Source organism: Pseudomonas frederiksbergensis, assembly GCF_003732665.1.
Taxonomy (GTDB): Bacteria; Pseudomonadota; Gammaproteobacteria; order Pseudomonadales; family Pseudomonadaceae; genus Aquipseudomonas; species Aquipseudomonas frederiksbergensis_G.
The window spans coordinates 55,693-171,035 of the sequence record NZ_MOBP01000005.1 but is presented as its reverse complement, the minus strand read 5'-3'; the positions used below and the strand labels follow the sequence as shown (position 1 = coordinate 171,035).

The 115,343-nt window shown below is 61.3% G+C and carries 107 protein-coding genes (2 of these 107 only partly in view); 44 read left to right on the top strand and 63 right to left on the bottom strand.

The features are described from left to right. Nucleotides 1–211: the end of a tetratricopeptide repeat protein gene (locus BK665_RS08590; RefSeq protein ID WP_123404591.1), read on the top strand. The gene continues 344 nt to the left of window position 1, outside the view; only the last 211 of its 555 coding nucleotides appear in the window; the start codon falls outside the window, past its left edge; the stop codon is at nt 209–211. Nucleotides 212–340: 129 nt separating this feature from the next. Here the strand turns inward: BK665_RS08590 and BK665_RS08585 are convergent, their stop codons facing one another. Next, nucleotides 341–670, bottom strand: a complete 330-nt coding sequence (locus BK665_RS08585) for a DUF1820 family protein (protein ID WP_045062075.1) — start codon at nt 668–670, stop codon at nt 341–343. Nucleotides 671–805: 135 nt separating this feature from the next. Between BK665_RS08585 and miaB the strand changes: the two genes are divergently transcribed. The 5 genes from miaB (at nt 806) to lnt (ending at nt 6,471) form a co-directional block, all read left to right on the top strand. After that, nucleotides 806–2,134, top strand: a complete 1,329-nt coding sequence (miaB, locus tag BK665_RS08580) for a tRNA (N6-isopentenyl adenosine(37)-C2)-methylthiotransferase MiaB (RefSeq protein ID WP_185076471.1) — start codon at nt 806–808, stop codon at nt 2,132–2,134. Nucleotides 2,135–2,340: 206 nt separating this feature from the next. Further along, complete coding sequence (locus BK665_RS08570; RefSeq protein ID WP_123404585.1) at nt 2,341–3,345, top strand: PhoH family protein; 1,005 nt, start codon at nt 2,341–2,343, stop codon at nt 3,343–3,345. Further along, a complete protein-coding gene (ybeY, locus tag BK665_RS08565) occupies nt 3,338–3,832 on the top strand; it encodes an rRNA maturation RNase YbeY (protein ID WP_123404583.1) in 495 nt (164 codons plus the stop codon). The genes BK665_RS08570 and ybeY overlap by 8 nt, the downstream gene beginning before the upstream one ends. A 5-nt stretch (nt 3,833–3,837) precedes the next feature. Next, entirely contained in the window at nt 3,838–4,677 is an 840-nt protein-coding gene (locus BK665_RS08560; protein ID WP_123404581.1) for a CorC family transporter, read from the top strand. 270 nt (nt 4,678–4,947) lie between these two features. Then, the gene (lnt, locus tag BK665_RS08555; RefSeq protein ID WP_123405000.1) at nt 4,948–6,471 is read left to right on the top strand and encodes an apolipoprotein N-acyltransferase; all 1,524 of its coding nucleotides are present in this window, start codon (nt 4,948–4,950) and stop codon (nt 6,469–6,471) included. Between the two features lie 117 nt (nt 6,472–6,588). Here lnt and BK665_RS08550 read toward each other — a convergent pair whose 3' ends face one another. Beyond that, the gene (locus BK665_RS08550; protein ID WP_123404579.1) at nt 6,589–7,350 is read right to left on the bottom strand and encodes a YdcF family protein; all 762 of its coding nucleotides are present in this window, start codon (nt 7,348–7,350) and stop codon (nt 6,589–6,591) included. Between the two features lie 105 nt (nt 7,351–7,455). Then, the gene (locus BK665_RS08545) at nt 7,456–7,776 is read right to left on the bottom strand and encodes a hypothetical protein (RefSeq protein ID WP_123404577.1); all 321 of its coding nucleotides are present in this window, start codon (nt 7,774–7,776) and stop codon (nt 7,456–7,458) included. Nucleotides 7,777–8,057: 281 nt separating this feature from the next. Between BK665_RS08545 and leuS the strand changes: the two genes are divergently transcribed. The 5 genes from leuS (at nt 8,058) to BK665_RS08520 (ending at nt 14,187) form a co-directional block, all read left to right on the top strand. Beyond that, a complete protein-coding gene (gene leuS / locus BK665_RS08540) occupies nt 8,058–10,664 on the top strand; it encodes a leucine--tRNA ligase (protein WP_123404575.1) in 2,607 nt (868 codons plus the stop codon). Nucleotides 10,665–10,751: 87 nt separating this feature from the next. After that, nucleotides 10,752–11,357: an LPS-assembly lipoprotein LptE gene (locus BK665_RS08535; protein WP_123404573.1), complete on the top strand. Its 606-nt coding sequence runs from the start codon at nt 10,752–10,754 to the stop codon at nt 11,355–11,357. 39 nt (nt 11,358–11,396) lie between these two features. After that, nucleotides 11,397–12,434, top strand: coding sequence for a DNA polymerase III subunit delta (holA, locus tag BK665_RS08530; protein WP_123404571.1), 1,038 nt, complete (start codon nt 11,397–11,399; stop codon nt 12,432–12,434). 204 nt (nt 12,435–12,638) lie between these two features. Then, the gene (gene arfA, locus BK665_RS08525) at nt 12,639–12,803 is read left to right on the top strand and encodes an alternative ribosome rescue factor ArfA (RefSeq protein ID WP_090179482.1); all 165 of its coding nucleotides are present in this window, start codon (nt 12,639–12,641) and stop codon (nt 12,801–12,803) included. A 61-nt stretch (nt 12,804–12,864) separates the two neighbouring features. Beyond that, a complete protein-coding gene (locus tag BK665_RS08520) occupies nt 12,865–14,187 on the top strand; it encodes a lytic murein transglycosylase (protein ID WP_123404569.1) in 1,323 nt (440 codons plus the stop codon). A gap of 122 nt (nt 14,188–14,309) precedes the next feature. Here BK665_RS08520 and BK665_RS08515 read toward each other — a convergent pair whose 3' ends face one another. The 13 genes from BK665_RS08515 to BK665_RS08455 form a co-directional block, all read right to left on the bottom strand. Continuing rightward, entirely contained in the window at nt 14,310–15,260 is a 951-nt protein-coding gene (locus tag BK665_RS08515) for a S66 peptidase family protein (protein ID WP_123404567.1), read from the bottom strand. A gap of 173 nt (nt 15,261–15,433) precedes the next feature. Further along, a complete protein-coding gene (gene lipA, locus BK665_RS08510) occupies nt 15,434–16,459 on the bottom strand; it encodes a lipoyl synthase (protein WP_123404565.1) in 1,026 nt (341 codons plus the stop codon). Between the two features lies 1 nt (nt 16,460). Next, a complete protein-coding gene (lipB, locus tag BK665_RS08505) occupies nt 16,461–17,108 on the bottom strand; it encodes a lipoyl(octanoyl) transferase LipB (protein ID WP_123404563.1) in 648 nt (215 codons plus the stop codon). Beyond that, nucleotides 17,108–17,383 carry a DUF493 domain-containing protein gene (locus tag BK665_RS08500; protein ID WP_123404561.1) on the bottom strand — a complete coding sequence of 92 codons (276 nt, stop codon included), beginning with the start codon at nt 17,381–17,383 and terminating at the stop codon, nt 17,108–17,110. The genes lipB and BK665_RS08500 overlap by 1 nt, the downstream gene beginning before the upstream one ends. An 80-nt stretch (nt 17,384–17,463) precedes the next feature. Next, nucleotides 17,464–18,621, bottom strand: a complete 1,158-nt coding sequence (locus tag BK665_RS08495; RefSeq protein WP_123404559.1) for a D-alanyl-D-alanine carboxypeptidase family protein — start codon at nt 18,619–18,621, stop codon at nt 17,464–17,466. 180 nt (nt 18,622–18,801) lie between these two features. Continuing rightward, on the bottom strand, nt 18,802–19,812 hold the full coding sequence (locus BK665_RS08490) for a septal ring lytic transglycosylase RlpA family protein (protein WP_123404557.1): 1,011 nt from the start codon (nt 19,810–19,812) through the stop codon (nt 18,802–18,804). Then, complete coding sequence (gene mltB, locus BK665_RS08485; RefSeq protein WP_123404555.1) at nt 19,812–20,819, bottom strand: lytic murein transglycosylase B; 1,008 nt, start codon at nt 20,817–20,819, stop codon at nt 19,812–19,814. Before mltB ends, BK665_RS08490 begins: the two co-directional genes overlap by 1 nt. A gap of 17 nt (nt 20,820–20,836) precedes the next feature. Further along, nucleotides 20,837–21,940, bottom strand: coding sequence for a rod shape-determining protein RodA (gene rodA, locus BK665_RS08480; protein ID WP_166656017.1), 1,104 nt, complete (start codon nt 21,938–21,940; stop codon nt 20,837–20,839). Nucleotides 21,941–21,971: 31 nt separating this feature from the next. After that, nucleotides 21,972–23,867 carry a penicillin-binding protein 2 gene (gene mrdA, locus BK665_RS08475; RefSeq protein WP_123404550.1) on the bottom strand — a complete coding sequence of 632 codons (1,896 nt, stop codon included), beginning with the start codon at nt 23,865–23,867 and terminating at the stop codon, nt 21,972–21,974. 10 nt (nt 23,868–23,877) lie between these two features. After that, nucleotides 23,878–24,345 carry a 23S rRNA (pseudouridine(1915)-N(3))-methyltransferase RlmH gene (rlmH, locus tag BK665_RS08470; protein ID WP_007937439.1) on the bottom strand — a complete coding sequence of 156 codons (468 nt, stop codon included), beginning with the start codon at nt 24,343–24,345 and terminating at the stop codon, nt 23,878–23,880. A gap of 9 nt (nt 24,346–24,354) precedes the next feature. Beyond that, complete coding sequence (rsfS, locus tag BK665_RS08465) at nt 24,355–24,849, bottom strand: ribosome silencing factor (RefSeq protein WP_123404548.1); 495 nt, start codon at nt 24,847–24,849, stop codon at nt 24,355–24,357. A gap of 74 nt (nt 24,850–24,923) precedes the next feature. Then, nucleotides 24,924–25,613, bottom strand: coding sequence for a nicotinate-nucleotide adenylyltransferase (gene nadD, locus BK665_RS08460; RefSeq protein WP_123404546.1), 690 nt, complete (start codon nt 25,611–25,613; stop codon nt 24,924–24,926). Between the two features lies 1 nt (nt 25,614). Then, a complete protein-coding gene (locus BK665_RS08455) occupies nt 25,615–26,886 on the bottom strand; it encodes a glutamate-5-semialdehyde dehydrogenase (RefSeq protein WP_123404544.1) in 1,272 nt (423 codons plus the stop codon). Between the two features lie 176 nt (nt 26,887–27,062). On the opposite strand from BK665_RS08455, the gene BK665_RS08450 reads away from it, so the two are divergent. Then, entirely contained in the window at nt 27,063–27,761 is a 699-nt protein-coding gene (locus BK665_RS08450) for a DNA-3-methyladenine glycosylase (protein ID WP_123404542.1), read from the top strand. 150 nt (nt 27,762–27,911) lie between these two features. Continuing rightward, nucleotides 27,912–29,228 carry a bifunctional DedA family/phosphatase PAP2 family protein gene (locus BK665_RS08445; protein ID WP_123404540.1) on the top strand — a complete coding sequence of 439 codons (1,317 nt, stop codon included), beginning with the start codon at nt 27,912–27,914 and terminating at the stop codon, nt 29,226–29,228. 46 nt (nt 29,229–29,274) lie between these two features. On the opposite strand, the gene BK665_RS08440 is transcribed toward BK665_RS08445, so the two are convergent. The 5 genes from BK665_RS08440 to BK665_RS08420 form a co-directional block, all read right to left on the bottom strand. Next, nucleotides 29,275–29,853, bottom strand: coding sequence for a hypothetical protein (locus tag BK665_RS08440; RefSeq protein WP_123404538.1), 579 nt, complete (start codon nt 29,851–29,853; stop codon nt 29,275–29,277). Nucleotides 29,854–29,909: 56 nt separating this feature from the next. Next, the gene (locus tag BK665_RS08435; protein ID WP_123404536.1) at nt 29,910–30,125 is read right to left on the bottom strand and encodes a hypothetical protein; all 216 of its coding nucleotides are present in this window, start codon (nt 30,123–30,125) and stop codon (nt 29,910–29,912) included. 113 nt (nt 30,126–30,238) lie between these two features. Then, nucleotides 30,239–30,829 carry an LON peptidase substrate-binding domain-containing protein gene (locus BK665_RS08430; protein ID WP_054616727.1) on the bottom strand — a complete coding sequence of 197 codons (591 nt, stop codon included), beginning with the start codon at nt 30,827–30,829 and terminating at the stop codon, nt 30,239–30,241. Between the two features lie 10 nt (nt 30,830–30,839). After that, complete coding sequence (locus BK665_RS08425; RefSeq protein ID WP_123404534.1) at nt 30,840–31,556, bottom strand: LrgB family protein; 717 nt, start codon at nt 31,554–31,556, stop codon at nt 30,840–30,842. Continuing rightward, nucleotides 31,553–31,915 carry a CidA/LrgA family protein gene (locus BK665_RS08420; protein WP_123404533.1) on the bottom strand — a complete coding sequence of 121 codons (363 nt, stop codon included), beginning with the start codon at nt 31,913–31,915 and terminating at the stop codon, nt 31,553–31,555. The genes BK665_RS08425 and BK665_RS08420 overlap by 4 nt, the downstream gene beginning before the upstream one ends. Nucleotides 31,916–32,113: 198 nt before the next feature. Between BK665_RS08420 and BK665_RS08415 the strand changes: the two genes are divergently transcribed. The 3 genes from BK665_RS08415 (at nt 32,114) to BK665_RS08405 (ending at nt 35,059) form a co-directional block, all read left to right on the top strand. Then, nucleotides 32,114–32,569, top strand: coding sequence for a MaoC family dehydratase (locus BK665_RS08415; protein ID WP_123404531.1), 456 nt, complete (start codon nt 32,114–32,116; stop codon nt 32,567–32,569). Nucleotides 32,570–32,671: 102 nt separating this feature from the next. Then, nucleotides 32,672–34,390 (top strand): C13 family peptidase, encoded by a 1,719-nt coding sequence (locus BK665_RS08410; protein WP_123404529.1) that lies wholly within the window; start codon nt 32,672–32,674, stop codon nt 34,388–34,390. 27 nt (nt 34,391–34,417) lie between these two features. Then, a complete protein-coding gene (locus BK665_RS08405) occupies nt 34,418–35,059 on the top strand; it encodes an oxidoreductase (RefSeq protein ID WP_123404527.1) in 642 nt (213 codons plus the stop codon). Nucleotides 35,060–35,186: 127 nt separating this feature from the next. Here the strand turns inward: BK665_RS08405 and BK665_RS08400 are convergent, their stop codons facing one another. The 4 genes from BK665_RS08400 to BK665_RS08385 all read right to left on the bottom strand — a co-directional run bounded on the left by BK665_RS08400 (nt 35,187) and on the right by BK665_RS08385 (nt 39,529). Then, nucleotides 35,187–35,471: a YceK/YidQ family lipoprotein gene (locus BK665_RS08400; RefSeq protein WP_123404525.1), complete on the bottom strand. Its 285-nt coding sequence runs from the start codon at nt 35,469–35,471 to the stop codon at nt 35,187–35,189. Further along, entirely contained in the window at nt 35,464–36,111 is a 648-nt protein-coding gene (gene ubiX / locus BK665_RS08395) for a flavin prenyltransferase UbiX (protein ID WP_123404523.1), read from the bottom strand. Before ubiX ends, BK665_RS08400 begins: the two co-directional genes overlap by 8 nt. Next, entirely contained in the window at nt 36,108–37,457 is a 1,350-nt protein-coding gene (mpl, locus tag BK665_RS08390; protein WP_123404521.1) for a UDP-N-acetylmuramate:L-alanyl-gamma-D-glutamyl-meso-diaminopimelate ligase, read from the bottom strand. The genes ubiX and mpl overlap by 4 nt, the downstream gene beginning before the upstream one ends. A gap of 158 nt (nt 37,458–37,615) precedes the next feature. Further along, complete coding sequence (locus tag BK665_RS08385) at nt 37,616–39,529, bottom strand: sigma-54-dependent Fis family transcriptional regulator (protein ID WP_123404519.1); 1,914 nt, start codon at nt 39,527–39,529, stop codon at nt 37,616–37,618. 313 nt (nt 39,530–39,842) lie between these two features. On the opposite strand from BK665_RS08385, the gene exaC reads away from it, so the two are divergent. The 9 genes from exaC (at nt 39,843) to BK665_RS08340 (ending at nt 49,376) form a co-directional block, all read left to right on the top strand. Then, entirely contained in the window at nt 39,843–41,363 is a 1,521-nt protein-coding gene (gene exaC, locus BK665_RS08380; RefSeq protein ID WP_123404518.1) for an acetaldehyde dehydrogenase ExaC, read from the top strand. Between the two features lie 209 nt (nt 41,364–41,572). Continuing rightward, nucleotides 41,573–42,943, top strand: coding sequence for an ethanolamine permease (gene eat, locus BK665_RS08375; protein WP_123404516.1), 1,371 nt, complete (start codon nt 41,573–41,575; stop codon nt 42,941–42,943). 201 nt (nt 42,944–43,144) lie between these two features. Then, nucleotides 43,145–44,539, top strand: coding sequence for an ethanolamine ammonia-lyase subunit EutB (locus BK665_RS08370; protein WP_123404514.1), 1,395 nt, complete (start codon nt 43,145–43,147; stop codon nt 44,537–44,539). Nucleotides 44,540–44,547: 8 nt separating this feature from the next. Continuing rightward, nucleotides 44,548–45,372 (top strand): ethanolamine ammonia-lyase subunit EutC, encoded by an 825-nt coding sequence (gene eutC / locus BK665_RS08365; RefSeq protein ID WP_123404512.1) that lies wholly within the window; start codon nt 44,548–44,550, stop codon nt 45,370–45,372. A gap of 109 nt (nt 45,373–45,481) precedes the next feature. Continuing rightward, nucleotides 45,482–45,943 (top strand): GNAT family N-acetyltransferase, encoded by a 462-nt coding sequence (locus BK665_RS08360; protein WP_034148104.1) that lies wholly within the window; start codon nt 45,482–45,484, stop codon nt 45,941–45,943. Between the two features lie 353 nt (nt 45,944–46,296). Beyond that, nucleotides 46,297–46,953, top strand: coding sequence for a DedA family protein (locus tag BK665_RS08355; protein WP_123404510.1), 657 nt, complete (start codon nt 46,297–46,299; stop codon nt 46,951–46,953). A gap of 6 nt (nt 46,954–46,959) precedes the next feature. Beyond that, nucleotides 46,960–47,772, top strand: coding sequence for a M90 family metallopeptidase (locus BK665_RS08350; protein ID WP_123404509.1), 813 nt, complete (start codon nt 46,960–46,962; stop codon nt 47,770–47,772). Between the two features lie 113 nt (nt 47,773–47,885). Then, entirely contained in the window at nt 47,886–48,413 is a 528-nt protein-coding gene (gene ppa / locus BK665_RS08345; protein ID WP_008153565.1) for an inorganic diphosphatase, read from the top strand. Between the two features lie 225 nt (nt 48,414–48,638). After that, complete coding sequence (locus BK665_RS08340; RefSeq protein ID WP_123404507.1) at nt 48,639–49,376, top strand: S24 family peptidase; 738 nt, start codon at nt 48,639–48,641, stop codon at nt 49,374–49,376. A 381-nt stretch (nt 49,377–49,757) separates the two neighbouring features. Here BK665_RS08340 and BK665_RS08330 read toward each other — a convergent pair whose 3' ends face one another. The 16 genes from BK665_RS08330 to BK665_RS08255 form a co-directional block, all read right to left on the bottom strand. Next, nucleotides 49,758–50,633 carry a DUF6282 family protein gene (locus BK665_RS08330; protein ID WP_123404503.1) on the bottom strand — a complete coding sequence of 292 codons (876 nt, stop codon included), beginning with the start codon at nt 50,631–50,633 and terminating at the stop codon, nt 49,758–49,760. Continuing rightward, complete coding sequence (locus tag BK665_RS08325) at nt 50,630–51,406, bottom strand: alpha/beta hydrolase (protein ID WP_123404501.1); 777 nt, start codon at nt 51,404–51,406, stop codon at nt 50,630–50,632. Before BK665_RS08325 ends, BK665_RS08330 begins: the two co-directional genes overlap by 4 nt. A 36-nt stretch (nt 51,407–51,442) precedes the next feature. Continuing rightward, on the bottom strand, nt 51,443–52,417 hold the full coding sequence (locus BK665_RS08320; protein WP_123404499.1) for an NAD(P)H-dependent flavin oxidoreductase: 975 nt from the start codon (nt 52,415–52,417) through the stop codon (nt 51,443–51,445). A gap of 80 nt (nt 52,418–52,497) precedes the next feature. Beyond that, nucleotides 52,498–52,869, bottom strand: coding sequence for an antibiotic biosynthesis monooxygenase (locus BK665_RS08315; protein ID WP_123404497.1), 372 nt, complete (start codon nt 52,867–52,869; stop codon nt 52,498–52,500). 36 nt (nt 52,870–52,905) lie between these two features. After that, nucleotides 52,906–53,436, bottom strand: coding sequence for a flavin reductase family protein (locus BK665_RS08310; protein ID WP_123404495.1), 531 nt, complete (start codon nt 53,434–53,436; stop codon nt 52,906–52,908). Then, nucleotides 53,433–54,608 (bottom strand): LLM class flavin-dependent oxidoreductase, encoded by a 1,176-nt coding sequence (locus BK665_RS08305; RefSeq protein ID WP_123404493.1) that lies wholly within the window; start codon nt 54,606–54,608, stop codon nt 53,433–53,435. The genes BK665_RS08310 and BK665_RS08305 overlap by 4 nt, the downstream gene beginning before the upstream one ends. 72 nt (nt 54,609–54,680) lie before the next feature. Then, nucleotides 54,681–55,388, bottom strand: a complete 708-nt coding sequence (locus tag BK665_RS08300; RefSeq protein WP_123404491.1) for an RraA family protein — start codon at nt 55,386–55,388, stop codon at nt 54,681–54,683. Continuing rightward, a complete protein-coding gene (locus BK665_RS08295; RefSeq protein WP_123404489.1) occupies nt 55,385–56,590 on the bottom strand; it encodes an isocitrate/isopropylmalate dehydrogenase family protein in 1,206 nt (401 codons plus the stop codon). Before BK665_RS08295 ends, BK665_RS08300 begins: the two co-directional genes overlap by 4 nt. Further along, nucleotides 56,590–57,618: a hydroxymethylglutaryl-CoA lyase-like TIM-barrel protein gene (locus BK665_RS08290; RefSeq protein ID WP_123404487.1), complete on the bottom strand. Its 1,029-nt coding sequence runs from the start codon at nt 57,616–57,618 to the stop codon at nt 56,590–56,592. Before BK665_RS08290 ends, BK665_RS08295 begins: the two co-directional genes overlap by 1 nt. 473 nt (nt 57,619–58,091) lie before the next feature. Continuing rightward, nucleotides 58,092–59,021 carry a LysR family transcriptional regulator gene (locus BK665_RS08285; RefSeq protein WP_123404485.1) on the bottom strand — a complete coding sequence of 310 codons (930 nt, stop codon included), beginning with the start codon at nt 59,019–59,021 and terminating at the stop codon, nt 58,092–58,094. Nucleotides 59,022–59,177: 156 nt separating this feature from the next. Then, nucleotides 59,178–60,362, bottom strand: a complete 1,185-nt coding sequence (locus BK665_RS08280) for an MFS transporter (protein ID WP_123404483.1) — start codon at nt 60,360–60,362, stop codon at nt 59,178–59,180. Beyond that, the gene (locus tag BK665_RS08275) at nt 60,359–61,360 is read right to left on the bottom strand and encodes a zinc-dependent alcohol dehydrogenase family protein (RefSeq protein ID WP_123404481.1); all 1,002 of its coding nucleotides are present in this window, start codon (nt 61,358–61,360) and stop codon (nt 60,359–60,361) included. The genes BK665_RS08280 and BK665_RS08275 overlap by 4 nt, the downstream gene beginning before the upstream one ends. A gap of 79 nt (nt 61,361–61,439) precedes the next feature. After that, a complete protein-coding gene (locus tag BK665_RS08270) occupies nt 61,440–64,625 on the bottom strand; it encodes an efflux RND transporter permease subunit (protein ID WP_123404479.1) in 3,186 nt (1,061 codons plus the stop codon). Further along, the gene (locus BK665_RS08265; RefSeq protein ID WP_185076469.1) at nt 64,622–65,800 is read right to left on the bottom strand and encodes an efflux RND transporter periplasmic adaptor subunit; all 1,179 of its coding nucleotides are present in this window, start codon (nt 65,798–65,800) and stop codon (nt 64,622–64,624) included. Before BK665_RS08265 ends, BK665_RS08270 begins: the two co-directional genes overlap by 4 nt. Before the next feature lie 41 nt (nt 65,801–65,841). Next, nucleotides 65,842–67,002, bottom strand: a complete 1,161-nt coding sequence (locus BK665_RS08260; RefSeq protein WP_123404996.1) for an acyltransferase family protein — start codon at nt 67,000–67,002, stop codon at nt 65,842–65,844. A gap of 214 nt (nt 67,003–67,216) precedes the next feature. Continuing rightward, nucleotides 67,217–68,407, bottom strand: coding sequence for a serine hydrolase domain-containing protein (locus BK665_RS08255; RefSeq protein WP_123404477.1), 1,191 nt, complete (start codon nt 68,405–68,407; stop codon nt 67,217–67,219). A gap of 125 nt (nt 68,408–68,532) precedes the next feature. On the opposite strand from BK665_RS08255, the gene BK665_RS08250 reads away from it, so the two are divergent. After that, nucleotides 68,533–69,420, top strand: coding sequence for a LysR family transcriptional regulator (locus BK665_RS08250; RefSeq protein ID WP_123404475.1), 888 nt, complete (start codon nt 68,533–68,535; stop codon nt 69,418–69,420). A 371-nt stretch (nt 69,421–69,791) separates the two neighbouring features. On the opposite strand, the gene BK665_RS08245 is transcribed toward BK665_RS08250, so the two are convergent. The 6 genes from BK665_RS08245 to BK665_RS08220 are packed head-to-tail and all read right to left on the bottom strand — an operon-like array spanning nt 69,792 to nt 79,990. Continuing rightward, nucleotides 69,792–70,601, bottom strand: coding sequence for a YfaP family protein (locus tag BK665_RS08245; RefSeq protein WP_123404473.1), 810 nt, complete (start codon nt 70,599–70,601; stop codon nt 69,792–69,794). Nucleotides 70,602–70,604: 3 nt separating this feature from the next. Further along, complete coding sequence (locus tag BK665_RS08240; RefSeq protein ID WP_123404471.1) at nt 70,605–72,224, bottom strand: DUF2300 domain-containing protein; 1,620 nt, start codon at nt 72,222–72,224, stop codon at nt 70,605–70,607. Between the two features lies 1 nt (nt 72,225). Then, nucleotides 72,226–76,791 (bottom strand): alpha-2-macroglobulin family protein, encoded by a 4,566-nt coding sequence (locus BK665_RS08235; RefSeq protein WP_123404469.1) that lies wholly within the window; start codon nt 76,789–76,791, stop codon nt 72,226–72,228. Beyond that, complete coding sequence (locus BK665_RS08230) at nt 76,788–77,453, bottom strand: DUF1175 domain-containing protein (protein WP_375538925.1); 666 nt, start codon at nt 77,451–77,453, stop codon at nt 76,788–76,790. The genes BK665_RS08235 and BK665_RS08230 overlap by 4 nt, the downstream gene beginning before the upstream one ends. Continuing rightward, complete coding sequence (locus BK665_RS08225; protein ID WP_123404465.1) at nt 77,423–79,147, bottom strand: DUF2138 domain-containing protein; 1,725 nt, start codon at nt 79,145–79,147, stop codon at nt 77,423–77,425. Before BK665_RS08225 ends, BK665_RS08230 begins: the two co-directional genes overlap by 31 nt. Nucleotides 79,148–79,198: 51 nt before the next feature. Continuing rightward, nucleotides 79,199–79,990 (bottom strand): YfaP family protein, encoded by a 792-nt coding sequence (locus BK665_RS08220; RefSeq protein ID WP_123404463.1) that lies wholly within the window; start codon nt 79,988–79,990, stop codon nt 79,199–79,201. A 510-nt stretch (nt 79,991–80,500) separates the two neighbouring features. Here BK665_RS08220 and BK665_RS08210 point away from each other — a divergent pair. The 4 genes from BK665_RS08210 (at nt 80,501) to BK665_RS08195 (ending at nt 85,641) form a co-directional block, all read left to right on the top strand. Continuing rightward, nucleotides 80,501–80,743 carry an exodeoxyribonuclease VII small subunit gene (locus tag BK665_RS08210; RefSeq protein ID WP_007894317.1) on the top strand — a complete coding sequence of 81 codons (243 nt, stop codon included), beginning with the start codon at nt 80,501–80,503 and terminating at the stop codon, nt 80,741–80,743. Further along, nucleotides 80,740–81,627: a (2E,6E)-farnesyl diphosphate synthase gene (ispA, locus tag BK665_RS08205; protein WP_123404459.1), complete on the top strand. Its 888-nt coding sequence runs from the start codon at nt 80,740–80,742 to the stop codon at nt 81,625–81,627. Before BK665_RS08210 ends, ispA begins: the two co-directional genes overlap by 4 nt. Nucleotides 81,628–81,718: 91 nt before the next feature. Further along, on the top strand, nt 81,719–83,617 hold the full coding sequence (gene dxs, locus BK665_RS08200; RefSeq protein ID WP_123404457.1) for a 1-deoxy-D-xylulose-5-phosphate synthase: 1,899 nt from the start codon (nt 81,719–81,721) through the stop codon (nt 83,615–83,617). Between the two features lie 140 nt (nt 83,618–83,757). Then, on the top strand, nt 83,758–85,641 hold the full coding sequence (locus tag BK665_RS08195; RefSeq protein WP_123404455.1) for a TonB-dependent receptor domain-containing protein: 1,884 nt from the start codon (nt 83,758–83,760) through the stop codon (nt 85,639–85,641). Between the two features lie 120 nt (nt 85,642–85,761). On the opposite strand, the gene BK665_RS08190 is transcribed toward BK665_RS08195, so the two are convergent. From BK665_RS08190 to nrdR, 12 genes are all read right to left on the bottom strand, one after another. Next, entirely contained in the window at nt 85,762–86,562 is an 801-nt protein-coding gene (locus tag BK665_RS08190) for a cobalamin-binding protein (protein ID WP_123404452.1), read from the bottom strand. Beyond that, complete coding sequence (locus tag BK665_RS08185) at nt 86,562–86,981, bottom strand: MFS transporter (RefSeq protein ID WP_123404450.1); 420 nt, start codon at nt 86,979–86,981, stop codon at nt 86,562–86,564. Before BK665_RS08185 ends, BK665_RS08190 begins: the two co-directional genes overlap by 1 nt. Continuing rightward, nucleotides 86,978–87,595, bottom strand: coding sequence for a GTP cyclohydrolase II (gene ribA, locus BK665_RS08180; protein WP_054052350.1), 618 nt, complete (start codon nt 87,593–87,595; stop codon nt 86,978–86,980). Before ribA ends, BK665_RS08185 begins: the two co-directional genes overlap by 4 nt. A gap of 242 nt (nt 87,596–87,837) precedes the next feature. Further along, nucleotides 87,838–88,572 carry a substrate-binding periplasmic protein gene (locus BK665_RS08175; RefSeq protein WP_123404448.1) on the bottom strand — a complete coding sequence of 245 codons (735 nt, stop codon included), beginning with the start codon at nt 88,570–88,572 and terminating at the stop codon, nt 87,838–87,840. Nucleotides 88,573–88,594: 22 nt separating this feature from the next. After that, on the bottom strand, nt 88,595–89,098 hold the full coding sequence (locus tag BK665_RS08170) for a phosphatidylglycerophosphatase A family protein (protein ID WP_008153532.1): 504 nt from the start codon (nt 89,096–89,098) through the stop codon (nt 88,595–88,597). Next, nucleotides 89,095–90,060 (bottom strand): thiamine-phosphate kinase, encoded by a 966-nt coding sequence (gene thiL, locus BK665_RS08165; RefSeq protein WP_123404446.1) that lies wholly within the window; start codon nt 90,058–90,060, stop codon nt 89,095–89,097. The genes BK665_RS08170 and thiL overlap by 4 nt, the downstream gene beginning before the upstream one ends. 18 nt (nt 90,061–90,078) lie before the next feature. Next, nucleotides 90,079–90,579, bottom strand: a complete 501-nt coding sequence (gene nusB, locus BK665_RS08160) for a transcription antitermination factor NusB (protein ID WP_123404444.1) — start codon at nt 90,577–90,579, stop codon at nt 90,079–90,081. After that, nucleotides 90,576–91,052 (bottom strand): 6,7-dimethyl-8-ribityllumazine synthase, encoded by a 477-nt coding sequence (ribH, locus tag BK665_RS08155; RefSeq protein WP_095109665.1) that lies wholly within the window; start codon nt 91,050–91,052, stop codon nt 90,576–90,578. The genes nusB and ribH overlap by 4 nt, the downstream gene beginning before the upstream one ends. A 91-nt stretch (nt 91,053–91,143) precedes the next feature. Then, entirely contained in the window at nt 91,144–92,235 is a 1,092-nt protein-coding gene (gene ribBA, locus BK665_RS08150; protein WP_123404442.1) for a bifunctional 3,4-dihydroxy-2-butanone-4-phosphate synthase/GTP cyclohydrolase II, read from the bottom strand. Nucleotides 92,236–92,251: 16 nt separating this feature from the next. Then, complete coding sequence (locus tag BK665_RS08145) at nt 92,252–92,929, bottom strand: riboflavin synthase (RefSeq protein ID WP_123404440.1); 678 nt, start codon at nt 92,927–92,929, stop codon at nt 92,252–92,254. Between the two features lie 46 nt (nt 92,930–92,975). Beyond that, complete coding sequence (gene ribD / locus BK665_RS08140) at nt 92,976–94,109, bottom strand: bifunctional diaminohydroxyphosphoribosylaminopyrimidine deaminase/5-amino-6-(5-phosphoribosylamino)uracil reductase RibD (RefSeq protein ID WP_123404438.1); 1,134 nt, start codon at nt 94,107–94,109, stop codon at nt 92,976–92,978. Continuing rightward, the gene (gene nrdR / locus BK665_RS08135; RefSeq protein WP_003228656.1) at nt 94,106–94,570 is read right to left on the bottom strand and encodes a transcriptional regulator NrdR; all 465 of its coding nucleotides are present in this window, start codon (nt 94,568–94,570) and stop codon (nt 94,106–94,108) included. The genes ribD and nrdR overlap by 4 nt, the downstream gene beginning before the upstream one ends. A gap of 127 nt (nt 94,571–94,697) precedes the next feature. Between nrdR and BK665_RS08130 the strand changes: the two genes are divergently transcribed. The 3 genes from BK665_RS08130 (at nt 94,698) to trxA (ending at nt 96,891) form a co-directional block, all read left to right on the top strand. Next, nucleotides 94,698–95,168 (top strand): hypothetical protein, encoded by a 471-nt coding sequence (locus BK665_RS08130; RefSeq protein ID WP_123404994.1) that lies wholly within the window; start codon nt 94,698–94,700, stop codon nt 95,166–95,168. Further along, nucleotides 95,165–95,821, top strand: coding sequence for a class I SAM-dependent methyltransferase (locus BK665_RS08125; protein ID WP_123404434.1), 657 nt, complete (start codon nt 95,165–95,167; stop codon nt 95,819–95,821). The genes BK665_RS08130 and BK665_RS08125 overlap by 4 nt, the downstream gene beginning before the upstream one ends. 197 nt (nt 95,822–96,018) lie before the next feature. After that, on the top strand, nt 96,019–96,891 hold the full coding sequence (gene trxA, locus BK665_RS08120) for a thioredoxin (RefSeq protein WP_123404432.1): 873 nt from the start codon (nt 96,019–96,021) through the stop codon (nt 96,889–96,891). Nucleotides 96,892–97,011: 120 nt separating this feature from the next. On the opposite strand, the gene BK665_RS08115 is transcribed toward trxA, so the two are convergent. Then, nucleotides 97,012–97,362: a hypothetical protein gene (locus BK665_RS08115; protein ID WP_123404430.1), complete on the bottom strand. Its 351-nt coding sequence runs from the start codon at nt 97,360–97,362 to the stop codon at nt 97,012–97,014. Between the two features lie 135 nt (nt 97,363–97,497). Here BK665_RS08115 and BK665_RS08110 point away from each other — a divergent pair, with 135 nt between their 5' ends. The 5 genes from BK665_RS08110 to BK665_RS08090 all read left to right on the top strand — a co-directional run bounded on the left by BK665_RS08110 (nt 97,498) and on the right by BK665_RS08090 (nt 101,645). Then, on the top strand, nt 97,498–98,076 hold the full coding sequence (locus BK665_RS08110) for a DUF2796 domain-containing protein (RefSeq protein ID WP_123404428.1): 579 nt from the start codon (nt 97,498–97,500) through the stop codon (nt 98,074–98,076). Between the two features lie 135 nt (nt 98,077–98,211). Then, entirely contained in the window at nt 98,212–98,922 is a 711-nt protein-coding gene (locus BK665_RS08105; RefSeq protein WP_123404426.1) for an ABC transporter ATP-binding protein, read from the top strand. A 1-nt stretch (nt 98,923) separates the two neighbouring features. After that, on the top strand, nt 98,924–100,189 hold the full coding sequence (locus tag BK665_RS08100; RefSeq protein WP_123404424.1) for an ABC transporter permease: 1,266 nt from the start codon (nt 98,924–98,926) through the stop codon (nt 100,187–100,189). Nucleotides 100,190–100,200: 11 nt separating this feature from the next. Beyond that, complete coding sequence (locus BK665_RS08095) at nt 100,201–100,713, top strand: DUF3299 domain-containing protein (protein WP_123404423.1); 513 nt, start codon at nt 100,201–100,203, stop codon at nt 100,711–100,713. 233 nt (nt 100,714–100,946) lie between these two features. Then, nucleotides 100,947–101,645, top strand: a complete 699-nt coding sequence (locus BK665_RS08090; protein ID WP_123404421.1) for an OmpW/AlkL family protein — start codon at nt 100,947–100,949, stop codon at nt 101,643–101,645. 231 nt (nt 101,646–101,876) lie between these two features. On the opposite strand, the gene pgnE is transcribed toward BK665_RS08090, so the two are convergent. Beyond that, nucleotides 101,877–102,806 (bottom strand): UDP-N-acetylglucosamine epimerase PgnE, encoded by a 930-nt coding sequence (gene pgnE, locus BK665_RS08085; protein WP_123404419.1) that lies wholly within the window; start codon nt 102,804–102,806, stop codon nt 101,877–101,879. Next, entirely contained in the window at nt 102,799–103,683 is an 885-nt protein-coding gene (locus BK665_RS08080) for a sugar nucleotide-binding protein (protein WP_123404417.1), read from the bottom strand. The genes pgnE and BK665_RS08080 overlap by 8 nt, the downstream gene beginning before the upstream one ends. Before the next feature lie 300 nt (nt 103,684–103,983). On the opposite strand from BK665_RS08080, the gene BK665_RS08075 reads away from it, so the two are divergent. Then, nucleotides 103,984–108,303 carry a DEAD/DEAH box helicase gene (locus tag BK665_RS08075; RefSeq protein ID WP_123404415.1) on the top strand — a complete coding sequence of 1,440 codons (4,320 nt, stop codon included), beginning with the start codon at nt 103,984–103,986 and terminating at the stop codon, nt 108,301–108,303. A gap of 132 nt (nt 108,304–108,435) precedes the next feature. Here the strand turns inward: BK665_RS08075 and BK665_RS08070 are convergent, their stop codons facing one another. Next, nucleotides 108,436–110,556, bottom strand: a complete 2,121-nt coding sequence (locus BK665_RS08070; RefSeq protein WP_123404413.1) for a mechanosensitive ion channel family protein — start codon at nt 110,554–110,556, stop codon at nt 108,436–108,438. A gap of 313 nt (nt 110,557–110,869) precedes the next feature. Between BK665_RS08070 and BK665_RS08060 the strand changes: the two genes are divergently transcribed. The 5 genes from BK665_RS08060 to BK665_RS08040 form a co-directional block, all read left to right on the top strand. Continuing rightward, nucleotides 110,870–112,072, top strand: a complete 1,203-nt coding sequence (locus BK665_RS08060) for an MFS transporter (protein WP_123404411.1) — start codon at nt 110,870–110,872, stop codon at nt 112,070–112,072. 202 nt (nt 112,073–112,274) lie between these two features. Next, entirely contained in the window at nt 112,275–113,201 is a 927-nt protein-coding gene (locus BK665_RS08055; protein WP_123404409.1) for a DUF72 domain-containing protein, read from the top strand. Next, nucleotides 113,198–113,995: an endonuclease/exonuclease/phosphatase family protein gene (locus BK665_RS08050; RefSeq protein ID WP_123404407.1), complete on the top strand. Its 798-nt coding sequence runs from the start codon at nt 113,198–113,200 to the stop codon at nt 113,993–113,995. Before BK665_RS08055 ends, BK665_RS08050 begins: the two co-directional genes overlap by 4 nt. Beyond that, nucleotides 113,992–115,284 (top strand): cardiolipin synthase ClsB, encoded by a 1,293-nt coding sequence (clsB, locus tag BK665_RS08045; RefSeq protein WP_123404405.1) that lies wholly within the window; start codon nt 113,992–113,994, stop codon nt 115,282–115,284. Before BK665_RS08050 ends, clsB begins: the two co-directional genes overlap by 4 nt. Then, nucleotides 115,271–115,343 carry the 5' portion of a lysylphosphatidylglycerol synthase domain-containing protein gene (locus BK665_RS08040; protein ID WP_123404403.1) on the top strand. It continues 914 nt past the right edge of the window, so the window shows 73 of its 987 coding nt (coding positions 1–73); the start codon lies at nt 115,271–115,273; the stop codon falls past the right edge of the window. The genes clsB and BK665_RS08040 overlap by 14 nt, the downstream gene beginning before the upstream one ends.

Here is a 115,343-nt window from a genome sequence, read left to right as displayed (position 1 = left end):
GCCGGCCAATAACGTTCAGGCGTATATCGTGCTGAAAATGGCCGCAGTCAATGGCGCGGAAGATGCGCTGGACACCGCCGACGAAGTTGCCGAGAAAATGCCCCGCGAAGATCTCGAGACCGCGACCCAGGTGCTGGGGCAGATCTTCCGTAAATATCTGATGGAATTGCAGAGCGCGGATGGGCGGACGCCTTTCTCGCCTCTTCCCTGATTTCTGTTTTGTTCTGACTGGCCCCTTCGCGAGCAAGCCCGCTCCCACCTTTAACCGCGTTCCAACTTAAGGACTCGGTCTACTGTGGGAGCGGGCTTGCTCGCGAATGGGGCTACTCGGTCTTGCGTCTTACTTATCAGGCATCGGCATCGGAAACGGCATCACATTGCCGACCGCGCCACGGGCTTCGCTGATTTTCGGCGTCCCCAGGCGTTCGACTTCGTCGATGCGCACGATCGAATGCATCGGCACGAAACTGCGCACCACGCCCTCGAACTGAGCCTTGAGTTTCTCTTCGCTCGGATCGACGACCACTTGCGTGCGCTCGCCAAAGACGAACTCTTCCACTTCCAGGAAGCCCCACAGATCACTTTGATAGATCTGCTTGGCGTACATTTCGTACACCTGGCCCTGGTTGAGGAAAATCACCTTATAGATTGGGGCTTCACGTTTGGTCATGGTCGGCGGGCAACACATCGGGGGATAAAAATGAGGGCGCGAACTATAGCATAGCCACCGGACGCACAGCGGTAGGAACCTTGGGACATGTTCCCTATAATGCGCGGTTCTTTGAATCACGTGATGACTCTGTCCATGGCCAAGAAGCTTTACATCGAAACCCACGGTTGCCAGATGAACGAGTACGACAGCTCGCGCATGGTCGACTTGCTGGGTGAACACCAGGCCCTGGAAGTCACCGCTCGCGCTGAAGATGCCGACGTGATCCTGCTCAACACCTGCTCTATCCGCGAACGGGCGCAGGACCGGGTCTATTCGCAACTGGGCCGCTGGCGCGAACTGAAACTGGCCAACCCGGACATGGTGATCGCCGTCGGCGGTTGCGTGGCCAGCCAGGAAGGCGCCGCCATCCGCGACCGCGCACCGTATGTGGACGTAGTGTTCGGCCCGCAAACCCTGCACCGCCTGCCGGAAATGATCGACGCCGCCCGCGCCACCAAGCTGCCGCAAGTGGACGTCTCGTTCCCGGAAATCGAAAAATTCGACCACTTGCCCGAGCCGCGCATCGATGGCCCGAGCGCTTACGTGTCAGTGATGGAAGGTTGCAGCAAGTACTGCACGTTCTGCGTGGTGCCTTACACCCGAGGTGAAGAAGTCAGCCGCCCGTTCGACGACGTGATTGCCGAGATCATGCACCTGGCCGAAAACGGCGTGCGCGAAGTGACCCTGCTGGGGCAGAACGTCAACGGTTATCGCGGCACCACCCACGATGGTCGCCTGGCGGATCTCGCCGAGCTGATCCGCGTGGTGGCCGCCGTCGATGGCATCGACCGCATCCGCTACACCACTTCGCACCCGCTGGAGTTTTCCGACAGCCTGATCCAGGCCCACGCCGAAGTACCGGAACTGGTGAAACACCTGCACTTGCCGGTGCAATCGGGTTCGGACCGCATCCTGTCGGCGATGAAGCGCAATCACACCGCGCTGGAATACAAATCCAAACTGCGCAAGCTGCGGGCCGCGGTGCCGGGGATCTGCATCAGCTCGGACTTTATCGTCGGCTTCCCAGGCGAGACCGAGAAAGACTTCGAACAAACCATGAAGCTGATCGAAGACGTCGGTTTCGACTTCTCCTACTCCTTCGTTTATAGCCAGCGCCCGGGCACTCCCGCCGCGGATCTGGCTGACGAGACCCCGGAAGAGCTAAAGAAAGAACGCCTGAACGCGCTGCAACATCGCCTCAATCAGCAAGGTTTCGAGATCAGCCGACAAATGGTCGGCTCGGTCCAGCGGATCCTGGTGACCGATTATTCGAAGAAAGACCCCGGCGAGCTGCAAGGCCGGACCGAGAATAATCGTATCGTCAACTTCCGCTGCGACAATCCAACCCTGATTGGCCAGTTCGCCGACGTGCACATCGACGCCGCACAACCGCACTCATTGCGGGGCTCGCTGATCCAATAACACCATGTTCCCCTTGTGGGAGCGGGCTTGCTCGCGAAGAGGCCGTGTCAGTCAACATCAATGTGGCTGACACACCGCCTTCGCGAGCAAGCCCGCTCCCACAAGGGATGGTGTTTTGCCTTGGGTTATTTAAGAGCTTTCGCACCCAGCCCTCTGGCGTTATCCTTGATTTCATCTTAATTGCCCCAGGGCGGCTAAATACGACCTTGAACGCACCCATCGAACCACATCGTTTTATCCTCGAGCCCTTTGAGGCTCGCCGCTTCGCCAATCTGTGCGGGCAATTCGACGAGCATCTGCGCTTGATCGAACAGCGCCTGACCATCGAGATCCGCAATCGCGGAAACCAGTTCGAGCTGATCGGCGAACCCAAGCACACCACTTCCGCGGAAAACCTGATCCGCCGCCTGTACCGGGAAACCAAGGGTACAGAGCTGTCGCCGGATACGGTTCACCTGTTCCTGCAGGAATCGGCCGTCGAAGAGCTGGACAACGTCTCCCCCGGCGAACCCTCCGTCACCCTGCGCACCAAAAAAGGCATGATTCGCCCTCGCGGCTTGAATCAACTGCGCTACGTGAAGGAAATCCTCGGCAACGACATCAATTTCGGCATCGGCCCCGCCGGGACCGGCAAGACCTATCTGGCCGTTGCCTGCGCGGTAGACGCGCTGGAACGCGAGCAGATTCGCCGCATCCTGCTGGTACGCCCGGCGGTCGAAGCGGGCGAAAAGCTCGGCTTCCTGCCCGGCGACCTGTCGCAGAAGATCGACCCGTACCTGCGCCCGCTCTATGACGCACTCTATGAAATGCTCGGCTTCGAACACGTGGCCAAGCTGATCGAGCGCCAGGTTATCGAAGTGGCACCGCTGGCCTACATGCGCGGTCGCACGCTGAACAACAGTTTCATCATCCTCGACGAAAGCCAGAACACCACCGTCGAGCAGATGAAGATGTTCCTGACCCGCATCGGCTTCGGCTCCACCGCGGTCATCACCGGTGACATTACCCAGGTCGACCTGCCGAAAGGCACCAAGTCCGGGCTGCACCATGTGATCGAGGTGCTGAAAGACGTGCCGGGCATCAGCTTCACCCATTTCATGCCCAAGGACGTGGTGCGCCATCCATTGGTGCAACGCATCGTCGAAGCCTACGAGCGCTTCGAGAATCGCGTCGCTGATGAAGCGCCAAAGGATAAACGCCACGATGCTTGAGCTTGATCTGCAACTGGCTACCGAAGCGTCTGCGCCAAGTGAAGCCGAGTTCCGCCTATGGTGCGAACTGGCCCTGCGCCAGCGCACTGCCGACTCCGAAATGACCATTCGTTTGGTCGATGAGGAGGAAGCCCGCGAACTGAACTTCACTTGGCGGCAGAAAGACTACGCCACCAACGTTTTGTCGTTCCCGGCCGATGTTCCCGACGAGTTTCTCGACATTCCCCTGCTGGGCGATCTGGTGATCTGCGTGGCAGTGGTCGAGCGTGAAGCCGCGGAACAAGGCAAGGAACTAAAGGCCCACTGGGCGCATCTGGTCATTCACGGTTGCTTGCATCTGCTTGGTTACGACCATATAGATGATGAGGAAGCCGAGGAAATGGAAGCACTGGAACGAACGTTGCTTGCCGAGTTGGGCTATCCCGACCCTTACGCGGACGACGAAACCGAAACATCCCCTATCGTTACAACAAAGGATTCAGAGTAATCGCTATGAGCGAAGATCGATCGAGCAACGGGCAGAAGTCATGGCTGGGTAAGCTCACCCAGGCTTTTGCCCACGAGCCGAAGAACCGCCAGGAGCTGCTGGAGCTGCTGCGCGACGCACACCAGAACAAACTGTTGGACAGCGAAGCGCTGGCCATCGTCGAAGGCGCCATTCAGGTGGCTGACCTGCAAGTACGGGACATCATGGTCCCGCGCTCGCAAATGGTCAGCATCAAGGCGACCCAGACACCCCGCGAGTTCCTGCCCGCCGTGGTCGACTCGGCCCACTCCCGCTACCCGGTGATCGGCGAAAGCCACGATGACGTGATGGGCGTGCTGCTGGCCAAGGACTTGCTGCCGTTGATCCTCAAGGAGAACGGCGACAGCTTCAACATCAAGGACCTGCTGCGCCCGGCCACGTTCGTGCCGGAGTCCAAGCGCCTGAATGTGCTGCTGCGCGAGTTCCGCGCCAACCACAACCACATGGCCATCGTCATTGACGAATACGGCGGCGTGGCGGGTCTGGTGACCATCGAAGACGTGCTGGAACAAATCGTCGGCGACATCGAAGACGAGCATGACGTCGAAGAAGACAGCTACATCAAGCCACTGCCCAGCGGTGACTTCCTGATCAAGGCGCTGACGCCGATCGAAAACTTCAACGAGTTTTTCGACAGCACCTTCTCCGACGACGAGTTCGACACGGTGGGCGGCCTGGTGATGAGCGCGTTCGGGCACTTGCCAAAACGCAACGAAATCACTGAAATCGGGCCGTATCGCTTCCGTATCTTGAATGCCGACAGCCGTCGGATTCACTTGCTGCGCCTGACTCCAATTGCACGCTAAGGATTGGGGTGTGTCATCAGCTATTTCCTGTATCGCGTTGCGCCTGAAAGCGGGCCAGGCAAGGCGCAGTCCGCAGGGAATGGCACTCCCTTTCCAAGGACTGCAACGCAGCATGGCCCGCTTTCAGGCGCAACCCGAAGGGCCGGGCCTGCTGTTACGCAGGGCTGCGTTACTCGTCGCTCATTTGAAAAACCAAACCACACTCCTCGCGCCTTGCCCTGCGTAACAGCAGGCCCGGCGCGATACAGGAAATAGCTGATGACACACCCCGTGCACCGTCTGACCCGTCCCGGCTGGCCCGGTAATCTGCTGGCCGTGTTGGCCGGTGCAATCACTACCCTGGCGTTGGCGCCGTACGATATCTGGCCACTGGCATTGCTGGCGGTCGGTTTCTTCTATGCCGGTTTACGTGAACTGAGCCCGCGTCAGGCCCTGGGCCGTGGCTGGTGTTTCGGTTTCGGCCTGTTTGGCGCTGGCACCAGTTGGATTTACTACAGCATTCACAACTTCGGCGGCGCTTCGGTGCTGCTGGCCGGTTTCCTGATGCTGATCTTCACCGCGGCGATTGCCTGGTTCTTCGCCCTGCCCGCCTGGATCTGGGCGCGCTGGTTGCGCCGTAACGAAGCGCCGCTGGCGGATGCCTTGGCATTTGCTGCGTTGTGGGTCGGCCAGGAAGCGTTTCGCGGTTGGTTCCTCACCGGTTTCCCGTGGCTCTACTCCGGTTATAGCCAACTCAACGGACCGCTGGCCGGGCTCGCGCCGGTTGGCGGGATGTGGCTGATTTCCTTCACCCTGGCCCTGACGGCCGCGCTGATCTGGAATGCTCCACGACTGGTTCGCACGGGGCGTAAAGGCTTCATCGCCGCTGGCGTGGTGTTGCTGGCCGGGCCCTGGGTGGCGGGCCTCGCGCTCAAGGACCACGCCTGGACCAGCCCGGCCGGGCCAGCCCTGAGTGTTGCGGCCATTCAGGGCAACATCGAACAAAGCATGAAGTGGGACCCGGCGCAGCTCAACGCGCAGTTGGCGTTGTACCGCGACATGAGTTTCAACTCGAAACGCGTCGACTTGCTGATCTGGCCGGAAACGGCGGTGCCGGTGCTCAAGGAGTCTGCGGAAGGCTACCTGAGCATGATGGGAAACTTCGCCGCCGAGCGTAAGACCGCGCTGATTACCGGCGTACCGATTCGCCAGGAAGTCCGCCACGAGCGACGCTTCTTCAACGGCATCACCGTGGTTGGCGAAGGTGATGGCACGTACCTCAAGCAGAAGTTGGTGCCATTCGGTGAATACGTGCCGTTGCAGGATGTGTTGCGCGGGCTGATTGCGTTCTTCGATCTGCCAATGTCGGACTTTGCCCGTGGCCCGGCCGATCAGGCGATGTTGCAAGCCAAGGGTTATCAAATCGCGCCGTTCATTTGCTACGAAGTGGTCTACCCGGAGTTCGCCGCCAGCCTCGCCGCCCGCAGCGATTTGCTGCTGACCATTAGCAACGACACCTGGTTCGGCAAATCCATCGGCCCGTTGCAACACTTGCAGATGGCGCAGATGCGCGCACTGGAGGCAGGCCGCTGGATGATCCGCGCCACCAATAATGGCGTGACCGGCTTGATCAACCCGTTCGGGCAAATTACGGCGCAGATTCCGCAGTTCGAGCGCGGGATCCTGTATGGCGAAGTGGTGCCGATGCACAACCTCACGCCGTACCTGGAATGGCGTTCGTGGCCGCTGATCATTGTGTGCGTGTTGTTGTTTGGTTGGGCTTTGATCGCCAGCCGGATGGCCAAGACTGTCTGAATGATCGTTCCCACGCTCTGCGTGGGAATGTCGCCAGGGACGCTCCGCGTTCCGCTTGCGATGTGACGCGGAGCGTCACGGGATGCATTCCCACGCGGAGCGTGGGAACGATGATCGTCAGCGATAGAACAATGAATACCCGATCTGCCCCACCGCCTCATTCAACAACTGCCCGCTCTGCCAGATCGATTTGAATTCCGGCATCCAGCCCCCGAGCGGCCGGGCATTGTCCACGCCTAAAAACCCCACGGGCGCAGGCACCACTTCAAACCCCGCTTGCTGGAAACTCCAGACCGCCCGCGGCATGTGCCAGGCCTGCGTCACCACCACCACGCGTTTGATCCCTTGCGGCAGCAACACTTCGGCACTGAACTGCGCATTCTCCCAAGTCGTGCGGCTGCGCCCTTCCTGCCAACGAACGGCTACGCCGAAATCGTCGAGCAATGAATCCGCCATCAATTTGGCTTCCGTCGGCGGTGTACCGTAATGCAGCCCACCACTGGTGAGGATCGGCAGGCCAGATGCCTTGGACAATCGTGCGGCATACCGCTGACGTTCCAGGCCAACGCCCGTCGGCTGATCCGCCCCCCAGGCCGGATCACCCCGCTCACGCCCGGACCCCAACACCACGATCGCATCGGCGCGCTGCGCCAGGGTTGCCCATTCATTGAGGGCCAGCGCCGGCTCCCGCTCCAAAGCCTTGGCGCTCCATTGCACCACCACCGGCAAACTCATCAGCCAGAAGCCGCCAAGCCCCAGGGCAAAGCACAATCCGGCCAGGCGCGGCCTTGTGCGGCGCAACCACCAGGCAAGCGCAAGCAACAGCAGAAGAATGCCGGGCGGCAGAAGAAGTTGTTTCACGAAATAACGAAAAGGCATCGAGCATCTCCAGAGATGCCCGAAGCCTAAGTGGGTTGACGCAATGCGACAACTAATGCGGAAGGACTATGCTGAAAAAACCATGCGTCATGGCTTCAAGTGCCCTTACTTGAATTGCAGAGACCGGACCTTTACCGCGTCCCTGCCGGGTGTTTTGTCCTTGAGCCAGATGATCTTGGCCGAACGTGGTGCGTCGAGTTGCTTCACTGCTTCTGACAAGCATCCGTGGGTTTCACGTTCACTGCGATCCAGATACGCCTTGACCAATGCAAACTCTGCGGGGCTAAGACCACGCAATTCCAGCTCCAGGGGACGTTCATCACGCAACCGACCGGCGGTTTTTGCCGCGTCCAGGGCCATCCCCAGACGATCGATCAGTCGCTCATACAGCTCCGGTTTTGTAACTTTGCGTCGTGACTCAACCATCCCTCACCTCATTGAAGATAAGACTCACTCCCCAATTAGGAGCTTAGCTTCCATGAACAAACCGGCTGAGCGCTGCGACCAACGGCCCTCGACGCATGTTTTGAGGGACCTTGGGCATGTAATCAGGGTTTCCCTCGATAGAGTGCGGTCATGTATGCTACGGCGCTTCCTGTAACTCCACTTCCAGCTCGCCTGGGCACCGAAACGCCAATTTGGCGTGATCACCGTCCGGCGTAGCATTGAAGAGGATTAGGCCACCCCTATTCAGTTCAAAAGTAGCCATGCACGAACAATATCAGCCCCGTGAAATCGAAGCCGCCGCCCAGTCGTTCTGGGACGAGCAAAAGTCCTTTGAAGTCAGTGAACAGCCAGGCAAGGAGACGTTCTACTGCCTGTCGATGTTCCCTTACCCCAGCGGCAAGCTACACATGGGGCACGTGCGCAACTACACCATCGGCGACGTGATCTCCCGCTACCAGCGCATGCAAGGCAAGAACGTCCTGCAACCCATGGGTTGGGACGCCTTCGGCATGCCGGCGGAAAACGCCGCAATGAAGAACAACGTAGCGCCCGCCAAGTGGACCTACGAAAACATCGCCTACATGAAAACCCAGCTGCGCAGCCTGGGCCTGGCGGTGGACTGGTCCCGCGAAGTGACCACCTGCAAGCCCGATTACTACCGCTGGGAACAATGGCTGTTCACGCGCCTGTTCGAAAAAGGTGTGATCTACAAAAAGAGCGGCACCGTGAACTGGGACCCGGTCGACCAGACCGTCCTGGCCAACGAACAGGTGATCGACGGTCGCGGCTGGCGTTCCGGCGCGCTGATCGAAAAGCGCGAAATCCCGATGTACTACTTCAAGATCACCGCTTATGCGGATGAGCTGCTGTCGAGCCTCGACGATCTGCCGGGCTGGCCTGAACAGGTCAAGACCATGCAGCGCAACTGGATCGGCAAGTCCCGTGGCATGGAAGTGCAGTTCCCGTACAACGTCGACTCCATCGGCGAAAGCGGCGTACTGAAAGTCTTCACCACCCGTCCGGACACCCTGATGGGCGCCACTTACGTTGCCGTGGCCGCCGAACACCCGCTGGCGACCTTGGCCGCAAAGAACAGTCCCGAGCTGCAAGCGTTCATCGCTGAATGCAAGGGCGGCAGCGTGGCTGAAGCCGACGTCGCCACCCAGGAGAAAAAAGGCCTGCCGACCTCGCTGTTCGTCGAGCACCCACTGACCGGCGAGAAACTCCCGGTGTGGGTCGCCAACTATGTGCTGATGCACTACGGCGATGGCGCGGTAATGGCGGTTCCGGCCCACGACGAACGTGATTTCGAGTTCGCCACCAAATACAACCTGCCAATCAAATCCGTGGTGCGCACCAGCTCCGGCGACACCAACCCGGCGCCATGGCAAGACGCCTACGGCGAACACGGCACGCTGATCAATTCCGGCGAGTTCGACGGCCTCGACTTCGAAGGCGCCTTCGACGCCATGGAAGTCGCGCTGATCAAGAAAAACCTCGGTGCCTCGCGCACCCAGTTCCGCCTGCGCGACTGGGGCATCAGCCGCCAGCGCTACTGGGGCTGCCCGATCCCGATCATCCACTGCGAGACTTGCGGTGATGTGCCGGTCCCGGAAGATCAACTGCCGGTCGTACTGCCGGAAGACGTGGTGCCGGACGGCGCCGGTTCGCCACTGGCGCGCATGCCCGAGTTCTACGAGTGCAGCTGCCCGAAATGCGGCCAGCCTGCCAAGCGTGAAACCGACACCATGGACACCTTCGTCGAGTCCTCGTGGTACTACGCCCGCTACGCCTCGCCGCACTATGAAGGCGGCCTGGTGGAAAAATCCGCGGCCGACCACTGGTTGCCGGTGGATCAGTACATCGGCGGCATCGAACACGCGATCCTTCACCTGCTGTATGCGCGCTTCTTCCACAAGCTGATGCGCGACGAAGGCCTGGTGAGCTCCAACGAGCCGTTCAAGAACCTGCTGACCCAGGGCATGGTGATCGCCGAGACTTACTATCGTCGCGAAGCCAATGGCGCCTACACCTGGTTCAACCCGGCGGACGTGGAACTCGAACGCGACAGCAAGGCCAAGGTCATCAGCGCCAAGCTGATCGCAGACGGCCTGCCGGTGGAAATCGGCGGCACCGAGAAGATGGCCAAGTCCAAGAACAACGGCGTCGACCCACAGTCGATGATTGACCAGTTCGGCGCGGACACCTGCCGGCTGTTCATGATGTTCGCCTCGCCGCCCGACATGAGCGCGGAATGGTCGGACTCCGGCGTCGAAGGTTCGCACCGCTTCCTCAAGCGCGTCTGGCGTCTGGCTCAAGCCCACGTGACCCAAGGCTTGCCGGGGAAACTGGATGTTGCCGGCCTGAACGATGAGCAGAAAGCCATTCGCCGTTCGATCCACCAGGCCATCAAGCAGGCCAGCCATGACGTCGGCCAGAACCACAAATTCAACACCGCCATCGCCCAGGTGATGACGCTGATGAACGTGCTGGAAAAAGCCCCGCAAGGCACCGCACAGGATCGCGCGCTGATTCACGAAGGCCTCGAAACCGTCACCCTGCTGCTGGCGCCGATCACCCCACACATCAGCCACGAACTGTGGAATCGACTGGGTCACGCCGACCCGGTGATCGACGCAGGCTGGCCGGTGCTGGACGAGAACGCGCTGGTGCAGGACAGCCTGCAACTGGTTATTCAGGTCAACGGCAAGCTGCGCGGGCACATTGAAATGCCGGCCAGCGCCACCCGCGAAGAAGTCGAAGCGGCGGCACGGGCCAATGAAAACGTGCTGCGCTTTGTCGACGGCCTGACTATTCGTAAAGTGATCGTAGTGCCCGGGAAACTGGTCAATATCGTCGCCAGCTAATTGGATCAGGCGCCAGGTGAGCCTGGCGCCGAGTTAAACCTTTCGGGCCGCACGGTCGGCCCACATGGTTTCAAGGGGAGCAACAAGATGATCAAACGCAATCTGCTGGTGATGGGCCTCGCAGTCCTGTTGAGCGCCTGCGGTTTCCAGCTGCGCGGCACCGGCACCACTGAACTGGCGATCAAGGAACTCGACGTGAGCGCCCGCAACGCCTACGGCGAAACCGTGACGCAATTGCGTCAGGTGCTGTCGAGCAGCGGCGTCAAGGTTTACACCGGCGCACCGTACAAGCTGATCCTGACGGATGAGCAGGAAAGCCAGCGTATCCTCAGCTACGCCGGTGCCGGTCGTACGGGTGAGTACCAGGTGACCACCGTGTTGAACTACGACATCCGTGGCGAGAACAACCTGGCCCTGATGAGCGACAAGCTTGAAGTAGAGAAAATCTTCATCCACGACGGCAACAACCTGGTGGGTTCCGATCAGGAAGCGGCCACTGCCCGCGTAGAAACCCGTCGCGAACTGGTTCAACGCATGATCCTGCGCCTGCAGCAGATCACGCCGACACAGCTGGATCAGTTGCAACAGACCGCCAACGCCCGTGCCAAGGCTGAAGCCGACGCACTGAACGCGGCGCAGAAGGCTGAAGCGGAAACCCCGCGTCAGTCGCCTGTCGAAATCCCGCAGCAGTAAGACTTACGGGGCGCTCAAGCGCCCCGTTCGCCCTCTCTTATGAAACTCGCCCCCGCCCAACTCGCCAAACACCTGCAAGGTGCCCTCGCGCCGGTCTACATCATCAGTGGCGATGACCCACTGTTGTGTCAGGAAGCCGCCGACGCGATTCGCGCTGCGGCTCGCCAGCAAGGTTTCGATGAACGCCAGGTCTTCGCCGCCGACGCCAGTTTCGACTGGGGTACGCTGCTGCAGGCCGGCGCCAGCATGTCGTTGTTCGCTGAAAAGCGCCTTCTGGAACTGCGTTTGCCCTCCGGCAAGCCCGGTGACAAGGGTGCCGCGGCGTTCATCGAATACTGCTCGCGCCCGGCCGAAGACACGATTTTGCTGATCAGCCTGCCCAAGCTTGATGGCGCGGCGCAGAAGACCAAGTGGGGTAAAGCCCTGGTCGAGGGTGCGCAGACGCAGTTCGTGCAAATCTGGCCGGTGGATGCCAACCAGCTGCCGAGCTGGATTCGTCAGCGCTTGTCCCAGGCCGGGCTGTCTGCCAGTCAGGACGCCGTGGAGCTGATTGCCGCACGGGTCGAGGGCAACCTGTTGGCCGCCGCCCAGGAAATCGAAAAGCTCAAGCTGATGGCTGAAGGTGGCCAGATCACCGTCGAAACCGTGCAAGCGGCTGTGGCCGACAGTGCGCGTTTCGACGTGTTCGGCCTGACCGATGCGATTCTCAACGGCGAAGCCGCCCATGCCCTGCGCATGCTCGAAGGGTTGCGTGGCGAGGGCGTCGAGCCGCCGGTGATTCTCTGGGCCCTGGCCCGTGAGTTGCGCCTGCTCGCCAGCCTTGCACTGCAATACAGCCAGGGTGTGCCGCTGGACAAAGCCTTCAGCTCGGCCCGACCGCCGGTCTGGGACAAACGCAAACCGCTGATGAGCAAAGCCCTGCAACGCTACTCGGCGCAACGCTGGGCGCAGTTGTTGCTCGAAGCGCAGCGCATCGATGCGCAGATCAAGGGCCAGGCGGCGGGTTCGCCGTGGATGAGTTTGAGTCGGTTGTCGTTGTTGATGGCTGGGCAGAGATTGTCGTTGCCTGCCGAGTAAAGTCTTGCGATTGCATAATGGCCATTCGCGAGCAAGCCCGCTCCCACATTAAACCGAGCTCCTCCAGGATAAATGCGGTCGAATGTGGGAGCGGGCTTGCTCGCGAAGGCGTCCGAAAGGTCCTACACAATGTGGGGCTGGACAGAACCCAAACTTCGGCAGATTATTTCCCCCGCAAAAGCCACCTATCTGTGAGATCCGATCATGAGCAAAAAGCCATCTAAAAGTGGCCCCAACAAGGCCAAATCCATCATCGCCCAGCCACTGTTCCGCAGCCGTCAGGAACGAGCCGGCAAGGGCAAAGGTAGCTACCGCCGCGAAGCCTTCCAGTCTAATAGCTGGGAGGCTTCTTACTTTCTGGCCGCTTAAAGCGCAGCCCCCCTTCTCCATGTTAAGGTCTGCACCTGATTCGTATTCCCTGGACCTGTGCATGCCCCTTTGTCTTTCACGTCGTTGGCACCTTCGCCAACTGATTGCTGCCTCCAGCCTCATATTGCTTGTCGCCTGCGCGGAAAAACCGACCGCCGCCGACGCCCAACCGCTTCAGACCGTCCCCGTCGCGACCGCCCCAGCGGTGATTCCGCCCGTGGTGCCGAGCGGTGACAACCTCGATATCCAGCCGACCCAGACCTTTGCCGAATGGCAGGCCGGTTTCCGCAAGGACGCCCTGGCCGCCGGGATTCGTGCCGACCTGTTCGACCGCGCCTTCGCCAATGTCAGCTTCGATGACAGCGTGATCCGTGCCGACCGTAGTCAACCGGAATTCTCCCGCCCGGTGTGGGAATACCTCGACGGCGCGCTGTCGCCGCTGCGGGTGCGCAAGGGTCAGGCGCTGGTCAGCCAGTACGCCGACATCCTGCAAAGCATTGAGCAGCGCTACGGCGTCGACCGCCAGGCACTGGTTGCGGTGTGGGGCATGGAAAGTAACTTCGGGCAGTTCCAGGGCACCAAGTCGGTGATCAATTCCCTGGCGACCCTGGCCTACGAAGGCCGTCGTCCAGGCTTTGCCCATGCGCAACTGATCGCCGCCCTGCAGATCCTGCAACAGGGCGACATCACGCCGGAGAAAATGCTCGGCTCCTGGGCCGGCGCCATGGGCCAGACCCAGTTCATTCCGACCACCTACAACACCCACGCCGTGGACTTCGATGGCGACGGTCGCCGGGATATCTGGGGCAGCCCGGCCGATGCCCTGGCCTCGACCGCGCACTACCTGCAAAGCTCCGGCTGGCAGAAAGGCCAGCCGTGGGGTTTCGAGGCGCAACTGCCTGGCAATTTCAATTACGTCCTGGCCGACGGCACGATTCGCAAAAGCGTCGCCGAATGGCAGCAACTGGGCGTAAGCCTGCCCAATGGCGCGCAGGTCCCGGCAGGCGCCGAACACTTGTCCGCCGCGCTGCTGTTGCCGGCCGGTTATCGTGGCCCGGCGTTCCTGGTCCTCGACAACTTCCGCGCGATCCTCAAGTACAACAACTCGTCGTCCTATGCGTTGGCGGTGAGTCTGTTGTCCGAGCGTTTCACCGGCGGCGGCCTGATCAGTGGCTCGTGGCCCAAGGATGACTTGCCGCTGAGCCGCAGCGAGCGGATCGAGTTGCAAAACCTGCTGAGTGCGCAGAACTACGATGCGGGCACCGCCGACGGCATCATCGGCGCCAATACCCGCAAGGCGATCCGTAGCGCACAGCAGTCGTTTGGCTGGCCGGCGGATGGGTATCCGACGCATAAGTTGCTGGAAGGCCTGCGCGGCCGATAGTCAGCCGTATGGCTGATGGCCCCTTCGCGAGCAAGCCCGCTCCCACATTGGTTCTGTGCTGTACACAAAACCAATGTGGGAGCGGGCTTGCTCGCGAAGGCTGACTGCCAGGCGATAAATCTCTAAGTTTTGACCACCACATCCTGCTCCAACACCACCACCATGTTCCCCGCATCCAGCTTGACCAGCGCGCCCATGGGCAGCGTCAGGTTCGGATCGCAGTGCCCGCTGCGCCACCCGGCCAGTACCGGAATCCGCAACGGTTCGAAGGTCTGCTTGAGCAAGCGCGCCAACGCAGCCGCCTCCACCCCCGCCACATCCCCCACCAGCACCCCGCGTAACTTGCCCAGCGTGCCGGCCAGGCGCAGATGGGTCAGCAGCCGATCGATGCGGTACAGCGGCTCGTTAATGTCCTCAATGAACAGAATCGCGCCCTCGGCCTCGATTTCATACGGCGTGCCCATGATCGCGGCAATCATCGACAGATTGCCCCCCAGCAAACGTCCGTGGGCGATGCCAGGCTCGATGGTGGTCAACGGGTAGGCCGCCGGGTGCGCGAGCACACTGCCGGCCTTCACTTGACCACGCAGCATGTTGAAGAAGGACGACTCAGTGGGTTTCTGCTTGTCGCCCAGCAGATCAGCGTTGAGCAACGGCCCATGAAAGGTCACAAAGCCTGCATAACGACTGATGGCCAGATGCAGCGCCGTGATGTCGCTGTAGCCGATAAAAGGCTTGGCGTTGGCCCGCAACAGGTCGAAGTCGAGGCGATCGAGCAAACGGGGCGTGCCGTAGCCGCCGCGCAGGCAAATGATCGCGTCGACTTCAGGGTCCGCGAACGCCCCATGCAAATCGTTGAGGCGCACCTCATCGCTGCCGGCCAGGTAGCCGTCCTTCTCATAGACGCCGGGAAACACCCGCAGCGCATAGCCCCGGGCGCGCATCCATTGCACGGCTTTGTCGGTATCCAGGGTTGCAGGACCGGCAGGCGCAATCACGCCGATCAGCCCTTCCGGCGGCAATGCCGGCACAGGAGCGTGGGGAAAAAGCGTGTGGGTCGGTCGAACGGTCATCCATGAATCTCCCTGCATGAAAACTTCAGCACACAGTAGTCAGGAACGGGCATAAACAGAAGGGGGTCGATCGCGCCGCGTAGTGCAGGAAAAGACCTCCGTGGGCATAGGCAAGGCAAAAAAACGCCCGCATGGCCGAAGCCGTGCGGGCGTTTTTGTGGTTCAGCCACGCATCACAAGGACGCGATCAGCTCGGCTTTAACCAGCTTCGCCTGCTCGTCGGCGTGGTACGAGGAACGTACCAACGGGCCGGAAGCGACGTTCTTGAAGCCCATTTTGTAGCCTTCCTCGGCAAACCAGGCGAACACGTCCGGGTGCACGAAACGCTGCACCGGCAAGTGGCTGCGGGACGGTTGCAGGTACTGGCCGAGGGTCAGCATGTCGATGTCGTGTTCGCGCATGCGCTTCATGACTTCGATGACTTCTTCGTCGGTTTCGCCCAGGCCCAGCATCAGGCCGGATTTGGTCGGAATGTGCGGCATCATCTGCTTGAAGCGTTGCAGCAGGGTCAGCGACCACTGGTAATCCGAACCCGGACGCGCAGCCTTGTACAGGCGCGGCACGGTTTCCAGGTTGTGGTTGAACACATCCGGCGGCTCGGCGGCGGTGATTTCCAGCGCCACGTCCATGCGGCCACGGTAGTCCGGGACCAGGGTTTCGAGCTGCACGTTCGGCGACAGCTTGCGGATCTCGCGAATGCAGTCGGCAAAGTGCTGGGCACCGCCGTCACGCAGGTCGTCGCGGTCAACCGAAGTGATCACCACGTACTTGAGCTTCAGATCGGCGATGGCGATGGCCAGGCTTTGCGGCTCGTTGGTGTCCAGTGGCTTCGGACGACCGTGGCCAACGTCGCAGAACGGGCAACGACGGGTGCAGATGTCGCCCATGATCATGAACGTTGCGGTGCCGCCGGAGAAGCACTCGCCCAGGTTCGGGCAAGACGCTTCTTCGCAGACGCTGTGCAGCTTGTGTTTGCGCAGCAGGGCCTTGATGCGGTCGACTTCCGGGGAAACCGGGATGCGCACGCGAATCCAGTCAGGTTTCTTCGGCAGTTCGGTGGTCGGAATGATCTTTACCGGAATGCGTGCAACCTTCTCGGCGCCGCGCAGCTTGACGCCGGCTTCTACCTTGGCACGTGGGGCCGGGCGCTCGGTGACATCCAGCGTCGGGATCATGGTTTGCACTGCATCAGTAGTCATATCAGTCGATTCCGCCCGTTAGGGTCGTCTGCTCAGCATAGTCGAGGTGTTTGACGAGCTGCGCGCGCAGCCGGGCACTTACCTCGGCAAATTCAATCGATCCTGCGTGATCGCTCAGCTGGGTCATCGCCAGCCCGGCGTAGCCGCAGGGATTAATCCGTCGAAACGGTTCCAGGTTCATGTCCACGTTCAGGGCCAGGCCATGGAAGGAGCAACCATGGCGAATTCGCAGCCCCAGCGAAGCAATTTTTGCTCCGTCGACGTAGACACCCGGCGCGTCCGGCTTGGCTGCGGCAGTGACGCCGTAGCTGGCCAGCAACTCGATCAGGCAGTGTTCCATGCGGGTGACCAGGTCACGCACGCCGAAACCCAGTTTGCGCACATCCAGCAGCAGGTAGGCCACCAACTGGCCGGGACCATGGTAAGTCACCTGGCCGCCGCGATCGACCTGCACCACCGGAATATCTCCCGGCAGCAACAGGTGCTCGGCCTTGCCGGCCTGGCCCTGGGTGAACACCGGCGGGTGTTCGACCAGCCAGATTTCGTCCGCAGCCTCGGTGCCGCGTTCATTGGTGAAGCGCTGCATGGCATGCCAGACCGGCTCGTAAGCCATCTGGCCAAGCTCGCGAAAGCCCAGCGTGCCAGGCATCACAGCACCATGTGCACGAAACCGGTAGCCCGCAGTTCGCTGTTGATGTCGTACAGCTGGTCTTGACCGGTGGCGAGGATGTGCAACTGGATCGTGGTGTACTTGCCGTTGCTGCTCTGGCGTTCATCCACTTTCTCATCGTTGATCGTCGCGTGTTTCTTGACGATATCGATGATCTTTTGCTTGATGTCGACAATGGTGTCACCGATCACCTTGATCGGATAATCATTGGCAGGGAATTCGATCTTTGGCGCCTTTACTTCGGTATCTGTCATGGCGTAACGGCCTCGTAAGCCGTGGCAACGGACATGGCTCCGTTCCGGGTTGGAACAGAGCCATGCAGGTCCACACTAATTCAGTTGAACAAGCCGTAGAAGAATAGACGGATGCTATCCCACATGCGGCGGAAGATACCACCCTCCTCGACCGCGTCCAGAGCGATCAGGTCGGCGCTGTGCACCACTTTGTCGTCCAGTTTCACTTCGACTTTACCGATTACGTCGCCCTTGGCGATTGGCGCAACCAGTTGCGGGTTCATGGTCATGCTGGCGGCGAGCTTTTTCAGCTGGCCCTTCGGCAGGGTCATGGTCAAGTCTTCAGCCAGGCCGGCCTTGACTTGATTGGTGGTGCCTTTCCAGACAGGGGCCTGAGCCAGCTCGGCGCCTTTCTGATAGAAGGTCTGGGTTTCGAAGAAGCGGAAACCGTAGGTCAGCAGTTTTTGCGTTTCGGAAGCGCGAGCCACTTCGCTGTTGGTGCCGAACACTACGGCGATCAGGCGCATGCCATCACGCACGGCCGAAGACACCATGCAGTAGCCGGCTTCATCGGTGTGACCGGTTTTCAGGCCATCGACAGTCTTGTCGCGCCACAGCAGCAGGTTGCGGTTAGGTTGCTTGATGCCGTTCCAGAAGAACTCTTTCTGCGAGTAGATCGCGTAGTGAGCCGGGTCTTCGTGGATGATTGCGCGAGCCAGCAGCGACATGTCGTGGGCCGACGAGTAGTGCTCAGGGTTCGGCAGACCGGTCGGGTTCATGAAGTGGCTGTTGGTCATGCCCAGGTCGCCGGCCGTCTTGTTCATCATGTCGGCGAACGCGTCTTCGCTGCCGGCGATGTGCTCGGAGAGCGCAACACTGGCGTCGTTACCCGACTGAATGATGATGCCGTGCAGCAGGTCGCTGACAGTCACCTGCGAGCCAACCTTGATGAACATCCGCGAACCGCCGGTACGCCAGGCGTTTTCGCTGACGGTCACCGGGTCGTTTTCACCGATCTGGCCACGACGGATTTCCAGCGTCGCAATGTACGCGGTCATCAGTTTGGTCAGGCTGGCGGGCGGCAGGCGCTGGTCACCGTTGTTCTCGACCAGCACGTTGCCGCTGCTGGCGTCCATGAGCACGTAGGATTTGGCGGCCAGCTGCGGTGGCGACGGCATCATTTCTACCGCAAAAGCGGCAGGCGTGATGAACAGCGGGACTAACAGGCACAGGCGTTTGGCAAAGGTGGTGATGTTCATCCGTCTCTCGAAATCGCTAATGGAAACTGCCCAAAGGCAAAACTAATCAGACAACCTTCTAAAGGGCTGTCGCGTGTTCAGTTGCTCACTCAGAACCCTTGCCGGGCTTTTGTTCTTAACGAGCCAACAACCCGGTCCGCCCCCCAAACCGCAAGCGAACCGTCAATCAAGTACTGCGTGTTACTCGGCGGTGACCAGGCTCGGCGAACCGAGATTGGCCATTCGCACACTGTTCTGCACTTGCTGGATTTCACCCTGCGAACCGATCGGCCCCAGGCGCACCCGATGCAGTGTCTGTTGGTTGCGCACGATCGAGCTGATGAACACCGGAGCGCTCACCATCCCGCTCAACTTCGATCTCAGGAGTTCTGCAGCGTCCGGGTTGGCGAACGCGCCCACCTGCAGATACTGGCCAGAGGCTGGTACAGAAGCGTTTTTTTTTGCGGCAACCTGCACAGGCACGGTGTCCGTGGCGTGCTGTTGCGGCGGTGGTGTCCATTGCTCGACCGTTCCCGCCGAAGCGGTAATGGTCGGCGCGGCATTTTGCGCTACTTGAGGCTCGTTGAGCATCAAAGGCGCCGGACGGCCTTTGGCGGCCCACCACTGTTGCGGGTCGATGCCTTCGACCTTGACCCGCGCCGTGCCGATTTCGGCGTAGCCGAGCTTCTTGGCGGCGGCGTAGGACAAGTCGATGATGCGGTCCGAGTAGAACGGCCCACGGTCGTTGACCCGCAGGACCACGCTCTTGTTGTTGTCCAGGTTGGTCACCCGAACGTAACTTGGCAGCGGTAAGGTCTTGTGGGCAGCACTCATGCCGTACAGGTCATACACCTCACCGTTGGCGGTGTTCTGGCCGTGGAACTTGGTGCCGTACCACGACGCCGTGCCCGAGGCGACGTAAGTCTTGGAGTCTTGCAACGGGAAGTAGGTCTTGCCCAGCACGGTGTACGGGTTGGCTTTATAAGGACCGCTGTGCAGGGTCGGCGTGGCATCCGGAATGCGCGAGACGTCGACGTCCCACCACGGCGCGCCATCTTTGTGGGCGCGGTTGATGTCCAGGCCTGGCGTGGCGCGCACGGCGGTGTTGGACTTCTGGGTCGGCGCACGACTGGTCGAACAACTGGCGACCAGCACCGCCAACGCGGCGAATGCCATCAGCTTCAGGGGTTTATTCATAGGCAATGCCCGCATTACTTGACGCCCCGTGCTTGGACCAGCTGTTCAGACAGTTGATGTACGGCCATGGCGTACATCACGCTGCGGTTATAACGCGTGATCGCGTAAAAATTCTTCAGGCCCATCCAGTATTCGGGGCCATTGTCACCTTCCAGGCGGAAAGCGGTGACCGGCATATCATCGCGCAGCGCATCATGACTCGACCAGCCCAACGCCCGCAACTCCCCGACGGTTTTCGTCGGCTCGATACCAGTGGTCAAACCAGCATCCACCTGATCGCCACGCACATCGGCGCGGCTGACCACAGGCTCGCCGGCGACCCAGCCGTGACGCTTGAAATAGCTGGCGACGCTGCCGATGGCATCGTCCGGGTTGTTCCAGATATTAATGTGGCCATCGCCGTCGAAGTCCACCGCATAGGCGCGAAAACTGCTCGGCATGAACTGCGGCAGCCCCATCGCACCGGCGTAGGAGCCCTTGAGAGTTAGCGGATCGACCTGCTCTTCCCGGGCCAACAACAGGAATTCACGCAATTCCTTGCGGAAGAATTCGGCACGGGGAGGATAGTCGAAACCCAGGGTCGACAACGCGTCGATCACCCGGTAATTGCCGGTATTGCGGCCGAAAAAGGTTTCAACGCCGATGATCGAGACAATCACCTGAGCCGGCACGCCGTATTCCTGCTCGGCACGGGCCAGGACCGCCTCATGCTGGCGCCAGAAGTCCACACCACGGGCGATGCGCGCGTCGGTGATGAACATCGGGCGGTATTCGTTCCACTGCTTGACCCGTTCGGCAGGTTTGGAAATGGCGTCGAGGATGGCCTGTTTGCGCTCGGCTTCGCGGAACACGCCCATCAGCTGTTCGCCGGCAAAGCCGTAGTCGCGGGTCATTTCACCGACGAATTCGGCCACCTGGGGTGAGCCTTCGTAATCGCCGGCCTGCGATTGCGCAGTACCAAGGATGCCTACCAGGCCGACCCACGGCGCGTATCGAGTCGCCCAGCCATGCATTGCTTGCATTGAAATCTTCACCTTATTCAAACCTGTGCGATCCACTTACGATGGGTATGGATCGACATCAAAACCCCAAACGCTGACAGCAGCGTCACCAGCGAAGTTCCTCCGTAGCTAATGAACGGCAACGGCACCCCCACAACCGGCAACAGGCCACTGACCATACCGATGTTGACGAAAACGTAAACAAAAAACGTCATGGTCAGGCTGCCCGCGAGCAATTTGCCGAACAATGTCTGGGCCTGGGCGGTAATCACCAGCCCGCGACCGATCAACAACAGGTAAATCAGCAGCAACGCGCAAATGCCCACCAGGCCGAATTCCTCGCCCAGTACCGCAATAATGAAGTCGGTGTGGCTTTCCGGCAGGAAGTCCAAGTGCGACTGGGTGCCCAGCAGCCAGCCCTTGCCGAACACACCGCCGGAACCGATGGCCGCCTTGGACTGGATGATGTTCCAGCCCGTGCCTAGCGGATCGCTTTCCGGATCGAGGAAGGTCAGGATTCGCTGCTTCTGGTAGTCATGCATGATGAAGAACCACATCGCCACCGCCACCGGCACTGCCGCGGCGATCACGCTGAGGATCCAGCGCCAGCGCAGGCCGCCCATGAACAGCACGAACGCACCGCCGGCGAGGATCAGCAGCGAAGTGCCGAGGTCCGGCTGACGCACTATCAGGATAAACGGCAAGCCGATCAGGAACAGACTGACGCCCACATGCTTGAGCTGCGGCGGCAAGGTGCGTTTGGACAAATACCAGGCGATGGTCGCCGGCATCAGGATCTTCATGAACTCCGAGGGCTGGAAGCGGATCACCCCGGGAATGTTGATCCAGCGCGTGGCGCCCATGGCGTTGTGGCCCATGACATCCACCACCACCAGCAGCAACACGCCGAGCACATAGCCGATCGGCACCCAACGGGCCATGAAACGCGGTTCGAACTGGGCGATGACGATCATCGACACCAGGCCGATGCCGAACGAAGTGGCTTGCTTGGCCAACAGGTCCCAGCTCTTGCCACTGGCCGAATACAGCACGAACAGGCTGCCGGCGGCGAGGGTCAGCAGCAGGATCAGCAATGGACCATCAATGTGTAGACGTTGCAACAGCGTCGCTCGGCGACGCATCACGTCCTCACTGGAGAGGATGCGATCGAAATTACTCTTCACGGGCCGTAGCCTCCGCACTGATAGGGCCGGCGTACTCAGGTTTGAGTCGTCCATCCTGGTCCAGGAGCCAGGCATCCATGACTTGACGTACCACCGGCGCGGCGACGCCGGAACCGGACTCGCCGTTCTCGACCATGACCGACACCACGATTTTCGGGTTATCGGCCGGCGCGAAGCCGACGAACAAGGCGTGGTCGCGGTGGCGTTCCTGCACCTTGGAGCGGTCGTACTTCTCGCCCTGCTTGATCGCCACCACCTGAGCCGTACCACTTTTGCCGGCGATCCGGTATTGCGCACCGATCGCCGCTTTGCGCGCCGTACCGCGAGCGCCGTGCATCACTTGTTGCATGCCGTGGTTGACCTTGGTCCAGTCGGACGGATCGCGCAGAACGATGTCCGGCATCGGGTTTTCATCCTTCGGCCTTTCGCCCTCGACAGTCTTGGCCAAATGCGGACGGTTCCACACGCCTTTGTTGGCCACCAGCGCCGTGGCTTGCGCCAGTTGCAGCGGTGTGGATTGCATGTAGCCCTGGCCGATCCCGAGGATCAGGGTTTCGCCCGGGAACCAGGCCTGACGCCGGGTTGCGCGCTTCCACTCCCGGGACGGCATCAGCCCCGGCGATTCTTCGAACATGTCCAGCGAGACCTTCTGGCCGATGCCGAACTTGCCCAGGTACGAGGACAAGCGGTCGATGCCCAACTTGTGGGCCAGGTCATAGAAGTAGGTGTCGTTGGAACGCATGATCGCCGTGTCCAGGTCCACGTAGCCGTCGCCGGTACGGTTCCAGTTGCGGTATTTGTGATCGTAGTTGGGGAGCATGTAGTAGCCGGGGTCGAACACCCGGGTCGAGGCCGTCACTACGCCCGAGTCCAGGCCAGCAATCGCCACTGCAGGCTTGATGGTCGAGCCCGGCGGATACAAGCCGCGCAGCACGCGGTTGAACAGCGGCCGGTCGATGGAATCCCGCAGCTCGGCATAGGCCTTGAAGCTGATGCCGGTAACGAACAGGTTCGGGTCGAAACTCGGCGCACTGACCATCGCCAGAACTTCACCGGTGTTCGGGTCCAGCGCCACCACCGCGCCACGGCGACCGCCGAGTGCCGCTTCGGCGGCTTCCTGCAATTTGATGTCCAGGCTCAGGACGATGTCCTTGCCGGGAATCGGATCGGTACGCTTGAGCACGCGCAATACGCGGCCCCGAGCGTTGGTCTCGACTTCTTCGTAACCCACCTGGCCGTGCAGCTCGGGCTCGTAGAAACGCTCGATGCCGGTCTTGCCAATTTGATGAGTACCGCTGTAACCGACCGGGTCCAGCGTCTTGAGCTCTTTCTCGTTGATCCGGCCCATGTAGCCCACGGAATGCGCAAAGTGCGCGCCCTGCGGGTAATGCCGCACCAACTGCGCGACCACTTCCACACCCGGCAACCGGAACTGATTCACCGCGATCCGGGCAATTTGCTCTTCGGTCAGCTCGAACAGGATCGGCACCGGCTCGAATGGCCGGCGCCCCTGCTTCATGCGTTTCTCGAAGATTCCCCGGTCCTCGGGGGTCAGCTCCAGCACCTGGACGATTACGTCGAGCACTTGCTGCCAGTCGCCGGAGCGCTCGCGGGTCATGCTCAGGCTGAAGCTGGGCCGGTTGTCGGCCACCACCACGCCATTGCGGTCGAAGATCAACCCGCGGGTCGGCGGAATCGGCTGTACGTGGACGCGGTTGTTTTCCGACAGGGTCGAGTGGTACTCGTACTGAATCACCTGAAGGTAATACAGCCGCGCGATCAGCACGCAAATCAGCGCCACCACCGCAATTGCCCCGAACACGACGCGGCCACGCACCAGACGGGCGTCTTTTTCGTGGTCCTTGATGCGGATCGGCTGGGACATGGGGGCAGAGCTACTTGTGGTAAGGGTGGCCGGACAGGACTGTCCAGGCACGATACAACTGTTCGCCGATCAGAATCCGCACCAGCGGGTGCGGCAACGTCAACGGCGACAACGACCAACGCTGATCAGCCCGGGCACAGACTTCCGGCGCCAGCCCTTCGGGGCCGCCGACCATGAAATTCACCGTGCGCGAGTCCAGCCGCCAGCGATCGAGTTCGACCGCCAGTTGCTCGGTGCTCCAGGGCTTGCCGTGGACTTCGAGGGTGACAACCCGCTCGTTCGGCCCGACCTTGGCCAGCATGGCTTCGCCTTCCTGACGGATGAAGCGCGCCACGTCGGCGTTCTTGCCACGGGTGTTGAGCGGTATTTCCACCAGTTCCAGCGCCAGCTCGGACGGAAGACGCTTGGCATATTCATGCCAGCCTTCTTCCACCCACTTGGGCATGCGTGAACCGACGGCGATCAGTCGCAGTCGCACAGCGGTCCCTTACTGCTGGTCTTTGTTGAGCTTGATGAAATGCTCGTGGGTGTTTTCCGGGCTGTGGTGAGCCGCGTTCAGCGCACGGCTCTGCTCGGCACCGGACCACAGACGCTCGAGGTCGTAAAACTGACGCGCCGAAGCGGTCATCATGTGCACGATCACATCGTCCATATCCAGCAGAACCCAGTCGCTGTCGCCCTTGCCTTCTTCACCCAGTGGCTTGACGCCCAGGGCTTTGACGGCTTCGCGGACCTTGTCCAGCATCGCGCCGATCTGGCGGTTCGAAGTACCGGTTGCGATGATCATGTAGTCCGTGATGCTCTGCTTTTCGCGAACGTCGATGACCTGGATGTCCTGGCCCTTCACGTCTTCCAGGGCGGCTACGGCAATCTTGACCAGCTCATCACCCTTCAGGGGCTCGGTGGTGAGGACCGGCTCAGGCAGCGGGGCGCTCTTGAACGTGCCTTTGCGCTTTACTTTAGTTACGTCTTTGTTCGTCATATAAAACTCGTTTTGCTCATATGTTCGGGCGTTTCAATACACGTCATTGCGTGCCTTGAAACCTGCCCTTTTTTTCAGTTCGACGCACGGTACAGACCGTGCGCATCGATGTAGGCCAGGACCGCGTCGGGCACCAGGAAACGTACCGACTTACCGCTGGCCAGCAGTTGACGGATCTGGGTGGCGGATACCGCGAGCGGCGTCTGCCAGACGAATGCAATCTGTCCGCTCGGCCCTTTGAGGGCCAGCGGGTCGCTCACCGAGCGTGCCGCCAACAGATTGCGCAAGGCATCCGGCGGTTCGCTGTCGGCATCCGGGCGTTGCAGCACCAGGATGTGGCAATGCTGGAGCAACTCTTCCCAGCGATGCCAAGTGGGCAGGCCGCAAAATGCGTCCCAGCCCAAAAGTAGAAAAACCTGGGTATCCGCAGCCATTTCGGCACGCATCAATTCCAGGGTATCGATAGTGTAGGACGGTTTGTCCCGCTGCAATTCGCGGGCGTCCACCACCAACGGCGCCACACCGGCCACCGCGCACTCGACCATCGCCAGGCGATCCTTGGCCGACACCTGCGGCGTATCCCGATGGGGCGGCCTGGCACTGGGTGTCAGGCGCAGCTCATCGAGGCCCAATGATTCAGCGACTTCCAGTGCACCGCGCAAATGGCCGATGTGCACCGGGTCGAAGGTGCCGCCCAGCACGCCAATGCGTCGAGGCCCAGCCTCGCCGGCAGTAACCGGGGCTGACGGGTCGAGGTCGCCCAAGTCAGACCGACTCCTGTCCGCGCAACTGGCCATCACCGACCACGATGTACTTCTCGCAGGTCAGACCTTCGAGGCCCACCGGGCCGCGGGCGTGCAGCTTATCAGTAGAAATGCCAATCTCGGCACCCAATCCGTATTCAAAGCCATCGGCGAAGCAAGTCGGGGTGTTGATCATCACCGAAGACGAGTCGACTTCGGCCACGAAACGCCGGGTGTCGGCGAGGTTTTCGCTGACGATCGAATCGGTGTGATGGGAGCCGTACGTGTTGATGTGTTCGATGGCCTGGTCCAGCCCGTCGACCACGCGGATCGACAGAATCGGTGCCAGGTATTCGGTGGACCAGTCGTCTTCAGTCGCGGCAACAGCGGCGATGATCGCCCGAGTCCGCTCGCAACCACGCAGCTCGACGCCTTTTTCGCGGAACTGGGCCGCCATCGACGGCAGGAAATCTTTGGCAACGCTTTCGTCCACCAGCAGCGTTTCCATCGCGCCGCAGATGCCATAGCGGTAAGTCTTGGCGTTGAAGGCGATGCGCTGGGCTTTCGGCAGATCGGCGTGGGCACTGACGTAGACGTGGCAGATGCCGTCCAGGTGCTTGATCACGGGTACACGGGCGTCGCGGCTGACCCGCTCGATCAGGCCTTTGCCGCCACGCGGCACGATCACGTCAACATATTCGGGCATGGTGATCAGTGCGCCGACGGCGGCACGGTCGGTGGTTTCGACCACTTGCACCACGGCGGCCGGCAGCTCGGCTTCGGCCAAACCGCGCTGGATGCAGGCAGCAATGGCACGGTTGGAATGAATGGCTTCGGAGCCGCCGCGCAGGATGGTCGCGTTACCGGACTTCAGGCACAGGCTGGCGGCGTCGATGGTCACGTTCGGCCGGGATTCGTAGATGATGCCGATCACGCCCAACGGCACGCGCATCTTGCCGACCTGGATGCCGGATGGACGGAAACTCATGTCGCGGATCGCGCCCACCGGATCCGGCAGGGCCGCGACCTGACGCAGGCCGACGATCATGCCGTCGATGCGCGCCGGAGTCAGCGCCAGGCGTTCCAGCAACGCAGCTTCAAGCCCAGTCGCCCGACCGGCGGCCAGGTCCAGTTCATTGGCGGCCGTCAACTCGCCGCGTGCGGCGTCCAGCGCATTGGCGGCAGCCTGCAAGGCGCGGTTTTTCTGCGCAGTGCTGGCACGGCCGATAATGCGCGACGCTTCGCGGGCAGCGCGACCCAGGCGGGTCATGTAGTCGAGGACGGACTCAGTCATGTCTGATGGGGTCTTGGCAAAGATGAAAGCGGCAGATTATAGCTGTCGCGTCCTAGGACTAACAGCGGTGACGGGCGGATGGTCGAAATGGAGGGCAATTTGCCGACGTTCAGCCGTGATTAAGCTGCAAATTGTTATCATCGGCGCTCATTCAGCCCTGATAAACGCCGTTCATCATGTCCAATCTGACTGTTCGTGCCCCTCTTGAGACGCGGCCCAAGGCGCTGCCGGACGCTTTTTTCGATCGCGACGCACAAATTCTGGCCCGAGAGTTACTCGGCAAAGTCATCCGTCACCGGGTCGGCAATCTGTGGCTCAGCGCCCGGATCATCGAAACCGAAGCCTATTACTGCGAAGAGAAAGGCAGCCATGCGTCCCTCGGCTACACAGAAAAGCGTAAGGCTTTGTTTCTGGATGGCGGCCACATCTATATGTATTACGCCCGTGGCGGCGATTCCCTGAATTTCAGCGCCCAAGGGCCGGGCAACGCGGTGCTGATCAAATCCGCCTACCCGTGGGTCGATGAATTGAGCGGACCGGCGAGCCTGGCGCAGATGCTGCTGAACAATCCCGATGCCAATGGCCGGCCGCGACCGTCGCAGAAACTCTGTGCCGGCCAGACGTTATTGTGCAAAGCCCTGGGGTTGAAGGTGCCGGTCTGGGACGCCAAGCGCTTTGATCATGAAGTGCTGCTGGTGGAAGACATCGGCCCGGCCCCCGCCCACATTATTCAAACCACGCGCCTGGGCATTCCCCATGGCCGGGATGAACACCTGATGTACCGCTTCGTCGATGCCGCGTATGCGCCGTATTGCACGCGGAACCCGCTGCGCCGGGGGCAGGTCGAAGGTCGCGATTATTTGATGGTTTGCTGAAGATCCAGTGTGGGAGCGGGCTTGCTCGCGAAAGCGGAGTGTCAGATTCAATGATGTTGGCTGACACTCCCTCTTCGCGAGCAGGCTCGCTCCTACAGGGGATTGGTGGAGTTTTGAAGATGGTTGTCTTTATTTGAGGGAGTTGTAGGTATGGGCCCATGGCTCGATAGCATCACCGGCTGGTTGACCGTCAATCCGCAGTGGCTGGCCGCCGCCGTGTTTATCGTGGCCTGTGTGGAATGCCTGGCGATTGCCGGGTTGATCGTACCGGGCACGGTGTTGCTGTTTGCCGTGGCGGTGTTGGCCGGCAGTGGTGCGCTGTCGCTGGGTGAAACCCTGTTGCTGGGCTTCCTCGGTGGCTTGCTGGGTGACGTGGTGTCCTACTTCCTCGGGCGACATTTCCACCAGAACATCCGGCGCCTGCCCGGCCTGCGTCATCACCCGGAATGGATTGCCGGGGCCGAGTCGTATTTCCAGCGCTATGGGATCGCCAGCCTGTTGGTCGGGCGCTTCATCGGACCGTTAAGGCCAATGCTGCCGATGGTCGCCGGGATGTTCGACATGCCCTTCCCCCGTTTCGCCGCTGTCAGCCTGCTGGCCGCCGCCGGCTGGAGCGTCGCGTACTTGCTGCCCGGTTGGGCCACCGGGGCGGCGATTCGCTTGCCTTTGCCGGAAGGTTTTTGGCCAGAAGCCGGGATTGTCGCCGGTAGCATTGCGGCAATGATCGGCTTGAGCGTCACCAGCAGCCTGCGCCGTCATCGCCACGCGACCGCCTATATTGCCGGCCTCGGCCTGGTGATTCTGATCGGGCTATTTATCGGCTACCCACACCTGACCGCCCTCGACCAGGGCTTGATGACCCTGGTGCAGGAACATCGCAGCCCGATGCTCGATGAAGTAGCGGTCACCTTCACGTTGATCGGTGAGTTCCGCAACATGCTGGTGTTCAGCGCTCTGCTGACGGGTTTGCTGTTGCTCACCCGGCAATGGCGCCAGGCAATTTTCGCCGGCGGCGCGCTGTTGTTCACCGCGTTGGGCAATACCGTGACCAAGCACTTTTTCGGCCGAATGCGCCCGGAAGTGCTGAGCGACCCACTGACCAGTTACAGCATGCCCAGCGGCCACGCCTCTGGCTCCTTTGCGCTGTTCCTGGCCATCGCCGTCCTGGCCGGGCGCGGGCAACCGCCGCGTATGCGCCTGACATGGCTGCTGCTGGGCTGCTTGCCGGCATTGGCGATTGCGTTGTCGCGGGTCTATTTGGGCGCGCATTGGCCGACCGACGTGCTGGCAGGCGCGATGCTGGCGGCGTGTGTCTGTGCGGCGAGCCTGTGGCTGAGTCAACGCCAGACACCGCTCAACCCCATGCCGCCCAAAGTCTGGTGGCTGGTGCTGCCGTCGTTGCTGGCGTTGTTTGCCTTCTTTGCGTTGCGGCATTTGCCGCACATGATGTTGAGATACGCGTATTAGTTGATCGTCAATGGCGCCATCGACGATCACTGTCGATGGCGCGCTTTCACTTTGCGGCGGGCACCAACTTATCGACAATCTTCAGCACAAACGCTACTGGCGCGTTGTTAAATGCGTTGTGGACCGTGGTATTGGGATCTACATCCATGAAATATTTTCTCCCTGCCTCCTCAGCCTTATACAATGCCCGCCCATTGCGCTCACTGACGAGTTGTATATAGGAAGGCCCAGCACCGAGATGTTCCAACCTCGCTCTTGGCGCACCATGCTTGCTGATTGAAAACAAATTGCTGGCCGCGCTATCACTCACTGACAAATGATGGGTATTGGCTTCTATCTTTAAACGCCAGCCGTCATACATTCCCCGCAGGACCGCCGTCACAGCGTACTTGTCGCCCTGCAAGGCAAACTTGAACAACAATGGTTTGTCATCTTCATGATCGGCCAAGGTGACAAAACTGGTGCCATCCCTGTCTGCGAGCGCGACCTCCACATCCAAGCGCTCGCGCCTGGTAATGCGCGGGTCTTGCAGTCGCCGCTTCAGACGCTGTTGATTAAGGACCAACGGCAACCCGTCGACATAAAGATTTGCCATGAATGCATCATTATTATTTTCGAGAGACATACAACCACCTGACTGTTATTAGATTGGACGCTGCTTAATTAAATACCGGAGATGTTCTAGCCGTTCACGACCGCCACGCCTGCACCATCAGACACACTTGTGACAGGCAACTTGGCGCGTTTGCGTTTGCGGCGTTCAAGCACCATCGAATCGGCATAAAAACCAGCGCCCTCAATAACATGATTGACGTTGTGATCAGTTGCCGCATGCTTTAACAAGTACCGAGCAGCAATATCATCCCAAAAAGCCCACTCATCTTCATAAATAATCATTACCACATCCTTGTGTTTGATAAGTTGCCCACTGCACGTGAGCAACTTAAAACTAAAGGACCGATAGCGCGATGACAATGCTGGCAAAACAACCAAGATAATTCAAAGTACAACTAGGCGAACAACTCGCCCTGCAACTCATCCAGCAACGCCTGAATAGCATCCAGCCGTTGCTGTGGATCATCAAGTTGCAGCAAGTCGATCTTATCCACCTCGGCAAACGGCAGCAGGTACGCCAACTGATTGGCCAATGATTGCTGGCCGGTGGCTTCGGTGCCCATGTTCAGCGCTTCGACCATCGGATGTTCGGCCAGGGCCTTGAGCAGGGCGACCAGGTCGGCGTCTTCATCCTGCAGCGGCTGTTCCGGTTCGTCTTCCAGCCACTCGACGTCGGCGATGGTCAGGTGATCGCGCTGCACTTCGGAGCGCAAGACATGGAAACGCCGCCCACCCTGCACCCGAATCCCCAGCAGGCCGTTGTCCTGCTGCTTGAAGTCGGTGATCAAGGCTTCGCAGCCCACCAGCGCATAGCCCGCCGGGGCGATGCCGACTTCCTCGCCGTCGAGGATGCACACCACGCCGAAGCCACTGCCCTGTTTCATGCAGCGGCTGATCATGTCCAGGTAGCGCGCCTCGAAAATCTGCAAGTCGAGGATGCAACCGGGGAACAGCACCGTGTTCAGCGGAAAAAGCGGCAAGCTCATAGACATTTCCTTACACCATCATCGACACGGCCAACGGCAGGAACACCGCTGTCGCCACGCCCATCAGACTCATCGCCAGCGCCGCGAAGGCGCCGCACTCTTCACTTTCCTGCAACGCCACAGAAGTGCCGACCGCATGGGCGGTCATTCCCAGCGCCATGCCCCGGGCCTCAGGACTGTGGACACCGAGCCGGGTCAAAAGGCTCGGGCCGAAGATCGCGCCGATCACGCCGGTAATCAACACGAACACCGCCGCCAGCGCCGCCACACCACCGATCTGCTCGGCCACCAACATGGCAATCGGCGACGTCACGGATTTGGGCGCCATGGTCATCAGGATCATATGTTCGGCCCCGAACCACCAGCCCAGCAGCACGCCCATGCCGGTGGCGACCGCGCCGCCTATCACCAGCGTAGTAAATATCGGCCAGAACAACTGCCGAATCCGTCGCAGATTCAAGTAGAGCGGCACCGCCAGCGCAACGGTAGCCGGCCCCAGCAAGATGCTGAGGATCTCAGTGCTCTTGCGGTACTCGGCGTAAGTCAGACCGCAGCCCACCAACACGCCGATCACCAGCAGCATCGAAACCAGCACCGGTTGCAGGAAGATCCAGCGGGTCTTCTCGAACGCCGCGAGCACCAGTTGATAAGCGCCCAGGGTGATGCCTATGCCGAACAGCGGATGGTGGATCACCGAATCGAGCGCGCCTTGCCAATCGAGGTTCATTGGCCGTCCCCGCGATGGGCATGGCGCTTGATCAGGCGTTGCATCAGCACCCCGGCGAAGGCCATCGACAGCACCAGCGACAACACCAGTGCGCCGGTGATGGCCCAGAAGTCGGCGGCAATGTCCTTGGCATACACCATCACGCCCACCGCCGGCGGCACCAGCAGCAACGGCAGATAACGCAGCAAACTGCCGGCGGCCAGGTTCAGCGGCTCGCCGACCTCACCACGGCAAATCAGGAACACCAGCATCAACAGCAGGCCAATGATCGGCCCCGGCAGTACCGGCAAAATCAGGTGGTTGATGGCTGTGCCCAGCAATTGGAACAGCACCAGCCAGGTCAGGCCACGTAACAACATCCAGCAATCTCCCCACGCGTTGTCCCCGGCAAAAAGGGGCCGGGCATTATAAGCACGCCGACGCTATAGACCGGCATTCGCCAAAAGCATGGTCAGTTGACCGGAGCAATTTGCCATGTTGATCTAAAGTGGTTCGCAGGGAGGTCAAATCCCCCCACTCGAAAAACTATAAATCCGATGAACCCAAGGAGAGTCTCAATGCCCTATGTTCCCGTTGCAGAGCTCAAAGATTATGTCGGCAAGGAACTTGGACGTTCCGAATGGCTCACCATCGATCAGGAGCGCATCAACCTGTTCGCCGAAGCCACCGGGGATTATCAGTTCATTCACGTCGACCCGGTCAAAGCCGCGCAAACGCCATTTGGCAGCACCATTGCCCACGGTTTCCTGTCGCTGTCGCTGATCCCCAAACTGATGGAAGACATCCTGATCCTGCCGCAAGGCTTGAAGATGGTGGTCAATTACGGCCTCGACAGCGTGCGTTTCATCCAGCCGGTCAAGGTCAACTCGAAAGTACGGCTCAAGGTCGACCTGACCGAAGTCACCGAGAAAAAACCCGGCCAGTGGCTGCTCAAAGCCACCGCCACCCTTGAGATAGAAGGCTCGGACAAACCGGCGTACATCGCCGAACCGCTGTCCCTCTGCTTCGTGTAAACCATCCTGGATGCGAAGCAGCGCACGCTGTTTCGCGACCTTCTCTATATATACGACACATAGCTGCGGCATACTCGGTCGCCTAATTGCCCGGATCCCGCTATGCGCTCACTTGCACTCCTCGCTTTGACCCTGATGCTCACCGCTTGTGGCGATGGTGAATCGCTGTTGTCCCCTGACGCCCGCCTGCCGGACGGCGGACGCTATCGCGGGGATCTGGTCGACGGGTTGTTGCAGGGCCAGGGCCGCATCGACTACCCCAATGGCAGTTGGTACGCCGGGCAGTTCGACAAAGGTCAGTGGCATGGCCAGGGCGAATGGCACGGCAGCAACGGCGAGGTCTATCGCGGGCAGTTCCAGCAAGGGCTGTTCGATGGCCAGGGTTCGCTGACCACCAATGGCAGCAGCTACACCGGCGGCTTCAAGCTGGGCCGGCGCGATGGCGAAGGCACCCTCAAAGAAAACGGCATGACTTACCGCGGTGAGTTCAAGGCCGATCAGTATTCGGGGCTCGGTCGTCTCGAACTCGATGACGGCAGCACCTATCAAGGCCAGTTCGCCCACGGCAAGCCCAACGGCGAAGGCCAGCGCGGCGATGCCAGCGGCAATCAGTTCAGCGGGCATTTCGTCGACGGGCAACTGGAAGGCAACGGCACGTTCAACAGCGCCGACGGCGACATCTATGTCGGTGGTTTCAAGGACAACCAGCTCAACGGCAAGGGCCGCTACGAAAACGCCGATGGCGATGTCTGGATCGGCCAGTTCAAGGAAGGCGCGCTCACCGGCAAGGGCGAACTGATCGGCACCGACGGCAGCCACTACATCGGTCAGTTCGTCGATTGGCGCTTCAGCGGGCCGGGGCGCTTGAACCTGGCGGATGGCAGCTTCTACGTCGGCGGTTTCGACAGCGACAGTTATTCCGGGCGCGGCACCCTGGTGCTGACCGATGGCACCGTGCTCAGCGGCACCTGGATCAATGGCCAGCGCGTGCGCGATGCCGACGGCAAGTTACTGCCTGACACGCTGGAACTCGGCTTGCTGGCCCAGGGCCGCTTGCTCGACGAAGTGCTCGCCGCCGTCCCCGCCTCGACCCCGGCGGTGGAGCTGTACACCCTGACCCTCGGTGGCGACGGCAAGCAGAGCGTGTTCCTGCGCGAGTCCGACTATGTGGCCAACATGCTCGCCAGCCGCTTCGGCGCGTTTGGCCAGATTCGCCTGGTCAACCATCGCGAGCACCTCGCCGACCGGCCGATGGCCACCCGGGAGAACCTGCGCCGCGCCGTCCAGACCCTGGCCGAACGCAGTGGCCCGGAAGACTTGCTGTTCATCTACCTGACCAGCCACGGCACCAGCGAACACGAACTGGTGCTCGACCAGCCGCGCATGGAACTGGCCGACCTGCCGGCCGACGAACTGTCAGCCGTCCTGGCGCCATTGAAGAATCGCGACAAGATTATTGTCATCTCTTCCTGCTATTCCGGTGGCTTCATCCCGGCGTTGAAGGACGAACGCACCCTGATCATGACCGCATCGCGGGCGGACCGGGTGTCCTTCGGTTGTTCGGAGGAAGCCAACTTCACCTACTTCGGCGACGCGCTGTTCGCCCAGGCGCTGAACCAGACCGACGACCTGGAGCAGGCCTTCAAACTGGCCAAGGCCACTGTGGCCGAGCGCGAGCTGGCGGATAACTTCGAAGCCTCCGAGCCGCAAATCTGGGCGCCGAAAACCGTGCTCGCCCACTGGCAGTTGTTGCGCAAGCAGCAAGCACGAAAAGCATTACAAAGTGCTGCTATCAGCAGCAAGGATGCCAAGCTCAACTAAGCTGAACAGTATCAAGGGGGAAACACTATGTACTTGACGCCTCAGCATGTACTGCTTGCCGGAGCTACTGGATTAACCGGCGAACATTTGCTTGACCGCCTGCTCAGCGAACCAACGATCACGCGGGTATTGGCCCCCTCTCGCCGGCCACTGGCCGAACATCCTCACTTGGAAAACCCGGTCGGCGACCCGGCGGTGTTCCTGCCGCAATTGAACGGTCGCGTCGACATCGCCTACTGCTGCCTTGGCACCACAATCAAGCAGGCGGGCTCCGAAGCAGCGTTTCGCGCCGTAGACCTGGACATGGTGGTGGCGTTTGCCAAACGGGCGCGGGAAATGGGTGCGCGGCACCTGATCGTCATCAGTGCCCTGGGGGCTGATCGCCGATCCCCGATTTTCTACAACCGGGTCAAAGGCGAAATGGAATACGCATTGCGTGCCCAGGACTGGCCGCAGCTAACCATTTGCCGACCTTCGCTGCTGCTGGGCGAGCGTCTCGAACCGCGCTTGACCGAGCAATTCGCCGGGCCATTGTCGCGCCTGATCCCCGGCAAATACCACGGCATCGAAGCCTGCCAACTGGCCCGCGCCATGTGGCGCCTGGCGCTGGAAGAGCAGGATGGGGTGCGGGTGGTTGAGTCGGATGAGTTGCGTAAGCTCGGTAAATGACCCTTTGGTGTCTGTTCGGACGCCTTCGCGAGCAAGCCCGCTCCCACATTGAATCTGTGTCGTTAACAGATCCAATGTGGGAGCGGGCTTGCTCGCGAAAGGCGCGACACCGATTCAAGCCCGAACGCTACAACCCGCCCGTCGCCTGAAAGCTCACGCCAATCACCGTCAGTAACGACAGCGGCAACAACAGCGTGTCGAGCAACGCACTGCCCGGCAAATCCACCCCGGGATAGCTCGGCGCTTCAGCACCAAAACGATCCTTGGCACAGCACCCGCCATTCATCGCGTACAAATCCAGCCGCGTCCCCGAATACACCACCGGCGCCCCCGGCTTGGCGGCATCGAGCGTGCGCGCAGTGGCGCAGCCGGCCAGTTGCAGCGCCAGCACCACCACCAGCAGCTTATTCATCGCTGCTCAAATGGTGTTCGCCCCAACGCGGCAGCATGTCTTGGGGAATGTTCAGCAGATTGAGAATCCGCGCCACCACAAAGTCGATCAGGTCGTCGATGGTCTGTGGCTGGTGATAAAACCCCGGCGAGGCCGGCAGGATGGTCACGCCCATGTTCGACAACTTGAGCATGTGCTCCAGATGAATGCTCGAGTACGGCGCCTCGCGCGGCACCAGAATCAACTGGCGGCGCTCCTTCAAGGTCACGTCGGCGGCGCGCTCGATCAGGTTGTTGCAGGCACCGGTGGCGATGGCCGACAAGGTCCCGGTGGAACACGGCACCACCACCATCGCCGCTGGCGCGCCGGAGCCCGAGGCCACCGGCGACATCCAGTCTTCCTTGCCATACACCTTGATCTGCCCCGCCGCCGCGCCGGTGTATTCGGTAAGGAAGGCCTGCATGGTTTGCGGCTTGGGCGGCAACGTGACATCAGTCTCAGTGGCCATCACCAGTTGCGCAGCCTTGGAGATCAGGAAATGCACCTCGCGGTCTTCGCGGATCAGGCAATCGAGCAGGCGCAAACCGTACTGGGCGCCGGACGCGCCGGTCATGGCCAGCGTGATGCGTTCCGGGCCGCCGCTCTGAGCAAAAGTGTTCATTGCAGCGCCTCAGCGAGTTTGCCGTGCAGGCCGCCGAAGCCGCCGTTGCTCATGATCACCACATGGGTGCCGGGTTGGGCCTGGCTCTTCACGCGCTCAATGATGCCTTCCAGGGAATCGCTGACGATCGACGGCACGGTGCACGCCGCCGCTGTCCCCGCCAGATCCCAGCCAAGGTTGGCCGGCGCGTACCAGATCACCTGATCGGCATCGACCACGCTTTCCGGCAAACCGTCACGGTGCGCGCCGAGCTTCATGGAATTGGAACGCGGCTCGATGATCGCGATCAACGGCGCGTCACCGATCTTCTTGCGCAAGCCATCGAGGGTGGTGGCGATGGCGGTCGGGTGGTGGGCGAAGTCGTCGTAGATGGTGATGCCGCGCACTTGCGCAACGACCTCCATCCGGCGCTTCACGCTTTTGAACGCGCTCAACGCCGCGATGCCCATCGACGGCACGACACCGACATGCCGCGCCGCTGCCAAAGTGGCCAGGGCGTTGGCCACGTTGTGCTGGCCGGTCATGTCCCACTCGACCACGCCTTGGGCGACGCCTTCGAACATCACTTCAAACTTCGATCCGTCGTCGCTCAGCAACTTGACCTGCCACTGGCCGCCGGCACCGGTGGTTTGCACCGGGGTCCAGCAGCCCATTTCGATCACACGTTGCAGTGCCGGCTCGGTGGTCGGATGGATCACCAGGCCTTCGCTCGGAATGGTCCGCACCAAATGGTGGAACTGACGCTCGATGGCCGGGAGATCGGGGAAGATGTCGGCGTGATCGAACTCAAGATTGTTCAGAATCGCCGTGCGCGGGCCGTAATGGACGAACTTGGAGCGTTTGTCGAAAAACGCGCTGTCATATTCATCGGCTTCGATCACGAAGAACGGCGTGCCGCCCAGACGAGCGGACACCGAGAAATTCTGCGGCACACCGCCGATCAGGAAACCCGGGCTCATGCCCGCATGTTCCAGCACCCAGGCGAGCATGCTGCTGGTGGTGGTCTTGCCGTGAGTGCCAGCAACCGCCAACACCCAGCGGCCGCGCAGTACGTGTTCGGCCAGCCATTGCGGGCCGGAAACGTAAGGCAGGCCTTTGTTCAGGACATACTCGACGGCCGGGTTGCCGCGAGACATGGCATTGCCGATCACCACCAGGTCCGGAGCCGGATCGAGTTGGGCGGGATCGTAGCCTTGGGTCAACTGAATGCCCTGAGCCTCAAGCTGAGTACTCATCGGCGGATAGACGTTGGCATCGGAGCCCGTCACGTGATGGCCCAGCTCTTTGGCCAGAACCGCCATCGAGCCCATGAAAGTGCCGCAGATACCAAGAATATGAATGTGCATAGTCGACCTCGTAAAACATGGCCGCAGGTTAGCGTAGGGTGGGGAAATTCGCACCTTGTGTTTAGGTCTTACGGACGCCTTCGCGAGCAAGCCCGCTCCCCCAGGGGAACGCATTCCAATGTGGGAGCGGGCTTGCTCGCGAATGGCCGCGACGCGATTTAGCGCTCAATCCCGTGCTTACGCAGCTTCCTGTAAAGCGTATTGCGACTGACCCCCAGTTGCTCAGCCGTATGCGTCATGTGCCAGCGCTGCTGCTCCAACGCATTCAACAACGCCAACCGCTCGGCATCTTCCAGCGGATGCTCGGACGGTTCTTCCATCACCTGCGCAACCACCGGCCGAGCCTGGCGAATCATCGCCGGCAAATCCTCAAGCCCGATTCGCCCGCCATCACACAACGCCGCCAAGGTGCGCAGCACATTGCGCAACTGCCGCACATTCCCCGGCCAGGCGAAACCGAGCAAAGCTTCCCGCGCTGGCTGATCAATCAACACCGTTTCCCCGCCCGCCTCTTCCGCCAGCAGGAAATCCAGCAACTGGGATTTATCGCTACGGTCGCGCAAGGCCGGCAAGGCCACTTCCAGGCCATTGAGCCGGTAGTACAAATCCTCGCGGAAACTGCCGTCCTGCACCCGATCCAGCAAATTCCGGTGGGTGGCGCTGATTATTCTGACGTTCACCGACTCCGGTTCCCCGCCAATCGGCACAACCTGGCGATCCTCCAGCACCCTTAATAGACGAGTCTGCAACGCCAGGGGCATGTCGCCGATTTCATCGAGGAACAGCGTGCCGCCATCGGCCTGCTGCAATTTGCCGCGCATGCCTTCCTTGCGCGCGCCGGTGAAACTGCCGCCGCGATAGCCGAACAGTTCGCTTTCGATCAGGCTTTCCGGGATGGCCGCGCAGTTGAGGGCCACGAAGGACTTCTCCGCCCGCAGGCTGGCCTGGTGCACAGCTTTGGCGAAGGCTTCCTTGCCGGAACCGGTTTCGCCATTGATCAGCAGCGGCACGTCCCGCTCGAACACGCGCAGGGACTTGCGGAAATCCTCCTGCAACGCGACATCGCCCAGGCAGATGCCGGACAGACGCGGGCGCTCCGCCACCCTCGGACTTTGCACCACCGGCACCGGAATACTGCGCGGCTGCCCCCGCAACAGAGCAAACAGATTGCGCCCATCGCGGGTGCGCAGCGGCCAACTGGCGCTGGCATTCACACTCGCTCGGCCGAGCAACTCATCCAGCGAGCAATCGAAAAACGCTTCCACAGGTTTACCCAGCAGCCCGCCGCGAATGTGCCCCAGCAGGTTCAGTGCGCTCTGGTTGACCGCACTGATCCGCCCTTCCCCGTCAAACGCCAGCAGCCCTTCGCTGAACAGCCCGACGGACTCGGCCTGCAAGTGAAAACGCAGCAACCATTGATTGTCGAAGTAACGCAGGAAATAACAGCTCTCGATCATCTTCGCCGAGAGGTTGACCAGGGCCATGGTGTGGAACTGGCTCTGGCGCGAGACGTCATGCCGGGCCGAGGACACGTCGAGCACCGCCAGCAGTTCGCCGTGCGGATCAAATACCGGGCTCGCTGAGCAGGTCAGGCCGGTGTGGCGGCCCCGAAAGTGTTCGTCCTGGTGAATGGTCAGCGCCTGCCGTTCCACCAGGCAGGTGCCGATGCCGTTGGTGCCTTCGCAGGCCTCGCTCCAGTCGGCGCCGAGCCAGAGCCCGGCACGTTCGAAAATCTTCCTTTCGGCGGGGGCAGTGACGCAGTTGAGGATCACGCCACGGGCGTCGGTCAGCAGCACCGCATGACCGGCGCCGGAGAGTTGCTGGTGCAGGCTGGTCATTTCGTTGCCGGCGATGTGCAGCACTTGCTGCAAGCGTTCGCGGCTTTCGAGCACGCGACCGTGTTCCAGCACCGTCGGCGCCATGGTCAGGGCCGGGTCGAGGTGATAGTCCTCAAGACAACGCAGCCAGGAACGGGCAATCGACGGATCACTGCCAGGGCCGTGCAGGTGCGACTTGCCCTGGGTAACGGTCAGGACTTGCCGGGCATGGCGACTCAAATGGTTGTCGTGCATTTCTTATTATTCCCCGAAAGGTGTCCACGAACCCTGCAACGCCTACAGAGCGCGTTGAGGTCGAGCATCCTCCACGTCGGCGTGCTTTGCAATGCTGGCAAGACCACCCCGTCACAGGCTGTGCCACAAGCGGTACAAACTGTCACCCAGGCTGTACCGAATCCGTCACAGCCGCCGTCCGCCTGTCCGACACAAACCGCGCAAGGCTTTGATTTGCCTGCCCTGCAAGGCAGTGGCCCAACCTTTGCTCTACGCTTATAGCAAGCGCACATGCGCGTCTCTCTAATAAGTACAAAGCCAAGGAGAACTCACCATGCGTTACGCTCACCCCGGTACTGAAGGCGCTATCGTTTCGTTCAAGAGCAAATACGGTAACTACATCGGCGGCGAGTTCGTCGCGCCTGTCAAAGGTCAGTACTTCACCAATACTTCGCCAGTAAATGGCCAACCGATTGCCGAATTCCCACGCTCCACGGCCGAAGACATCGACAAAGCCCTGGACGCTGCCCACGCCGCTGCCGATGCCTGGGGCGCCACGTCCGCCCAGGCGCGCTCGCTGGTGCTGCTGAAAATCGCCGACCGCATCGAGCAGAACCTGGAACTGCTGGCGATCACCGAATCCTGGGACAACGGCAAAGCCGTTCGCGAAACCCTCAACGCCGACATCCCGCTGGCGGCGGATCACTTCCGCTACTTCGCCGGTTGCATCCGCGCCCAGGAAGGCAGCGCCGCCGAGATCGACGGCAATACCGTGGCTTATCACATCCATGAACCCCTGGGCGTGGTCGGGCAGATCATCCCGTGGAACTTCCCGATCCTGATGGCCGCGTGGAAACTCGCCCCGGCCCTGGCCGCCGGTAACTGCGTGGTGCTCAAGCCTGCCGAGCAAACTCCGCTGGGCATCACCGTGCTGATGGAACTGATCGGCGACCTGCTGCCACCCGGCGTACTGAACGTGGTGCAAGGGTTCGGCAAAGAAGCCGGCGAAGCCCTGGTCACCAGCAAACGCATCGCCAAGATCGCGTTTACAGGTTCGACCCCGGTTGGCTCGCACATCATGCACGCCGCCGCCGAAAACATTATTCCGTCCACCGTGGAGCTGGGTGGCAAGTCGCCGAACATCTTCTTCGCCGACATCATGCAAGCCGAAGAAACCTTCATCGAAAAAGCCGCTGAAGGCTTGGTGCTGGCTTTCTTCAACCAGGGCGAAGTCTGCACCTGCCCGTCCCGCGCATTGGTTCAGGAATCGATCTACGACGACTTCATGAAAGTGGTGATGAAGAAAGTCCTGTCGATCAAACGTGGCGACCCACTGGACACCGACACTATGGTCGGCGCCCAGGCGTCCGAGCAGCAATTCGACAAAATCCTTTCGTACCTGGAAATCGCCAAGGGCGAAGGCGCGGAGCTGCTGACCGGCGGCAAGGTGGAAAAACTCGAGGGCAACCTGGCGACCGGGTATTACATCCAGCCGACCCTGCTCAAGGGCACCAACAAAATGCGTGTGTTCCAGGAAGAAATCTTTGGCCCGGTGGTGAGCATCACCACGTTCAAGGATGAAGCCGAAGCCCTGGCCATCGCCAACGACACCGAGTTCGGCCTGGGCGCCGGCCTCTGGACCCGCGACATCAACCGCGCCTACCGCATGGGCCGCGCCATCAAGGCCGGTCGTGTGTGGACCAACTGCTATCACCTGTACCCGGCGCATGCCGCGTTCGGTGGTTACAAAAAGTCCGGCGTCGGGCGTGAAACCCACAAGATGATGCTCGACCATTATCAGCAGACCAAAAACCTGCTGGTGAGCTACGACATCAATCCGTTGGGCTTCTTCTAACTCGACGCGATACCGCGTAACGGCTTTCGCGGGCAAGCCTCGCTCCTACAGATCGTGCAATACCTGTAGGAGCATGGCTTGCCAGCGAAGGCGTCCTCAATCACACCGCAAAACATCGCCCTGCCCCTCTGGCACGGGCTTTGCGTGCCCGCTGTAACCGCCATACCTGAAAGTCCAACCGATCAAACAATAAAAAATAGAGAGGACTTATGACTTCTACTACACAGCTCAAACCCACACTCGGCACCCTGCACTTATGGGGCATTGCCGTCGGCCTGGTGATTTCCGGCGAGTACTTCGGCTGGAGTTACGGCTGGGGCACCGCAGGCACATTGGGTTTCCTCGTCACCGCCCTGATGGTGGCGACGATGTACACCTGCTTCATCTTCAGTTTCACCGAACTGACCACTGCGATTCCCCACGCGGGCGGGCCGTTTGCCTACAGCCGACGGGCCTTTGGCGAGAAGGGCGGATTGATCGCCGGCATCGCCACCCTGATCGAATTCGTTTTTGCGCCACCGGCAATTGCCATGGCCATCGGCGCGTATCTCAACGTGCAGTACCCGGAACTGGACCCGAAGATTGCGGCGGTCGGCGCGTATTTCGTGTTCATGACCCTCAACATCCTCGGCGTCAGCATCGCCGCGACGTTTGAACTGGTAGTCACCGTGCTCGCGGTCGCCGAATTGTTGGTGTTCATGGGCGTGGTCGCGCCGGGCTTCAGCTTCAGCAACTTCGTGCTCAACGGCTGGTCGGGCTCCAACGAATTCACCATGGCCTCGATCCCCGGGATCTTTGCGGCGATCCCCTTTGCGATCTGGTTTTTCCTGGCCATTGAAGGCGCAGCCATGGCCGCCGAAGAAGCCAAGGACCCGAAACGCACGATTCCCAAGGCTTACGTCAGCGGCATTCTGACCCTCGTCTTCCTCGCTATCGGCGTGATGGTGATGGCCGGCGGCGTCGGCGACTGGCGTCAACTGTCGAACATCAACGACCCGCTGCCCCAGGCGATGAAAGCCGTGGTCGGTAACAATTCGAGCTGGATGCACATGCTGGTCTGGATCGGTCTGTTCGGTCTGGTGGCGAGTTTCCACGGGATCATTTTGGGTTATTCGCGGCAGTTCTTCGCCCTGGCCCGCGCCGGTTATCTGCCTAAAGGCCTGGCCAAACTCTCGCGTTTCCAGACCCCGCACCGGGCGATCCTGGCCGGTGGCGTGATCGGTATCGCCGCAATCTACAGCGATGGCCTGGTCAACCTGCAAGGCATGACCCTGACTGCGGCGATGATCACCATGTCGGTGTTCGGCGCCATCGTGATGTACATCATCAGCATGCTCAGCCTGTTCAAACTGCGCAAAACCGAGCCGAACCTGGAACGCACCTTCCGCGCCCCGGGCTACCCGGTCGTGCCGGGGATTGCGTTGTTCCTGGCGGTGGTGTGTCTGGTGGCGATGGCGTGGTTCAACACGGTGATTGGCCTGGTGTTCCTCGGGTTCATGGCGGCGGGTTATCTGTACTTCCAGTTGACCGCCAAGCAGCGCGCCGACGCGCCGGCAGACGCTATGCTCGAAGGTATCTGAGTTGCACCGGTGCCGGGCGGGTTGCCCGGCGCCTGCCACATCGAAGTGCACCGAGATCCAATGTGGGAGCGGGCTTGCTCGCGAAGACGATCGGACATGCACCATTGATGTCGATTGACACCGCTTTCGCGAGCAAGCCCCCTCCCACAGGGGATTAGGTGGTGTATTGAGTGACTTATTGAATCAGGAGGACCCCGTCCCATGGCCGCATTTGCCCATTCCGTCGGCGCCCAGACCTACCGTTTCGACAGCCTCAAGGACGTCATGGCCAAGGCCAGCCCGGCGCGTTCCGGGGACTTCCTGGCCGGTGTTGCCGCCCTCAACGATGGCGAGCGGGTGGCCGCGCAAATGGCGTTGGCCGACATCCCGCTGAGCCATTTCCTACAGGAAGTACTGATTCCCTACGAGGCCGATGAAGTCACCCGGCTGATCATCGACACTCACGACAAACAAGCCTTCGCCGTGGTCAGCCACCTCACCGTCGGCGGGTTTCGCGACTGGCTGCTCAGCGATGCCGCCGACGAACAGAGCCTGCGCGCCCTCGCCCCCGGCCTGACGCCGGAAATGGCCGCCGCCGTGTCGAAGATCATGCGCGTGCAGGACCTGGTGCTGGTGGCGCAGAAGATCCGCGTGGTCACGCAATTTCGCGGCACCATGGGCCTGCGCGGGCGCTTATCCACACGCCTGCAACCCAACCACCCGACCGACGAACCCGCCGGCATCGCCGCGAGCATTCTCGACGGTCTGCTGTACGGCAACGGCGACGCGATGATCGGCATCAACCCGGCCACCGACAGCATCGCCTCGATCTGCGCCATGCTGGAAATGCTCGACGCGATCATCCAGCGCTACGACATCCCGACCCAGGCCTGCGTGCTGACCCACGTCACCACCTCCATCGAAGCGGTGAACCGGGGCGTGCCTCTGGACCTGGTGTTCCAATCGATCGCCGGCACCGAAGCGGCCAACGCCAGTTTCGGCATCAACCTCAACGTATTGCAGGAAGGCTACGACGCCGGTTTGAGCCTGAATCGCGGCACCCTCGGGCAAAACCTGATGTATTTCGAAACCGGCCAAGGCAGCGCGCTGTCAGCCAACGCCCACCACGGCATTGATCAACAGACCTGCGAGACTCGGGCCTACGCCGTGGCGCGACATTTCAAACCGTTTTTGGTGAACACCGTCGTAGGATTTATCGGCCCGGAATACCTCTACAACGGCAAACAGATCATCCGCGCCGGCCTCGAAGACCACTTCTGCGGCAAGCTGCTGGGCGTACCCATGGGTTGCGACATCTGCTACACCAACCACGCCGAAGCCGACCAGGACGACATGGACACCCTGCTGACCTTGCTGGGCGTGGCCGGGATCAACTTCATCATGGGCATCCCCGGCTCCGACGACATCATGCTCAACTACCAGACCACTTCGTTCCACGACGCCCTCTACGCCCGGCAAACCCTGGGCTTGAAACCGGCGCCGGAGTTCGAACAATGGCTGGCGAACATGGGCATCTTTACCCAGGCCGACGGCAAGGTTCACTTCGGCAACAACCTGCCGCCGGCCTTTCGCCAGGCCCTGGCGCAATTGGGATGAGTGTTGATATGGATAAACCACCCGTCGATCCGCAGAACCCGTGGCTGGAACTGCGGCGCCTGACCCCGGCGCGCATTGCCCTGGGCCGCACCGGCACCAGCATGCCGACCAAGGCGCAACTGGATTTCCAGTTCGCCCACGCCCAGGCCCGGGATGCGGTGCATTTGCCGTTCGACCACGCCGGGCTCAGCGCGCAACTGGCCGAGCGCGGCCGGGAAACCTTGCTGTTGCACAGCGCGGCCACGGATCGGAACAGCTATTTGCAGCGCCCGGATCTGGGACGCAAGTTGAACGATGAATCGGCGCAAACCCTGCGCGACTATGCCTCGGCGCATCCTGGTGGGGTGGATTTGGTGATTGTGGTGGCCGATGGTTTGTCGGCACTGGCCGTGCATCGCCATACCGTGCCTTTTCTTACACGCATGGAGGAACAGGCTGCGGCGGATGGCTGGTCGGTGGCCCCGGTAATTTTGGTAGAACAAGGCCGAGTGGCTGTGGCCGACGAAATCGGCGAGCTGTTGGGCGCAAAAATGGTGGTCATCTTAATAGGTGAACGCCCTGGACTCAGCTCGCCTGATAGTCTGGGTTTATATTTCACCTACAATCCAAAGATTGGTCTCACGGACGCCTATCGCAACTGCATTTCCAACGTCCGGCTCGAAGGCCTCAGTTATGGCATGGCGGCTCACCGCTTGCTGTACCTGATGCGCGAAGCCTGTCGGCGGCAGTTGTCGGGGGTCAATTTGAAGGACGAAGCCCAGGTTCAGACATTGGAGTCGGAAACTGGAGCGGACATGAAAGGAAATTTCCTACTCAGTCCGCCGGATGCCTGAACCGTTTCCGCATTGCGTTTTTGATTCGGTTTCAGGCAGGATCGACGCACGGCCGCCAGGGGTTTCCCATCGCCGTCACGCACGTAAGCCACTTGAAGCGAGACCTACCATGCGGATTATTCAAGCGACCCTCGAACACCTGGACCTGCTGACCCCGTTATTCGTCAAATATCGCGAGTTTTACGGCTCCCTGCCTTACCCGGATTCGTCCCGGGCGTTCCTCGAAAAACGCTTGCGCCGCAAGGAATCGGTGATCTACCTGGCCCTGTCCGATGACGACAACAACAAGTTGATGGGCTTTTGTCAGCTGTACCCGAGCTTTTCGTCGCTGTCGCTTAAACGCGTGTGGATCCTCAACGACATCTACGTCGCCGAAGACGCCCGCCGACAATTGGTGGCCGACAATCTGATCCGTACCGCGAAGAAAATGGCCAAGGAAACCAATGCCGTGCGCATGCGTGTTTCCACCAGCAGTAACAACGAAGTGGCGCAGAAGACCTACGAGTCGATCGGGTTCAAGGAAGACACCGAATTCAAGAACTATGTGTTGCCGATTAGCGACGAATTATAACGGCGCTACGGCGTGGCGAGGGTTTGTGTGGCGAGGGGGCTTGCCCCCGTTCGGCTGCGAAGCAGTCGTAAAACCAGACAACACGGTGTAACTGCCTGAAATGCAGGGGGCCGCTTCGCGCCCCAACGGGGGCAAGCCCCCTCGCCACAAAAGCTCATACCAACAAAGATCGGCGTTAGCCACCGGTCTCACCGCGACATCCCCCGCTACAAACTCCACGCGCTTTTCACTTCTCACCCCGTATAATCCCGAGCTTCCGCGCTTGTAAGAAAAACTACACCCGCTTGTAGGCTTACATGAAGACATCATCCGCACAGGTCTGCTGAGCCGGACCATCACCACAGGTGCCCCCCATGGATTTCAACCCGATCGACCTTGTCCTGCATCTCGATGTGTACCTCGACTTGCTGGTGAACAATTACGGGCCATGGATCTACGCCATCCTGTTTCTGGTGATCTTCTGCGAAACCGGCCTGGTGGTGATGCCGTTCCTGCCGGGCGATTCCCTGCTCTTTATCGCTGGCGCCGTCGCGGCCGGTGGCGGCATGGACCCGGTATTGCTGGGTGGCCTGCTGATGCTGGCGGCGATTCTCGGCGACAGTACCAACTACGTGATCGGACGAACGGCGGGCGAGAAACTCTTCAGCAACCCGAATTCGAAAATCTTCCGCCGCGACTACCTGCAACAAACCCACGACTTCTACGACAAGCACGGCGGCAAAACCGTGACCATGGCGCGCTTCCTGCCTATCATTCGTACCTTTGCCCCGTTCGTCGCCGGCATCGCCCGGATGCCGTACCCGCGTTTCTTCTTCTTTAGTGTGCTCGGCACGATCCTGTGGGTCGGTGGCCTGGTGACCCTCGGTTACTTCTTCGGCAACGTCCCGTTCATCAAGAAGAACCTGTCGCTGCTGGTGGTGGGCATCATCCTGCTGTCGCTGGTGCCGATGATCATCGGGGTCGTACGCAGCCGCTTTGGCGGTTCGAGTTCCAAAGCCGAAACCCGCTAAGCGCCCATGTGGTCCCTGAGCGCCTGGCGTCGCCGGCGCATCCTGGCCAGGCACCCGATTGCCGAGGATATGTGGCAACGGGTGCGCCATCACTTGAGCTTCCTCGACGGCATCAGCGCCGCCGAGGACCAGTGGCTGCGTGAAGCCAGCGTGCTGTTCCTGGAAGACAAACATTTGACCGCCCTGCCCGGCGTCGAACTGCATCAGGAGCAACGCCTGCTGCTCGCCGCCCAGGCACAATTGCCGCTGCTGAACCTCGGCGACTTGAACTGGTATCAGGGCTTCCACGAAATCGTCCTCTATCCCGACGACTTCCTCAGCCCCCAGCGCCATCGCGATGCCAGCGGCGTCGAACACGAATGGGACGGCGAACACAGCGGCGAAGCCTGGCAGCAAGGCCCGATCATCCTCGCCTGGCCCGGCGTGATGGCCAGCGGCGGCTGGGAAGGCTACAACCTGGTGATCCACGAACTGGCGCACAAACTCGACATGCTCAACGGCGACGCCAACGGCCTGCCGCCGCTGCATCCCGATATGCGCGTCAGCGATTGGGCCAAGGTCATGCAAGAAGCCTACGATGATCTCAACCGGCAACTGGACCGCAACCCGGACGCCGAAACCGCCATCGACCCCTACGCCGCCGAGAACCCGGCGGAATTCTTCGCCGTCACCAGCGAATATTTCTTCAGCGCCCCGGATTTGCTGCACGAGGCGTATCCACTGGTCTACGAGCAACTGAAGCGGTTTTACCGCCAGGACCCACTGTCCCGGCTGCGGCAACTTCAAGCCTCAAGCCCTGTCTATCAGGGACACGACTAAGGTCTCTACGACCTCTGGTACATGGCATCGGCGGCGGAATATGCCTATAATCGCCGCCACTTTTTGGTCAATCCGGCCAAGTGTTTTTGGTCAACTAACGGGGGCACCGCCCAATGAGCTACAGCAAGATTCCGGCTGGCAAAGACCTGCCGAACGACATCTACGTCGCGATCGAGATCCCGGCCAACCACGCGCCGATCAAATACGAAATCGACAAAGACAGCGATTGCCTGTTCGTTGACCGTTTCATGGCCACCCCGATGTTCTACCCGGCCAACTACGGTTTCATCCCGAACACCCTGGCTGACGACGGTGATCCCCTCGACGTGCTGGTCGTGACCCCTTACCCGGTTGCCCCAGGTTCCGTGATCCGCGCTCGCCCGATCGGCATCCTGCACATGACCGACGACGGCGGCGGCGATGCCAAAGTCATCGCAGTCCCACACGACAAGCTGTCCCAGCTGTACGTCGACGTGAAAGAATGCAGCGACCTGCCACCACTGCTGATCCAGCAGATCGAGCACTTCTTCGCGAACTACAAAGACCTCGAAAAAGGCAAATGGGTGAAGATCGAAGGTTGGGGCGACTCAGAAGCCGCTCGCACCGAGATCATGAAGTCGGTTGCTGCTTACAAGGGCTAAAGCCAGCTTTGAGCTGTAAGCCGAAAGCGACAAGAAGAACCCCGGTGATCCGGGGTTTTTTGTGGGTGTCGACTGGGGCTTAAACAGAACGTTTAACAATTTTGGCGATTGGTTTTTCTTGTTTAAAAATCCCGAAAAGCGTCTTACATCCGGTCGTAAAATTCCCGCGTAATTTGAACAGTTCGTTTATTCAAAGCCCTGGTCCGAGCCCGTACACTCGCGTTCATGAAAAAGAACACTAGCGGTCCACGATTCAAGGCCCTTCTCAAAGCGGCGAACATCTCGACGACAGGATTCGCCGAATTCCTGAACACGGCGCCGCAAAACGTCCACAACTGGTACACCCGCGGTGTGCCCGCCCACTGCATGGAAGAAGTCGCACGAAAACTCTCCGTCCACCGCGACTGGCTGAAAAATGCCGAAGGCCCGAAAGACCTGTGCCTGTTCGACGAGAGCGGTAACACGTTCAACACCCAGGCCATCCGCGGGGTCTACACCGTCATCGAGCCCACCGACGTCGAACTGCCCTTCTTCAAAGAAATACCCATCGCCCCAGGCTCCAGCAAAACCCACGTCATCGAAGACGCCAGCCACCCCATCCGCCTGCCCCGCAGCCACCTCGACTCCCTGGAGATCAACCACAAGGACGCCATCTGCGCCTACATGGTCGGCAACAGCATGGCCGAGAAGATCGAAGACGGCTCCACCATCGCCATCGATCGTGGCTTGACCCAAATTGTCGACGGCGAGATCTACGCGATCGAACACGACGGCATGCTGCGCATCAAATACCTGCACCGCATGCCGGGGAACGGGTTGAGATTGCGCAGTCACAACAGCGCGCAGTATCCGGACGAGGTTTTCCGGGCTGCGCAAATCGAAGAACAGAATATTCGAGTGCTGGGGTGGGTGTTCTGGTGCTCCACGCTGAACAAGCGAAGGCCGCCGGTGCCGTTTCTGTAGCACCCGCAGCACCCTTCACGAGCAACAGATACTGCGCAATCCTTGTGGGAGCGGGTTTGCTCGCGAATACGGTGGCACATGCACCTAAAAACCCGGACAAGTGACCCACACCCGGGCCACCGATCGCTCTACCCCGCACATCAAGCTGGGAATCCCCACAAAAAATCAGTATGCTGCGCCCCACATTTGCGCATCACCCGCCCCGCGGCCCTGATCGCACCGACAAGGCAGATGATTTTCTCGCCGAGTCCCACAGCCGGACGCAAGATCCGGGTGTACGTTTTGAAGGCTGGCGCGGTTTACCAAAAATGAACCAAGCCAGTCCCCGAGAAGCCGGCCACAAGCCGGCTTTTTAATGCCCGCAACAATCCGCCCTCCCCCTCAATGCCTCAACATCTGCAACGGCCAGCCCCGGCTAATCGACTCCACACGCTCCTTACTCAACCCAAATTCCTCAAACCACTGCTGGCTCATTTTCAGCCACTGAGCAATATCCGGCTGGCTGGTCTGGCCCAGGTCCGAGCTGTAGACCACCTGTGGCAACTCACGCAACACCCGGGAGAAATCGTCCCTGCCCTGGTACTCCAACAAGTAAGTCAGCGCGGTTTGTTCGATGTAGAGAAACGGCAGGTTGCCCAGCGCCAGGAGGTCTTCGGCGTTGAGGCCGGTCAGTGGGTTGGCAGGTTGGTTGAGCATCAGCCGTGGGACTTGCAAGCGATCCGCCGCTTCCACCAGCCGCAGGACCTCTTCGCGGTTGGCGTGGCCCGTGGAGATCACGACCGGGTAGTCCCGGCTCATGCGCAATAGATCAAGGGTGGCCGGGGTCAGTTGGCCGCTGTCGTCGCTGACGGTCAGCGGTTTGATCGGGCGTTCGCTCAGGATCGGGTGGCTCAGTGAGCGGGCCAGGCGGCTGGTGTGCGAGCGGCCGGTGACGGTGGGCAGGTGCACGATAAATCGCAGGTCGGCGGCGCCGTGCTGGCACAGCGAGCGTTCCACCACTCGCCAGTCGATACCGCCGGCGATTTCATTGAGTACGATCGAACCGGACACCGGCAGCCCTTGTTCCCGCGCCTCCCAGGCTTGGGCGGCGGTGCAACCCAGATGGTTCTTGAGCACGACCCAGCCGTTCTGCGCCTGATAGTGGTGACCGGCCTGCACCGCGCTGTGTCGGCGCAGGTAGGCGTCGGGCCCGGCGTGGTAATGGACATCAATGAAGTTGGCTTGGGCGGCGTAAGTCTCGGCGGTCGAAGCACTCATGCATGGGCCTCCAGATCGATCCCCAGATGGGTACGCACACTGGCGCGCACTCGCGCCAGGTCATCGAGCAGCGGTCGCATGCCCGCCCCGGGGACGCTGACGGACTGATGCTGTGGGGACTGTTTGAAGCTGACGTTGGTGGCCCTGACGAGTTGCGAGTCCTCGCCGAAGATGCTCAGCAGACGACCGCTCCAGGCTGCTACCTGGGGTTCCACATTGAGTTTGCTCAATAAGCGGAAACCCTGATCCAGACGTCGTCCTGCCAATGCGTCGACCGTGGCGGCCTGATCGGGCTGGCGCACCGGCGGTTTTACCCGGGCCGGCAACACCCATTGATCGAGCAGCATCAGCGCCGTGTCGACATCGCCAGCGCTGGCGAGCTCGGCCATCGCCCCCAGGCGACGGTCCAGCACACTGTCGGCTTTGGTGGGCGAAGAAATCAGCAAGGCCTGCGCCACTTGCTGGCCCACCGGGGTCGCCAGCAAGCCCTGGACCACCGCGCCGCCCAACGCGGAGCCGGCGATCAGGGCAATCGACCCAAGGGGTTCGAGCACGGCGGCCCAGCGCCGGGTGAAGCTGGCAAAGTCCTCGTCGTCCTCGGCCAGCAGCGACAGGGTGTCAAAAATGATGACCCGATAGCCTTTGTCCACCAGCGACTGGGTCAGCGGTGCGAAAAACTGTCCTTCGTCCCAGGCCGGCATGACCGGCGACATCACCACGACCAACTCCGGGCCCAGACCAAACTGCACATGTACGGGGGCATTGATGTTCATATCGATTCCTTTCCAGAAGAACACTCGCAGATCGAGTCAATCAAACAACTTGCGGGCACCGCGCAGCGCCTGCTGCGCACCGTGCAGGGTCTGCTCGACGATGGTGGCGGCTGGCAGTACGTCGTTAACCAGGTCGGCGATTTCACCTGCCCAAATGGCGCGCACGTCGGTGTTGTCCTCGCGCAATGCTTGCGCGTAGTCCTCGCCGACGCTGGCCGGGGCTTGCAGCAGTTCGTGTTCGAAACCCAGCCAGCGGGCGGTGAAGTCGTTGGCCAGCGCTCGACCGCTGTACTGCTCCGGCCATTCGATACCGCGCACCAGGTCAAAGGCGCGGGTCCGCACGGTGTCGCCGGCGCGGGCCTGGACCAGGCGTTGCTTGAGTTTGCTCGAGGGCAGCGCTTCTTCACTGGCGAGGAAACGCGTGCCCATCATCACCCCGTCGGCCCCCAGCAACAGTGCGGCCGCCAGGCCCCGGCCATCGGCCATGCCACCGGCGGCGATCAGCACAGCGGCGTCGCCCACGGCATCGCGCACCGCAGGGAGCAACGGGAACGATGCCCGGCGCAGGCTATGCCCGCCGGCTTCGGCGCCCTGGACGATCAAGGCATCGGCCCCCGCATCGAGGGCGGCCAGTGCCTGGTCGACGTCATGCACTTGAACAATGGCCAACGCACCGCTGTCCTTGATCGGCGCGATAAACGGCCGGGCATCGCCAAACGACAATGCGACCACATTGGGTTGATAAGACAGGGCCAGGTCCAGCAGTTCGAAACGCTTGGCCACGGTGAACATCACCAGCCCCACGCCCCAGGGCTCTTTGACGTCTTTCATCAGCGCCAGCTCGGTTTTCATCCAGTCCGGATCGCCATAGCTGGCCCCCACCAGACCGAGCCCGCCGGCCCGAGAAACCGCCGCGGCGAGGCGCCCGCCGGAAGCGCCGCCCATGGGCGCCAGCACCACCGGATGGGTGATGTCGAGCAGTCGGGTCAGCGCAGAATCAAATTTACTCACGGTGTCTCTCCTTGATGTACCGATAAAAACTCGCCGATCGACAAACCCGCACACCGGGCGTGTGCGGGCCTGCACCGTCCTTAAGCGAGAGCCGCGACCGCCGGGGTGTAGTCGGCCGGGATGTAGTCGTTGACCTTGTACAGGTGGAACTCCCAGGTGCCGGTCTCTTTCAGGCGGTTGTAACGCGACAGGAATTGCTCATCGGAAAACAGCGAATCGAACTCCTCCTTGCTGCTCCATTGCGCCTGATTGATCACGGTCTTGCCGTCGATGCTTTTGAACAACCGGCTCCACTGGAACGACGGGTAGGCCTGGGCCACGTAAGTCACCGCCGAGCGCAGGACATCAAGGGCTGCGTCCTGCTGACCTTCAAAGACATGCACCACGTTCACCAGAAAAATCGCATTGCTTTCGTCAGGGGCCGGCGCTTCGAATTTCGTCAGGTTGGTCATTGTTGCCTCCAGGCAAACACAGGTTAAAAGGTGCTTTTAGTGAATCAGTTCGCAGGACTGTGCCGGCTTGCCGTCCTGCCACAGCAGGGGTGAAATGCGCTCGGTCACCAGTGACCGCTCGACCCGACCGACGATCACTTCGTGGGTGGCGTAGGTCAGGCGTGCATCGACCCGGCAAAACAGCGTGGCCTGGGCATCCGACAGGTACGGCAGGTCGTCCACCGCGTCCCAGTCACCGTGTTCGAAGCGCGCCGGCCCCTTGAGCTGACCGGCAAAGATGCCGACCAATGAGCTTTGCGCGGCATCGAGCAGGTTGACGCTGAAGCGTTGATTGGCCAGCAGCGGCTGATACAGGCTGGCCGAGCGATTGATGCAAATCAGCAGCGAAGGCGGATCGGTACACAGCGAGCTCACCGCCGTCGCGACCATGCCGCAACGGGAACCGCCAACCCCGGTGGCGATGATCGAGACCGTGCTGGTAAGGCGCCGCATGGCTCGCTTGAAGTCCTCGGCCGGTTCCTGTTGTGGAACCTCGACGGCCAGCGCCAAAGCGCTGCGGGCACTCACGCGACTGCTCCAATAATCAGTCGGCCGCTGTTGTGCGGCTGGCGCAACCCGGCGTCTTCCATGCGTGGCAGGACGTCTTCGAGAAATTCGTCGAGGCCACTTTTGTAGTCGAGCCAAGTCAGGCAGATACCGTCGATACCCAGGTCGCTGTAGCGCTGGAACTGTTCGGTGATCATTTCAGCGGTGCCCACCAGCGGCACGCCGGCGAAACCGGCCTTGAAGTGGAAACGGAAGCGCTCGGCGTCTTCGGTGTTGGCGAACATCCCGCTTTGAATGCCGATTTCCGAGGTGACGTTATCCAGGGCGACTTCATCGCCATGCTGATTGACGTAGTAGTCGAGGTATTTCTCGGCTTCTTCCAGGGTGTCTTTCTGTACGACGTAGGAGTAGACCCAAATTTGGATCTCGCGGCCATATTCCAGGCGCGCCAGGTCGCGGTAGGCCTTGATCTGCGCACGAATGGTGTCGTCGTCATCCTCGTGCTTGAGGATCAGGAACGCGGCGTCGCAATGCTCGGCACAGAACCGCCGCCCGCGCTCGGAACCGCCGGCGTTCATCAGGAACGGCTGGTTGAGCGGCTTGGGCTGGGCAAAGCCTTGGGCGATGTTGAAAAAGTCGCCCTTGAAGTCGAAGTTGGCCGGTTCGTTCCAGGCCAGCCGGGCGATTTTCAGCCACTCGTCGGCATGGTCGTAGCGTCGGTCATGCTCCAACTGCACGCCGCCGTTGAACATGCCCATTTCCTTGCCGTACCAGCCGCAGATCATGTTCAGGCCGAAGCGGCCGCCGCTGATATGGTCGATAGTCGCGGCCTGCTTGGCGGCAAACAACGGATGCACGGTGGACAGGTGCGAGGTGGTGAACAAGGCAATCTGCTCGGTCACCGACGCCAGCCCTGCCGCCCAGGTGTAGGTTTCGAACGACACGCCCATCGGGTCGCTCGCCCCACCCCAGCCACGCCAGCGGCCTACGGGCAGCAGCAATTCGAGGCCCGCCTTGTCGGCCTTTTTCGCGATTTCCAGGTTGCCGCTCCAGTCACTGGCGTTCAAACGCTCCGGGACTGTGGTCAGGGTGCAGCCGCCTTCGATGTTGAGCGCGAACACCCCCAGTTTGATTTTGTTGGTGCTGCTGCGCATCGGATTGGTTTTGGTCGTTACCGAATGGCTCGAAGTCATTTCTTCTCTCCTTGATAAGGGAGCGTGACGCGCCGTCTCGCATCACGCCTTACATCGCACGCAAGTGGCCGCTCAGGCGGCGCTCGGGGTTTTGGCCTCGGCGGCAAGCCACGGCTGGTCATAGCGGTGCAAGCGTCGCGCCTCTGCCAGTGACAGGCCTTGGGCGACAGACTCGATGATGTCGCGCTCGGTCTTTTCCACCGAGATTGCGCGGCTGATGACTTGCTCGGCCTGGTCGATGGGGATCACCAGGCAGCCGCTGGCATCGCCGACGATCAGGTCGCCCGGATTGATCGTCACCCCGCTGATCTGGACCGGCACTTGGGTGGCCTTGAGTTGCACGCGGTTCTTGCCCGATTGCATGAACCGGCCACGGCTGAACAACGGGTAATTGAGCCGGGTCACGGTGTCGATGTCCCGTGCCGCGCCGTCGATGACGGTGCCGCGGATATTCCGGCTCAAGGCCACGTGGGTGAGGATGTCGCCCCACACCGTCGCGTCCAGCCGCCCGGCATTGCTGGACACCACCACCGAACCCGGGGGCACGTCGTCAATGTAGTTGGCGGCATTTTTGAAACCCTCGTTCTGGCTGACCGGCTCATAGAGCACGGTGAAAGCCACGCCGACAAAACGGGTGCCGGGGACTTGCTGGACGATGCCCAGCAGCCCGGCGTCAATGCCGAGGCTGTCGAGGGCGTCACTCAGCGAAGCCGTATCCAGCGCGGCACATTGCTCCAGCAATGAGGCGCGTTGTGGCGCCGACAGCGAAGACTGACTCATGCGTGACTCCTTGCTGGCACAGCCCAGCCGTGATCGGTTTGCGGGATAAGTTGGCGAAGGTTGAACACGCTTCTTTCGATGATCGCCGCAGCGCACTGACGGGTCGTGGCCTTGCCGCCGCTGTCGTAGGTCTGGCAGTCGTGCTTGACCACCTGCGCCACGGCCTGCTCGATGGCCAGAGCCTGAGCCTGGTAGCCCAGGTGTTCGAGCAGCAGCGCCAGGGACAGGAACATCGCGCTGGGGTTGGCCTTGTTTTGGCCGACATGCGCCGGGGCGCTGCCGTGCACCGGTTCGAAATAAGCCCCGGCATCGCCAATGTTCGCGCTGGGGGCGAAGCCGAGCCCGCCCATCACGCCAGCACCGAGATCGGAGAGGATGTCGCCGAACATGTTCTCCGCGACGATCACGCCGAAGCGTTCCGGACGACGGATCATCCACAGCGCCACGGCGTCAACGTTGTCGATGTTGTAGGCAATGTCCGGGTAGTTGGCGGCCACACTTTCGAGAATTTCCCGGGCGAACGCGCCGCTGTAACGCAATACATTGGGCTTGTCCGCCAGGGTCACGCGGTTGTAGTCGTGTTTGCGGGCGTACTCGAAGGCGTAGCGGAACAGCCGGGTCAAACCGGCCCGGGTCTGCAAACGCACGGTCATGGTCGCGTCGCCGGCGGATTCGCGGTGCCAGGGTGCCCCGGCCAGTTCCCGGGCCTTGAGCACCGGTTCGAACTCGGCCGGGATCGAGGCGAAATCGAGCCCGGCGTACAGCCCTTCGGTGTTCTCGCGGATCACCGTGAAGCGAAACCGGCCTTCGCCGAGCACATCGGTGACTGGCCGAACGTTGGCATAAAGGCTCAGGCGCTGACGCAGTTGAATCACCGGCGAGACGTACACCCGCGAGGTGTTGCGCAAAGACTCGGGCAGTTCCGCCTCAGCCTCCTGCAACGCTTTGCTGGTGATCGCGCCCAGCAGCGTCGCGTCGGCGGCGGCGATCTTGGCCCAGGTCCCGGCCGGCACCGGATCACCGCCGGTGCGCCAGCACTCCCAGCCGATCTGGCCGAAGTCCAGGTCGATAGGCAGTTCGAGCGCCTCGAAGATCGGCAAGATGGCCTCGACGACTTCGACCCCGACCCCATCACCCGGCAACACACAAACACGGTGGCACGGCGGCTGACCCGCCGACGCCGATGGATGAAGGACGGTCATCACATTTTTCCTTCGGCGGCGAGATGAGTCGGGAAGCTGGCCCGGGAAATCACCGTCGGCCGAACGGCGTGACGCTGGAACAAGTCCTGCTCGTGCATCGCCCGCAACGCCTGGAAGGTCGAGCTGATTTGCAGGCGGGACATGGTTTCTTCCAGCCGTTGCGACACATCGAACGGCAGGTTATAGGCGCCCAGCATCACATCCATGAGCGGTGCCGGCATGCTGCTCAGCGGCACGCTTTGCGCGGTGTACTCGGACAATTGCAGGGCCTTGACCAGGTCATAGCCATTGGCGCTGCCGATACGTTCCAGGTAGGCGATGAACATGCCCAGGTGCAGGTTGCCCGCGCCTTTGCCCATGCCGCAAATGGAGGTGTCGATGTATTCGGCACCGGCATCGACGGCGGCGATGGAGTTGGTCAGGGCCAGGGAAAGATTGTTATGGGCATGGAATCCCAGTGGCGCATGGACTCTGCGGGAAATCCGGCTGATCAGCCGCTCGACATCATCGGGGATCATGTTGCCGTTGGAGTCGGCGAAAACAATGATATCGGCCCCGGCACCTTCCGCTTGCAATGCAATGTCCGTCACCGCCCCGGGTGTTTGTGTGGTGATGTGCGTGACATTGGCGCTGACTTGAAAGTTGAAGGACTTGGCCAACTTGATAGTTGCCAGGCCTTGTTCAAGTTGATCGGCGCGCAAACAAACACGGATCATTCCGACACCATGTTCGGCCAGCATTTCGAAGTCTTCGTTGCCGACATTGCGCGGGTGCACCATGACGCACAAACCGAGTTGGCCATGGGCGGCGCGGCGTAGCGAGTCTATATATTCCGGGTTGACCGAGCTGCTCAGGCCATGTTCTTTCTTGCGCACGAAAGAGCCATTGCAGTAGCCAATTTCCGCGTAACTTACACCGACATCGCCCAAGTGTCCGACGGCATTGACTGCATAGTCAGTTGTGAACTCAAAGTTATTACGATAACCACCATCACGAAGCGTTACATCAACGATTTTTACTTTGCTCATGATCCAATTCCTTCTGAGGGCTTTCAATAAAACCTTGGACACGCACGCAAGTACGCCCCGGGTTTATCCAGTACTAACGTTGCTGTAATGCTGGGTTATTTCCTGAACTTTTTTTACAAGGCATGGGTCGAGGGCCGCAAAGGCCAAAGGGCAGAAAGTAGCGAAAGTTTTTCAGCGTCAAACGCTCCAGTGGCCATCGAACAGGTTCGATGGACAAATGGAATCGTGGCTGTTTATTTTTATTATGATTTTCAGACCGCACTGGAGAGGCGTGTGCCTTACCCGGTGGGTGGACTCATGAAAACCTTTGTCTGGGTTTCCAATGGTCGGGGGAGTTCAGCCTGTTTCTTGTTCTTGGACAGATACTGGAATCCTGCCGTTTGTTTGTAAACTCCCCGTATTCACCCTGGGGGGGTAAAAAATTCACATTGTATTAATCCCAGACTGAACTACGCCCCCTGCAGAAGTGCGTTTCAGAAATAAGTTTCGCTCGGAAAACAGCTGACCAGGAAGTCCATCAGTGAACGAATCGGGGCTTCCTTGCGCAAATCTTCATGAACCACCAGCCAGATGTCGATCATTAAGTCTGCGGCGTCAAACCTGGCTTTCTCCAGCGCGGGGTCCTTGAGGCCATAAAAGTTGGGCAACAGGGCAATACCGACGCCGGCACGCGCCGCCGAGGCCTGCACTTCAAGACTTCGGGCGCGTAATACCACCGGACGATCGGCGCACACTTCGCGCAGCCAGATTTGTTGCCGGGAATGCTCCATGCTCTCGTCGTAAACGATGTACTCGTATTGCTCGCGGGTGTGCTCTGCCAGGTACGCCATGCTGCCATACAGCCCGAATGAAACCGTGCCGATCTTGCGCGCGACGAGGTCCATCTGGGTCGGTCGACACAGGCGTATCATCAAGTCCGGTTCGGGGTTGCACAGGGTGCCGATATCGTCCTGCATCAGCAGGCTGACATTGATCGAGGGATGTTCACGGCGCAGGCGCCCCAGGTGCGGGGCAATGAATTCCGAGGTCAGCAGCGGCGGCGCGCTGACCGCGAGGTCGGCGACCATCTCCGTCTGCACGGAGAGCGCTACCTTGGAAATCGCCTTGGCGTCTTTTTGCATCCGCCCGGCGATTTCAGCGATGCGGTGGCCAAACGGCGTGATTTCGTAATTGCGCTTTCGCCGGTCGACCAGTTTCAGGTTCAGGGATGATTCAAGCGCCGCGATCCGCCGCGCCACCGTGGCATGTTCCACGCCCAGCTCCCGCGCCGCACTGCTCAGGGACTGCGTGCGGGCGAAGGTGACGTAATGACGCAAGTTCTCCCAATCGAACATGCTCATGTCCCGGGAATCCAGCCCTTTGGGCCAGGCGCAGGAGGTTTTGTCCAACGTTAAGGAGTTCATGCAGCCTCGATCGATTCTCAATGGAATAACAATCCAGGCAGTTCACCCAAAGGCTTCCTTCCTGGAGATCCTTGTTTGGGAAATGACAGTCGATATCGGCCACGCACTGACGAAAATACAACCCCCATCCGTGCGGGCCATCGTGCCTCGTACTACTCAGTCTGCGGCGATTTGCGCACCTCCTTTGCGCGATTCGGCACTGAAAAACACTACTTTGACCACGATGACCAACAACGCCAGCGCGGCAAACAGCAAACCACTGTAGAGAGTGCCCTGCAACCCCATGCGCGCCAGGAACCAGCCGCCGGTGGTCGAGCCAATCGTCACGCCCAGGTTGATGAACGAGATGTAGATCCCCGTGGCGAACTCCGGTGCTTCCGGTGCTTCGGAAGTCAGCCAGATTTGCGTGACGATCAAGCCGCTGGTGTGGGTCGCGCCCCAGACCACCACAATCACCAGCATGGTCAGGAATGACGGACCGGCGAACAGGTACAGCAAGCCATAGGCACCGGCCAGCAGGATCGGGTGCAGGAGGGTGGTCCTGACCATGTTCTGCCCGATCAGCTTGCCGGCGTACAGATTGCCGGCAACGCCACCGATACCGAAAATCACCAGCAAGATGCTGATCAGTTGCGCACTCATGCCCGCTTCCTTGGCCAGGTATTCGGCCGAATAGGCGTACACGGAAAACATGGCGGCAAAAATCAGGGTCGAGGCGGTGATGTTCAGCCACAGCGGGAATTTACGCAGAATGGCCAGTTGCTCGGTATAGGACACACGGGTTTTGTCCGGCGCATCCGGCAGCCTGGCGATGATCCCCAGGCCGGCAATGCAGTTGACCACGGCGCAGAACAAAAACGAGGCTTCGTAGGAGAACTGCGCCGCGATCAGCGTCGTCAATGGCACGCCCAGCACCATGCCCATGCTGGTGCCGACAAACGCCTTGGCGGCAGCGCGGGTCGATTCCTGGGGCGGATACAGCGAGACGGCGGCCACAAAGGCCAGGGAGAAATACACCGGGTGAAACAACGCCGGGATGATCCGCAGCACCATCAGCGATTCAAAGTTCGGCGCATACGCCGACAACACACTGGTGCCGGCGAAAATGAACAGCGCGATCGTCAGCACTTTCTTGCGGTTGAAGCGCGACAGCAGCAACACCATCACCGGCCCGCACACCGCAATGATCAGCGCGAACAGCCCGACCAGCAGCCCGGCCTGGGACGCGCTGATCGAGAAGCGCTCGATAATCACCGGAAGAATCCCCACCACGCCGAACTCGATGGTGTAGACACCGAACAGGCCCAGGGCCAGGAAGTAGATCGGATGCAGCAGTTTCATGATTCGGACTCCAGCGTGACGACGACCTTGCCGAATTGCTCACCCGCTTCCAGATAGCGATGGGCCTCGACGATCTGTTCGAAGGCGAAGGTTTTGGCGATGATCGGGCGCAACGTGCCGTCGCCGAGACCGGCGATGACATAGGCCTTGGCCGCGTCAAGCAACGCCGGCCGGGAGGTGATTTCGTGCAACAGATAACCGCGCAACGCGAGGCTTTTGCCCAACACCTTGAACAGCGGAAATGGCGCAGGCTCGGGGCTCAGCGCTCCATACACCAGGACGATCCCGCCACTGGCGGCGGCGTCGACCAAGTGTTCCAGGAAGGGGCCGCCCACCGGATCGAAGATCACCCGGGCACCCTTGCCGGCAGTAATCGTTTCGATCTGCTGATTGAAATCCGCCGCTTCGCTGGCGACCACATGGGCCGCGCCCGCCGACAGCAGTTGCTCGCGTTTGCCCAGGGTGCGGCTGACGGCAATCGGGATCGCGCCGACCTGATTGGCAATCTGGATCGCGGCCAGCCCGACACTGCTGGAGGCCGCCGTGATCAGCACGAATTCCCCAGGTTGCAGCGCCGCGACATGAATCAGCGCGCCCCAGGCTGTCAGGTATTGCATCCAGACCGCCGAGGCCTCGGCGAACGACAGTGTGGCGGGATGTTTGACCAGCATCGCCGCCGGCACCACCGCCAGTTCGGCATAAGTGCCCCACTGCGCGATGGAAACCGGCGGGATCAGGCTGACGACATCCCCCACGGAAAACTGGCCGGCCCGAGCGCCGACCGATTCGACGATGCCTGCCGCCTCGTAACCCAACCGGGAAGGAAACTGTGCCTCCTCCAGATACTGGCCGGCACGGAACATCGATTCCGCCCGGTTCAGCCCGATTGCCTTGACGGTGATCCGTACTTCATCAGGCCCTGGCTCAGGCACGTCGATGTCATCGATCCTGAGTACTTCAGGGCCGCCATAGTGGTCAAACCGTACGGTGCGCGTCATGTCTTGCCCCTTGAATTCGTTGATTGCCGGTTACTTTAGAGTGAGTGAAACGAGTGAAAAACAGGCTGGCGTTCCATTCTCAGCGGACACTTGTGTCCGCAACTGATGGCACGTATTGGCCCACCACCGGGCGCTGCCCCCGCGTTGCGAGCAACCGCAGCGCGACGTAGAACACCGGGGTGAACAAGAGCCCGAACAGGGTGACCCCGAGCATGCCGAAGAACACCGCAATGCCCATGGCCGAACGCATTTCGGCGCCGGCGCCGGTGGACAGCACCAGCGGCACGACCCCCATGATGAAGGCGATCGAGGTCATCAAAATCGGCCGCAAACGCAACTGGCTGGCCTCGATGGCGGCGCGCACGATGCTGTGGCCCTGGTGTTCGAGTTCACGGGCGAATTCGACGATCAGGATGGCGTTCTTGCTCGCCAGCCCCACCAGCACCATCAAGCCGATCTGGGTAAAGATGTTGTTGTCGCCCTGGGTCAGCCAGACCCCGAGCAGCGCCGACATGATGCCCATGGGCACGATGAGCAGAATGGCCACGGGCAGCAGCAGGCTTTCGTACAGCGCCGCCAGCACCAGATACACCAGCAGCATGCAGATCAGCAGGATCCACAACGTGGCATCGCCGGAAATGATTTGCTGATAGGTCAACTCGGTCCATTCGAACTTGATGCCCTTGGGCAGCGTCTCGGCGGCGATGCGCTCCACGGCGGCCTGGGCCTGGCCGGATGAATAACCGGGGGCCGGGCCGCCATTGAGGTCGGCGGCGGTGTAGCCGTTGTAACGCACGACCATTTCCGGCCCGTACGTGGGGTGCACTTGCACCAGGCTGGCCAGCGGCACCATGTTGCCGTCGGCGTTGCGGGTCTTCAGTTGCCCGATGTCATCGGCGTGCGACCGGAACGGCGCATCCGCCTGTACGCGGACCTGATACACCCGGCCCAACAGGTTGAAGTCGTTGACGTACAGCGAGCCCAGGTAAATCTGCAACGTATCGAAGACATCGGTCATGGCGACCTTCGACTGCTTGGCCTTGATCCTGTCCAGATCGACCTTCAATTGCGGCACATCGATCTGGTAACTGGAAAACCCCGGCCCGAGTTCCGGGGCCAGCGCCGCTTGCTTGAGGAAACCGCGCACCGCTTCATCCAGCTTTTCGAACCCCAGTGCGCCACGGTCTTCGAACTGCAATTTGAATCCGCCGAGGGTCCCCAGCCCCAATACCGGCGGCGGCGGAAAGACGCCGGTGAACGCTTCCTTGATCCCGGCAAATTGTTGGTTCAGCGCCGCCGCGATATTGCCGGCGCTCATCTGCGAACCGTGGCGGTTGGCGAACGGTTCGAGGATCACGAAAATAATGCCGGCACTGGAAGAGTTCATCAGGCCGTTGACCGACATGCCGGGGAATTCCAGGGTATGGGCCACACCGGGTTGTTTGAGGGCGATGTCGTTCATTCGCTGGATGACCTGCTCGGTGCGCTCCAGCGAGGCGCCGTTGGGCAGTTGTGCCAGGCCGACGAGAAACTCCTTGTCCTGGGCCGGTACAAAACCGGTGGGCAATGAATGCCCAAGCCAGGCGGTGAGGCCCAGCAATACGGCGTAAAGCCCAAGGGTCAGGCTTTTGCGCTGGATGACCCGGCCCAGGTTGTTGCCGTAGGACTGCTCGCCCCGCGCCGACAACCGATTGAATCGGCTGAACAGCGGTCCCAAAAACCGGTCGATCACACGGCTCAGACGATCCTTGGGTTCGTGGTGGGATTTGAGCAGCAGCGCACACAGCGCCGGCGACAAGGTGAGGGAGTTGAACGCCGAGAGGATGGTCGAGATGGCGATGGTCAACGCGAACTGCTGATAAAACTGGCCGGTCAGCCCGGGCATGAACGCCAGCGGCACGAACACGCTGGCCAGCGTCAGGGTAATCGCGATGATCGGCTTGCTGACTTCATCCATCGCCTTGTAGGAGGCCGCTTTGGGGCTCAGCCCCCGGGCGATGTTGCGCTCGACGTTTTCCACCACCACGATCGCATCATCGACGACGATACCGATGGCCAGCACCATGCCAAACAGCGACAACGCATTGATCGAAAAACCGCAGGCCAGCATCAATGAGAGCGTGCCGATAATCGACACTGGCATGGCCAGCAGCGGGATGATCGAAGCACGCCAGGTTTGCAGGAACAGGATCACCACCAACACCACCAGCAGCGTCGATTCGAGCAAGGTCTGGATCACCGCCAGGATGCTCGAACGCACGAACTGGGTCGGGTCGAACACAATCGTGTAATCGACCCCCGCCGGCATGTCCTGCTTGGCCTGGCGCATGATCTCCCGGGCCTGATCGGAGATCGCCAGGGCATTGCCGCCGGCCATCTGGAACACACCAAAACCCACCGCCGGTTTGCCGTCGACCAGCGAGCGCAGACCGTAGTCCGACGCCGCCAGTTCGACCCGGGCGACATCGCGCAGAAAGGTCACCGCACCGCCGGCCGAACTCTTGACGATGATGTCGCCGAATTCCTTTTCCGACTTCAGCCGCCCCTGGGTGTTGACCGACAGTTGTTGGGCAACGTCGGTGCGCATAGGCTGGCCGCCGATCACCCCGGCCGCGACCTGGACGTTCTGTTCGCGGATCGCCGCCACCACATCGTTGGCGCTCAACCCGCGCTGGGCCACTTTTTCCGGGTCCAGCCAGATGCGCATCGCATAATCGCCACCGCCCCAGATTCGCACTTCGCCGACGCCGGGGATGCGTTCCAGTTGGTTCTTGATATTGAGGATGCCGTAGTTGCGCAAGTAGGTGGCGTTGTACTGGTCATCCGGCGACACCAGGTGGATCGCCAGCGTCTGGGTCGACGACGACTTCATCGTCACCACGCCCAGGCGCCGGACGTCTTCCGGCAACCGTGGCAGCGCCTGCGACACGCGGTTCTGCACCAGTTGCTGGGCCTTGTCCGGATCGGTCCCGACCTTGAACGTGACACTGAGGGTGAGGTTGCCATCGCTGTTGGCCTGGGACTGCATGTACAGCATGTCCTCGACCCCGTTGATCTGCTCCTCGAGCGGTGCCGCCACGGTTTGCGCCACCACGGCCGGGTTCGCCCCCGGGTATTGCGCATTGACCACAATCAGCGGCGGGACCACATCGGGGTATTCCGAGACCGGCAAGCGGAACAGCGAAATAATCCCGGCCAGCAGAATCAGGGTCGAAAGCGCCCCGGCGAAGATCGGTCGGTCGATGAAGAAACGTGAAAAGCTCATTGGCTTTGCCCCGCATCCGCCCGCTGTGCGAGCAGCGGTTTAACGGTGTCGCCAGGCCGGGCCCGATGCAGGCCGTTGATCACCACACGCTCGCCCGGTTGCAGGCCCGAATCGATGATGCGCAGGTCGCCCACCAGATTGCCGGGGCTGATACGGCGGTATTCCACTTGGTCATTGGTGGTCACGACCAGGACGAATTTCTTGTCCTGATCGGTGCCGATGGCGTTGTCATCGATCAACACGGCCTGACGTGGCGGGCCGCCGCCGAGCTTGACCCGGGCCAGCATGCCGGGCCTGAGCAGGCCATCGGTGTTGTCGAAACTGGCGCGCACCCGCAGCGTGGCCGATTGCAGGTCGAGCTGGTTATCCAGGGACGCCAACTTACCTTCGCGCGAGTAATCGGTTTCATTGGACAACCCGAGCATGACCGGTACTTCGTCGGTCTTGGCACTGCCGTGGTTGAGGTAGCGCAGGAACGTTTGCTCGTCGACATCGAACGCGGCATAGATCGGCGAGAGCGAAACCAAGGTGCTCAGCGGCGCCGCATTTTCGCCGGCGCTGACGATGTTGCCCGCCGTCACCAGGGCACGAGACATGCGACCGCTGACCGGCGCGCTGATGCGGGTGTGGGCCAGGTTCAGCCGGGCGTTGTCGAGGATTGCCTGGGCTTGCCGGACATTGGCCTGGGCTTCGCTGGCGGCGTTTTGCTTCTCGTCCAGGTCGCGCATGGCGATGGCATTGGAGTTGATCAGCCGTTGCGCCCGTCCAAGGTCCGTGGCGGTGTAAAGACTGCGCGACTTCGCGGCCGCCAGGCTGGCCTGAGCCTGATCGACTTCGGCGGCATAGGGCCTGGCGTCGATCTCGAACAGCAAATCGCCTTCCTTGACGATGGCGCCATCCTTGAAATGCACGGCCACGATCGTCCCGGACACCAGCGGCCGGATCACCACTTTTTCGACTGCCTCCAGCCGTCCGGTATAGCTCTGCCAATCCGTCACCGATCTGGACAGCGCCACGGCGACGTCGACTTCGGCGGCTGGCGGTGCAGTAGCAGCCTTGGCGGTGGACGCCGGTCCGCCGCGCAGCACCACGACCAGCGCGACGACGATAGCGCAGGCGAGGCTTGCGCGAAGCATGAGGGCAATGCCCGGACGCTTGGATTGGATCGAGTCCATAAAACAACTTCCTTGTTGTAAGGCGGTCGGTTGAAAGTGATTTAAAGCGCGGTTTCAGGCGTGGCCAGGCTGTTCGGCGCCTTGGCTTTGCCGGTGCGGCCCCAGCGCTGCATGACCGGTCGCTCGATAAAATTGAACAGCAACCAGCCACCGAGGATCGACAGGCCAAAAGTGGCCGCGACAATCAACGTGGCGGTCCAGTTATCGAACAGCCGGCCGCCGAGCAGTTGGGTGGCGTAGGTCATGATCAGCAGATGAATCATGTAGAAACCGAAGGAAATCTCCCCCAGCCAGACCATCCAGCGACGGTTGAGCAGGCTTTTACGGTCCTGCAGATCACTGGCGGCAATCGCGGTGATCAGCGCCGCAATCGGCACCAGCGTCACCAGATTCAGGCTGTACTGGAATGGCACCCACATCGCCGCCAGGTAGCCGCCGACCATCAGCGCGAAGGCCCACGGCACGCTCAATTCGATCCAGCGCCCGGCCATGAGAATCCGCGCCATAAGCATGCCCAGCACGAACTCGAACATCCTTGCCGGCGGGAAGTAGTAGGACCACCACCATTGGCTCAGGGAAATGGGGTACTCCTTGATGAACGGTGTGGCGGGTGCCAAGCCTTTAATCGCCAGTTGCGTCAGGGCCAGGCCCGCGACCATCGCCCAGGCCCAAAGCCACAGGCGTTCCTCGGATATTTTCCAGATCAGCTTGAGCACCAGCGGAAACAGCAGATAGAAAAACATCTCGCAGCACAGCGACCACGAAGGGCCGTTGACACTGAGGAAGGTGTCCATCCGCGGAATCCAGGAATGCACCAGCAACAGATTGGGCAGCCAGATGGCAACGCTGGCGGCCGGTACGGCAAACAGCACCATCGCCAGCGCCCAGGTGGCGATATGGTTGGGGTAGATTTTCAACAGTCGCCGTTTCCAGAAGCCGGTCACGCTGTCGCCCTTGCGTGCGGACCAAGTGATCACGAAACCACTGAGCACGAAAAAGAACGACACGCCGAGCCAGCCGCCACCGCTGAAGATTCGTTGAAATGCTTCAATCACCCCACCGTCGGCATAGGGGTTGAAACCAATGATCCGGGTCAGCGAAGCGTGGAACATGAACACCATTGCCGCAGCGAGAAAACGTATCCCCGTCAGCGAGTCGAGCTTGCTGTGCACATGTGAATGGTAGAACTCTGCTTTTTTCATCATCCGATCCCCAAATAGTCATGGCACGCCCACAAACGCCTGCGCGTCTGGAGCGTGCTCCCTGTAAAAAAACCACGACAATCGTTAATGGCGTTGCTGGCGGTGCAGGCAATGTTGCGAGGGGCTGTCAGCCCAAGGGGTACGGCATGCGACAGAGGATGTTGTGTTTTTTAGGGTGCGGGCGGGCCACGGAAAACAGTGACCCGCCCATCAATCACTGTCCGTAAACGGCGTTGCACAGGTCGACGGTGAACTGCCCGAACATGCCTTCGAAGGCTGTGTTGGTGAACGCCACCACGGTCAGTTGCTCGACCGGATCGACGAACCAGGAATGCCCATAGGCACCGCCCAGGCGCCAAGTGCCAACCGACTCCGCAGTCTGTGCGGCAACCGGATCTTTGAGCACTGTGAAGCCCAGGCCGAAGCCGCGTCCCGGCCAATTGTCCAGCGCCAGGTCCCCGGTCTGGTTGCTGGTCATTTCATCGACCAGCGCTTTGGACAGCAGCGGCGCCCCACCTTTACGCAGGGTTTCGAGCAGTTGCAGGAACTCGCCCGCACTGCCGACCAAGCCTGACCCGCCGGAATTGAACGCCGTCGGATCGAGTGCCCGGGAGGGCTCCAGCTTGATGCCGGCGGTGCCTTCGAAAACCGGCACCACTTCCAGCTCTTTCATGCGCCGCGGTTGCGGCTGATCGTTGAGGTACGCGGGGGTCAGGCGACGGGCGTCGGACACACCGAAGCCCAGATCACGCAAGCCCAGCGGCTGGGCAATCAACGCCTCGATGGCGGCGGACAGCGAGGTGCCGGTGACCGCTGCAATTACGCCACCCAGCACATCGGTGGCAATCGAGTAGCCCCACGAGCTGCCCGGTTTGTACAGCAACGGTGCGTGGCTCAGGCGACGCAGGTTGTCTTCCAGGGTCAGGTTGCTGCGCTCCATGCCGTCGGACACACCGGCATCGCGATAAGGGCCGCCCTGATCGCTTTCCAGAAAACCATAGGTAAAGCCGGCGGTGTGGCTCAGCAACTGACGCACCGTGATGAGCGCCGGCTGACCGTCGCTCAGAGTCGGCTTGAAGTACGGTAACCAACGGGTGATATCGTCATCCAGGTCGAGTTTGCCTTGGGCAATCAGCGCCAGCGCGGCGACCGAAACGATCGGCTTGGATACCGAAGACAGCCGAAACAAGGCATCCTCACGCATCGGCAATTGCGCCTCGCGGTCAGCCAGCCCGGCAGCGCGCTGGTAGATCAGCTTGCCCCGGTGCGACACCAGCACCACGGCGCCCACCAAGCGTTGATCGTGCAGGGTTTGCTCAAGCACGGCGTCAATCCGCGAGCCTAACTGGACGGGCTCGAACGAACGAAGAGTCTGTAGCTGGCGAAGCGGTTCATTAACGGACATGTCTGACCCCAAAAGTTTGATGGCATAACTGGATGGCTCGATGGTAGAGCGGGCCGTTACGGGGAAACAGAGGTTAGAATTCCGAGGTCCACGGACCTTTTTGTCCGCAATCAAAGGAGTGAGAGTTGGATAAGCTCAATGGCATCACGGTGTTCGTGCAGGTCGCCGAAAGCCGCAGTTTTGTAGGGGCCGGGCGTTTGCTCGGGATCTCCGCCTCGGCGGTGGGCAAGAGCATTGCGCGCATGGAAGAAAAACTCGGCGCACGCCTGTTTCATCGCAATACCCGCAGCATCAACCTGACCAGCGACGGCTCGCTGTTTCTCGAACGCTGCCGCCGTGTGCTCAATGAACTGGAAGCCGCCGAGCACGAACTCTCCAGCTCCAGCGAAACACCACGGGGCAAACTGCGCATCAGCCTGCCGCTGCTGGGCAACGTGCTGTTCATGCACCTCTCGCGGTTCATGCAGCACTATCCGGAAATCCAGCTTGAACTGGACTTCACCGACCGGTTGGTGGACGTGGTGGAAGAAGGTTTCGACGCCGTGGTGCGCACCGGCCAGTTGCACGACTCGCGATTAATGGCCAGGAAGCTCGACAGCTTCGGCTTCCACCTCGTCGGCGCCCCCGGCTACTTCGCCAGCAACGGCTACCCGCAAACCGTCGAACAACTTCAGGACCACCACTGCCTGCATTACAAACTGCCCTCCACGGGCAAACTGGAAAAATGGCCGCTGTCGGGACTGGCCGAAGGCACCGAACTGAAAGTCCCAGCCACCATGGTCTGCAACAACCTGGAAATGCTCATCCACATGGCCCGCCAAGGCCTGGGCATCGCCTGCGTCCCCGAATTCGCCGTGCGCGACGCGCTGGACAACGGCGAACTGGAGTCGATCCTGCCCGACCAGGTGCAACGCACGCTGAACATCCAAGTGGTGTGGCCATCGAGCCGCCACCTCACGCCGAAGTTGCGGGCGTTTATTGATTTTGTTTGTGGGGGGAACGTGCGAACGTGACGCCGCTTACCCAAAGGCATAAGGTCGAAATTAGTCAGTAGGGTTGAATTTTATTTATCAGGCGATAGAGCCTGTCAGTAAGAAGCTTCGCTTTCTTTTGAAGGACATGTCCTTGAAAGCCCAGCCCGCTTACGCCCGATAAATGCGCTGAATAATCTTCGCCCTCCGCCGAAAAGCCATAAGGGGAAAAAGCAAGAACAACTCCCCCCGCTAGCCTGAGCATGCCCCCCGAAGGTTATGGCGATTGGCTGGTCGACCTTAAAGTCCGCATCCACGATGCCCGGCAGCGTGCCACGCTGGCGGTGAATCGCGAGCTGCTGAAACCTGACCGGGCTCGGAATTTGTGCAACAAGCTGCTGCACAATTAGCCCTCACGGATAACTAAACCCCTTAACCAACGTCAACTCCCCCACCGCCCGCATCGGCACTAGAAAAGTCTCCATCTTCTCGTTCGGCGTCCCTTCCTCCGTAATCACCGTCACCTGCGCCGTGGTCAGCGCCTGCACCGCATCCTCTTGCCCATCCTCATCACTGCGATACCCGCCCCCGAAGTAGTTCACATAGACCAGGTACTGGCCTTTAATCGGCGCCGGCATGGAGAAGATTTCCGGGCCATACCCTGTGGTCACGTCCACATCTAGCGCCGCACCATTCGGTGCAACCCGGTCGCCGTACCAGATGTGCGCGCCGTCGGGGGTGACGAGGTGCAAATCCAGGTCCGTGTTGTCGCTGTCCCACGACAGCAGCACCCGCAATTTGGCCGGGGTGGCGCCGCCGCTAGTGTGGAGGAATTGGGTGCGATGGCGTTGCTGGCCGTCCGGGCTGCGGACTTCGACGCTGTTGCTGCCGTTGGGGAATGAGTAAGGGCGATCAAAGTGTCCGGCCGCGTCGATTTTCAGCGGCATGCTGATGCCGTTGACGATCAATCGACCCGGCTCCGCCGATTTGGGCGTGGCTTTGATCTGGCCGCTGATGCGTGCGGTGTTGGCCTGGCCGGCCGGGGTGTTTACCGAGGAGGCCGGGTAGTTGACGGTCTGGCGGTAGTTCTCGCCCTCCCCCTCGACGGCACCGGTACGCCAACCGCCCACGGGGGTATCAAGGTCAACCGCAGCGGCATACGTCACCGGCAGTACACAAAAAGTACAGAGGAACAGGAAGACCTGTGGATAACGGAGTTTCATGGCCTATTCCAGCAAGAGGTGGCGGGCGAGCCCTTCGATGTAGGTTTCATCCTGGCCATTCGGATGTGCTTCGAAGGCCAGGTGCAGGTATTCGTGGGTCAGGTCGAGGCGGTCCTGGAGGGACAGCACGCCGCGCACGTAGATGCGCTGGCGTTCGCGGTCGACATAGGGGCGGCCGAAGGCCAGGCGGCAGACGGCGAAGGTGTTGACTTCGTTGTAGCCGACCTCGCTTTCCAATCGCGCACGCCAGCCCCGGCGCTGGGTTTGCAGCCAGTCTTGTGCGGCGGGCAACGCTTCGCAGGAGGCGACGGGGTTGTCCCAGCGGCTGAGGCTGGCGCGTGGGTAGGCGTGCAGCAGGATGGCGTCATAACGCTGGCCGGCGTTGGCTTGTTCGATGGCTTGTTGCCAGGACAGTTTGTCCGGGCCGGGCTGGTCGGAGTGGTAGGTAACGGTGCTGCCGGCCAGGACCAAATCGGTGGTCCACGCGGCGATATTGCGCGATTCGTTGGTGGCCGGACGCGGGGCGACGCGCTGACGGTTGCTGCTGTCGTCGATGCTCAAGCAGTCGCCGTTGCGGGTGGCGTTTTGCAGCAGGTAGGTTCTGATTGCGATGGCCAGGGCTTTGGCGGCCTCAATGGGTTCGGACTTGGCTTCCCGCTGAAGAACCCGGGCGACGTATTCTTCGCGGTCCAGGCGGGCCACAAGCTTTTCACCCACCAAAAACAGCTCACCGTCGCTGTGGATGTCCAGCTGATTGCCATTGGCAAATTCGACGCGATAGTCACCCTGCAACGGACCCGATCCAACCACCCGATCCCCGGCCAACACACGCCCGATCGGATAACGGGAAAACAGCCCCACCTCGACGCAACGCCCCGCATCCACCGGCCAATCCACCGGCAACACCGACGCCAACGCCCCACCGTAATGACGCAGAACCATCTGACTGGTCCCGCGCCCACCGGCCCAGATCGGCGTGCCATCCACGGTCCAACCGGCAAACCCGCCCTGACGCGAAGAAGGATCCTGATCCGCCAACCAGCTCCAGGTTTTCACCCGCAAGCGGCCACCGAGTTCGCCCACGACATTACCGTCAGCGGCGTTCAACACCACATCCAGCAACACTCGCCGGGCCTGATCCTGTGCTGGCATCACGGCCAGCACTTTCAGCAGTTCCGCTACGGAAACTCGTGTCGAAGGCTGCAACGACGGCAAGTTCAGCAACCACTCCGGCGCCTGTCGCGCCTGCCAATACATGCGCCAATCAGCGTCATTAATACCCAATCGTGCAGGTTCAAAGTACAACCCGCACGACTTCACCAACGCCTGATCGCGGCCAATCTTGCCGCCGGCCGTGCAGCAATAAACCTCTTCTTTCGACTGCCCGCGACACTCATACGCAGATTCCCGCGCACCGGTATCCACCAGCCAGCCGTAGACAAACAACTTCCACAAACTCCCTAACGGCGTCTGCACGTCGGGGGGCAACGGCTCGCGGGAGATCACTTGAGTCCGGCTCAACGACAGCAATTCACCCTTGAAGCCCAGTCGCAACGGTTCGTCCTGCGCTGTCGCCAGCGCAGGGAGCAAACACAGCAGCCACCAGACCAGAGGCCGGGTCATGTCAGTTGACCGTGACCTGGCCGAGCGCCGGTTTCTGTTCCTGGGCCTGATGCTGTGGCGCATAGACCTGGGTGAAACGCACCGGCGGCAGATTGAACTGGCCTTTCTGCGAGAAGCGCACCAGATGCCGCACGCGCAATTCACCGCTCAAGGCATCCACCGGAATCGCGTAGGCCAGTTGACCCGGCTCAAAACGCGCCTTCTCCAACGCCGTCGGTTCGGTGCCAGCCTTGCCCATCAGCTTGATGCCCCAGGTGGTGCGCTCGACATCGGCGCCCGGTGGCAGCGGCACTTCGATCATGCCGTAGCGCAGCGGTTTCGCGGCCTTGCTGGTGATGATCACTTCGTCCAGATACAAACTGTCGCTGGACAACGGCTTGGTGCCGACCGCCTCGAGTTTGAATTCGAAGGCTTCGTCACCCGGCACCAGACGCGACAGGCGACGGGTGATGGTCACCGCCATCGGGTCGATTGCCGGTTGTTTGGTCTGATAGCTCAGCGCCGCACGCAGCGGACGTTCCTGGGTCCCGGTCAGCGACAAGGCTGCCGGCACCGGCGTAGCGCCCTGCCACGTCCAGTACATCTCGCCGGTATCACCGTAGTTTTTCTTCCAGCCTTCACCCGGTGCCAGGGCGATGGTCGGCGAAGCCTGTTCGATGCTGTGTTGCAACCAGCTCAGCGCCAGAGCGCGTTCGAGGGTCGATTGCTGTGGCAGCAGGCGTTGCAACAACTGTTGCGCGTGGGCCTGATCGAAGGCTTGCAGCGACAGGTTCAAAGCTTCGGCAAATGGCTGCGAACTCACGGCCAGACGTTGTTGCGCATCCGGCAATTGGCGATTGAATGCATCGGGCAGCGTGACCTTGGATTGCTTGGCCAACGAAGCCGTCAGCGCACGCGCCGCCGCCAACCCGAGCGCCGAATCCGGATCGCTCATGACCAGGCTGTCTTCGCCATCGTCCATCAGGTTCGCCGCGTTGCCGTCGCCAGCCTTCGCCAGGTCATCCATCAAGCCGCTGAGCAAGGTGTTCACCGGCAATTGCATCTGCTTGGCAAACGACAGGATCAGCGCCCGTTGCAACAGCGGCGTGTTCTTCGCCTGCTTGGAATACACCTCCAACACCCGCTGCCAGTGCTCCGGCGGCAGGCTCAGCTCCAGCGCTTTGCTGGCGTACCAGTCGGCGTAGTAGGCGTAAGCGGTGAGGAACGCGTCCGGCTCGCCGTCCATGCCCCACCAGGTGAAGCTCGCCGATGGTCCGGCCATTTGCACCAGGCGCAAGCGGCTGTTTTGCATGATCAGGCGCAAGCGATCGCGGATTTGCGGGTTCGACGACAGCGATGGATAAGCGATGCTCAGCGGCAGCAAACGGCTGGCGGTCTGCTCGACGCCGCCGTACGGATAGCTGAGCAAATCATCGAGGGCCGAACGGAACAGCGCTTGCGGGCTGTCATCCAGTCGCAGGCGAATGTCTGTCGCGTCCGCCGGCAAGGTCAGCGCTGTATCGCCGCTGACCGCGTCCACCACTTGGCTTTGCGTGACCTGCCAGCCTTCGCCGGTCGCGCTCAGGCGCACGGCCAAGGCATCGGCGGTCTTGCCGTCCTGCACCAGTTCGGCGGTCCAGTCGCCACTCGCCAGGGCAAACGCTGGCAGGGCGATGTAGTTGATGCCGCTGTTCAGGGTCACCGGCATGCGCTGTTCGGCGCCGCCGTAATGGATCACCAGCTCAGCCTTGACCGGTTTTTCAGCCTGGCTGAAAGCAAACACGCCGAGGGCCGGTTTGTCGCCATTGCGGAATTTGGTCGGGCCGCTCCACTTCAGGTACAGCGGCTTTTCCGAGCGCACGAACTGCTTCTTCTGCCCTACCTGACCGTCATCGGCGATGGCCCGCGCAGTGATGCGCCAGCGGGTCAACGAGTCCGGCATCTTGAAGGTGAAGCGGGTTTTGCCGTTGGCGTCGGTGATCAATTCCGGCTGCCACGCGGCGGTGTCGACGTCTTCACGACGTGGCCGCTCCAGCACTTTCACGCCCCGCTCGCTGCGGTTGGCTTTGCCCGGCGCGCCTGGGCTGCCGGGCAATGCGACGTCGTAGCTGATGAACGACAGGCTGGCGCTGGTGCGCACGTTGTTGCGGCGCGGGTGGTAGAAGAACTGGTCGATGGTCGGCGCGACTTCCGGTTGCAGCGCGTAGATCATTTCGTCGACGACGCTGACCGTCAGGTGCGCCGGAATCGGCTTGCCGGCGAACTGCGTGGTCAGGTCCACCGACACGGTATCCCCCGGCTGATACGACTCTTTATCGGTAGCAATCGCCACGTCGATTTGCGGCGTAATCACCTTGATGCCGGCGTTCTGGAAGCTGTACTGCCCGCCCTTGGTGTAGAGCACGGAGAAGGTCAGGTTCGGTGCGAAGTTGTCTTTCACCGCAATGCGTGCGCGGTATTGGGTGTCGCTGAGTTTTTCCATCTTCAGCCAGTCGCTGCCCTTGGACAGCAGCGCGGTGGCCTCGACCTTGTCCCGTTCCAGGGACAGCAGCGCATCGCTGACCGGTTCCGGGAAGGTGATCAACGCCATGGCTTCGTCGCCGGCCTTGTACTCGGGTTTGTCGAGGACGATTTCCACGGTGCCCGGCACGGCTTTGACGCCTTCGCCGGTGACCGAATGCCCGGTCGCGCCAACCACGCGGCCATGGTCATCCTTCAACGTCAGGTTGTAGGTGCCCGGCCGCGCGAAAGCCACGCTGAAGCCTTTGTCTTTCGCGGTGAGCTTGCCGTCACCGGTGGTCTGGTCTTCCAGACGCACCCAACTGTAGCTGCTCGGGGTGACCGCTCTGCTCTGCTCACTACCGCCTTCATTCAGATAGCTGAACGCAACCTTGTCACCCACAGCACTGAACCGCTGTGGCGCACGCAGACTGAAACTTGCTGCGCCGCGATCAATGAGGATTTCCTTGGTGGTCTTGACCCGATACGCCGCACCATCGCTGGCGAACACGGTGAGCATGTAGCGGCTCGGTTTGTCAGCCGCCGGCAGGTCGAGGGTCGCGTTGCCCTTGGCGTCGGTGGTCAGTTCGGTGCTGGTCAGCTCAATCGGGAATTGCCCGAGGTATTGCAGCTCGTTATCGACCATCGACAGTTGCTGGGCGCGCAGGCTCAGGGTCAATTTGGCGTCGGCCACTGGTTTGCCGTCCGGGTACAACAGCACCAGGCTGCCCTTCACCGGTTCGCCGGTGCGGTAGTCCTGCTTGGCCAGGTTCAGCGAGATTTCGAAGTGCGGCTTGATGTATTCGGCGACGCGAAAGGCGCTGCTGTAGGCCTGGTCCTTGTAGCTGAAACGCAGTTCATAACCGCCCGCCACCGCGTTGTCCGGCAACTGGAAACGGCCCTGGGTGCCGGACTTCGAATCGAGCTTCAGCGCCAACGATTGCAGCGCCGTGCCCGTGGCATCGAGCACCGTCACGTTGACGTCGGCAGCGCTCGGCGCCACGGAATCCCGGGCGTTCTTGAACTCGCGACCGACGATTTTCAGCGACACCCAATCCCCCGGCCGGTACAACGGCCGGTCGGTGAACGCGTAGAGTTTGGTGTCGTAGATTTCGCTGTCGTAGTAGAAGTTCTCGGAGACAAACACACCGCCCTCTTCGTCTTCGCCGATCACGAACGAACGCTCGGGGCTGACGTGTTTCAGGCGCAGCAAGCCATCGGCGTCAGTGGCGCCGCTGCTCATCACACCCAGGCCATCGGTCCACAGCACATTGACCTTCGGCACCGAACTGCCTTCGTGTTTGCGCGCCGCCCACACCAGCAATTCATCACCGGCAATTTTGCTCACCGCCACAGTGTTGGAGACGAAGACCATGGTGGTCGCCCGGTATTTGCCGATCAGCGCTTCCACCAGGTACAGGCCCGGTTTCAGGTGACCCAACGGAATGTACACATTGCCCGGCGCAACGCTGACGAATTCACTGGACGAACCGGCCAGGTTCACGCCCGCAGGCGGCTGGATCGGTTTGGCTTCCCACAGTGGATAACGGAATTGGCTGACAACCGGCAGGCCCGGAATCAGCGCGAATTGTGGCTGGGCGTCGTAAGGCGTTGGCGCCGCAATCGCGGTGCCCATCTTCAGCTCCGGCACTTCCTCGGTGACTTGTTTGCGCGACTCGTAGGAAAACGCCCGCTGCATCACGCGACGGGATTTGCGATACCAGTTATCCCACAGGTACGCGAGGGTGTTCGACAGGCCTTCGCCCTTGAACTGGCCGTCGCTGACCACGCGGTGCAGGTTCTTCTGGCGCTTGAGGAAATCCAGCGGTTTGTCGATGCGATACACGCGAATGTCGGCGCCGCCATAAGGCTCCATGCGGAACCGGCGATAGTCGCGGCCCGGCGCTTCGAGACGGACCATCGCCTGCTCATCGGCGGCAAAACTGCTGTCGGCCAGCAGAAAGAAACTTTCACCGGCCACCGGCGTATAGCCGCTTGGCTCGACGGTGTCTTCGGCGTTGACCGCCGAAAACGGCAGCACTAAAACCAACAGCAGAGGCAGTAAACGCAGCATGCGGGCACCGATCATTGGGAGAGAAAGTTCAGTCGATAGACGCCGATGAAGTTGGGGTTGGCTGCGTCGGGTATCCATCGGGTGTCCTTCCATGTCATGAGTTGCTGCAGGCTCGCGGATCGCATGCCGTTGTCAGTGGGGGTGGTGGTGCCGGTGTGATAGGCGATGTAGCGGCCCATCCAGATCATCAGGTGCTGGTCGTCGCCCTGATCGAAAAACATCAAATCGCCGGGCCGTGCCTGGGACACGTCGCGGCTGACCAGATGGCTGTTGAACTGAATCAACTTGATCGCGTTGACGTACGGCCCGACCTTGCCGCCGCCCTGCTGCCATTGCTGGGCGAGGCCGCGTTGCGTCTCGCTCAGTTGCAACTCCGGCGGCAGGTAGCGGTTGGACAAGCCATTGCTGCGCAGCCATTTGTCGTCATGGACTTTCAACGCTTCGTTGGCGGCGAAACGCACCAGGCCCGCGCAGTCCTGCTGGAACCAGCGCGGGCTCGGGCCTTGGGTCAGTTGTTCCTGGGCGATGCGCACAAACCAGGCGCGAAACACCTGGGATTGCTGCGCATCCAGCGGCGCGGCTTCAGTGGCAAACACCCGGCTGCCCAGCAACATCGCCAGCAGGCCGAGGCCTCGGATAAGGGCTGTCACAGGGCTTTCCACTCCAGCGGCAGCCATTGCCAGTGGCCGTCGGGCTCGCTGCCTTTAGGCAGGGTCAGCGCGTACTTGCCGTAGCCGCCGAGCTTGCGCAGTTTCGGGATCAGGTAGGTTTGCGCGGCGTTGTAGAACACCGGTTCCATGTCCTGGGGCAGGCTGTCGAGGGTTTCCTGTTGCATCAGTTGCGCCATGGAATCCGGGCCGAAGTAGACCGGCATCAGCAGGTCTTTCGGCACCACATCGGCCATCGGTGGGAAGCGTTTGTCGAGGGTGCCGAGGGCCTTGTCCACGAGTTTATCGTCGAGGGAAAACAGCAGCGTCGAACCGTGACGAGCGAGGCTGACTTTCATGAACGCCTTGCCGGTGATTGCATCCGGGTTCTCGGCATCCTTGGCCGCGTACGGGCCGAAGTTGGAGCTGACCTGACGCTGCCACTGATGGCTTTCGCCTTCCTTCTTCTCCACAACCGGGAACGCGTGTTCTTCGACGTTGCCTTCATAGGCGCCGACCATCGAGCCAAACAGGTTGCCCAAGTCACCGTCGAGCTTGGCGCTGTCGCTGTCATTCAGGCTGGCCACCAGCAGCGGCGTGTACAGACGCGAATCGGCGTACCAGCAAAGACCCGCCGCGCCGGCCATGTGTTCGGTCAGGGCCTGGGCGACTTTTTCTTCGGCGCCGAGTTTGACCAGCAGCGGTTTCTGTTGCTCAGCCGCCAGCGGCAAGGCGACACAGGCACTGGCGCCCATCGGCATGGCTTGCCAGATCGGTTTGAAATCGAAGTCCGGCTGGTTGTCCAGTTCATCCATGGCGAGGAAGCTGTGCCAGCCCTTGTCGTCCATGTCGAAGCGCAGGCCGGCGAAGTTCGGGATAAAGCGCTGGTAACCCATCGCCAATACGCTGGAATTCACCGACAGCCGTTGTTTCACTTCCGGTGCGCGGGGTTGCAGGCCGAAGGCTTCGGGGAACAGTTTGTCGCCATTGAGCAGCGCGGCGATGGACTTGGTGGAAACGCTGCCCGACTCTTCAGCCGCACCCGTTTCCGCATCGTAAAGTTTGGTCGGGTTGGACAGCACCACCAGTTTGTCGCCATGGGAGGCGAACAACAGTGCCTTGGTGGCGTTGTAGGTCAGTTGATAGAGCGCCACGTCATCGGCGCCGACTTTTACGCTGCCGACCTGGGTCAGTTGCGTGTCATCCAGCGCGACTTTGGCCAGCGGCTCCAGCAGTTTGGCCAGGCCACCGCGATCCATCACCAACAGGAAATCTTTGAGGCGACCATCCGCCCCACGCCACAGCGCCACGTCCGCCGGTTGATCGAAGAGCTGCTCGATCAGGCTATCCTGCAGCTTCAGGTCATGTTCGTAAATGATCCGGCGCAAGCTGCCAATCAAGCCGAGACGATCCGCATGGGCTTCGTAATAGAAGACGAAATCTTCGGTCAGGGTTTCCTTGAGGAACGGCACGGCCAGCAAGTCCTTGGGCAATTGGCTCAAGGAGTTGGTTTCCAGCAGACCGTCCGGGCGGCTCATGCCCAGTTTGTCACTGGCCAACTGCGCCAGCGGCACCTTGGGTTTGTGCATGAACCAGCCCAACCCGCCCGCGACGCCGGCCACCAGGCACAGCCCGATCAGCACGGCTGGCCAGCGACGCGGCGTTTTGGCAGCAGGCGTTTCGGCGGCCGGGGTAGCCGCTGGTGAAATCGTGTTATCGCTCATGTTCACGCTCATGTTCCCAAAGCTCAGCAGTTCATCCGTGGAGCGGGATGTTTAATAGTTGAAAGTCTTGACCAGCAACAGGTCACCGATGGCCCGCAGGGGCACGATGAAGGTCTCGCGTTTTTCGTCGACGGTGTTTTCGTTGAGCACCAGGTTGATTTGCGAGGTGATGACCTCGTTCTGGTTGCTGGTCTCATCGAAGTTATAGCCTTCGCTGCCGAAGTTGCCCCAATAGTTCACGTAAACCAGATAGGTGCCATGCATCGGCGCGGTCATGGTGAACATTTCCGGGCCGGGGCCATCGACACCATCCGGGTCGAGGCCGCCGCCGTTGGTTAACGCCGTGTGGGCGAAAAACGCATGCTGGCCGTCCGGGGTAATGATGTGCAGGTCAAGTTCGGCTTTCGGGTCGTCCCAACCCAGCACCACGCGAATCCGCGCCGGGGTGCGCAGGTTATTGGCTTCATAGAATTGAACGCGCTTGAGGGATTTGCCTTCGGCACTGCGCACTTCGACGCTGTTGGAGCCGGCGCCAAAGGCATACGGCCGGGCGAAACGCCCTTCGTCGTCGGTGTACAGGTTCAGTGGATTGCCGTTGACCGCCAAGGTATGTGGCCCGCGCTGGGTGCCAATGGCCTTGAGCTGTCCTTCGATCATCGTGCGATTGCGCTGCACGCCCCGGTCGATGGGAGGTGTGGGATAAGCGACTTGAGGGTTTTCACTGCGGTCGAGCAAGCCGTTATAGCGCCAGCCGCCCACCGGCTCCGACAACTCGGCCGTGGGCTCGGCCCAAGCCGCACAGGCCCAGACCAGCGTGATCAGCAGTGAAAGAAAACAACGCATGTGACGCCTCCTGCCATGCACAACGAAACCTTGCGCCCGATCCTCGGCGCGTTACAGATGCAAAAAACTGCGTTTCGTCAGAAAGACCCGTGACTATTGGGTCGTAGAGGCGCGAAGGTTAGCGATTTGGCGGTTTTTTAACAATCGGATACATGTTTATTTGTGGTGGAAATCACGATGATTATTGCGCGTGAGCCGAATAGATTGGTTATTCGGCTCACGAAATGAGCCGAATACCCTCTATGCCCCCGAAGTGACATCACTTTTAGAGAGAGGGCTTGCACCACCTCCTGTCAGGTAAAGATTCACCTGTGGGAGCGGGCTTGCTCGCGAATGCGGTGTATCAGGCAGTAATAATGGTGACTGACACGCCCTCTTCGCGAGCAAGCCCGCTCCCACAGGGATTGTGGCGATGCCTCTGGGACAGCTCTGAAAGTGGCCGCTCATTTGCCCATAACCCCCATGTCTGCTAGTGTCGCGCCGGTTTAACGTCAACCGGAAATAGCCGCCATGGCCCGCAAAAAAGCTGCACTGGATTTCGAACAATCCCTCGCTGACCTGCAAACGCTGGTAGAGCGACTGGAGAACGGCGAGTTGTCGCTGGAAGATTCGCTGACGGCTTTCGAGCAAGGCATCGGTCTGACCCGCGATTGCCAGGCAGCGCTGGCCCAGGCTGAGCAAAAGGTTCAAGTGCTGCTCGAGCGTGATGGCGAGCTGGCCGAGGAACCCTTCGACGCGGATCAGCCAGAATGATTGCAGCGTATTCGGCGACCAGCCAGGCCCGCGTCAATGCTGCACTGGACACCCTGTTCAACCCGCCAGGCCCCGAGCTCGCTCGCCTTTATGACGCCATGCGCTACAGCGTGATGAATGGCGGCAAGCGCGTGCGTCCGCTTCTGGCCTACGCCGCGTGCGAAGCGCTGGGCGGCAAGGCTGAGCAGGCCAACGGCGCGGCGTGTGCGGTGGAGCTGATCCACGCCTATTCCCTGGTGCACGACGATTTGCCGGCCATGGACGACGACGATTTGCGTCGTGGCCAGCCGACCACCCACAAAAAATTTGATGAAGCTTGCGCGATCCTCGCTGGCGACGGCTTGCAGAGCCTGGCGTTCAGCGCCCTGCTCGACCCGCGCCTGAGCACCTCGGATGCCGAGATCCGTCTGCAAATGGTCAGCGCTTTGGCGTTGGCGGCAGGCCCGGCGGGCATGGTCGGCGGTCAGGCCATCGACCTCGGTTCGGTCGGCTTGAAGCTGGATCAGAAAGCCCTCGAATACATGCATCGGCACAAGACCGGCGCGTTAATCGAGGTCAGCGTCAAGCTCGGTGCCCTGGCCAGCGGTCGGGCCGAGAAGGACGAACTGAAGTCCTTGCAGACCTATGCACAGGCCATCGGCCTCGCGTTTCAGGTGCAGGACGACATTCTCGACGTCGAAAGTGACACCGAAACCCTCGGCAAACGCCAGGGCGCCGATATCGCACGCGACAAGCCGACCTACCCGGCCCTGCTCGGCCTCGACGCGGCCAAGGTCTACGCCCTGGAACTGCGCGATCAGGCCCTGCATGCGCTGCGACCGTTTGACGCGGCCGCCGAGCCTTTACGCGATCTGGCCCGCTATATCGTCGAACGGCGTAGCTGACAGCGTATCCGCCAAAAAAGAGCAACGCGTGGGCAGGGGCCGATGCATCAGGTAAACTGCCGCCTCTTCTATACCTATAACGATTCGCCTGATGCCCACGACGTTTCATGAGATTCCCCGCAAGCGCCCGACCACGCCCCTGCTCGACCGCGCCAACACGCCGGACGGCCTGCGCCGGTTAGGCGAAGCCGAGCTGGAAACCCTGGCCGATGAATTGCGCCTGGAATTGCTCTACACGGTCGGTCAGACCGGCGGGCATTTCGGTGCCGGCCTGGGCGTCATCGAGCTGACCATCGCGTTGCATTACGTGTTCGACACCCCGGACGACCGGTTGGTATGGGACGTGGGTCATCAGGCTTATCCGCACAAAATCCTCACCGGCCGTCGCGAGCGCATGGGCACTCTGCGCCAGAAGGACGGCGTCGCAGCCTTCCCGCGTCGTTCCGAGAGCGAGTACGACACCTTTGGCGTCGGCCACTCCAGCACCTCGATCAGCGCAGCGCTGGGCATGGCCATTGCCGCCCGCCTGCAGAACAGTGATCGCAAGGCCATCGCGGTGATCGGCGACGGCGCATTGACCGCCGGCATGGCTTTCGAGGCGCTGAACCACGCGCCGGAAGTGAACGCCAACATGTTGGTGATCCTGAACGACAACGACATGTCGATCTCGCGCAACGTCGGCGGTTTGTCGAATTACCTGGCAAAAATCCTTTCCAGCCGCACGTATGCAAGCATGCGCGAAGGCAGCAAAAAGGTCCTGTCGCGCCTGCCCGGCGCCTGGGAAATCGCCCGGCGTACCGAAGAATACGCCAAGGGCATGCTGGTCCCGGGCACGCTGTTCGAAGAGCTGGGCTGGAACTACATCGGCCCCATCGACGGCCACGACCTGCCCACCCTGATCGCCACCCTGCGCAACATGCGCGATCTCAAAGGCCCGCAATTCCTGCACGTGGTCACCAAGAAAGGCAAAGGCTTCGCCCCGGCGGAAGTCGACCCGATTGGTTACCACGCCATCACCAAGCTCGAACCGGTGGATGCCCCCGCCGCTGCGCCGAAGAAATCCGGCGGGCCGAAGTACTCCGGTGTGTTCGGTGAATGGCTGTGCGACATGGCCGCCGCCGATCCGCGACTGGTCGGGATTACCCCGGCGATGAAGGAAGGCTCGGATTTGGTGGCGTTCAGCGAACGTTTCCCGCTGCGCTACTTCGACGTAGCGATTGCCGAGCAGCACGCCGTCACCTTCGCCGCGGGCATGGCCTGCGAAGGCGCGAAACCGGTGGTGGCGATCTATTCGACCTTCCTGCAACGGGGCTACGACCAACTGATCCACGACGTCGCGGTGCAAAACCTCGACGTGCTGTTCGCCATCGACCGCGCAGGTTTAGTGGGCGAAGACGGCCCGACCCACGCGGGCAGTTTCGACCTGTCGTTCCTGCGCTGCATCCCCGGCATGCTGGTGATGACCCCGAGCGACGAAAACGAACTGCGCAAAATGCTCACCACCGGCCACCTGTACAACGGCCCGGCGGCGGTGCGTTACCCGCGTGGCAACGGCCCGAACGCGACGATCGAGAAAGACCTGCAACCGATCGAGATCGGCAAGGGCGTGGTTCGCCGCCAGGGCAGCAAAGTCGCCCTGCTGGTGTTCGGCGTGCAACTGGCCGAGGCGCTGAAAGTTGCCGAGACGCTGGATGCGACCGTGGTCGACATGCGCTTCGTCAAACCGCTCGATGAAGAATTGGTTCGCGAAATCGCCGCCAGCCATGAGTTGCTGGTCACCATCGAAGAGAACGCGATCATGGGCGGCGCCGGCGGCGCGGTCAGCGAGTTCCTGGCGCGGGAAAACATCCTCAAGTCGATGCTGCACCTGGGCCTGCCGGACAGCTACGTCGAACACGCCAAGCCTGCGCAAATGCTGGCTGAGTGCGGGTTGGACGAGGCCGGGATTGAAGCGTCGGTGCGTGAGCGCCTGCAACTGCTCAATATCTAAAGCCACACGCAAAACCCTGTGGGAGCGGGCTTGCTCGCGAAGACGGACTGTCAGTCACTTAGATGTTGACTGACCCACCGCTTTCGCGAGCAAGCCCGCTCCCACATTGGTTTGTGCTCCCAAGTGCCAATGGACAGCCCATGAAATTCTCCCGCCTCGCCCTGACGCTGACCTTGCTGCCGACCGGCCACCTCCTGGCCGACACCTTCGAACGCGATCAAGCCCTCAAACTCCCCGACGTGCTGATCAGCGCCAACCGTCAGGTCGAGGCGCGCAACGACAGCAGCGCCGCCAACACCGTGTTCACCCGCGACGACATCGACCGCCTGCAACCGACCAGCGTTACCGACCTTCTGCGGCGTGTGCCGGGCGTGCAAGTTGGGCAAACCGGCGGGCGCGGCAGCTTGCCGGGGATTTACATTCGCGGCACCAAATCGGCCCAGAGCCTGGTGCTGGTGGACGGGCAGCGCATCGGCAGCACTACGTCCGGCGACAGCAACCTGCAACACATCAACATCGAACAGGTCGAGCGCGTGGAAGTGCTGCGCGGCTCCCGGTCGGTGATTTATGGCAGTGATGCGATTGGCGGGGTGATCCAGATTTTCACCCGTCGTGGCGGCGAACAGGGTTTTCAACCACGGCTGCATGTGGGGTTTGGCAGCAACCAGACGTGGGAGCGTAGCCTTGGGCTGTCCGGTGGCGATGAGAAAACCCGTTTCAACCTGGGCGCCAGCCTTGATGAAACGGCCGGTATCAATCGCACCCACGAGTCGTATCCCAGCGATGGCGATCACGACGAGTACCGCAACAAATCGGTGAGTTTGAGCCTGAGTCACGCCCTTACCGATGACATCGAAATCGGTGCAAACGTGTTGGATAACAGGGGCAAAAGCGAGTTCGATAACCCGTTCGGTCGCTTCGACACCAACACCTTTGAATCCGTCCAGCAGCAGCCATACAGCGATTTCGACGTCAGCAGCGTCAGCAGTTACGTCGATGCGCACATCAACGACCTTTGGAAAACTCGCGTCGAATTTGGCCACAGCGAAAACCGCGAGAAGACCCTCGACAAGCTCAGCGACGAGCGCACGGTGTTCAACACCTACCGCGATTCGGTGAACTGGCAAAACGACCTGACGCTCAACGAGCACAACAGCCTGATCGCCGGCGGCGACTGGTACGAAGACCGGATTAACAGCAGCACGCCGTTCGACGAGGACAGCCGCTGGAACCGCGCCGCGTTTATCCAGCATCGCTACCAGGCGGACAGCTTCTCCACGGAGCTGGGCCTGCGCCGCGACCAGAACCAACAGTTCGGCGGCCAGAACAGTTGGAGCGGCACCTTCACCCTGCCGCTGAACCCGGACAACGACCTGCTGCTGACCTACAGCGAAGGCTTTCGCGCCCCTACCTTCAACGATTTGTATTACCCGGATTTCAGCAACCCGGATCTCAAACCGGAAACCTCGAAAAGCTACGAGCTGCAATGGCGCAGTCAGTTGACCGAAAGCAGTCGCCTGGAAGCATCGCTGTACCGCACGGATCTGAAAGACGCGATCATCTTCGGCAGCAACAACCTTCCGCAGAACGTCGCCTCGGCACGCATCAACGGCTTCGAAGCAGCGCTGAAACAGGAACTGTTCGGCTGGCAGAGCAACCTCGGCGTGGCGATCATCGATCCACGGGATCGCAACAGCGGCCACACCCTGGCCCGACGTGCGCGTCGCACATTGAGCCTGGACCTGGATCGGCAGTTTGATCGGTTGGGCGTGGGGGCCAGTTGGCAAGCGGTCAGCAGCAGTTATGACGACGAGAAGAATCTACAGCCGCTGGGTGGCTATGCCTTGCTCGGATTGCGCAGCAGTTGGGCGTTGAATCGGGAAGTGAAGCTGGAATTGAAGGTCGATAACCTTCTGGACAAGGGCTATAGCCGCGCGTTGTACAGCTATGACGGCAGTCAGTATGGGTATCGCGAAGAAGGTCGGGCGTGGATGTTTGGGGTGACCTGGACGCCGGAGCTCTGACCCCAGATTAACGGCGCCTGAGATGGCCTCTTCGCGAGCAAGCCCGCTCCCACATTGGATCTGTGATCGACACAAAACCAATGTGGGAGCGGGCTTGCTCGCGAAGCAGGCACCTCGGTCTTAACGGTCCGGCGCGATAATCTGGCACAACTTGGCCGTCGCCTCGATCATCTGCCCACTCGGCCGTTCCAAGCCCTTATCCGTCACCAACAACAATTGCCCTCGCGCCACCGCCGCCACCTGCGGCCACGCCTTCCAGGCATCGAGCTGCGCCCGGTCACTGGCCAGAATCACCTCGGGATTGCGCTGCAGCACCGCTTCCACGCTGACTTGCGGCGCCGGCAAGGTCAGGTCGGCAAACACATTGCGCGCGCCACACACTTCCAGCGCATCGCTGATGATCTGCCCACCGCCCACGGTGTACAGCGGCCGATCCCAGACTTGATAGAACACCGTTAGCGGCTTATCCCGGCGATAACGCTGGCGCAGGTTATCCAGTTTCTGTCGCAGATCCGCCGCCAACCTGACGCCCCGTTCCGGACGGCCGAGTTGCGTGGCGATGGCTTCAATCTGCGCCGTGAGCTGGCCGAGGTTGTGGGGTTCAGCGACGTAGGTGGGAATGTTCAGGCGCTTGAGCTGTTCACGCTGGGCCGGGCCGACGCTGCCGGGCCAGAGCAATAACAAATCGGGTTTGAGGCTGAGCAATCGCTCCATGTCCAACTGGCCATAGCGGCCAACGGAAGGCAGGTCCTTGAGTTCGGTCGGACGCTCACCGGCATCCAGCACCCCGACTAATAAATCGGCTGAGCCCAGCTCAACAACGATTTCAGAAAGCGACGGCGCGAGGCTGACCACTCGCTCGACCGAAACAGCCGAGCCGCTGACGGCCAACAGCAAAACCGCCAGCCAGACGCGCAGCATCAGCCGAGTTGACGCGGGATACGGTAGAGGTAGAACAGCACGGCGGTGGACAGCGCCAGCAGCACCAGCGGCACCGCTTCGAGACCGACGAATACGGCCAAGGCGCCGATCCAGGCCGGCAGGCTCGCGGCGAGGAAGGCAATACGGCGCTTGGCCGCCAGAGCAATCCACGCTGCGGGCTCTTCAGAGGTATCGAGGGCTTTCTGGGTGGCGATCAGCGCGTGTTTGTAGCCGCCGAAAAACTTCAGGCTGACAAACATCGAGGCCACACCGGCGATAAACAGCGGCATCGCCAACACCGGCAGGATCGCTTCGCTCTGGCCAAACACGCCGTTGATCACGAACAACGGCACCAGGGCCATCGCCAGGTATTGCCACCAGGTGACGGACAGTCGTCGCCGAACCTGACCGCGAGTCACGCCCGGTCTGCCTCGCCTTGATGCTCGTTGCCCATCATGTGGTCGAGCTTGCTCGCCTTGGTGGCCAGGTAGAGTTTGTTGTGCGGGTTATGGCCGGTGTGCAGCGGCACGCGCTCGGCGACCACGATGCCCATGTCGGTCAAGGCTTTGACCTTGCGCGGGTTGTTGGTCATCAGTCGCAGGGATTTCACGCCCAGGTGCTGCAGCATCGGCAGGCACATGGCGTAGTCACGCTGATCGGCGGCAAAGCCCAGACGCTCGTTGGCTTCAACGGTGTCGGCGCCGCCGTCCTGTAACTCGTAGGCGCGGATCTTGTTCAGCAGACCAATGCCCCGGCCTTCCTGACGCAAGTACAGCAACACGCCACGGCCTTCACGGGCGATGGCCTGCAACGCCGCTTCAAGTTGCGAGCCGCAGTCGCAACGCTGGCTGAACAAGGCATCGCCGGTCAGGCATTCGGAGTGCAACCGGCCAAGTACCGGGGCACCGTCGGCGAAGTCGCCCAGGCTCAGCACCACGTGCTCGCGCCCGTTCTCTTCATCGAGAAAGCCGTGCATGGTGAATTGCGCAAAAGGTGTTGGCAGCTTCGAAGCGGCGACAAAAACGACAGGCACCGGTGTGCTCCTGATCAATAAGTACTGGAGATTCGCAGAGGCGGCATTGTAACAGCAGGTTCCGACCGACGCTTAGGCTGAATTATGGGGCATAACGATCAAAAAGTTTGATCAAGCAGACAACTCACCATCCCTGTGGGAGCGGGCTTGCTCGCGAAGGCGGTGGGTCAGGCGGCTCATGTGTTGAATGTGAGGCCGCATTCGCGAGCAGGCTCGCTCCCACAGGGGCTCATCGTCGACGCTCAGTCAGTACCAAATGGATACGGCTGTTTCCACTTGGCAAAAATCGGTTTCAACTGCCCGCTTTTCACCAGCAACCCCATGCGCTGGTCGAACAACGCCATCAGTGCGCGGGCCTTGGGGTTATCGGCAAAGCACAGGTACAGCGGCAATTCGGCGATGTGGGTGCGGCGGAACTGCGAGGGATCTCTGGCCCGGGCGAGCAAATAATCGATTTCGGTCAGGGCATCGATGTAATAGTCGGCGCGGTTGTGGGTCAGCATCGACAGGATTCCGGTGCGCCGCACCACTTCGTTGTAGCGCTGCACGTTGGGCAGGTAATCCTGATACTTGTAGCCGCGCACCCAGGCCAGTCGATAGTTGCCGAGGGTGTCCGGGGTCGGTGGCGGGTTGCTCGCCAGGCCCAGGGCATAGATGTGATCGGTGTCGAAGTTCCAGCGCGGATAGAGCACGTCACTGGTTTCATTGCGATAGGCACCGACGCAGGCATCCACTTCGCCGCGCTGGGCCAGGCCGACGGCGCGGGTGTAGGGTTCGGTGCGGATATCCAGTTTGACCCCGGCGGGCTCGAAGATGGCGCGCAACACGTCCCAGCCCAGGCCATGACCGTCAGCGGCGGTGTAGTCTTCCCAATCTTCGCTGGCCAGATGAATCACGGACGGCGTCGGCGCGGCATCCCCCGCCTGGGCGAGGGAGCAAAACAGTGTAAAAACCACCATCAACCAGCGTCGAGCCATCCCCAGTCCCCTGCTTTACCACTCAGGCGAAAAACCACACCAGGCCCTGCATCCCCAGCCATGCAAAGACCCCGGCCAATACGTCGTCGAGCATGATGCCGACGCCGCCGTGCACATGCCGGTCGATCCAGCGAATCGGCCATGGCTTGAGGATGTCGAAGAAACGGAACATCAGGAACCCCGCCAACAACCAGTACCAGCCTTCCGGTACCAGCCACAGGGTGATCCACATCCCGACCATCTCGTCCCAGACGATGCCTTCGTGGTCGTGCACCCGCAAATCGTCGGCCACTTTGCCGCACAGCCAGAAGCCGAACAGCATGGTGATGCCGAGCATCAGCCAGTAGCCCCAGTCGGGCAACATTTGCCACAACGGGATAAAGGGTAGCGCAACTAACGAACCCCAGGTGCCGGGAGCCTTGGGCAAGGTGCCCGAGCCGAAGCCGAACGCCAGGAAGTGCCATGGATTGCGCCAGACCGATGGCGGAACGAATTCCGCCGGGACCTGTTTGGGATGATCTGTCACGGTGTCTCCCGAAAATGTTGATAGCCCCGGGTTTGCGGGGTGATGTCGTGTCCGGCGGCGTCCAGCAGCACCACGCCCTGCCCCGTCACGACTTGGCCGATCACATGGATCGGCCAGCCGTCCGCCAGCAGTTGTGGCAATTCGACGAACGGCAGAGTGAACGCCAGCACGTAGTCGTCGCCACCGCTCAGCGCTGCGTCTTCGGCACCGGTCTGGCCGAGGAACGCCACCAACGCCGTCGATACCGGCAGCTTACTCCGCTCCACCTGAATGCCGACCTGCGATGCGAGCGCAATATGCCCGCAGTCGGCGAGCAGACCATCGGAGATATCCAGCGCCGCCGTGGCTTTGCCGCGCAACGCCTGACCGAGGGCCAGTTGCGGTTGCGGTGACCAGTAATGACGCAGCAGCGGATCGGCGATGGCCTCATCGGCGCTGCGCTGGCCGAGCACCAGCGGCAACGCGCCGGCGGCATTGCCCAACTCGCCACCGACGCACAGCAAGTCTCCCGGCCGGGCGCCGCTGCGGGTCAACGCCTGGCCGGCCGGCACTCGCCCGAACACGGTCACGGTCAGGCTCAGCGGCCCACGGGTGGTGTCACCACCGACCAGCGCCACGCCACAGCCCTGGGCCATCACGTTCAAACCACGGGCAAACGCATCCAGCCAATCGGCGGTCACCGTCGGCAAGGTCAGGGCAAGGGTAAAGGCAACGGGGGTGGCGCCCATGGCGGCCAGGTCGCTGACCGCGACAGCCAGCGAGCGCTGACCGAGTAGAAAAGGGTCGCAAGGATCTGCGAAATGCACACCGGCAACCAGTGTGTCGGTGGAAACCGCCAACTGCTCCCCCAGAGGAACAGCCAGCAAGGCGCAATCGTCGCCGATCCCAAGGGCAACGCCCTCGCCGCCCTGCGCACAAGGCGCGGCGGCGAAGAAATTGCGGATCAGCTCAAACTCACCCATAGCGATTACAAGCGCCGATTAGCGCTTGAACGCCTTCACTTCAGCTTCACGCAGACGCGGGGCCAGCTTGTCGAGTACACCGTTGACGAACTTGTGGCCATCGGTGGAACCGAAGACTTTCGCCAGCTCGATACCTTCGTTGATCACAACGCGGTACGGCACGTCGACACGCTCGAGCAGTTCCCAGGTGGACAGGCGCAGAACCGCCAGTTCAACCGGGTCGAGCTCTTCGATGGTGATGTCCAGGCAAGGCGCCAGTGCGGCATCGATTTTGTCCTTTTGCGCCGGAACCCCGTGGAGGATTTCGCGGAAATAGGCACCGTCGACATCGCTGAAATCGTTATCGACCCGGAACTGCGCTTCGATCTCGTTCAGCGATTGCTTGGCCATGTGCCATTGGTACAGCGCTTGAGTCGCGAGCTGACGGGCTTCGCGACGCTTGACGCTTTTCGATGGCTTGCCGGCATCCGCAGGCTTTGGATCGCGCGGGTTGAACTGATCGCTGTCGTCGCTAATCACTTGGCCTCCAACTGTGCCAGCAGGCTGACCATTTCCAGGGCGGACAGGGCAGCTTCGGCACCTTTGTTGCCGGCCTTGGTGCCGGAACGTTCGATGGCTTGCTCGATGGAATCAACGGTCAGCACGCCGAAAGCGACCGGTACGCCGAACTCCATGGACACCTGGGCCAGGCCCTTGGTGCATTCGCCCGCCACGTATTCGAAGTGCGGAGTACCGCCACGAATGACCGCGCCCAGGGCGATGATTGCTGCGTACTCGCCTTTCTGGGCGACTTTCTGCGCAACCAGCGGGATTTCGAAGGCGCCAGGGGCACGGATGAGGGTAATGTCGCTTTCGCTCACGCCATGGCGAACCAGGGCATCAACTGCACCGCTGACTAGGCTTTCAACAACGAAGCTGTTGAAACGGCCTACTACCAAAGCGTAGCGGCCTTTAGGGGCGATGAACGTACCTTCGATGGTCTTCAGGGTCATTCGTTAGATCTCTTAAAGAGCCGGGACGCGTTTTCTACGCGTCCCTCAGTGATGTGTTAACCGCGAATCAAGGCCCGGAAACAACCGGTCATTATTCGGAGGGCACGTATTCTACAACTTCCAGATCGAAACCGGATATCGCATTAAATTTCATTGGCGCACTCATCAGGCGCATTTTGCGTACGCCCAGGTCCCGCAGGATCTGCGAACCGGCACCGACGATGCTGTAGGTGGTCGGTTTTTTCGCCGGGACCTGCTCAGCGGTTTCGCGGATATGCGCCAGCAACACGTCACCATCGAGCGGGTGACCGAGCAACAGAACCACGCCGCTGCCGGCCTCGGCAACCGCAGCCATGGCGGCGCGCAGGCTCCAGCGCCCCGGTTGCTTGACCATCAGCAGATCGCGCAACGGGTCCATGTTGTGCACGCGAACCAGGGTCGGTTCTTCGGCGCATACGGTGCCCAGGGTCAGGGCCATGTGCACGTCGCCTTCCACGGAATCACGATAGGTCACCAGGTTGAATTGGCCCAGTTCGCTGTCCAGCGGCTGCTCGGCAATCCGCTGAACGGTACGTTCGTGGATCATCCGGTAGTGAATCAGGTCGGCGATGGTGCCGATCTTGATGTTGTGTTCGGCGGCGAAGGTTTCCAGTTCGGCGCGGCGGGACATGGTGCCGTCGTCGTTCATCACTTCGCAGATCACGCCGCTCGGCTCGAAACCGGCCATGCGCGCCAGGTCGCAGGCGGCTTCGGTGTGACCGGCGCGAGCGAGGGTGCCGCCCGGTTGGGCCATCAGCGGGAAGATATGGCCCGGGCTGACGATGTCTTCAGCCTTGGCATCCTTGGCGGCGGCAGCCTGCACGGTGCGGGCGCGGTCGGCGGCGGAGATGCCGGTGGTCACGCCGGTGGTGGCTTCGATCGACACAGTGAACTTGGTGCCAAAACCGGAACCGTTGCGCGGCGCCATCAGCGGCAGCTTCAGCAGTTCGCAGCGTTCGCGGCTCATCGGCATGCAGATCAGGCCACGGGCGTGCTTGGCCATGAAGTTGATGTGTTCAGGCTGGCAGCACTCGGCGGCCATGATCAGGTCGCCTTCGTTCTCGCGGTCTTCGTCATCCATGAGGATGACCATCTTGCCTTGGCGGATGTCTTCAACCAGTTCTTCGATGCTATTGAGCGCCACAAGGCACCCCCTTGAGTCAGGATTTGAGGTAGCCGTTTTGGGCCAGAAAGCTTTCGGTGATGTTGCTGGGCTCTCTATTTTTGGAGCCGGGCTCTGCGGCCTTATCGCCCAGCAACAGGCGCTCCAGATAACGTGCCAGCAAGTCCACTTCCAGATTCACCCGGCGACCTGGCTGGTAAGACGCCATGATGGTTTCGCTCAGGGTGTGGGGAATGATCGTCAGCAAGAACTCGGCGCCATCGACTGCGTTCACGGTCAGGCTGGTGCCGTCGACGGTGATCGAGCCTTTATGGGCGATGTACTTGGCGAGGTCTTTCGGTGCGCGGATGCGGAATTCCACAGCGCGGGCGTTCTCGGTGCGGGCAACCACTTCGCCCACGCCATCGACATGGCCGCTGACCAGATGACCGCCGAGGCGAGTAGTCGGGGTCAGGGCTTTTTCCAGGTTGACCGGGCTGCCGCTTTTCAGGTCGTTCATGGCGGTGCAGTCGAGGGTTTCACGGCTGACATCCGCCGCAAAGCCATTGCCGGGCAGTTCAACCGCGGTCAGGCACACGCCGTTGACCGCAATGCTGTCGCCCAGTTTGACGTCGCTCAGGTCGAGCTTGCCGGTTTCTACGTAAACCCGCACATCTCCGCCTTTTGGGGTCAATGCACGAATACTGCCGATGGATTCGATGATGCCGGTAAACATGGAGTCCTCCTCGAGAACAAAGCCGTCGCGTGGCGCAGGCCGGGAATTATACGCTCGCTGCCGGCACGGGAATGGCGATGACTCGCCAGTCATCGCCAACTGCGCGGATTTCGGTGATTTTGAGCTCGGGTGCGTCTTTCATTTGCGCCAGCGGCCAGTCCAGCAAAGGTCGTGCAGAAGAGCCGAGGAACTTGCCGGCGATGAAGATCTGGAATTCGTCCACCAGACCTTGCTGGGCAAAAGCCCCTGCCAGACGCGGACCCGCTTCGACCAATACTTCGTTGACCCCACGGTTGGCCAGTTCGACCAGCAACTTGCGCAGGTCCACCAGACCATCGTCGCCGGCCACGATCAGGCATTCCGGGCCATTGGCGTATTGTTCTTCGATGGCCATGCAGGTCGCGACCAACGCCGGGCCAGCCTTGAAGAACGGCGCGTCCAGCGGCACTCGCAAACGGCCGTCGATCAGCACGCGCAGCGGCGGACGGCTCATGGCCAATGCGGTTTGCTCGGCGTCCAGACCCAGTTCAGCGGCGCGCACGGTCAAACGAGCGTTGTCCGCCAGCACCGTGTCAGCGCCGGTCAGCACCACACTGGCCTGGGCGCGCAAGCGCTGCACCGCCGAACGCGCAGCAGGGCCGGTGATCCATTGGCTTTCGCCGCTTTCCATCGCCGTGCGACCGTCGAGACTCATGGCCAACTTGACCCGCACAAACGGCAAGCCATGTTCCATGCGTTTCAGGAAGCCTTCGTTGAGCTTGCGCGCTTCACCTTCCAGCACGCCGCTTTCGATGGCGATACCGGCCTGGGCCAGACGCTGCATGCCGCGACCGGCCACCGACGGGTTCGGGTCCTGCATCGCCGCCACCACGCGGGCGAGGCCGGCATTCACCAGCGCATCGGCACAGGGCGGTGTGTGGCCGTGGTGGCTGCAGGGTTCCAGGGTCACGTAAGCGGTGGCGCCACGGGCCTTGTCGCCCGCAGCGCGCAGGGCGTGGACTTCGGCGTGGGGTTCGCCGGTGCGCACATGCCAGCCTTCGCCGACGATCTGCCCGTCCTTGACGATCACACAGCCAACACGCGGGTTGGGGTGCGTCGTGTAATGACCTTTGCGCGCCAGTTCCAGGGCTCGGGCCATGTAATGGGCGTCGAGGATGGCTTGTTCGGAAGAGGTGGTCATTCTTTCACCGGCTCACGGGCCAGGCGATCGATCTCTTCGCGGAACTCGTTCAAGTCCTGGAAGCGCCGATACACGGAGGCGAAACGAATGTAGGCGACTTCGTCGAGCTTTTGCAGCTCGGCCATCACCAGTTCACCGACCACGAGGGATTTGACCTCTCGTTCGCCGGTGGCACGCAGTTTGTGTTTGATGTGCACCAGCGACGATTCGAGGCGTTCGACACTCACCGGGCGCTTTTCCAGCGCCCGCTGCATGCCGGCACGCAGTTTTTCTTCGTCGAACGGCTGACGGCTGCCGTCGGTTTTGATCAGGCGCGGCAACACCAGTTCGGCGGTCTCGAACGTCGTGAAACGCTCGCCGCAGGCCAGGCATTCACGCCGGCGGCGCACCTGTTCGCCCTCGGCGACCAGACGCGAGTCGATGACCTTGGTGTCGTTGGCACCGCAGAAGGGACAGTGCATGGTGGCAGGCAACAAAAAAAGGGAGGGCCATGGTAGCGCATCCCCGTGGCAAGACAAGCCATAGGGTTTGCGGTATACAGACGAGCAATATGTTTGATTCATGGATTTCACCTTGCTGGAGCCACAAATGTCGCTACGACCGCTCGTCCTGCTCAGTGTTTTAAGCCTGCTGGTGGCCTGCGGCAGCGATGCGCCCAAGCCCCAGCCACCGACCCCGGGCCCGGGCCCGGCGCCACAAGCGGCGCAGAAAAAAGCCAAGGAATCCGCTGACCTCGGCCCGTTGCCGGCCTATCAGCGTGAACTGAGCGGCACCCTGCAAGGCGTGCCGGCCGGTGCCGAAGTGGAACTGGCGCTGCTGGTGATCGACGACAAGTCCCGCCCGCAACAATTACTTGCCAGCTCCAGCCTGATCGGCACCAACCAGGTGCTGCCGTTTCGCCTGCGCTTCAATCCGGAATCCTTTCCGGTCGGCGCCCGCGTGGAACTGCGCGGCCGCGCCACCCAGTCCGGCCAGTTGATCTTGCATCTGCCGTCACAGACCATCACCCAACCGACCACCCAGGCGTTAGGCCAACTGCAATTCGTCAAAGCCCCATGATTGCACCGCTCGACCTGCAACAGGCGTTAGGTGAATTGCTCGGCGATGCGCAACTCGTCGCCTGCCATTTGCCGGACACCGACCTGGAGCTCTGGCTGATCGACGGCGACAACATGGACCGCGCCTTCAGCCCCGAAGAAACCCGGCGGATTCTGCATGAGCCGCCCTACTGGAGTTTCTGCTGGGCCAGTGGTCTGGCGGTGGCGCGGTATCTGGCCGAGTTTCCCGAGTGGGTTAAAGGCAAGCGGGTGCTGGATTTTGGCGCGGGTTCCGGGGTGGCCGGGATTGCGGCGGTCAAGGCCGGGGCGCTGGAAGTGGTGGCTTGCGACCTGGACCCGCTGGCGATTGCCGCGTGTCGGGCGAATGCTCGGCTCAATGATGTAGAACTCAATTATTCGACGGATTTCTTTGCCGAGGCCGATCGCTTTGATCTGATTCTGGTCGCCGACGTGCTGTATGACCGGGCGAATCTGCCGCTGCTCGATGAGTTTTTGAGTCGCGGCAGGGAAGCCTTGGTCGCGGATTCGCGGGTCCGGGATTTTCGTCATCCGCTGTACCGGCGCATTGAAATGCTGGAGGCGATGACCTTGCCCGATCTGGCCGAGCCGGAAGAGTTCCGGCATGTGAGCCTTTACCATGCGCGGCGCGGCTAAAAGCTTCGCGGGCAAGCCCGCTCCCACAGTAGTTTTGTGCTGATCACAAAATCCGGGTTCGCCGCAATTCCCATGTGGGAGCGGGCTTGCTCGCGAAGGCGTCCTGTCAGCCAATACATCTGCAACGGCCACCCCGCTTCCGGCCACACCCCGCCAAGCCGTATAGTTGCCTCATTCACGCTTCCAAGAGATCCCTCATGAGTCAGGAAACGCCGTACATCTTCGACGCTACGACTGCCGATTTCGACCAGTCGGTGATCGAGAACTCTTTTCACAAACCGGTGCTGGTGGATTTCTGGGCCGAGTGGTGTGCGCCGTGCAAGGCGCTGATGCCGATGCTGCAAACCATCGCCGAGAGCTATCAGGGCGAGTTGTTGCTGGCCAAGGTCAATTGCGACGTCGAGCCGGACATCGTCTCGCGCTTCGGCATTCGCAGCCTGCCGACCGTGGTGCTGTTCAAGGACGGTCAGCCGGTGGACGGTTTTGCCGGTGCGCAGCCGGAATCCGCCGTACGCGCCATGCTTGAACCTCACGTGCAAATGCCGCCGCCGGCCGCTGCTGATCCGTTCGAACAGGCCCAGGCGTTGTTCGACGAAGGCCGTTTTGCCGACGCCGAAGCCATCCTCACAGTGCTGCTGGGCGAAGACAACACCAACGCCAAAGCGCTGATCCTGTATGCCCGCTGCCTCACCGAACGCGGCGAGCTGGGCGAAGCGCAAACCGTGCTCGACGCGGTCAAGACCGATGAGCACAAGGCTGCGCTGGCGGGTGCTAAGGCGCAGATCCAGTTTTTGGGTCAGGCCAAGGATTTGCCGGATGCCGCTGACCTGAAAGCGCGCCTGGCCAAAGATCCGCAGGACGATGAAGCGGTGTATCAATTGGCGATCCAGCAACTGGCCCGCCAGCAATACGAACCGGCGCTGGACTCACTGCTGAAGCTGTTCATCCGCAACCGCAGTTACAGCGAAGGCCTGCCGCACAAGACCTTGCTGCAAGTGTTCGAACTGCTGGGTAATGATCACCCGCTGGTGACCACCTATCGGCGCAAGTTGTTCGCCGCGTTGTATTAATCGGATTCGGGTCCTGTGAACCCGGTCCCGTAGGAGCTGCGGCACGCTGCGATTTTTTGATCTTGTTTTTGCGGTGCTGGAACAACCGAAAGATCAAAAGATCGCAGCCTTCGGCAGCTCCTACGCTGGCTCGCGCCAGCTGTAGAGCGGCGTATCCCCGCCGCTCACCACTTTCACATCCGCGCTATGGCGCAGGCGTACCAACAACCGCTTGCCCGACGCCGCGCTGCCCGTCAGCCCTTCCAACTGCTCCAGCAAATCCGGCCCGCTCAATTGTCCGGCCTTGCGCAGCAGGTCTTTGGCGATCTGCCACAGCGCGTCATCCTGATTCAGCGGTTTGGCCGCCGGAACGCTGACGTCCTCGGTTTTGCTGACCTGCAACTGCGCGCCAAGCCGTGCCCAGTCGCCGTCGTCCATCTCCAGGGTCAAATCCACCGGACAGTCGCCGATGCTTCCGCGTATTCGCAACATGAGTCTGCTCCTGCACATTTCTGACCTGCATGCTCCCATGGGTCTTGTGCAACGCCAAGCGGGCGGTCAAACTCTCCGCACTTTCGTTATAAGATTACATAACAAACCTTTCACTTTACTTTCCGGAGACCCGCCATGCGTCGTCTGCTTCTCGCTCTGCCGTTTGCCCTGTTGCCGCTGGCCGTCGCCTATGCGGCCAATGAATCTGAACACGGCAGCCTCGGCGCCCACGAACATGGCGTCGGTCGCTTGAACGCAGCGCTGGACGGCCAGACCCTGGAGCTGGAGCTGGAAAGCCCGGCGATGAACCTGGTGGGCTTCGAGCACGTCGCCACCACCGATGCCGACAAAGCCAAAGTCGCCGCCGCCAAGGCGAAGCTGGAAAACCCGCTGGCGTTGTTCAACCTGCCGAAAGCCGCCGGTTGCAAAGTCGCGACCCAGGAACTGGAAAGTCCGCTGTTCGGTGACAAGCCGGACGCCGACGATGACCACGACGAAGCGGACAAGGACGGTCACGAGCATCACCACGACCACAGCGAAATCCACGCCCATTACCAATTCAGTTGCTCGGCCCCCGGTGCGTTGAAAACGCTGGACCTGACGACGATCTTCAACACCTTCCCGGCGACCCAGAAGATTCAGGTACAACTGATCAGCCCGAGCGGCCAGCAAGGTGTTGAAGTGACGTCCAAGGCAGCAGCCCTGAAATTCTGACCCACCACGATCCTGTAGGAGCGAGGCTTGCCCGCGAAGAGGCCGTCACATTCAACAGAGATGTCGATTGTGAGATCGCTTTCGCGGGCAAGCCTCGCTCCTACAAGGGCTCACCACCTCCCTGACCGGTTTCACATGACCCAAGCACTCATCGAACTGTCCGACCTGGGCTTCAGTTGGCCCGGCCACCCGCCGCTGCTGGACATCCCGGCGTTTCGCCTGGAACCGGGTGAAACCCTGTTCCTCAAAGGCCCCAGCGGCAGTGGCAAAACCACCCTGCTCGGCCTGCTCGGCGGTGTGCAGAAGCCTGATCGGGGCAGTATCCGTTTGCTCGGCCAGGAACTGACCGAACTCGGTGCCGGCGCTCGCGACCGTTTTCGCGTCGATCACACCGGTTACATCTTTCAGCAGTTCAACTTGCTGCCGTTCCTCTCGGTGCGCGAGAACGTCGAGTTGCCCTGCCACTTCTCCAAATTGCGCGCCGAACGGGCGAAGCAGCGTCACGGCAGCGTCGATCAAGCCGCCGCCACCCTGCTCGCGCATTTGGGTTTGAAGGATGAAAGCATCCTCAGCCGCCGCGCCGATTCGCTGTCCATCGGCCAGCAACAACGGGTCGCCGCCGCACGGGCGCTGATCGGCCAACCGGAACTGGTGATCGCCGATGAACCGACCTCGGCCCTGGATTACGACGCCCGGGAGAACTTCATTCGCCTGCTGTTCGCCGAATGCCGCGAAGCCGGCTCGAGCCTGTTGTTCGTCAGCCATGACCAGAGCCTCGCGCCGCTGTTCGACCGCAACCTGTCGCTGGCCGAGCTCAATCGCGCCGCCACCCCGTTCGAGGTCTGAGATGTATTTGTTTCGTCTAGCCCTGGCCAGCCTGGCTAACCGCCGCTTTACCGCGATTCTCACCGCGTTCGCCATTGCCCTGTCGGTCTGCCTGTTGCTGGCCGTGGAACGGGTGCGCACCGAAGCCAAGGCCAGTTTCGCCAGCACCATCAGCGGCACCGACCTGATCGTCGGCGCCCGTTCCGGCTCGGTGAACCTGTTGCTGTACTCGGTGTTCCGCATCGGCAACGCCACCAACAACATCCGTTGGGACAGCTTCGAACACTTCGCCAACAACCCGAAAGTGAAGTGGGCGATCCCGATGTCCCTCGGCGATTCCCATCGCGGTTATCGGGTGATGGGCACCACCGAGGCGTACTTCGAGCACTACCAGTACGGCCATCAACAACACCTGGAAATCGCCGACGGCCGCGCCTTCGCCACCGACCCGTTCGAGGTGGTGCTCGGCGCCGAAGTGGCGGATGCGCTGCACTACAAACTCGGCGACAAACTGGTGCTGGCCCACGGCGTTGCGGTGATCAGCCTGGTCAAGCACGACGACAAACCGTTCACCGTGGTCGGCATTCTCAAGCGCACCGGCACCCCGGTGGACCGCACGTTGCACATCAGCCTCGGCGGCATGGAGGCAATCCACATCGACTGGCACAACGGCGTGCCCGCCCAAGGCCAGGGCCGGATCAGCGCCGATCAGGCACGCAATATGGACCTGACGCCGCAAGCGATCACCGCGTTCATGCTCGGCCTCAACAGCAAGATTTCGACCTTCGCGGTGCAGCGTGAGATCAACGAATTCCGTGGCGAACCGATGCTGGCGATCCTGCCGGGGGTGGCGTTGCAGGAGTTGTGGAGTTTGATGAGCACCGCGGAAAAAGCCTTGTTCGTTGTCTCGCTGTTCGTGGTGCTGACCGGGTTGATCGGCATGCTCACCGCGATTCTCACCAGCCTCAATGAACGGCGGCGCGAGATGGCGATCCTGCGTTCGGTGGGTGCGCGGCCGTGGCACATCGCGACGCTGTTGGTGCTGGAAGCCTTCGCCCTGGCGCTGTCCGGGGTGATTGCCGGCGTGGCGCTCCTGTATGTGTGCATCGCCGCCGCGCAAGGTTATGTGCAGGCGAATTACGGTTTGTACCTGCCGCTGGCCTGGCCGAGCGAATATGAATGGACGCTGCTCGGTGGCATCCTGATCGCCGCGCTGCTGATGGGCAGCGTGCCGGCCTGGCGCGCGTATCGCCAATCATTGGCCGATGGCCTGTCGATCCGTTTATGAGGACGTTAAAGATGCCCCGCGCTCTGCTCGCGCTGTTGATGCTGGTCGCCCTGCCGCTGTGGGCGGCTGAACCTGCGGATTTGACCTGGTCGGAAATGATCCCCCCGGATGCCCCGGCGGAAGTGCCGAACATGACGCCGCTGCACGACCTGTCGCAGATGAGCAGCGCCCTGGAGTCGGCTCCGGCCGCCAAGCAGGACCTGCCGAATGCGCCGGTGGTGAAGAGTCTCGATGGCAAAAACATTCGCTTGCCGGGTTACATCGTGCCGCTGGAAGTGAGTGAAGAAGGTCGCACCACGGAGTTTCTGCTGGTGCCGTATTTCGGCGCCTGCATCCACGTGCCGCCACCGCCATCGAACCAGATCGTGCATGTGAAAAGCGAGGTCGGTGTGAAGCTCGATGAGCTGTATCAGCCGTACTGGATCGAGGGTTCGTTGCAGGTTAAAGCATCCACCAGCGAATTGGCGGATGCCGGGTATCAGATGGAGGCGGACAAGATTTATGTGTATGAATTGCCGGAGTGAATCCGGGGGTTCTGTGTTGTTTGATCGATAGTCTTCGCGAGCAAGCCCGCTCCCACAGGGGATTTGTGTTGATGCACAGATCCAATGTGGGAGCGGGCTTGCTCGCGAAGAGGCCCGCAAAGGTTCCACAAAAAACCACCCCATCACTGTTTCATTGAGCTGAATCAAAAGGCCGTATCAGATGGCTCTTTACCATTGGACATCGAACATTTTTAACGTCCTTTGGAGCCCCCATGAACAAGTCCTTGCTCAGCGCCTCGCTGTTTGCCCTCGCGCTCGCAGCCCCGCTCGCCCACGCCCACGAGGCCGGCGACATCATCGTTCGCGCCGGCGCGATCACCGTCAACCCGAAAGCCGACAGCTCCAGCGTCAAGGTTGACCAGGGTCCTCTGGCCGGTGCCAATCTGGGTGGCAAGGCCACCATGAGCAGCGACACGCAACTGGGTCTGAACTTCGCCTACATGATTGACAGCCACTGGGGCATCGAGCTGCTCGCCGCCTCGCCGTTCGAACATGACGTGAAAATCAAAGGCACCGCCCTGGGCGCGGCCAACGGCAAACTCGGCACCCTGAAACACCTGCCGCCAACCCTCAGCGTCGTCTACTACCCGCTCGATGCGAAGTCCGCGTTCCAACCATATGTCGGCGCCGGCATCAACTACACCTGGATCTACGACGAACACGTCGGCAGCGAAGCCCAGGCCAACGGTTTCAGCAACTTCAAGGCGAAAAACTCCTGGGGCATGGCGTTCCAGGTCGGCGCTGACTACATGATCACCGACAACATCATGCTCAACGCCCAGATGCGCTACATCGACATCGACACCCGCGCCACCGTGGAAAACGACGCCGTGGCCCCGGGCACCCGGGCCAAGGTCAATGTGGACGTGGACCCGTTCATCTACATGGTCGGGCTTGGTTACAAGTTCTAAGAAGGACCTGAATTGCTTTTGTGGCGAGGGAGCTTGCTCCCGCTGGGCTGCGCAGCAGACCCAAAACCTGCGACCGCGATTCATCTGGCACACCGCGTTCACTGGGTTGCGACTGCTGCGCAGCCGAGCGGGAGCAAGCTCCCTCGCCACAGGGATTGAGTCAACCTGAGCTAAAATGCCAGCCACAAAAAAGGCGCCTCGAAAGGCGCCTTTTTCATGGCGGCGAAAAACTCAGCGTCCCAACAACCGCGCCAAACCAACGCTCATCGGCGTCTGCTCAGGATAGGTAAACCGCTCCAGCAACCGTCGGTTGTTCGCCCGCGAGTGGCGGATATCACCGGAACGCGCCGGGCCGTAGGTGATGGGTGGCAACTCACCGACGACTTGCGCCAGCGCTTCAAGCATCTGCTTCAAAGTCGTCGCCTGGTTCCAGCCAACATTCACTGCGCCCACTTCAATCTGTGGCTGCTCAATTGCCTGCACCAACAAATCCACCAGGTCCTCGACGTAGACAAAATCCCGGGTCTGCTCGCCGTCGCCAAACACGGTGATCGGCAACCCTTTCTGTGCGCGTTCGCTGAAGATGCTGATCACCCCGGAGTACGGCGAGGACGGGTCCTGGCGCGGGCCGAAGATGTTGAAGAAGCGGAACACCACGGGCTCCAGGCCATGCTGGCGGCGGTAGAAATCGAGGTAGTACTCGCCGGCCAGTTTGTCAGAAGCGTAAGGCGTCAGCGGTGCCTTGGCGGTTTCTTCGTCAATCGACTCGCCTTCACCGTTGTTGCCGTACACCGCCGCGCTGGAGGCGAACAACACCCGTTTAATGCCGGCCTGGCGCATGGCCTCGCACACATTCAGGGTGCCGATGAAGTTGCTCTGGTGAGTCTTCACCGGATCGTCTACCGACGCCTGCACCGAGGCCACGGCGGCCAGGTGCGCGACGGCGCTGCAACCAATCGTCGAGCGAGCGACCAATGCCGCATCGGCGACGTCGCCGACAATCAGCTCGACCTTGGGATTGTCCAGCGGCAGGTTGCTGCGTTTGCCGGTGGACAGGTCATCGAGAATTCGCACCGAATGACCCTTGGCGAGCAAGGCATCGGTAAGGTGTGAACCGATGAAACCGGCACCGCCGGTGATGAAAACTGGGCCGTCAGCCATGGCGATAGAACCTATCCAGTAAGCCCGGGAGCGCCGCGCGCCAGGCGCGAGGCTTGATCCCGAAGGTGTGCAGAATTTTCTTGCAAGCCAGCACCGCGTGTTGCGGCTCTTCGGCAGCGTCGGGCCGTGCGGCGTGAGCCTGGGCGGTCGGCGCTTCGATGGCCAGTTCGTGCAGGTTGCGTGCTTCGGTGATGATCGCCTGCCCCAATGCCAGCGGCGTGGTCGCCTCATGTCCGGCGTAATGATAGGTGCCCCACAGCGGCGCCGCACAATCGAGTTGCTTGAGCACCGAGATGATCACCCGGGCCGCGTCGTCCACCGGTGTCGGATTGCCCCGGCGGTCATCGGCCATCAGCAACTCTCCCGGGGTTTCGGCCCGGGCCAGGAAGCGCCCGAGGGTGCCGTCGGGGCTGTCGTCGAGCAACCAGCCGAAGCGCAACAACACGTGTTGCGGGCAGGTGGCGCGTACGCTTTGTTCGATTCGCCACAAGGCCTGACCGCGCAGGCCCAGGGGCACCGGCTCGTCTTTTTCGCTGTAGGCCGTGGCCCGGGAGCCGTCGAACACACGGTAGCTCGACGGTTGCAGCAGCACGATGTTGTGGTGCTGGCACAGTTCGGCCAGACGCTCCACCGCCCGCTCTTGCCCGGCCAGACGTTGCTCGCTGACAGTCTCCGCCTGGAACCAGTCGAAGTAATAGGCGAGGTTGATCAGCGCGTCCGGACGGGTGTCGTCGAGCAGTTGCGTCAGGCTCGCGGCATCCCAGCCGTCTTGTGGTGGGCGGGGGGCGAGGAAACCGATGTCTTCCTCCGCACCGAGGCGAATCAGCGCCTGCCCAAGGGCATTTCCGCCGCCCAGTAACATAAGGCGCATTCGCATAGAGTCAGCAGGCCCAGTCTGATTGGAACAATGGCTTAATCGACACCGCCCGCAGGCAATGTCATCGATAGATGCCGGAATCGTTGCATTTTGCGGGTTTAGTGCGCAACCGTCATCCGTAAAGTGTAGTTCCCCGGGTTTTGCGGTGCCTGTTCTGGCCTCTTCGCGGGCAAGCCTCGCTCCTACAGGGGGCGGTGGCGCTTTTGTGGGAGCGGGCTTGCTCGCGAAGAGGCCTTCAGCATCGATACACATCCCCAGCGGTACTTGCATCTTCCCCACCCCGCCCGCATAAATTGCTGCATGAACCTGCCCATCCCCGCCGACAGTGCCCTGGCCGGCTTCCATCCTGCCGTCAGCGCCTGGTTCCGCAACACCTTCGCGACGGTGACCGCCGCCCAGGCCCGGGCGTGGCCGTTGATTCGTCAACGGCGCTCGACGCTGATCGCTGCGCCCACCGGCTCCGGCAAAACCCTCACCGCGTTCCTCGCCGTACTGGATGACCTGTTTCACCAGGGCCTGGAGAACGGAGGTCATCTACCGGACGAAACCCTGGTGGTCTATGTCTCGCCGCTCAAGGCGTTATCCAACGACATCCAGATCAACCTGCAAAACCCGCTGGCCGGGATCACCGAGCAATTGCGCGTGATGGGCCTGCCCGAATTGCGGATCAACACCGCCGTGCGCACCGGCGACACCCCGCAAAAAGACCGCTCGGCGATGCGCAAGCACGCGCCGCACATTCTGGTGACCACCCCGGAATCCCTTTACGTGCTGCTCGGCTCCGACTCCGGACGCAAGATGCTCGGCACCACGCGCACGGTGATCGTCGATGAAATCCATGCCATCGCCGCCAGTAAACGTGGCAGCCACTTGGCGTTGAGTCTCGAACGGTTGCAGGCGCTATGCCCTGAGCCTTTGATGCGTATCGGCCTGTCCGCCACGCAAAAACCCATCGAAGCCGTCTCGCGTTTCCTGGTCGGCCGTGATCGCGAGTGCGACATCATCGACATCGGCCACGCCCGCCCGCGAGATCTCGACATCGAAGTGCCGCCCGTGCCGCTGTCGGCGGTGATGGCCAATGACGTGTGGGAACTGGTCTACGACCGCCTCGCCGTCCTCGCCCGTGAACACCGCACCACGCTGATTTTCGTCAACACCCGGCGCTTGGCCGAACGCCTGAGCCGGCACCTGAGCGAACGCCTGGGCAAAGAAGCCGTGGCCGCGCACCACGGCAGCCTGGCCAAGGAATTTCGCCTCGACGCCGAACAACGGCTCAAGCGCGGCGAGCTGCAAGTGTTGATCGCCACGGCCTCGCTGGAATTGGGCATCGATATCGGTGACGTCGATCTGGTGTGCCAGATTGCCTCACCCCGTTCGATTGCCGGATTCCTGCAACGGGTCGGCCGTTCCGGGCACCAGGTCGGCGGCACGCCCAAGGGCCGATTGTTCGCCACCACCCGCGACGACCTGATCGAATGCACCGCGTTGCTCGACTGCGTGCGCCGGGGTGAACTCGACACTTTGCTGATCCCGGTCGCACCGCTGGACGTCCTCGCACAGCAAATCATCGCCGAGGTCAGTTGTCAGGAATGGCACGAGCAAGCGTTGCTGGAACTGTTCCGCCAGGCCTCGCCCTACGCCAACCTCGATGAAAACCACTATCAAGCGCTGTTGCAGATGCTCGCCGAGGGCTACAACGGTCGCCAGGGCATGCGTAGCGCTTACCTGCATCGCGATGCCGTGAGCCGCACCCTGCGCGGCCGTCGGGGCAGCAAATTGACCGCCGTGACCAGCGGCGGCACCATCCCCGACAACGCCGACTACAGCGTAGTGCTGGAGCCTCAAGGGCTGAACATCGGCAGCGTCAACGAAGACTTCGCCGTGGAAAGCATCGCTGGGGATATCTTCCAGCTCGGCAATACGTCGTACCGCATCTTGCGGGTCGACACCGGCAAGGTCCGGGTCGAAGACGCCCATGGCCAGCCGCCGACCATTCCGTTCTGGCTCGGCGAAGCGCCGGGGCGTAGCGCGGAACTGTCGTTCGCCGTGGCACGCCTGCAAGCGCACATCGATGAACTGCTCGGCGCCACACCCGGCAACCTGCAACCGGCGATTGACTGGCTCACCGACACCCTCGGCCTCAACCTCGCCAGCGCCGAGCAACTGGTGGATTACCTCGCCCGCGCACGCCTGACCCTCGGTGCTTTGCCCTCACAAGACACCTTGCTGATGGAGCGATTTTTCGACGAGTCCGGCGGCACGCAACTGATCATCCACACGCCGTTCGGCAGCCGCATCAACCGCGCCTGGGGCCTGGCCCTGCGCAAGCGCTTCTGCCGCACCTTCAATTTCGAATTGCAGGCCGCCGCCAGCGAAGACGCGATCGTGCTGTCGCTGTCCACCAGCCACAGCTTTGAACTGGATGACGTCTGGCGCTACCTGCACAGCAACAGCGCCGAGCACATCCTGATTCAAGCCGTGCTCGAAGCGCCGCTGTTCGGCGTGCGCTGGCGCTGGAATGCCGGGGTTGCCCTGGCGTTGCCGCGCTACAGCGGCGGGCGCAAAGTCGCGCCGCAGATCCAGCGGATGAAAAGCGAAGACCTGATCGCCAATGTGTTTCCCGATCAGATTGCCTGCGTGGAAAACCTCGCCGGCGAGCGGGAAGTGCCCGCGCATCCGCTGGTGGAACAAACCCTCGACGATTGCCTGCACGAAGCCATGGACACCGAAGGCTGGCTGGCGCTGCTGCGGCGCATGGAAAGCGGCGATGTCCGCCTGATCAGCCGCGACCTGCCGGCGCCCTCGCCCCTGGCGGCAGAAATTCTCAGCGCCCGGCCCTACACCTTTCTCGACGATGCGCCGCTGGAAGAACGCCGCACCCAAGCGGTGCTCAATCGGCGCTGGACCGATCCACAATCCACCGACGACCTCGGCGCGCTGGATGCCGAGGCGATTCAAGCGGTGCGTGATGAAGCCTGGCCCGCGCCCACGAGTGTCGATGAAATGCATGAGGCGTTGATGAGTCTGGCGTGCATCTCCAATGCCGAAGCTCAGGCCAATCCCCATTGGCTGGAATGGCTCAACGCCCTGGCCGAGAGCGGTCGCGCCAGCCGCTTGCTGATCAACCCCGTTCAATCACTGTGGCTGGCGCTGGAACGCCTGACCTGCCTGAAAGCGATTTATCCACAGGCGATTTTGCTGCCGCCACTGGAAGCGTTGCACGGTTTCAATGAGCCCTGGGACACCGATGACGCGGTGCTGGAAGTGATTCGTGCGCGGCTCAGCGGGTTTGGTCCGCTGCCGTTGCAGGCGATTGCCGAACCTCTGGGATTACCGGAGATTCAAGTCACTCAAACCCTGGCGCACCTGGAGCGCGAAGGTTATGTGCTGCGCGGTCAATTTACGCCGGGCATTGATCAAGACGAATGGTGCGAGCGGCATCTGCTGGCGCGGATTCATCGTTACACGGTCAAGCGCCTGCGCCGGGAAATCGAGCCGGTGGCGTTGCAGGATTTCATGCGGTTTCTGTTCGACTGGCAGCATCTGTCCCCTGCAACCCAAGGTCAGGGCAGCGCGGTGTTGCCATCGATTGTCAGCCAGTTTGAAGGCTACCCCGCCGCCGCATCGGCGTGGGACAGCGACCTCCTGCCGGCGCGGCTCAAGGACTATTCACCGAGCTGGCTCGATGACCTGTGCCGCAGCGGCAAACTGGTGTGGACGCGCCTGACCGCGCGCAACACGAGCACGGCGCTGCGTAGTACGCCGATTGTGCTGTTGCCCCGTAGCCAGGTCGGGTTGTGGAGCGGTTTGACCGAGCAGACTCCAGTCAGCGAACTGTCGCCCAAGACGCAAAAAGTGTTCGAAGCCCTGAGCCAACACGGCGCGTTGTTTTTCGATGAGTTGATTCACGAAGCGCATCTGCTGCGCACGGAACTGGAAATCGCCTTGCAGGAACTGGTGGGCGCCGGGCTAGTGAACGCCGACAGCTTCGCCGGGCTGCGGGCGCTGATCACCCCGGCGAGCAAACGCCAGCAACGCAGCAGCCGTCGCGGACGCGGGGCGTTTGTCGGCGGCATGGACGACGCCGGACGCTGGGCCTTGCTGCGACGCGGACCACCGCCGCCGGTTGTGGATAACAAACGCCCGGCGCCGACACCCGCCGACGCCCTGGAACACATCGCCATGACCTTGCTGCGCCGCTATGGCGTGGTGTTCTGGCGTTTGCTGGAACGCGAGGCGGACTGGCTGCCGAGCTGGCGCGAGTTGCTGCGCACCTTTCATCGACTGGAGGCGCGGGGGGAGATTCGCGGTGGGCGGTTTGTCAGTGGTTTGGCCGGGGAACAGTTTGCCTTGCCGGAGGCGATTCCGTTGCTGCGGGAAGTGCGGCGCCGGCCCCATGACGGGAGTCTGGTGGCAGTGTGTGGCGTGGATCCGCTGAACCTGGCCGGGACGTTGCTGCCAGGGGTGAAAGTGCCGGCGCTGGCGAGTAATCGGTTGGTGTATCGGGATGGGTTGCCGGCGGCGGCGGAGATTGCCGGCAAACAGGTGATTTGGGTGGAGTTGGATCAGCAGGCCGGGGCTGAATTACACAATAAGCTGACCAGACACCATTACCTGTAGGAGCGAGGCTTGCCCGCGAAGAGGCCATCACAGCCAATAGAGATGTTGACTGACAGATCGCCTTCGCGGGCAAGCCTCGCTCCTACAGGGGATTGTGTTTGGCCATTCTCATGCGACCCGTAAGAACGATCGTCACTGGGTACGGGGCTGATCCGGCAACAACACCGGCGAATGCTCCGGCACCGGCCCCTCCTCTTCCGCGCCATCCACCACCCGATGCGGCATCAACACCTGCTGTGGATAAGTCTGCGCGAAGTGCACCCACGGGCTGTTATCCACAAGCTTTTTCAAGCGCTGGTTAAACGCCCGGCTCACCGCATATTGCCCGCCCGACACCGTGCGGAACTGCGCCGTCAGCACCACGCCGTTGAGGTCCATTTTGTCGACACCAAACACATCCAGCGGCCCTTGCAGGTTGTACTTGAGAAAGGCGTCGTCGCGGATCGAATCCCCGGCCTCACGGATCAGCTCGATGGCCTTGTCCACATCGGTGTCGTAGGTGAACTGCACCGAGAAGAACGCATACGCAAATTGCCGCGATTGGTTGGTCACAGCCTTGATCTGCCCGAATGGCACCGAATGCACAAAGCCCTTGCCGTCACGCAGACGCAAGGTGCGGATGGTCAGGCCTTCGACCGTGCCGGCGTGGCCAGAGTCGAGCACCACCCAATCACCAATCGACAGGGTGTCTTCGATGATGATGAACAGCCCGGTAATCACGTCCTGCACCAATTGCTGGGAGCCGAAACCGATGGCCAGACCCACCACCCCGGCACCTGCCAGCAGCGGCGCGACGTTGATCCCGAGGTTGGCCATGGTGGTGATCGCGCAGATCACCACCAGGATGATTTTGATCGCGTTGCGCAGCAGCGGCAGGATGGTTTTCACCCGCGTGCTGGGCTGGCGTGCCGAGCGTTTGCTGACTGGCGGTTTCAGCGCTTCCTGAATCGCCGTGTCGAGCACCACCCACAGCAGCCAGGTCACGAGGAAGATCAGGCCGATGCTGCTCAGGGCATTACCAATCGCCCGGCCCACGGAGTTTTGCTCGGCGAACTCGAACAGCGAAACGCCCCAGATACGGCCAAGAATTTCGATGAAGGCCACCGCCATAACGATCCGCAACAAGGCATGCAACAAGCTGAGAAAGCGATCCTTATAAGCACTGCTGCGCTGGAATTTTTCGACCTTCCGGGACTTGAACAGGTGCTGGAAAATCGTGCTGAGGAACACCGTGGCGATCAGCAGGATCGTGGTGAACAACGCACAGCGCAGGGCTTTCTGATTGTCCTCGCCGACGCCGATCAGGTTGATCGTCGACACCATGACCATCAACAGAATCGGCCAGTACCAGAGCCCGGAAAAGATCCGCAGGGATTCTTGCAGCGACGGCCGGTTGAGACGCTGGGCCAACGGTCGATTGCGGATCAGATGCGCCACCGGGCGCCTCAGACGAATAACCAGCAGACCGAAGATGATCGAGGCAAACAACGCGGTGAACACCGCGACGCTGCTGGTGATATTGCCCCCCAGTTGCCGGGCGATCTGCGGGCTGGTCAGGGCATCGCTGAGCGCCGCGAGGAAGCCGATCAGGAACAGCGGCTTGGGGCTGTAGTCGCGGATGATCTGCACCGCCGGGCGTTTATGGCCGGTGTTGAACATGACGATGACGCACAGCAGCATCGAGGTCGAAAAAATGCCGCTGCTGGTGGCGTAGGCAAAACACAGCGCCAGCGCCCGCCCCGCCGAGGCTTGCAGGAAATGGCTGACGTAGAGGGTCAACGGCAGGCAGACCACGGCGGGTAAGGTGTAGGGCAGCAAATAGCCGAGCAAGTCCTGGCTGCGTTGCCGGGTGCGAAGCCAGCGGTTTTGGCTCAAGCGTTTGGCGGCAATGCCGCCGAGCACCGTGAGCAAGGCGAAGGTGCCGAGCCAGACGCCGGACAGCATCAGGAAATCGCCGGTCACGCTCCAGCCCGATCGCGCCGAGGGCTGGTTGACCAGTTTGTCGACTTCATCCGCCGCCCGATCCGCCCGCACGCGCCAGGCGTCTACCAGATTGTCGTTGAGGTCGAGTTTGTCCTGCACGTCGTCGATGCTGGAACTGATCGCCCCCAGCAGCCCGCCCTGGACCAGTGGCTCAGGCTTGGCCGGCGCTTCAGCAGTGGCGGGAACACCCGGCAATCCAGCGGCCTCTAGCTCGCCGCAACCCAGAACCAACAACGCCCCCAGTAGTAACGCAGTCTTGAACTTGAACAAAACGCGGAGCTCCTTGCGAAGGGTCTGTAAGGAACTGATCGGCAAATGGCCGGCAAGTTCGGTTTTGGCCGTCGATAACCGACAACACAGTACCCCTTGTGGGAGCGGGCTTGCTCGCGAATGCGGTCGATCAGCTGAGTTCAGTGGTGACTGACACACCGCATTCGCGAGCAAGCCCGCTCCCACAGGGGTTCTGTAGTGCTCGGTCGATATTTGATCTGCACGCAAATATCAAATGCCCACCCCTGTATTTTTCCGCACAGCCCAAACCCCGACACTGCGCTCCATCAATTAACCCACCGGAGTTGCAGTCATGCCCATTGCCTTGCTCGCGCTGACCCTCAGCGCCTTCGCCATCGGGACGACCGAGTTCGTCATCGTTGGCCTGTTACCCACCATCGGCGCCGACCTCGGGGTCAGCCTGCCGTCCGCCGGCCTGCTGGTCAGCCTTTACGCCCTGGGCGTGGCCATCGGCGCGCCGGTGCTGACCGCCCTTACCGGCAAAGTCCCGCGCAAATTGTTACTGCTGTCGCTGATGGTGCTGTTCACCCTCGGCAACTTGCTGGCCTGGAAAGCGCCGAGTTATGAATCGCTGATCATTGCGCGGATCGTCACCGGTCTGGCCCACGGGGTGTTTTTCTCGATTGGCTCGACCATCGCCACCAGCCTGGTGCCGAAGGAAAAAGCCGCCAGCGCGATTGCGATCATGTTCACCGGCCTCACCGTGGCGCTGGTCACCGGCGTGCCGTTGGGGACGTTTATTGGTCAGCATTTCGGCTGGCGTGAAACCTTCCTCGCCGTGTCGGCGCTGGGTGTGATCGCGTTTATCGGCAGCCTGATTTATGTGCCGAAAAACATCACCCACAGCAAACCCGCGTCCCTGCTGGAACAACTGCAAGTGCTCAAACAACCGCGCCTGCTGCTGGTGTATGCCATGACAGCGGTCGGTTACGGCGGCTCGTTCATCGCTTTCACGTTCCTCGCGCCGATTCTTCAGGACATCTCCGGCTTCAGCGCCAGCACTGTCAGCCTGGTATTGCTGGTCTACGGCATATCGGTAGCGGTGGGTAACATCTGGGGCGGCAAACTGGCGGACAAACGCGGCCCGATCAGTGCCCTGAAAATCATCTTCGCCCTGCTCGCCGCCGTGCTGTTCGTGCTGACCTTCACCGCCGGGAATCCATGGCTGGCCCTGGCCACTGTGCTGGTTTGGGGTGCGGTGGCGTTCGGCAATGTGCCGGGGTTGCAGGTTTATGTGGTGCGTCAGGCCGAGCATCACACCCCGAACGCGGTGGACGTGGCGTCGGGCCTGAACATTGCGGCGTTCAACCTGGGGATTGCCGGGGGTGCGTGGGGCGGTGGTTTGATCGTGGCGAATATGGGGTTGATTCATACCGCGTGGATCGGTGGCCTGGTGGTGTTGGTGGCCCTGGCGTTGACCCTGTGGAGTGGGCGGCTTGATCGCTTGGGCCCGGTGTATGCCGAAAGCTCAACACGCGTCGTCGCCGGTCACTAAAACCCTGTGGGAGCGGGCTTGCTCGCGAATGCGGTATGTCAGCCACATTGATGGTGACTGACACGCCCTCTTCGCGAGCAAGCCCGCTCCCACATTTGGTTTGTGGTGTTTGCTCGAGTGTTTACCGTCCGTAGTTCCATGGAAACTTTCTCGTTTGCCCGACAGTCATCCAAAAATGGCGGGCAAACGACGGGAGGGACACATGGCGGCGATTCATATTGGTATTTCCGGCTGGCGCTACACGCCGTGGCGCGGGGGGTTCTACCCGAAGGGGTTGACCCAAAAGCGCGAATTGCAATTCGCCTCGCGGGCGGTCAACAGCATCGAAATCAATGGATCGTTCTACGCCCTGCAACGGCCCGAACGCTATCTGCAGTGGTACGACGAAACCCCGCCGGGCTTCGTCTTCAGCGTCAAGGCCCCGCGTTTCATCACCCACATCCGGCGCCTGCGGGACATCCACAAACCCCTGGCCAATTTCTTCGCTTCGGGGGTGCTGGAACTCAAGGACAAACTCGGCCCGATCCTCTGGCAATTCCCGCCCAGCTTCAAATTCGACGCCGAACTGTTCGAGCACTTTCTCGACCAATTGCCCCACAACACCGAACAGGCCGCCGCCCTCGCCCGCCAGCACGATTCGCACCTGCACGGCCACGCCAGCCTCAAGGCCCACGGCAGGAAGCCGTTGCGCCACGCCGTGGAGATCCGCCACGACAGCTTCGTCGACCCAGCCTTTACCCGTCTGCTGCGCCGCTACAACACCGCCCTGGTGATCGCCGACACCGCCGGCAAATGGCCGTACCGCGAAGACCTCACCAGTGATTTCGTGTACCTGCGCCTGCACGGTGCCGAAGAACTCTACGCCAGCGGCTACACGCCCCAGGCCCTGAAACGCTGGGGTGACCGTATTGAGGCGTGGAATCACGGCCAGCAACCGACCGACCCGCACCTGATTGCACCGCGCCAGAAACCCAAGGTGCGCAAATCCCGGGAAGTGTTTTGCTACTTCGATAACGACATCAAGGTCCGCGCGCCCTTCGACGCCCGCAGTTTGCTGGAACGCTTCCGTCTCGACGAACATCTCGCCACCCGTCCCGGCGAGCCTGCCGCCGAAGGGGTGTTGCCATGAGCATTTCCGAACCGGTCGGCACCACTGACGAGCAGCAAAACGTGATCACCAGCGTGCGCCGCTTTACCGTGCTGACGGTCAACACCCATAAGGGTTTCACCGCCCTCAACCGGCGCTTCATCCTGCCCGAACTGCGTGAAGCGGTGCGCAGTGTCTCTGCCGACGTGGTGTTTTTGCAGGAAGTCCACGGCACCCACGAGCAGCACCCCCAGCGCTACAGCAACTGGCCGACCATGCCGCAATACGAATTCCTCGCCGACACTCTGTGGCCGCAGTTCGCCTATGGTCGCAACGCGGTGTACCCGGCGGGGGATCACGGCAATGCGCTGCTGTCGAAATTCCAGATCATCCGCCACGACAACCTCGACGTGTCCATCAGCGGCCACGAGAACCGCGGCCTGTTGCATTGCGTGTTGCGCCTGCCCGGCGACGGCCAGGAAGTGCATGCGATTTGCGTGCACCTCGGGCTGCGGGAAAGCCATCGCACGGCGCAACTCAAGTTGCTGGCCGAACGCCTGGAAGACTTGCCGAGTGATGCGCCCGTGATCGTCGCCGGCGACTTCAACGACTGGCGTCAGCGTGCCGATGCCTTGCTCAAGCCCAGCGGTTTGCGCGAAGTGTTCGCCGAGCACCACGGCAAACCGGCCCGCAGTTTTCCGGCGCGCTGGCCGACGCTGCGCCTGGACCGCATTTACGTACGCAACCTCAAGGCCAGCCGCCCGCAAGTATTGGCGGCGCGGCCCTGGTCCCACCTTTCTGACCACGCACCGCTTTCGGTGGAGATCGAGCTATGAACAATCCATCGATGGAAAAAGCCGCCGTGGAGCACATCGCCACGCCGCCACTGGGCGAGCCGGCATTGGCCGACGTCGAATACGGCTGGCACGGCAACAACCGGGTCGAGTTGCTGGAAAACGGCGAAGCGTATTTCCCCCGGGTGTTCGAAGTGTTGCGCGAGGCCAAGAGTGAAATCCTCCTGGAGACCTTCATCCTGTGGGAGGACAAGGTCGGCAACGAGTTGCAGCAGATCCTGATGGAGGCGGCCCGGCGTGGTGTGCGGGTGACCATCAGCCTCGACGGCTTTGGCTGCGGCGAATTGAGCACCGGTTACCTCGCGGCGCTGAACGAGGCTGGCGTGCATATCCAGATGTTTGACCCGGCGCCCAAGCATTTGGGCTTTCGCACCAACTGGTTCCGGCGCTTGCACCGCAAGATCGTGGTGGTCGACGGCACCATCGCGTTTATCGGCGGAATCAATTTTTCCGGCGATCACCTGGCGGACTTCGGCCCCGAGGCCAAGCAGGATTATGCCGTTGAAGTCCAAGGCCCGGCGGTGGCCGACATTCATCACTACGCGCTGCTGCAAAGCGGTCGTCCGGCCCGGGCCAAATACTGGTGGCAACGCCGACGGCAACGACGTTCGGAACTGGCCTTCAGCGACCATGACGGCCAAGTGCGGCTGGTGTACCGCGACAACGGCGACCATCGCACGGACATCGAGGAGGTTTATCGCCTGGCGTTGCGCAGCGCCCAACGCCGGGTGGTGATCGCCAACGCTTACTTCTTTCCCGGTTATCGCCTCTTGCGGGAGATCCGCAACGCCGCGCGCCGGGGCGTGGAGGTGCGACTGATCCTGCAAGGCCAACCGGACATGCTGGTGGCCAAGCTTGCGGCGCGCATGACCTACGACTACCTGCTCAAGGCCGGGGTGCAGATTTACGAATACTGCGACCGGCCGCTGCACGGCAAAGTGGCGTTGGTGGACGAGGACTGGAGCACCGTGGGGTCGAGCAACCTCGACCCGTTGAGCCTGTCGATGAACCTGGAAGCCAATGTGTTGATCCGCGACCGGACCTTCAACCGCGAGTTGTTCGAACGCCTGGAAGACCTGAGCCAGCACCACTGCAAAGCCATGTCGGCGGAAAAATCCCCACGCGGGCGGGTCTGGCACATGACCGTGGGTTTCCTGGTGTTCCACTTCCTGCGCCACTTTCCGGCGTGGGCCGGGTGGCTGCCGGCGCACAAGCCACGGCTGCAACCCTTCATCCATCCGGCCGGGAGCGATCGTCATGAGCCACACTGACGCACAACCGGCCACCCATGCCGACAGTCCAGGCAAGTCCAAATGGAGCCGCTGGAAAA

Excerpts from the sequence above, each read along its gene's own strand:
- rsfS (WP_123404548.1), bottom strand. The coding sequence starts at position 24,849 with ATGACGAACAAAGACGTAACTAAAGTAAAGCGCAAAGGCACGTTCAAG.
- BK665_RS08300 (WP_123404491.1), bottom strand. The coding sequence starts at position 55,388 with ATGAGTCAGTCTTCGCTGTCGGCGCCACAACGCGCCTCATTGCTGGAG.
- BK665_RS08450 (WP_123404542.1), top strand. The coding sequence starts at position 27,063 with ATGTCCAATCTGACTGTTCGTGCCCCTCTTGAGACGCGGCCCAAGGCG.
- BK665_RS08405 (WP_123404527.1), top strand. The coding sequence starts at position 34,418 with ATGTACTTGACGCCTCAGCATGTACTGCTTGCCGGAGCTACTGGATTA.
- dxs (WP_123404457.1), top strand. The coding sequence starts at position 81,719 with ATGCCCACGACGTTTCATGAGATTCCCCGCAAGCGCCCGACCACGCCC.
- BK665_RS08340 (WP_123404507.1), top strand. The coding sequence starts at position 48,639 with ATGAAAAAGAACACTAGCGGTCCACGATTCAAGGCCCTTCTCAAAGCG.
- BK665_RS08280 (WP_123404483.1), bottom strand. The coding sequence starts at position 60,362 with ATGAAACTGCTGCATCCGATCTACTTCCTGGCCCTGGGCCTGTTCGGT.
- BK665_RS08235 (WP_123404469.1), bottom strand. The coding sequence starts at position 76,791 with ATGATCGGTGCCCGCATGCTGCGTTTACTGCCTCTGCTGTTGGTTTTA.
- BK665_RS08210 (WP_007894317.1), top strand. The coding sequence starts at position 80,501 with ATGGCCCGCAAAAAAGCTGCACTGGATTTCGAACAATCCCTCGCTGAC.
- BK665_RS08430 (WP_054616727.1), bottom strand. The coding sequence starts at position 30,829 with ATGAGCTTGCCGCTTTTTCCGCTGAACACGGTGCTGTTCCCCGGTTGC.
- BK665_RS08145 (WP_123404440.1), bottom strand. The coding sequence starts at position 92,929 with ATGTTTACCGGCATCATCGAATCCATCGGCAGTATTCGTGCATTGACC.
- BK665_RS08560 (WP_123404581.1), top strand. The coding sequence starts at position 3,838 with ATGAGCGAAGATCGATCGAGCAACGGGCAGAAGTCATGGCTGGGTAAG.
- BK665_RS08410 (WP_123404529.1), top strand. The coding sequence starts at position 32,672 with ATGCGCTCACTTGCACTCCTCGCTTTGACCCTGATGCTCACCGCTTGT.
- BK665_RS08385 (WP_123404519.1), bottom strand. The coding sequence starts at position 39,529 with ATGCACGACAACCATTTGAGTCGCCATGCCCGGCAAGTCCTGACCGTT.
- BK665_RS08105 (WP_123404426.1), top strand. The coding sequence starts at position 98,212 with ATGACCCAAGCACTCATCGAACTGTCCGACCTGGGCTTCAGTTGGCCC.
- BK665_RS08275 (WP_123404481.1), bottom strand. The coding sequence starts at position 61,360 with ATGACGCGCACCGTACGGTTTGACCACTATGGCGGCCCTGAAGTACTC.
- BK665_RS08500 (WP_123404561.1), bottom strand. The coding sequence starts at position 17,383 with ATGACAGATACCGAAGTAAAGGCGCCAAAGATCGAATTCCCTGCCAAT.
- BK665_RS08125 (WP_123404434.1), top strand. The coding sequence starts at position 95,165 with ATGATTGCACCGCTCGACCTGCAACAGGCGTTAGGTGAATTGCTCGGC.
- BK665_RS08415 (WP_123404531.1), top strand. The coding sequence starts at position 32,114 with ATGCCCTATGTTCCCGTTGCAGAGCTCAAAGATTATGTCGGCAAGGAA.
- BK665_RS08290 (WP_123404487.1), bottom strand. The coding sequence starts at position 57,618 with ATGAGCAAAGTAAAAATCGTTGATGTAACGCTTCGTGATGGTGGTTAT.
- BK665_RS08295 (WP_123404489.1), bottom strand. The coding sequence starts at position 56,590 with ATGACCGTCCTTCATCCATCGGCGTCGGCGGGTCAGCCGCCGTGCCAC.
- exaC (WP_123404518.1), top strand. The coding sequence starts at position 39,843 with ATGCGTTACGCTCACCCCGGTACTGAAGGCGCTATCGTTTCGTTCAAG.
- BK665_RS08055 (WP_123404409.1), top strand. The coding sequence starts at position 112,275 with ATGGCGGCGATTCATATTGGTATTTCCGGCTGGCGCTACACGCCGTGG.
- BK665_RS08090 (WP_123404421.1), top strand. The coding sequence starts at position 100,947 with ATGAACAAGTCCTTGCTCAGCGCCTCGCTGTTTGCCCTCGCGCTCGCA.
- ribH (WP_095109665.1), bottom strand. The coding sequence starts at position 91,052 with ATGACCCTGAAGACCATCGAAGGTACGTTCATCGCCCCTAAAGGCCGC.
- mpl (WP_123404521.1), bottom strand. The coding sequence starts at position 37,457 with ATGCACATTCATATTCTTGGTATCTGCGGCACTTTCATGGGCTCGATG.
- holA (WP_123404571.1), top strand. The coding sequence starts at position 11,397 with ATGAAACTCGCCCCCGCCCAACTCGCCAAACACCTGCAAGGTGCCCTC.
- BK665_RS08230 (WP_375538925.1), bottom strand. The coding sequence starts at position 77,453 with ATGGCTGCCGCTGGAGTGGAAAGCCCTGTGACAGCCCTTATCCGAGGC.
- BK665_RS08495 (WP_123404559.1), bottom strand. The coding sequence starts at position 18,621 with ATGAACATCACCACCTTTGCCAAACGCCTGTGCCTGTTAGTCCCGCTG.
- BK665_RS08550 (WP_123404579.1), bottom strand. The coding sequence starts at position 7,350 with ATGCCTTTTCGTTATTTCGTGAAACAACTTCTTCTGCCGCCCGGCATT.
- BK665_RS08240 (WP_123404471.1), bottom strand. The coding sequence starts at position 72,224 with ATGACCCGGCCTCTGGTCTGGTGGCTGCTGTGTTTGCTCCCTGCGCTG.
- BK665_RS08515 (WP_123404567.1), bottom strand. The coding sequence starts at position 15,260 with ATGACCGTTCGACCGACCCACACGCTTTTTCCCCACGCTCCTGTGCCG.
- BK665_RS08585 (WP_045062075.1), bottom strand. The coding sequence starts at position 670 with ATGACCAAACGTGAAGCCCCAATCTATAAGGTGATTTTCCTCAACCAG.
- BK665_RS08130 (WP_123404994.1), top strand. The coding sequence starts at position 94,698 with ATGTCGCTACGACCGCTCGTCCTGCTCAGTGTTTTAAGCCTGCTGGTG.
- BK665_RS08305 (WP_123404493.1), bottom strand. The coding sequence starts at position 54,608 with ATGACTTCGAGCCATTCGGTAACGACCAAAACCAATCCGATGCGCAGC.
- arfA (WP_090179482.1), top strand. The coding sequence starts at position 12,639 with ATGAGCAAAAAGCCATCTAAAAGTGGCCCCAACAAGGCCAAATCCATC.
- BK665_RS08195 (WP_123404455.1), top strand. The coding sequence starts at position 83,758 with ATGAAATTCTCCCGCCTCGCCCTGACGCTGACCTTGCTGCCGACCGGC.
- BK665_RS08445 (WP_123404540.1), top strand. The coding sequence starts at position 27,912 with ATGGGCCCATGGCTCGATAGCATCACCGGCTGGTTGACCGTCAATCCG.
- ispA (WP_123404459.1), top strand. The coding sequence starts at position 80,740 with ATGATTGCAGCGTATTCGGCGACCAGCCAGGCCCGCGTCAATGCTGCA.
- BK665_RS08520 (WP_123404569.1), top strand. The coding sequence starts at position 12,865 with ATGCCCCTTTGTCTTTCACGTCGTTGGCACCTTCGCCAACTGATTGCT.
- lipA (WP_123404565.1), bottom strand. The coding sequence starts at position 16,459 with ATGACTACTGATGCAGTGCAAACCATGATCCCGACGCTGGATGTCACC.
- mrdA (WP_123404550.1), bottom strand. The coding sequence starts at position 23,867 with ATGTCCCAGCCGATCCGCATCAAGGACCACGAAAAAGACGCCCGTCTG.
- BK665_RS08270 (WP_123404479.1), bottom strand. The coding sequence starts at position 64,625 with ATGAGCTTTTCACGTTTCTTCATCGACCGACCGATCTTCGCCGGGGCG.
- ubiX (WP_123404523.1), bottom strand. The coding sequence starts at position 36,111 with ATGAACACTTTTGCTCAGAGCGGCGGCCCGGAACGCATCACGCTGGCC.
- clsB (WP_123404405.1), top strand. The coding sequence starts at position 113,992 with ATGAACAATCCATCGATGGAAAAAGCCGCCGTGGAGCACATCGCCACG.
- BK665_RS08360 (WP_034148104.1), top strand. The coding sequence starts at position 45,482 with ATGCGGATTATTCAAGCGACCCTCGAACACCTGGACCTGCTGACCCCG.
- BK665_RS08350 (WP_123404509.1), top strand. The coding sequence starts at position 46,960 with ATGTGGTCCCTGAGCGCCTGGCGTCGCCGGCGCATCCTGGCCAGGCAC.
- BK665_RS08420 (WP_123404533.1), bottom strand. The coding sequence starts at position 31,915 with ATGTTGTTACGTGGCCTGACCTGGCTGGTGCTGTTCCAATTGCTGGGC.
- BK665_RS08265 (WP_185076469.1), bottom strand. The coding sequence starts at position 65,800 with ATGGACTCGATCCAATCCAAGCGTCCGGGCATTGCCCTCATGCTTCGC.
- BK665_RS08535 (WP_123404573.1), top strand. The coding sequence starts at position 10,752 with ATGATCAAACGCAATCTGCTGGTGATGGGCCTCGCAGTCCTGTTGAGC.
- BK665_RS08190 (WP_123404452.1), bottom strand. The coding sequence starts at position 86,562 with ATGCTGCGCGTCTGGCTGGCGGTTTTGCTGTTGGCCGTCAGCGGCTCG.
- ybeY (WP_123404583.1), top strand. The coding sequence starts at position 3,338 with ATGCTTGAGCTTGATCTGCAACTGGCTACCGAAGCGTCTGCGCCAAGT.
- BK665_RS08315 (WP_123404497.1), bottom strand. The coding sequence starts at position 52,869 with ATGACCAACCTGACGAAATTCGAAGCGCCGGCCCCTGACGAAAGCAAT.
- eat (WP_123404516.1), top strand. The coding sequence starts at position 41,573 with ATGACTTCTACTACACAGCTCAAACCCACACTCGGCACCCTGCACTTA.
- BK665_RS08260 (WP_123404996.1), bottom strand. The coding sequence starts at position 67,002 with ATGAAAAAAGCAGAGTTCTACCATTCACATGTGCACAGCAAGCTCGAC.
- BK665_RS08075 (WP_123404415.1), top strand. The coding sequence starts at position 103,984 with ATGAACCTGCCCATCCCCGCCGACAGTGCCCTGGCCGGCTTCCATCCT.
- BK665_RS08245 (WP_123404473.1), bottom strand. The coding sequence starts at position 70,601 with ATGAAACTCCGTTATCCACAGGTCTTCCTGTTCCTCTGTACTTTTTGT.
- eutC (WP_123404512.1), top strand. The coding sequence starts at position 44,548 with ATGGATAAACCACCCGTCGATCCGCAGAACCCGTGGCTGGAACTGCGG.
- BK665_RS08545 (WP_123404577.1), bottom strand. The coding sequence starts at position 7,776 with ATGGTTGAGTCACGACGCAAAGTTACAAAACCGGAGCTGTATGAGCGA.
- trxA (WP_123404432.1), top strand. The coding sequence starts at position 96,019 with ATGAGTCAGGAAACGCCGTACATCTTCGACGCTACGACTGCCGATTTC.
- BK665_RS08115 (WP_123404430.1), bottom strand. The coding sequence starts at position 97,362 with ATGTTGCGAATACGCGGAAGCATCGGCGACTGTCCGGTGGATTTGACC.
- thiL (WP_123404446.1), bottom strand. The coding sequence starts at position 90,060 with ATGGGTGAGTTTGAGCTGATCCGCAATTTCTTCGCCGCCGCGCCTTGT.
- BK665_RS08490 (WP_123404557.1), bottom strand. The coding sequence starts at position 19,812 with ATGCGGGCATTGCCTATGAATAAACCCCTGAAGCTGATGGCATTCGCC.
- mltB (WP_123404555.1), bottom strand. The coding sequence starts at position 20,819 with ATGCAAGCAATGCATGGCTGGGCGACTCGATACGCGCCGTGGGTCGGC.
- ppa (WP_008153565.1), top strand. The coding sequence starts at position 47,886 with ATGAGCTACAGCAAGATTCCGGCTGGCAAAGACCTGCCGAACGACATC.
- BK665_RS08455 (WP_123404544.1), bottom strand. The coding sequence starts at position 26,886 with ATGACTGAGTCCGTCCTCGACTACATGACCCGCCTGGGTCGCGCTGCC.
- BK665_RS08060 (WP_123404411.1), top strand. The coding sequence starts at position 110,870 with ATGCCCATTGCCTTGCTCGCGCTGACCCTCAGCGCCTTCGCCATCGGG.
- pgnE (WP_123404419.1), bottom strand. The coding sequence starts at position 102,806 with ATGGCTGACGGCCCAGTTTTCATCACCGGCGGTGCCGGTTTCATCGGT.
- BK665_RS08110 (WP_123404428.1), top strand. The coding sequence starts at position 97,498 with ATGCGTCGTCTGCTTCTCGCTCTGCCGTTTGCCCTGTTGCCGCTGGCC.
- BK665_RS08370 (WP_123404514.1), top strand. The coding sequence starts at position 43,145 with ATGGCCGCATTTGCCCATTCCGTCGGCGCCCAGACCTACCGTTTCGAC.
- BK665_RS08220 (WP_123404463.1), bottom strand. The coding sequence starts at position 79,990 with ATGCGTTGTTTTCTTTCACTGCTGATCACGCTGGTCTGGGCCTGTGCG.
- BK665_RS08435 (WP_123404536.1), bottom strand. The coding sequence starts at position 30,125 with ATGATTATTTATGAAGATGAGTGGGCTTTTTGGGATGATATTGCTGCT.
- BK665_RS08285 (WP_123404485.1), bottom strand. The coding sequence starts at position 59,021 with ATGAACTCCTTAACGTTGGACAAAACCTCCTGCGCCTGGCCCAAAGGG.
- BK665_RS08225 (WP_123404465.1), bottom strand. The coding sequence starts at position 79,147 with ATGAGCGATAACACGATTTCACCAGCGGCTACCCCGGCCGCCGAAACG.
- nrdR (WP_003228656.1), bottom strand. The coding sequence starts at position 94,570 with ATGCACTGTCCCTTCTGCGGTGCCAACGACACCAAGGTCATCGACTCG.
- BK665_RS08095 (WP_123404423.1), top strand. The coding sequence starts at position 100,201 with ATGCCCCGCGCTCTGCTCGCGCTGTTGATGCTGGTCGCCCTGCCGCTG.
- BK665_RS08400 (WP_123404525.1), bottom strand. The coding sequence starts at position 35,471 with ATGAATAAGCTGCTGGTGGTGGTGCTGGCGCTGCAACTGGCCGGCTGC.
- BK665_RS08080 (WP_123404417.1), bottom strand. The coding sequence starts at position 103,683 with ATGCGAATGCGCCTTATGTTACTGGGCGGCGGAAATGCCCTTGGGCAG.
- BK665_RS08355 (WP_123404510.1), top strand. The coding sequence starts at position 46,297 with ATGGATTTCAACCCGATCGACCTTGTCCTGCATCTCGATGTGTACCTC.
- miaB (WP_185076471.1), top strand. The coding sequence starts at position 806 with ATGGCCAAGAAGCTTTACATCGAAACCCACGGTTGCCAGATGAACGAG.
- BK665_RS08100 (WP_123404424.1), top strand. The coding sequence starts at position 98,924 with ATGTATTTGTTTCGTCTAGCCCTGGCCAGCCTGGCTAACCGCCGCTTT.
- lipB (WP_123404563.1), bottom strand. The coding sequence starts at position 17,108 with ATGCCTGGCACGCTGGGCTTTCGCGAGCTTGGCCAGATGGCTTACGAG.
- leuS (WP_123404575.1), top strand. The coding sequence starts at position 8,058 with ATGCACGAACAATATCAGCCCCGTGAAATCGAAGCCGCCGCCCAGTCG.
- BK665_RS08325 (WP_123404501.1), bottom strand. The coding sequence starts at position 51,406 with ATGAACATCAATGCCCCCGTACATGTGCAGTTTGGTCTGGGCCCGGAG.
- BK665_RS08440 (WP_123404538.1), bottom strand. The coding sequence starts at position 29,853 with ATGTCTCTCGAAAATAATAATGATGCATTCATGGCAAATCTTTATGTC.
- ribD (WP_123404438.1), bottom strand. The coding sequence starts at position 94,109 with ATGACCACCTCTTCCGAACAAGCCATCCTCGACGCCCATTACATGGCC.
- BK665_RS08425 (WP_123404534.1), bottom strand. The coding sequence starts at position 31,556 with ATGAACCTCGATTGGCAAGGCGCGCTCGATTCGGTGATCCACCATCCG.
- BK665_RS08330 (WP_123404503.1), bottom strand. The coding sequence starts at position 50,633 with ATGAGTGCTTCGACCGCCGAGACTTACGCCGCCCAAGCCAACTTCATT.
- BK665_RS08175 (WP_123404448.1), bottom strand. The coding sequence starts at position 88,572 with ATGGCTCGACGCTGGTTGATGGTGGTTTTTACACTGTTTTGCTCCCTC.
- BK665_RS08050 (WP_123404407.1), top strand. The coding sequence starts at position 113,198 with ATGAGCATTTCCGAACCGGTCGGCACCACTGACGAGCAGCAAAACGTG.
- BK665_RS08255 (WP_123404477.1), bottom strand. The coding sequence starts at position 68,407 with ATGTCCGTTAATGAACCGCTTCGCCAGCTACAGACTCTTCGTTCGTTC.
- rodA (WP_166656017.1), bottom strand. The coding sequence starts at position 21,940 with ATGCGTCGCCGAGCGACGCTGTTGCAACGTCTACACATTGATGGTCCA.